Below are 115,343 nucleotides of genomic sequence, written 5' to 3'. Positions count from 1 at the left end.
ATACAAAGACTATGTGCTGGTATTGCTGTTTATCAAATACGTCAGCGATAAATACGCGGGTGTCCCCTATGCTCCGGTCACCATTCCGGAAGGCGCAGGTTTTCGTGATATGGTCGCCCTAAAAGGCAAGCCCGATATCGGCGATCAAATCAATAAAAAGATTATCGGGCCGCTGGCGAGTGCCAATAAACTCTCCGATATGCCGGACTTTAACGATGCCGGTAAACTGGGTAGCGGTAAGGAAATGGTGGATCGACTCACCAATCTCATTGCCATTTTTGAGCACAAAGCCTTGGATTTCTCCAAGAATCGGGCCGGAGGCGATGATATTCTCGGCGATGCTTACGAATTTCTGATGCGCCATTTTGCGGTGGACAGCGGCAAAAGCAAAGGCCAGTTTTACACTCCGTCCGAGGTCAGTCTCATTATGGCCAGGATCATCGGTATTCGAGAAGCTAAAACCAGCAGCAACACCACCGCTTACGACCCAACCTGCGGATCGGGTTCTTTGATACTGAAAGTCGGCGATGAAGCGCCTACCGAAATTACGCTTTACGGGCAGGAAAAGGACGCGGCAACCAGCGTTCTGGCGCGAATGAACATGATTTTGCACAACAATCCAACTGCACTGATTGTGCAGGGTAATACCCTGGCTGATCCCAAGTTTAAAGAGGGCGAGAGCCTCAAGACGTTTGATTATGTCGTCGCTAATTTTCCATTCAGCGACAAGCGCTGGAGCAACGGCGTCGACACCGAAAACGACCCTTACGACCGCTTCAAACATTTTGGCACCCCGCCCGAAAAACAAGGTGATTATGCCTACCTGTTGCACATCGTCCGCTCGTTGAAAAGCTCCGGCAAAGGTGCCTGCATTCTGCCGCACGGCGTATTGTTTCGTGGTAATGCCGAGGCCGATATCCGCCGTAACCTGATACGCAAAGGCTATATCAAAGGCATCATCGGCCTGCCGGCCAACTTGTTTTACGGCACCGGCATTCCGGCCTGCATCATTCTGATCGACAAGGAAGAGGCGCACACTCGCAAAGGCATTTTCATGCTCGACGCCAGCGCCGGTTATATGAAAGACGGCAACAAAAACCGGCTGCGGGCGATGGACATCCACAAAATCGTCGATGTCTTCAACAAGCGATTGGAAACCCCCAAATACGCCCGCATGGTTGGCTTTGAGGAAATCGAGAAAAACGACTACAACCTCAACTTGCCGCGCTACATCGACAGCCAGGAGCCGGAAGACCTGCAAGACATCGAAGGCCATTTGCGCGGCGGCATTCCGCTGGCCGACATTGATGCACTGCAACGCTATTGGCTAATTTGCCCTCATCTGAAAGCGGCCTTGTTTAAAGACAATCGCCCCGGGTATCAGGATTTAGCGGTCGATAAAGCCACCATCAAGACCAGCATCTACCAACACCCGGAATTTGCTGCCTTCATCACCGGCATGAACGATCACTTCGGTGCCTGGCGACAACGCACTGCCGCCATGCTGAAAACCCTGGAAAGCGGCTGCCATCCCAAGCAACTCATTGTTGAGCTGTCCGAAGGCTTGCTAAACCACTACACCGGTAAAGCCCTGATCGACAAATACGCTGTTTATCAGCATCTGATGGATTACTGGGCAGAAACCATGCAGGACGATGGCTACCTGATCGCCGCCGATGGCTGGAAAGCCGAGACCTACCGTATTATCGAAACCGATAAAAAGGGCAAACAAAAAGACAAAGGCTGGACTTGCGATTTAGTGCCCAAAGCCTTGATCGTCGCCCGCTACTTTGCCCAAGAACAGCAAGCCTTAACACAACTGCAAATCGATCTGGATAGCGTCAGCGCCCAACTCACTGAACTGGAAGAAGAACACAGCGGCGAAGAGGCAGTGTTTGCCTGCTTCGACAAAATCAACAAAGCCGAAGTCAGCAGCCGGTTGAAGGAAATAGGCAATGATGCAAACGCCAAAGATGAAATCGCCCTATTGAGAAACTGGCAGAATCTGTCCACGGACGAAGCCGCATTGAAGAAAGCACTCAAAGACGCCGAAGCGGAACTGGATGCTAAAGTCTACGCCCACTACCCCAAACTCAGCGAAGCCGACATCAAAACTCTGGTGGTCGACGATAAATGGCTGGCCACGCTGGACGCTGCCATTCACGGTGAAATGGACCGCATCAGCCAGCAATTGACCCAGCGTGTCAAGCAACTCGCCGAACGCTACGAAACCCCGGTGCCACAAATCAACCTGCGCGTGGACGCATTGGAAGCCAAGGTCAACGGCCATTTGCAAAGGATGGGATTTGTATGGAACTGAAGCAAAAGCCATTTCATACGGTGGATGCGCTGGCGCTTATCCACCCTACCATAGCGGGCTATCGTTTAAACTATTGGCCTTGCCCAATAAGTCAGAAGCCTTCTCACCCATTTAGAAAGTCGCATCAAAACCCATCAAGTAGGGTGGATAAGCGTAGCGGATCCACCAGGATTACATTGTTGGTCCGCCATTTAAACATTTTGCATTACCCAAGCAGTCAGAAGCCTTCTCGCCCATTGAGAAAGTCGCATCAAAACCCATCAAGTAGAGTGGATAAGCGCAGCGCATCCACCGGAGGCAAAACATGAGCAACTATCGCCGTGTTTTTGTACCGGGCGCTTGCTATTTCTTCACCGTTGTCACTTGGCGGCGGACGCCGATTTTTATCGACGAACAACGCGTCGAAATATTCCGCCAAGCCATTCGCAAAATCATGCAAACCCGACCATTTCATATCGATGCCATGGTGATTTTACCCGAGCATCTGCATTGCATCTGGTCCATGCCCGATGGTGATTGCGATTTTTCCTCGCGCTGGCGGGAAATCAAAAAAGCCACCTCGCGCCAAATCGACGCCGCCACCAATACCCGTAACGAGCGTTTTGTTTGGCAACGCCGTTTTTGGGAGCACGCCATACGGGATGAAGACGATTGGCGGCGGCATATGGATTATATCCATTACAACCCGGTGAAACACGGATTGGCGCAACGACCCGGCGATTGGCCGTGGTCATCGTTCGCCAGCGCAGTTAAAAAAGGTTGGTACGACGCATCCTGGGGCGCGCAATCCCCAACCACCATAACGGACATGGATTGCGAATGATCAAACATAAACACAATGTAGGGTGGATAAGCGGCAGCGCATCCTCCAAACCAAGGTTTTTCCCGGCATCGGTGGATGCGCTAGCGCTTATCCACCCTACGCCTACACCTTCATGCGGGGCGGAGCAATGAGTGATCCGCGAAACAGCAGCAAAAGCGGCGCCACGGTTGCCAACCCAGAGTTAGTTAGGGATGTGCAGGAAACGAATGCGCGATATTTGTCGGCTGCCGAGCGGGAAATACCGAAGGGATATAAGCAGACTGAGGTGGGGGTGATTCCGGAGGATTGGGAAATTTTTCAACTCGCTGAATTAGGCAAATTCAAGAATGGCATCAACAAAAATTGTGAAGCGTTTGGGCATGGTTCACCTTTTGTAAACCTCATGGATGTTTTCGGAGTCTCCAAAATTTCATCAACTGATTCCCTTGGTTTAGTGGAAACAAACAACGCTGAGCAGCAAACCTACAATCTGATGAAAGGGGATGTCATTTTTATAAGATCATCAGTTAAACCATCTGGAGTTGGCTTGACTGCCGTAGTGGAACAGAATTTTCAAAAGACCGTATATTCTGGATTCTTGATTAGATTCAGAGACAATGGAGTCATCAACCAAAAATTCAAATATCACTGTTTTTATGAGGAAGGATTCAGAAATAGGCTTATAGGTGCAAGCACAGTAAGTGCCAATACAAACATAAATCAGGATAATCTAAAACGACTGTTTCTTGCCCTCCCTCCCACCAAAGCCGAACAAGAAGCCATCGCCGTGGCGTTGAGCGATGCGGATGCGCTGATTGAAGCCCTGGAACAACTCATAGCCAAAAAACGCCAGCTCAAACAAGGCGCCATGCAGGAATTACTCACCGGCAAGCGCCGTTTGCCGGGGTTCAGTGGGGAGTGGAAACTTAAACCATTGGGTGAATTTATCGAAAAGATCGTGGGGGGCGGTACTCCAAGCCGCTCAAATCCAGATTATTGGGGTGACGAAATTCCTTGGGTGACCGTAAAAGATTTCGCAACTTTTAATCCTCGTTATTCTCAGGAATCGATTTCCAAAGCAGGCTTGCAGAATAGCGCATCACACCTAATCCCCAGAGAAACGCTCATTACATCAACCAGAATGGGGCTTGGAAAGGCTGTTATTTATGATATAGATGTGGCAATTAACCAAGACCTAAAAGCATTATTCCCAAAGAACTTATTATTAACACATTATCTTTATTTTTGGTTTCAGTACTATGGCCGATTAATAGAGGAACTTGGTAGCGGCAGTACTGTAAAAGGTATTTCACTATCCGAACTTAAAAAAATTGCTTTCCTCCTTCCATCTTTACCAGAACAAACCGCCATCGCCCAAATTCTCACCGACATGGACGCCGAAATCACCGGGCTGGAATCCAAACTCACCAAAGCCCGCGCCGTCAAGCAAGGCATGATGCAGCAATTACTCACCGGCAAAATACGGCTAACATGACAATGAAAACGCTGGCAAGGCAACCGCAACATCGCGCCATTGGTAGGGTGGATAAGCAACGCGCATCCACCGAGAGGCAAGGAACATTATGGCGGATGCGCTGCGCTTATTCTCCCTACGACCTATTCGGCAAAATCGGGCGGGTTGTCAATCCCAAGCCGATCATCGACAATTGATATGAAAGAGACGGCCCCATCGAATGCTAACTGGAGATAAACCATGTCCACTGTCAAGCTACCCTTCACGGAAAAAACACTGTGTTACCTGGAAGAGCACATTCCGGAATTGGCCGACGCTGCCTTCAAGCAGGCTTATTGGCAGGCTCTGGCGGTAGGCAGTAGCGTGTTAGAAGTTGAAAACGGCGCGATAGTCGAAGTCTTTCCGGACGGTACCAGCCAATTCGTCAAGCAGATCGATCCTGCAACACCGGTAACGCCAGGGCAAAAGCGGTTTGCCGCACTTTAATTCAAGATAGGGGAAAATCCGATGATTGAAAAAACCATGAATATTTCATTTTCCGTCAAAGAAGATGTTTTGCTGACGTTGAAAGAAAATGTCGAAGAATTTACCCAGAACATGCGTTTTTTATCGGCCTTGATGTGGTACCGAAAAAACAAGTTATCGTTGGGCAAAGCAGCGGAATTGGCCGGGTACAGCAAATTGGATTTTATTGAACGGATGAAGCTGGAAAACGAAGCCATTTTTGATTTCAGCCCAGACCAGATGGCTGAGATTTTTGCGGATGCCCATAAATTGCCATGAAAATCGTCTCCAACACCACGCCGATTATTTCTTTAGCGGCTATCGGACGACTTGATATTCTGGAAAAACTATTCGGCAAGGTGATTATTGCCGAAGCGGTTTACAACGAAATCAAAGCCAAACCCGGTTATGGCTTTGAGCAGATTGATTGTGACTTTATTGGAGTGCAGCCGATTAAAGGCTTGTTGTATAAAGATCTTTTATTGAGTCAGCTTGATTCCGGTGAAGCGGAAACGATTATTTTGGCAAAAGAAATTAACGCCGATTTTGTGATCATCGACGAAAACATCGGTTATCAGTTTGCAAATCAAGTGGGTTTAACCGCTATTAGAACGCTCTCGCTTTTACTTAAAGCCAAGGAAAAGGGCCATATTGCTCAACTAAAGCCTTTGTTGGACGAGATGATTGCAAAAGGCCGTTGGTATTCGAATGCTGTTTATCGCAGTTTTTTAGAGCAGGCGGGTGAATGAGCTCTAACATCGGCCAAGCCGAAAAGGCTACTCAAAATCGTGTACTTGCTTTGTTTCGGGATAATCTGGATTATCGCTATCTGGGCGATTGGACTGATCGCGTGGGTAACAGCAATATTGAAGAAAGTCTGCTGTCGGCATATCTGACGCGTTGTGGTTATAGCGCTGCGCAAATCAGTGTAGCCAGTCATAAGCTGCGCAGCGAGGCGGACAATCATAGCCGCACGTTGTACGGTAACAATCAGGCGGTTTACAACCTGCTGCGTTATGGCGTGCCGGTCAAGATAGACGCGGACCGGGTGACCGAAACGGTACACCTGATCGATTGGCAGGTGCCGGAAAACAACGATTTTGCGATTGCCGAGGAAGTGACGTTGAAAGGTGCGCTGGAGCGGCGTCCGGATTTGGTGCTGTATGTCAACGGCATCGCGGTTGGCGTGCTGGAGTTGAAAAACAGCCGGGTGAGCATCGGCGACGGTATTCGGCAAAACTTGTCTAACCAACAGCCGGAATTCAACGCCTGGTTTTTCAGTACCGTGCAGTTCATTTTTGCCGGTAACGATTCCGAAGGCCTGCAATACGGCGCGATTGGCACCGAGGAAAAGTATTTTCTGAAGTGGAAGGAAGATGAGCAGGATAACGCCGGCTACAAGCTGGACAAATACCTGGAAAAGCTGTGCAACAAGCAACGACTCATCGAATTGATGCATGACTTTGTGTTGTTCGACGGCGGCAAGAAAAAGCTGCCGCGCGTGCATCAGTATTTCGGCATCAAGGCCGCGCAACGCCATGTGCATGAGCGTAAGGGCGGCATTATCTGGCATACCCAGGGCAGCGGTAAAAGCATCGTGATGGTGTTGCTGGCAAAATGGATTTTGGAAAATCATCCCAATGCCCGTGTCGCTATCGTGACCGACCGGGATGAACTGGATAAACAAATCGAGCGGGTGTTTACTGAGGCGGGTGTGACCATCAAGCGCACCAGTAGCGGCCGCGATTTGATGACGCAACTGGGTCAGGCAACGCCGCGTTTGCTGTGTTCGTTGGTGCATAAATTCGGCAAGAAAGGCGTCGATGATTTCGATCAGTTTGTCAAAGACCTGGAAGCACAACCCAGTGCCACGGTGGGTGAGCTGTTTGTGTTTGTCGATGAATGTCATCGTACCCAAAGCGGCAAGCTGCATCGCGTGATGAAAGCGATGATGCCGAATGCGGTATTCATCGGCTTTACCGGCACGCCGTTATTGAAGAAAGATAAAGCCACCAGCCTGGAAGTGTTCGGCGGCTATATTCATACCTATAAGTTTGGTGAGGCGGTCGACGACGGCGTGGTGCTGGATTTGTTGTATGAGGCGCGGGATATTGATCAGACCCTGGGTTCGGTAGAAAAAATCGATGCCTGGTTTGAGGCCAAAACCAAGGGCCTGAACGACTGGCAAAAAGACGAGCTGAAAAAACAATGGGGCACCATGCAGCATGTGCTCAGCTCCCGATCGCGGATGGACCGCGTGGTCAGCGATATCATTTTTGATTTTGGGGTTAAGCCACGGTTATCTAATGAACGCGGCAATGCGATTCTCGTGGCGTCCAGCATTTACGAAGCCTGCAAATACTTCACCTTGTTCCAGAAAACCCCGTTCAAGGGCCGCTGTGCGGTGGTCACCTCTTATAATCCGCTAGCCAAAGACGTCACCATGGAAGAAACCGGCGCCAATACCGAAACCGATAAGCAGTTCATCTACAACACCTATAACGAATTGCTGAAAGAGGTGGAGGCCAAGCCGGGCAAGACTAAAACCGAAACCTACGAAGATAGTGCGAAAGCCTTGTTTGCCAGGGAACCGGCCAATATGAAGTTGCTGGTGGTGGTCGACAAGCTGCTGACCGGCTTCGACGCGCCGCCTTGCACTTATCTGTACATCGACAAATCCATGCAGGATCACAGTTTGTTCCAAGCGATTTGCCGCACCAATCGGCTGGATGGCGACGATAAGGATTTTGGTTACATCGTCGATTACAAAAACCTGTTTGAGAAAGTCGATAGCGCGATTTCTGTCTACACCTCTGAACTGGACCATAGCGACGCTGGCAGTGATCCAGAGGTGATGCTGCAGGATCGATTGCAGAAAGGTAAAGAACGTCTGGATCAGGCGCTGGAAGCCATGGCTTTATTGTGCGAGCCGGTGGAACCGCCGAAAGGCGAGTTGGGGCATATTCATTATTTCTGCGGCAACACTGAAATTGCTACGGACCTGGACGCACACCAACCGCAACGGGTGGCATTTTATAAAGCCACGGCAACCTTGGTTCGGTCTTATGCCAATATCGCCGATGAAATGGACACGGCCGGCTACAGTAGAGACGACACCCAGCACATCAAGCAACGCATCGATCATTATCTGGCAATTCGCGAGATTATCCGTAAGGCCAGCGGCGAAACGCTGGACCTGAAAGCCTATGAAGCCGACATGCGGCATTTGATCGACACCTATATTCAGGCCGGCGAGCCACGCAAGATTTCGCCGTTTGATGATATTCCGTTATTGGAGTTGATCGTCAAAACCGGCATTGCCGAGGCCATCAATCAGCAGTTGGGCGGCTTGAAGGGTAATAAAGACGGCATCGCCGAAACCATCGAAAACAATGTTCGCCGCAAGATTATCAAGGAGCATCTGACCGATCCGGAGTTTTACGAAAAGATGTCCGCGCTGCTGGATGAGATCATCGCGACGCGTAAAGCCAAGGCCATCGAGTACGAAGATTTTTTGAAGCGGATTGCCGAGTTGGCAAAGCAGGTGCAGGCCGGCAAAGGCGACGATACCCCGGAACGGCTGGATACGCCAGGTAAACGTGCGCTGTATAACAGTCTGAAAGGCGTGAAACCGGATTGTACTGCAGAGCCAGCGGGAGAATACGCCGTATCCGGCGATCCGCTACTGGACTTGGCGCTGACAATCGATACCACGGTCAAACAAGTCAGGCCCGACGGTTGGCGAGGTGTGCTGGCCCGGGAGCAAGTCATTAAAGCCGCGCTGTATGGCGTACTACAGAATGGCGACGCAGTGGAGCGCATCTTTAAGATCATCTTCGAGCATAAAGGCGAGTATTGAGGGTGGCCGAAGTTCAGCTGGGAGACATTACGGTCGATGTGGTGTTCAAAGACATTAAAAACGTCCACCTGAGTGTTTGCCCGCCGGACGGCAAGGTGAAGATTGCCGCACCGGTACGGATGAATCTCGACACCGTCCGGGTGTATGCCATTTCAAAACTGGCTTGGATCAAGCAGCAGCAAAGAAAGCTAAGGGAGCAAGCACGCGAAACACCCCGCGAGTATCTGAACCTGGAAAGCCATTATGTCTGGGGACAGCGCTATTTGCTGAGCATCGCATATAGCGAAAATGCGGTTGGGGTATTTCTAAAACACCGCAAAATCGTACTCAGATTACCACCGGACAGTGACCAAGAGAAAAAGCAGATTATGCTTGAAGCGTGGTATCGAGAGATTCTGAAAAAAGCGGCCCAACCCTTGATCGCCAAATGGGAATCGGTGCTCGGTGTAACAGTCAGTAAGGTATTTGTGCAGCGGATGAAAACCAAGTGGGGCAGTTGCAATCCCGAGGCTCAAAGCATCCGGCTCAATAGCGAACTGGCCAAAAAGGCACCTGCCTGCCTTGAATACATCGTGCTACATGAAATGATGCACCTGTTGGAACGCCATCACAATGATCGGTTTATGGCGCTTATGGATAGTCATATGCCGAATTGGCGCTCACAACGAGATGAGTTGAATCGGGCGCCGCTGGGGTATGAGAGCTGGGGTGCTTTATAACATTTCACTTATCTGAGTACGTGTTTTAAAAGTCGCCAATGCTGCCTAAATCTGCAAAAATCTAATTTTTTGCCGTGGCTAAGAAGAGACAGATTAAACGCTACCCAACCGATTTAAACGATAGAAAATGGAAGTTGATCCAAGATTTATTTTCGGCCGCCTTGCCAGGTGGGCGGCCTAGACAAGTGAATTTACGCAAAATTGTTAATGCTATTTTGTATATGGCTCGTAGCGGTTGCGCCTGGCGACTCCTGCCTCTCAATGACTTTCCGCCCTATCAAACGGTATACGGATATTACCGGCGCTGGATTAAAGACGGAACATGGGAACGTATTCACGACACGCTGAGGGCTCAGGTCAGGCGAAAAGCCGGGCGTCATAAACATCCTACGGCGGGCAGTATTGATAGCCAAAGCGTTAAAACCACTGCCTTGGCCGGTATCAAAGGGTACGATGCGGCCAAATGCATCCAAGGTCGTAAACGCCATATTCTGGTGGATACCTTGGGTCTGTTGCTGGTGGTCGTCGTGACCACTGCGAATGTGCCGGAACGAGAAGGGGCGAAATTAATCCTGGCGTCACTGACGGGCAGCTGTAAAAAACTGCGGCGCATTTGGGTCGACGGTGGCTACCGTGGCCAAGAATTTAGCGCGTGGATAGCGGAGCGTTTTCGTATTGCCTGGGCCGTTGTTCTTCGATCCGATAAGGCAAAAGGCTTTGAATTGTTGCCACGTCGCTGGGTCGTGGAGCGAACCTTTGCATGGCTTTATCGCTACCGCCGGTTGAGTAAGGATTATGAAGTCAGTATTGAATCCAGTCGAGCATTTGTCCATATTGCCATGATCAATTTGATGCTCAATAGACTAACCAAAGGCTCTCCTGCCAACTTTTGAGACACGTACTGAGCAACAGCAAAGGCTTGCGGGTGCTTAACAGCATTTTGGCGGTGAAGCTGCCCAGCAGCATATCGTGCAGACGGGTATGGCTGTAAGCGCCCATAATGGTTATGTCAATGGCTTGTCCGTCTTGATAATCACACAACGCTTGATCGATTTGGCCGGTGAGCTTTTGTGTGATCAAGTCAATGCCTCTTGCTTGTATGATTTTATTGGCTGCTGCGTCAAGCAGCTTTTGCGAGGTGGCTTCGTCTTTGCTGACACAGACCAGATGACACGTCAGGCCTTTATATAAAGGGCTGGATGCAACCATGTCGACAGCTCTTTCGGCTGCGTTGCTGCCATCGTAGGCCAGCATGATGCGCTGTGGCGTTTTAAATGCTTCGTTGACGACTAAAATCGGTTTATGCAGGGAGCGGATAATGGACTCCAGTTTTGCTCCGATTTGCCCGGGTTGATTATCATGCCCTTTGCCTCTCAAACCGATGACCAGCACCCGGATACTGTCTTCCAGTTCTATCAATGATTCAACCAGGTTGCCGTGCCGCTGACTAATAATCGGATCGGCTATGCCGTTTTGCATGACTCTTTTTTTAGCCGTCTGAAGCAACGTCTTGCCTTGTTGTAAGCGTAATTTACTGTGTTGCTGCTCTATGCGGATAATGTCTTCCAGCAGGTGATCTCGGCTATCCACGCCGATATTGCCGGATAGATCGGTGATCGCGGCGGTTTCCGGGTGATGGTCAATCGTATGCAGGAGTTTGAGGGGCGCATTGACTCGCTGCGAAATCCAGGCTGCATAATCGCATACGGCTCCACTAAGGCCTGAGCCGTCAACACAAGCAATCACATTGTTGGTTTCGGTGTTCATTAATGACCTCCCATGACTTTTTGGATCTCTTCCGGTTTATCTTGAAGTCCGAAGCGATCAATGATTGTGGTACTGGCTTCGTTGAAACCGATTATGTCGACGTCGGCGCCTCCCCGTCTGAATTTTATGACGGCTTTATCCAAAGCGGTCACCGAGGTGATATCCCAGAAATGCGCCTGGTTTTAGTCATAACAACACCGAATAATGCGTAAAGCCCTAATTTAGGTCTACTCCGGCAACGAGGGAGAGAGGGCGATGGCTTCCGGGATCAGCGCCAACGCAACGACTAAACCGGCCAGGACATCGCCCCGGATATTCCCCAGCCAGTCCTGTTTTTTTGATAAAAAGAGCATCACTATTCTTTAAAAGGTATCAACAAATTTGAGCGCATGGCAGACAGTTTTGGTTGTTTGCAAGGGCGTGGTTTGGTGAGAGTGCTGGTAAAAATCGCGTAATTATAACGTATCCAATGGCTTAATAATAATTCAGTAAGACGCACAGATGATGATTTTTCATGGGATGGCGGATGCCAATTAAGACAGCTTCCGGTTTGTTTGCCCCGGCATTTTGTGTTGATAGTTGGGTTTAAGCGTTGTTTGTCGTTAAAATGCGGCTTGATTTTTGACGCATTATTTAACCTGGACTCTTTAGGCCTGATTATGAAACCGGACCGCATTACGATCAAAAAACGATATGACCGTTTAGCGCCTTACTTTGACGGCCTGGAGGCCATGATGGAAGGTCTTATGTTTAAAAAATGGCGTAAGCGCTTGTGGGTCAAAGTTGAAGGTGATCATATTCTGGAAGTCGGTGTGGGAACCGGTAAAAACTTTACTTTTTATCCGCACACTGCGCGTATGACGGCGATCGATTTCAGTGAAAAAATGCTGGCTATCGCCGAACAGAAAAAAGCACGTAAATTTATTGATGTCGATTTACAGGTGATGGATGTCGAAGGGTTGTGGTTTGCCGATAACAGTTTCGATACCGTTGTGGCGTCTTTCGTGTTTTGTTCGGTGCCGTCGCCCAGAAAAGGCTTGCGTGAACTTTACCGGGTCTGTAAACCCGGGGGGCAAATTTTGTTGCTGGAACATGTTGTCAGCTCTAAACCCTGGCTGGCGCGCTTGATGAAGTTGGTTAACCCTTTAGTTCTTCGGTTGTTTGGCGCCAATATCAATCGTGATACGGTTAAGAGCGTGCAGGCTTGCGGTTTTAATTCGGTGTTTGTAGATCCGCGCAGTAGCGATATTATCAAGCTGATTCAGGCTCGCAAATGAAGTTTTTTAACAGTTCGCGTTAGTTCTACTTTGTAAGATTTCAGGTTTCACATGACCGAAGGTCGTCATTCCGGCATGGATTGCCGTAATCCAGGCTCCATGGATGGTTCGAAGCTCGCCATCCATGGCACTGGATACCCGCTTCCCGGCGGGTATGACGGTCTTTCTTCTAATCCGAAAAAGTAGAATTAGGCGTTTATGTTCAGGCAGATGCGTCATCCCGGCAGATACAAGGGATTGCCGGGATCTATAACACAAGGATGTGCAACAGCTTTTGCCATCCATGGCTTCTGAATTCGCCTACGCAGTCTAACAGCTACGGCAACTTTTTACGCAAACATTGCCTTTTTAAATGGCACCTATTAGCACTCTCAGAGACTTAATTTTTCGAGAGATTAAGCTGATAGATGCCGTTTTTGATTCCGGCAAAGTAGTTTTCCAGAAACGGATTATTAATCGGATTGCAATTGGCACTGACGGTGAGGTTGCTCTCTGCCACATAAGTCTGATGTTTGGCGTTATCAACCAGGACGTGGTACCAGGGCTGGTATTTGGACGGCCGGCTTTTAGCCACTTTGTCGTACCATTCTTCACCACCTAAAAATTCAAAATCAACATCAAAAATCACGCCGCGGTAATTAAACAATTTGTGATGAACGATTTGGCCGATAAAAAATTTGGCTTGTTTCATTAGAAAGCTCCCTGCCAGATGGCGTCGATATCCCTGTCATTGTCGATACCCCAAAAACCGGTTGATGCTTTGAATGCGTTAACAAAGGCTTCGCCGAATTCAGTGCAACCTTGCAGGCAAATAGACAGATAATGTGCTTGTTCTTTTGACGCAGAGAGGTAGCGGTAGGGCGGGTAATTTTTGGCATTGAAATAATAAGCGTTGATGTGTAGTGATTCATCAAAAAAGTGCCGGGCATCCACCGGGCAAAAATCATAACCTTTTTCCCGCTCCAACAGGGCGTCTAATTCGCTTTCATCCAAATCAAAACAAATACCGTTTAAAACCGCATCGGGCTCCGAAGCCTCGGCATTTAACACACACACCGGCAACTGTTGCACGGGATCATAGCGGTAAGTGGATGCCAGATTGAATTGGCGTTTCAACCCTTTGACGCTAACCGGCGCTCTGTTGCGCGCAGTTGGAACTGTCCGCGCTAAAGAGCCTGGATGAATTAAACTGCCGTAAGCAAAAACTGTGTAAATACCGGTCATAACGAAGGTGATAATCATGTCGGCTTGAGGGCATTAAAGGATACCACAAACAGGATTGATCTTAACCCGAACTCAGCAGAAAAGTAGGTTTTAAAAATTTCAGGCCATGAGACATCCACTCACAGCAAATCCGGCTTCGATAGTAAAGAACCGGGCTGAGAAAACACTTTAGTTCTGCTATATTTTGCTATGTAAAGTACAGGGGTGCGTTAGTTCGTCAGGCAAGTGTTGGCGGCATTGGAATAACCGCCATCAAGCTTACACGGGTGTATTTAGGCATCCTGTCTGGCGAGTAACCGTAGCCAAAACCGGGTGGGTACTTCTTTGCAGTATGGCGGATATGTTCAAAAAAGAAATGCAAGGCAGTATTCCTGAGCCAGAACATCGTGACATGGAATCCATGGGTATCCAGACACTGCGGCTACGAATAGGAATCGGCTTTAGCAAAACCCTTTACGGAGGTGTTTCCTCAAATTCTCGGGGCAGTTTGGATCGGGCGATTGGGGTGGCTTTATCACACGGTATGTCATCATTAATTTCCAGTAACCTGAATAAAAAATCCCTACCGTTAAGATCCATTTCAGGGACGGCGATTCAACAATCGATTAAAGCCAAACTACTCAAACGAAATAACGGCAAGGCATTTTGCCTCATACAAATTCTTGATATCAGCTCGATTGCCAATCGTGACAAACAGATGCTGGAACAAGTGTTTGAGACAAAAGGTATATCGCAAAAATTGGCTGAAGAAAAAGAACGGGTTAAGGTCGCGCTGGATTCTATTGCTGATGCGGTCATTGTGACCAATGAAAAAGGCAGGATAGTCTTTATGAATCCGGTCGCCGAGTTCTTATCCGTAGTCAGTGAGGAAGTCCACGTTCCATGCCCGCTGGATAATATTCTTGACATTCCTCCTGCCTATTAACCGGATCCGATCAAGTATTTGCTTCGTCGAGCAAGTCATGATTTCCGCCTCACAAAACCGCTTGCAAGCCGATTTTGGGGTACAGACTTTATCGCGCTCTAAACTGACAGAGTAAAACCGAACAGGTCTTGGGAAACTTTTTAACGTTTGCCTGGCCGAATTGGTTAAAATATCAATTGTTTTTGTTATTTATAATCCTGAAGTGAAACCAACCCTAGAAAATTTAGTTCAGACGCGTATTCCTACCCGTTACGGCGACTTTGTTTTACATTACTACAGTAACAGCATCGATAACAAAGAGCATGTCGCTTTTGTTAAAGGGCAGGTAGCGGACCAATCAGACGTGCTGGTCAGAATGCATTCGGAATGTTTTACCGGCGATGTGCTGGGGTCCCGCCGCTGTGATTGCGGTGAGCAACTGGACATGGCGCTCAAACTTATCAGCGAAGCCGGAAAAGGCGTCTTGATTTACTTGCGCCAGGAAGGACGCGGTATTGGCCTGCTGAAAAAGTTGCAGGCTTATAATCTGCAGGATCAGGGGATGGATACGGTGGACGCTAATATTCATCTGGGTCACTTGGCCGATGAACGGGATTATTCAATTGCAGCCTTGATTATTCAGGATTTGAAAATTGCATCGATCAAGCTGATTACCAACAACCCCAGGAAAATAAAAGATCTGCAAAAACTGGGTATTCAGGTTGCCGGTCGAATCGCCATCGAGCCGCTGTTTAATCAGGATAATCTGGATTATCTTAAAACCAAGGCGGCAAAAATGGATCATCTACTGTCACTGCCGGATGACGACAAAAAGCAGCGCTGAGTCTGCTTTCAGCAAACAAAAAATGATACTGATGTGTCATGCCGCCTGGTTTACATCGATCGGCATTGAATAATTTCAATGCATCAAACTAAAACCGTTTCTACCAATTTGACCCAATAAGCCACACCTACCGGCAACAAGGCATCGTTGAAATCGTAATGCGGATTATGCAGCAAACAGCCGTGTGCTGAAGGACCATTACCTATCCAGATGTAACAGCCCGGACGCTCCTTCAGCATGAATGCAAAATCCTCAGAGCCCATGCTGGGTGTCGGTTCTCTATGTATCTGTGTCGCATCAACCACGGCTGATGCCGCTTTTAGCGCGAGCTCGGTAGCATCGGGAGCATTCACCGTAACCGGGTAACCTGGATTTTCAGGGTTAAAAATAATCTCGCCTTTAACGCCCGCGCTTAAACTGATCGAGTCAACTAAATGACGTATTTTTTTGGCAATCAGTTCCTGAACCTCCTCCTTGAAACAACGGAAAGTGCCCCTGAGTACAACTTCCCCTGGTAACGCATTCCAGGTATTGCCGCCATGTATTTGGGTGATGCTGACCACTGCTGAATCGGCCGGATCAATGTTTCGGCTCACTATGGTCTGCAACGCGCCAATCAATTGCGCCGAGGCGATTATTGCATCGGTGCCGGAGTGCGGCAGGGCGGCGTGGGTTGCATGGCCGATGAGTTTTATTTCAAAACAATCGAATGCCGCCATCAAAGGCCCGGACTTGATCGCAAAGTGACCTTCAGGAATATCGTGAAAATTGTGCATGCCAAACACATAATCAACCGGAAACAACGTGAACAGGCCATCGTCAATCATTTGCTTGGCTCCGGCTCGCCCTTCCTCAGCAGGTTGAAAGATAAATACCACGGTACCCTTAAAATCCCGGTGTTGAGCCAGATAGGCAGCCGCTCCAAGAAGCATGCTCGTATGCCCGTCATGACCGCAGGCGTGCATTTTTCCGTCATATTTTGATTTATGAGTAAACGCGTTTTGTTCCTGAATAAACAAGGCGTCCATATCGGCGCGCAATGCGATGGAGCTTCCTCCATCTCCTGCTGTTAAGCGCGCAACCACGCCGGTTTTTCCGAGTCCTTCGTGGACCTCCAGGCCGAAGGAGCGCAATTTTTCAACAATAAAGGCAGCCGTTTCTTGTTCCTCGTAGGCCGTCTCCGGAAACTGATGAAGATGATGCCGCCAGCGTTTCATTTCCTCATGCATGTCGTAAATTGCATCGGCGATAGTCATTGTGTTTCTCCAAAAGGCTTGTACTGCCAGGCAAGCATGATTGATTTACTGGAAGTGTGATGATGTATGAAAAATTAGATCAATAAAAACAATATATTACTTCGCCCTGATAACAAAAGAGTAAAAAACCTTAAAATAAAACTTGTTCTCTTTTTGTTCTTTAATTATGATTAACAAAAACCAATAGAGAACAAAAAAACTAATGAATGATTACTCTTTTCTTACCCGCAAACAACAGGACGTGCTGGATTTTTTGCTGGAAAGTCAATCGCATTTTGTCCAGCCTCCAACGCTGGATGAATTATGCCTTGCCATGGGGCTTAAATCACGCGGTTCATTGCATAAGCATATACACGGCCTTATTCAGGCCGGACTTGTTGAAGCACCAAACCGCAAACAGCGGGGTGTCCGCCTCACTCAACTAGCTTTAAAAACGCAATCGGCCGGTTTGATTGATGATTTGGGTGTACCGTTTGTTGGTGCTATAGCCGCAGGGCTTCCGATAGAAGCGGTGGAAAATGTCGAATATATGCAGGTTCCGGCCCAATTAAAAACTGAAAACCGCTGTTATATCCTGCAAGTCAAGGGTGATTCGATGATTGACGATGGCATATTGGATGGTGACTGGGTGGTCATTGAACAGCGCAATAATGCCAATAACGGAGATATTGTGGTTGCGTTGATCGACAAAACGGAAGCGACGCTGAAACACATTCTGCAAACGCCCCGTGAAACTATTTTGATTCCTGCCAATCAAAACGTTCAACCTATGCATTTTCAGCCTCATCAGGTGGAAGTCCAGGGTGTTTTGGTGGGTCAGATGCGAAGTTATACAAAAAAGTTGTAATGCTTGAATTCCGAAGTTTTGTTTCTGATAACTAAGAGGAAATGACAATGATGCCACGTACACATATGCAAGATCAGGTACATGACCGTATTAAAGATATCATGGGTGAGAAACGTCTGACTGTTAAGGAAGTTGCGCAACATTTAACCAACCTGGCGGTAATCGTTGTGTTCTTGTTGATAGGACTGAACTGGTGAAGACTGGTCTGAACGACCTGCCGGCAAAAAGTTAGCTTGCGGGTCGTCAAACAATGGTGAGCAGTCCTCTCAGGTAATACCGCGTAATATCGATATTGTAAGTTTCGGGCCGGACAATTTTTCTTATCGTATAGTTGTGACCGGTGGCGTCCAGATCCAGTTTTGTCAGATCAATCACGCGTTCCCTTACCGGTTTTTTATTTTCATTTAAAAGCAGGATGATTTTTGGACGGATCTTGGCTTTGGGGTTGACTTCAACCACAATGCCAACCTCTCCTGTGCTCATCTCCACAATGCTTCCCGCAGGAAAAATTCCAAGACATTCTATAAATTTCATCGTTAACGCGGAATCAAGGTGAGTGCCGCTAACTTTTGTCATCTCGCTGATCGCCTCCAGATGGGTCCGGCCAATTTGATAGATACGATCACTGCTGATGGCATCGTACACATCGACAATCGCAATGATTCGGGTGAAAGGCGATATCTTATTATCAGTCAATTTCCTCGGGTAGCCGTTACCATCCAGGCGTTCATGATGTGAGTATGCGACATCGATAGCCCCGCCATACATAGCGGGAGATGACATAAGCAATTTCCATCCCATAGTCGTATGGCTTTGCATTATGGTCATTTCTTCAGGGGTCAGCTTTCCTGGTTTATTAAGGATTTCCAGCGGGACGCGCAACTTTCCCATATCATGCATCATCGCGCAAAGTCCGAGGTTATGTAAGTCGCTGATCGGAAGATGGATATGTCGGCCCAGTGCAATGGCAAAGATGCAGACATTTATGGAATGTTGAGCCGTGTATTCATGGCGATTTTTTAATTGTGTCATCCAGATCAACGCATCAGGTGAATTGATTACGCTTTCCACACATTCGGCGACGGCTTGCTTTGCCAATTCGGTATTGATCGTTCCACCCAGTTGAACCTGCTGCATGAAACTTTTGATCAGGCTGCTCGTTTTACGGTGGACATACTCGGCATTCTTGATTTCCTGAGCAAAAGTCGAGTGTATTTCAGGAGGAGGCAGTTTTTCCAGATAGCCTTTGGAGTAAGCTGTATCTTTGGAATAAGCGGGAGGGATTCTTGCCTGCTTGGTAATATCGATGAACACAGAGTCACACTGGCTTTGAACGGCCTCTATGTCATCTTCGTTCTTTAATTCAAAACCCTGAAATACAAAACTGGTCTCAAGCCAGGGTCTGTCAAGCTTTGAAACATACATACCGACTTTTAGGTCTTTTACATTAATCTCCATCAAGTCGATTGATGTCGCTAATAAATCAAGATCTGATTCATCCATAGCATTACATTACCTTTTTAGTAGATAGCATCAGAGAATGCTTAAATTATAGGCAACTCATCGCAAATTGAATGTTAATGTCCATCGAAATTTAGTATCAGAATTTAAATATCTTTTTGTTCAATAGCTTGGGTATATTAACTGTGAAAAAGTGAGGGTCCGGGTTCAGGCAAATACTTTTGGGCCAGTGAGAAAAACCTACAACCAGCCGGATCGCTTTAAGCGTAAAAATAACAGCAAGCTGGCAAAAATGACCCCGCCGACCAGCAAGGGGTAACTGTAAGTCCATTCCAGTTCGGGCATATGTTTGAAATTCATCCCGTACCAACTGAACACCATGGTCGGGATTGCCAAAATTGCGCCCCAGCCGGCGAGGCGTTTGACGACTTCGTTTTGCCGGACGGTCACAAAAGTCAGATGCACATGCATGGCGGCGATCAGCATTTCGCGCATGCTTTCAATGGCACGGTCAATCCGCTTGATATGATCGGCGATATCCCGAAAATACAATCGCACGTCTTTGGGTATGTCGACATTATGAAAGTGCATCAACACATTGCAAATATCAATCACCGGTAAAATCACGCCTTGCATTTGCAGCAATTCGCGTTTTAATTCGTACAAGCCCTCCATAGTCTGCAGGCTGGGATGATGCTGAAAAATGGCTGATTCCAGTGCATCAAACCTTGTCTGCAGGCCTTCCAGCACCGGAACATAATTGTCGACAATAAAATCCATAATGGCGTAAAGAGCAAAACCGGGGCCTTTTGCTAATTGAAGCGGTGACGCTTCGCAGCGTGCCCGGATTTTGTTGTGACTCAATGTAGAGCCATGGCGCACCGTAACCAGAAAATGATTGCCGACAAAAAAGTGCGTTTCCCCGAAATCGACACAGTCATCCCCCAGACTCGCGGTATGCAATACGATAAAAAGAGAATCGCCGTATTCCTCAATTTTCGGTCGTTGATGTGCAGAAAGTGCATCTTCCACCGCCAGATCATGCAGGCCAAATTCTTCCTGAATTTTACCGAGCAAAGCGGCATCCAGTTCGCGTAATCCAAGCCAAATAAAAGTATCGGGTTGTTTGATGACTTCGCTGATGTCTTCGATGCTGATTTCACCAAGGCTGACGCCTCGTTGATAAGCTACGCATTTCATAACCATGTTGTTATCGATAGTAACGCTCAAAAACAGTCCCCTGTTGGTGTTGGATAGATACTTGTGCAGTCTATTTTAGAATCGATGGATTGTAACGTTAATTTCTATTGCTGCAGCGTAGACCGCCCGAAGACAGCAAGACCCATTGATGGGTTTACGGCGCTCCCCGCAAGGCTTACGCCACACCTCAAAGCTACATAAAAGTTCAAACTGGGAATTGCTGGGTCGAAGACACTCGCTGTTGATATTAAAAGTAACAAACCGCCATAATACAAAAACTTTACCTTTATTATCCGGTTGCGATATTAAAAGCAGCTGACGGTCTGTTTGTATCAACGAGGAACTGCATGAATAAGCCCTATCTGTCAAGTCTGCCCAAAACCGGTCTGCCCGGCTTAATAGAACACTGGCGTACTGATTTACTGTCCGGTTTTCTGGTGTTTCTAATCGCCTTACCATTATGCCTTGGCGTTTCGCTGGCTTCAGGCTTTCCTCCATCGGCCGGCATTATCACTGCTGTTGTCGGGGGCTTACTGGTTTCCCGGATTAACGGCTCATGTTTGACGATTAATGGACCGGCTGCTGGTCTAATTGTCGTGATTTTTGATGCCGTGCAAAAGCTGGGTGAGGGTGACGCAATGGCCGGTTACCGTTATACCCTGGCTGCGATTGTGGTTGCCGGCATTCTTCAGTTTTTGATGGGAAAATTAAGACTGGGTCAGCTGAATGCCTTTTTCCCCGCATCGGTCGTTCATGGCATGCTTGCAGCGATAGGGCTGATTATTATTGCAACTCAAAGCCATGTTCTGCTGGGTGTCAGGCCGGAACCCGGTAGCCTGTTTTCAACGATACTTCAAATTCCGCATAGTTTGTTCAGTATGAAACCGGAAATTGCCCTGATCGGCTTTCTAGGACTGCTGATACTGATTAGCTGGCCGTTGATCAAGAGTAAAATTCCCTCGCCTGTCGTCGTTGTGCTGGCAGGTATGCTGTTCGCCTGGCATTTCAATCTGGATCAGGATGCGTTGGAAAGCGGCTCAAGCTACTTGGTATCGATCTCCGATAATTTCGCTGCTGACTTTTATGTGCCCGATTTTTCAAAACTGTTCAGTGTCGCCTTTTGGGAGGCCGTTATCACAATCAGTTTAATAGGGAGTATTGAAACGTTGCTGAGTACAACGGCAGTCGATAAGCTGGATCCGTATAAACGCAGTTCCGATCTTGATCGTGATTTAACTGCTATTGGGATAGGAAATATTGTGGCCGGAGCAATAGGCGGTCTACCGATGATAGCTGAAATTGTCCGCAGTTCGGAGAATGTCAGTCATGGAGCAAAAACCGGTTGGTCCAATTTTTTTCATGGCTTGTTATTGTTGCTCGTTGTTATTTTGTTTCCTCGTCTGATCAATAACATTCCAATGGCTTCATTGGCGGCTTTATTAGTCTATACCGGTTATCGGCTTGCATCTCCAGCCACCTTCGCCAGTGTGTTGAATGTCGGCAAAGACCAGTTATTGATATTTGTAGTGACAATTATCGGGGTTTTAGCGACCGATTTATTGCTGGGCATCGCGCTGGGGATAGTGCTCAAGTTGATGATTAATCTGTTCCGGGGCGTTTGGCTGCGTAATTTGTTCAAGATCTACTTTACGATAGAAGAACAAAGCCGGGATACGCGGATTGTCAGACTGCAGGGGTCGGCGCTTTTTTCAAATTATCTGCGCTTAAAAAAAGCGCTGTTGGGGCTTGAATCGGGAAAAACGATTATTTTTGATTTCACAGAAGGCTATCTGATTGATCATACCGTGATGGATTTTTTGCATGATTTCATTCGCAACTACAAGGCTCAAGGCGGGCATTGCAAAATTGTCGGTAAAGCCCTGGAAACGTTCTCTGATCATGAGCTCTCTGCCCGGCTAATGACAGAAGATGACAGATAATGAACCAGCCTGATCTAGGCAGAAATGGCTGATCCTTTTAAGGATCAGCATCCCTGCTTGATCGTTTAGCCGGTCTTTTCGACTGGCTAAAAAGTGACTTTCAACCGCCCAGACGGGCTGCGTGACGTTCGCGATTTTCTGCCCGCATGGCTTCGCTTTTACGCAGCAACACATAAACAGCGCCAGAGCCGCCATGCTGTTTTTGGGCAGTATGGCAGGCCTGCACTTGTTTAAGTTCCGGAAGCCATTGGGCCAGATAACTTTTAAGCAATGTCCCGCTGTTTTTTCCGTAACCAAAACTGATCAGGACACTGCGAATATTGCATTCCTCACATTCATGCATGAACTGCAATAATTCATCACGCGCTTCTTTCGGAGACTTACGGATCAGGTTAAGCACCGCTTCGTGCGGATAGCGGCCTAGTCTTAGGTTTTTGTATACGCCTGTCTGAATGCCGTCGCGTTTATAGCTGATCCAGTCGTCGGCTTGCAGCGTTTTTCTCAATACCAACGATAAAGGGCCCTGGATTTCCTGTTCTGAATACTGCGCTCTTTGGTGCCGGTATTGTTGACCGGGCGTCACTTCTTCCGGTTTTTTGAGCACCACATTTTCATTTTTTTTGATAGGAATAACATCGTGCATGACATGCTTAAATAATTCCAGTTCTTGAGTCATCATCTGAAAAACCTCGTATACAGTTGACAGGGGTTAGAATAATTTATGATGCAAAAGTTTTCAATTTCCAGGTCTGCTGACCACAAAAACGCCAATAATCACCAGCAAAGTGCCGGATAACTGGAGCCATGAAATAGTCTCGTTTAAAAACACGTAAGCCAGTAATAGCGTTACGATGGGACCTATCGAGCTGATGATTGATGCTGAGCTGGCGCCGATTCTCAGAATGCCTGCATTCATGGCGTATGCCGGTAATACGGTGGAAAAAATGGCCATCAGTATCACCAGCCAATATAGCTTGATTGGAAAATCGAGCAAATGTATTCCGGATGTCAGGCTAAAGTGAAGTAAAACCAGCAATCCCGCTATGCTCATGGTGTAGGTGGTAAATCGGGCCGAGCCTATTACTTTGACCATCGCGCCGCTACCCATGGTAAAACCGGCAAAAACAACAGCGCTGCCTAAAACCATTAAGGATCCAAACAGCCAATCCGGGGTTTTGACGGTCAGATTATCTGCAAAGACGCAGACCAATCCGCCATAGCAAAACAGTAATGCGATAACTTCTCTGGTTTTGATCCAGCGTCTATGTAATAACGCCGAAAACAGCACGACAAACGTGGGGTATAAAAATAGCAACACGCGTTCCAGGCCCGCTGAAATATACTGTAGGCCTTTAAAATCTAGGTAACTCGCTAGATAATACCCGGCGAAGCCGAGCGCGAATAATTGGATCCCTGTTTTTATACTCAGCGATTGATCGAGGGCGTGTTTCTTTTGCTGCCAGATGCCGATTAACAAAAAAACAGGCAAAGAAAACAGCATTCTTAACGCGAGCAGGCTGATGGCATCCAGTTGTCCGGAAACCTGATAAGCCGACTTTACAAAGATCGATTTGGTGGAAAAGCCCAAAGCACCCAGCAAGACCAGCAAAATACCGGATGCCTCCGTGTTTATAATTTTCAATGATTAATCCGAATGTGATGAAAGCAGTCTGATGATCGTTAGGTTTAATAGGGCCCTTCGTTTTGGCCCGTTATGTCTCCGTTTCGACTGATACCGGATCGCCTTTCTTCAAGAGACCGCCGGTCAGCACCTGCGCAGTCATGCCACCATGACCTCTCATCGCATTGTAAGCGCCTTCGCCTAACGCTGTTTCCATTCTCGAACACGGATGGCATGCGCCTGTGACCAGCAATACGGTATTTCCGATTTTTATTTTCTGTTGCTTAAGGGTCAGCAAGTTAAGGCCTTTAATCACTAAATTACGACGCAATTGCTCAGGCACGACGGGTTTGTCCAATAATGCCGACAGCACAGCAAGATGCTCCCATTGAAATAAGGTCACCTGCCGGTTTCCTTTTTTACCGCTATAGTGATCACCGATTAGCCCGCAAGCAATATCTGCCATCACCTCCTCAACCGGTTGAAGCGGCATTTTTTTACCCGGTCTTAGCCCTATCCAGACCAGTTCCCCGGTTTTTGGATAACTATCGGCAAGATTTTTTATCGTTAACATCATGAGATATCCAAATTTAATCACGCGTTGGTATCGTATCGGAAATGTGATGTTAGGCAAGGGTTCAGTTTTTATTGGATTATAATGACCGCTGTTTTATTTACATTTAGACCTTGTTATGAAAGAAATTGATTGTTTGCGCCGGTTTTTGTTCGAAGAGTTGGGTGTCAGAGGGGAATGGGTCAGGCTTGAACAAAGTTGGTTGGCGATTAAACAACATCAGCAAGGGCCTGATCAGGTTATTTTTATGCTGGGTCAGGCATTGGTTGCCGCGACGATGTTATCAGCCACAATAAAGTTCAAAGGCTCAATCATTCTGCAGGCTCAGGGTAACGGTCCGTTTAAAACACTGGTCTCTCAGGCATCTGATCAACAGAAAATCAGGGGTTTGGTGCGTTCAGAAGCTGACGTTCCGGCCGGTTCTCTGGAGCATATGTTTGGCGATGGACACCTCATATTAACAATTAAAGCTGAAGCCAACGATCCTTATCAAGGAGTTGTTCCCTTGGTGGGTGAGCGTTTAAGCGATGCCGTGGAGAGTTATTTCAAACAATCCGAGCAACTCAATACACGGCTTTGGTTGAGTGCGGATGCGAGCAGTGCCGTAGGTTTGTTTTTGCAGGAACTGCCGGGCCAAAATCTTGACCGTGAAGATTGGAACCGGATTGAAATGCTGGCGAATACGCTGAAGATGTCCGAATTGCATCAATTGGATTGTGAATCTTTGTTATTCCGCTTATTTCATCAGGAAAAAGTTAAGCTTTATCCCTGCGAACCGGTTGAATTTGAATGCTCTTGTTCCGTTGAGAAAATTGAAAATACCTTATATTCGATGGGGCAAGAAGAAGTATCCGGTATTTTGGATGAGTACGGTCAAATTGACGTGGACTGTGAGTTTTGCGGCAGGCGATACCGTTTTGACAGTATCGATATAGAAAACCTGTTTTCAAATTTAAAGTTGTCCGGAGGCGCTTCGAATGCGAAACATTAACAAACGCTATTATTCAAAAGCCCATCGTCTCGTTAGACTGATCAGTCTGCTGGTCATCATCAGTACTTTAACTGGCTGTCTTTACTGGCTTAGAGCATTTCAAACCTATCAGCAACTGGATGAATTCGATAAAAACTTTGGCATTGAAGTGGCAGATGAATTTTTGTTGAGTTTTAAAAAACCGATCATGTTCAGCGAAGACTTTATATCTTTATCCGGGCTTCGTTCCAGCGAGGTGGCTCAGGAGGACAATGGCAAGCGTTGGCGTTATTGGTTTCATAAGGTGGATAAGAATAACAAGCTGATTGAGCCTGAAATAAAATTTTATTTTGATCTGCATTTTAACTCGTTGGACCGGCTTTATTCCTGGGGTTTCTCATCGTTATTTTTGCAAATCGCTCCCCCCCAATTTTTGGAAGTTTCACTGAGATCGTTAGCTGGGGCTGAAATTAACAAGGAAACCAGGCAATTACGGGCTAATACCGACCATATTGATAAAATTTCCGCAGACTTACCTAAAAAATCAAACGTTGTTAAGCAATTGGGAAAGCCACTTGAAGTTATCGATGACAAGGAAAATGAAATATATGTGTATCATTTTTTACTCGATTCTTTAGGTATCAACAAAGGCTACGAAGACAGGGCCTTGAGCGTAATCAAATTGACTTTTGATAAGTCAACCGACGAACTGATAAAAATGTCGGGCCGTTTTGCAGGGCTTAAAATTTCAATAAGCTATCGGAAGTATCTTGAGAATGTAGCTGCAAATTCCTGATTCTTTATCATCAGGCTGTAGTGGGCCTATAAATTTGCCCATTACAGGAAATTCAAAAATCGAGACGTTATTTCAAACTCAATCCTTCGTTTTTGTGCCCGCACCTGTCTGCAAGGTAAACGTCAGGGTAAAAGCCAATCCAGTCAAGGGTTACACACCCTGTTTCGCTAATTTTAAAACACACCATGGACATCATTTTTAAAGAATATAGCCGGGTTATCTGGCAGAAAAAAGGCTATTTTCTGGTGGCCTTGATGGCTCTGGGTGCTTCGGTCAGTATGGACGTTTATGTTTCGGTTTTTTATAAGAACATCGCCAATGGCTTGGCTATGACTTATTCGGAAAGTGTTTTTGCGGAAATCATAAGTAATCTGGGCTGGGTTGCCCTTCTCTATGCCGGCATCTGGTTATCTTGGCGTTTTTTGGAGGTTGCCATTATTCCGTTGGATGGCGGAGGAGTTAACCTGCTGGAAAAACGTTGTTTCGAGGTGTTGAAAAAACAGAAATATGGTTTTTTTGAAAATCAATTTTCTGGCAGTTTAGTCAAGCAGGCCGGGCGTTTCTCGCGTTCTTTCGAGATTGTCATGGACTGGTTTTTATTCCAGCTTTATCAAAACAGTCTCGCAGTTATTGTCTCGTTTGTTATTTTTTATCAGCAACAGCCTGAATTCGCTTTTTATTTCTTAGTGTGGGTTATTGTTTTTGTCGGGTGGAGCGTTGTATTTTCCTTGTGGAAACTGCGCTTTGATAAGGCGGTTGCCGAAGGGGACTCCAAGGTCGGGGGTGTTTATTCGGATGCGATCAGCAACATATCCATAGTGAAATGTTTTGTGATGGAGGCGACTGAGCAAGCCCAGATTAATCAGGCGTCCGATGCGGTGTATAAGAAAAAGAAAATCGCCTGGATTTTGATGTTTATTTCATTCGCCATTCAAGGTTTGATGGCGTTGGGCATGGAATTGTTGCTGGTGTATCTGATGATTCAGAAGTGGAAAAATGGTCATTTTGAAGTCGGTGAATTTGTGCTGTTTCAATCCATTTTTATGCTGCTGATTCATCGTTTATGGGATTTTGGCCGCAATTTTCGGACGTTTTTCAGTGCATTAGCGGATGCTGCAGAAATGGCGGAGGTTTTCAGATGCACTGACTTAGAGATGGATGTTGAAGGCGCCAAACCTTTGCAGATTAAGCAAGGTGAAATTCATTTTGATTCGGTTGATTTCAGCTATTCAGCGTTAAAAGAAGGCGGTCCCAGCTTATTTAAAGGCTTTTCTCTGGAGGTTCGTCCCGGCGAAAAAGTGGCTTTAGTCGGGCATTCCGGCTCCGGTAAAACGACACTGACGAAAATGCTGTTCCGTTTTGTTGATCCGCAAAGAGGCTCATTAAAATTTGACGGAATGGATGCCAGAGCCTTTACGCTGGATTCTTTGCGGCGGCAAATTTCGCTGATACCTCAGCAGCCGGAACTGTTTCATCGTTCTGTCAGGGATAACATTACGCTGGGACGGTCGGTGACCGATGCGGCGTTAACCGATGTGGTGAAAAAAGCCCAGTGCCAGGAATTTATTAAAAACTTTCCTGATGGAATTGATACGTTGGTCGGTGAGCGAGGTGTTAAATTGTCCGGTGGGGAGCGTCAGCGCATAGCGATCGCTCGAGCATTTCTGGAAGATGCACCTATTGTCGTGCTGGATGAAGCGACCAGTGCCCTTGATTCTCTTACCGAACAACTGATTCAAGTCGCTGTGTTTGAGCTGATTAAAAATAAAACAGCGATTGTCATCGCGCATCGCTTATCCACTATTTTACGAATGGATAGAATTGTAGTGATGGAAAATGGCAGGATCATTGAGCAAGGCACGCATCAGGAATTGCTTACAATCCGGGGCAAGTATTTTCAGATGTGGGAGCATCAGAGCGGAAGTTTTTTGTGAGTTGAACGCAGGCTGTATTCTTCACTAACAGCAACGAAACCGGATTTAAGCTTGTTTTGACTTGAAAAATCATTAAATTGTCGGGGGTGACGTATTTGTTTTTAAGTTACGCATGAAAAATGCATCGCGGTTCTTCACTTCTTCTATTTACTGCGAGGGACCTCCGGCTTAATCAGTTCTTTTCTGAGGTTTAAGCTTCGATGAAAAGCGGTAGTGCAATCACTTTTTTTAACTTTAAAAGGCAAACATCTATGAACACAGGGCAGTTAATATCCTATTTAATCCCGGTTTTTGGCATTCTGGCCTTGATTTTTACCGTTATTCGCTCCGCTTGGGTTAAAAAACAAGATGCTGGCAATGAGAGAATGACGCGGATTGCCGGTTATATTGCGGATGGGGCGATGGCCTTTCTGAAAGCCGAGTATCAGGTTTTGGCCGTATTTGTTGTGGTCATCGCCGTTATATTGGGCTGGATGGGTTCTCGCTCCGTTGATTCCTCCTGGTTAATCGCTTTCTCGTTCGTTTTGGGTGCTTTCTGTTCAGGATTAGCGGGTTTTTTGGGGATGCGTATTGCGACCCAGGCCAATGTAAGAACAACTCAGGCTGCCAGAACCAGTATCGGTAGTGCTTTACAGGTCGCTTTCTCTGGCGGATCCGTCATGGGGTTGGGTGTAGTAGGACTCGGGGTGCTGGGTTTGAGTCTGTTGTTGATTTTTTATTCTTCTTTGGGATGGGACTTTAATCGCATCGTTACAGTCATTACCGGTTTTTCTTTTGGTGCGTCTTCCATCGCATTGTTTGCAAGGGTTGGCGGCGGCATCTATACCAAGGCGGCCGATATCGGCGCCGATCTGGTGGGTAAAGTTGAAGCCGGCATTCCCGAAGATCATCCGCTGAACCCCGCAACGATTGGCGATAATGTCGGCGATAACGTCGGTGATGTCGCCGGAATGGGTGCGGATCTTTTTGAATCTTATGTCGGGTCGATAGTCGGTACTATGGTCTTGGGAGCCGCGCTGATCGGTTCTGCCGGATTTGAAATAAATAATGAATTTAGCGGGCTTAATGCGGCTTTACTGCCTCTCTTATTATCGGGCGTGGGCATTGTTACATCAATTATCGGTACTTTTTTTGTGCGCGTTAAAGAGGGCGGTGACCCTCAAAAAGCATTGAATCAAGGTGAATTGGTGGCTTCTGTATTAATGCTGGCTGCGACCTATTTAATTACGTTGTGGATTTTGCCTGCATCCTGGCAGACGCCAACGGGGACTTATACTTCGATGGGTGTCTTTACTGCCATTATCATCGGTCTAGTATCCGGGCTGGCGATAGGTTATGTGACCGAATATTACACAGGAACGGGTACACGTCCCGTTAAGCGAATTGTTGAACAATCATTGACAGGTTCTGCGACCAATATCATTGCCGGATTGGGTGTTGGGATGCAATCAACCGCGATGCCAATCATCATTCTTGCTGCGGCTATTATCGGAGCCTATGAATTTGCCGGGCTCTATGGGATTGCAATAGCGGCAGTCGGAATGCTGTCAAATACCGGCATCCAGCTTGCAGTAGATGCCTATGGTCCCATTTCCGATAATGCGGGCGGTATTGCCGAAATGGCCTCGCTGCCAAAAGAAGTACGAAAACGTACGGATAAGCTGGATGCGGTTGGCAATACAACGGCTGCCATAGGCAAGGGTTTTGCGATAGGGTCAGCCGCTCTGACTGCTTTGGCGTTATTTGCAGCTTTTATGACAACGGCCAAGATAACCAGTATCGATATTTCCAAGCCTTACGTGATGGCAGGTTTGTTTTTGGGCGGCATGCTGCCATTTCTGTTTTCATCACTGGCTATGGGGGCTGTCGGCCGCGCGGCAATGGATATGATCAATGAGGTAAGGCGCCAGTTTGCATCGATTCCTGAGCTTAAGGCTGCGCTTGAAGTGATGCGTAAAAATGAGGGGCGTGATCTTGAAGAATGGAGTGAGGGCGATCAGCTCATATTTAACAACGCAGATGGCAAGGCCGAGTACAGCAAATGTGTTGATATTTCTACGAAAGCTTCAATCCGGGAAATGGTTGTTCCAGGATTACTGGCAGTTTTGTCTCCTGTCGCCGTAGGGTTTTTAGGCGGCGCCGAAATGTTGGGCGGCCTGTTGGCGGGTGTAACGGTAAGCGGCGTGTTAATGGCCATTTTTCAATCTAATTCCGGAGGCGCATGGGACAATGCCAAAAAAATGATTGAAGAGGGTGTTGAAATTCAGGGAAAAACCTATCTAAAAGGATCAGAGCCACACAAAGCAGCCGTTGTGGGCGATACGGTAGGTGATCCGTTCAAAGACACATCAGGCCCTTCACTTAATATTCTGCTGAAATTAATGTCAGTGGTTGCATTGGTTATTGCTCCAATGTTGTAAATCGGCTGAATCCGCTTTAGAAGCCTCGCTTGTTAATTCAATGCGGGGCTTTTTTTTGCGATGAATAATTTCGCGATGTTGAAATTTTCTTAGATTCAGGATTGAACTGTGACTGGATAGAGGTAAATGTTTCTGTTAAATTGCAAGTCAATGTCATTAAGCCTTTGAATTTAATTATTTATAAATAACGCTCTTCTGATCGGAAAAACGTCTGAAAAATCAAAAGATGGAGGCATGCTCTCTATCTTTAAAGTGGGCTGATTTTTAAGTCAAAAGTGAGTTTGGTTTTTTGTCATTACTCGTTGAAAAATCCAGGGACGGATTCATTCTGCGTTTCCTAAACTATAAAAATAATAATGAGGGGGGAAGTTATGATGGCAACAGAAATAGTGGTGACTTGGGTCAGCGTCAGTGTGGTGGCGGTGATTTCGGCATTGCAGCTTGCCGTGAGTTTGCTGGAAAAAAGGCGACTGAATCAAGAGATTAATAATTTAAAAACAATGGATGATAAAAAGGCTCTTCGTGATGCGATCCGAAGGCTAAAGTTGGCATGGGGACACGATACCGGCGCATTGCATTGGTCATTTGTCTTGCAAGCGTTATTTACCGTTATTGTATTTTCTCTGCTGCTTTGGTGGGGTATTTACTTAATGAATCAGATGTTTTATGAATGGGCCGCATTAAGTGTCAGTTTTGCATTGCTAACGGTGAGCGTGACACTTTATGTATGGCAAGGTATCAAGCATAGATCGCAGAGTCTGGATTGTCTGAGCGGTATGGTTGACCTTGAGGATCAAGAAGATGAACCCGTGAGTGCGATCAAGGATTGCCCGACTATTAAAGCCGCCCATATCAACATAAATTCTGAAAGCGTATCATCACAACCTACACCGACCGCATTGCCGGAGGATTCGGTATTAAGGCGCCACCATATGAGTTTGATATTGAGCCAAATTGAGGATGAATTGGGAGAAAGGCCCGTCGATTCGGTATTGGTGCGTCATTACGATCATCTCGTTCTTTCTGAATTAATGAGGCGCTTAGAGATAGAGGATCATACTGTTTTTTAGGTCAACGTTTCTGATGCGCTTCAACGCGAAGAAAAATACGACTGTATAGCAGCGGAAGCGATGCCATTACTGTGATTGAAAGGCATTGCTCCCGCTTATCATCTTTTTGCTCATTCATCCGGATACAAAAGTACCAATCTGCATGAGCTGTGCCTTACTATTGGAATAGTTTATTTCATAGATAAATACTATCTTTAATTTATTGTTTTTAAAGCATTTTTTATCTATTTTTTCCAGCGTGTGAAAGTTTGTCAATTGACAATTGCAGATTTATTGACAATTTAGGGATTACTGAAACCTATTTCATTTTTTATACGGAGAAAAGTGAAAATGATAAGTTATTCTGATCGTGTGAAATCGCCATGTGTTGGTAATTGTTGTCTGAATGAATCTGAAGTGTGTATGGGCTGTTTTAGAACGCTTCAGGAGATAAAAAACTGGTCAGTTGCCGATGATCAATTGCGTCTTCAAATTATTATGAATACCCGAAAGCGTGAGTACGCATCGATTAAAAGGCAATTGACATTGTCAGTCTGCGACAATGATTGAAAGTTGGATTGGGAATCCTTGTTTACCGGTCAATCAAGCATGAGATTTGAGCGGTATTGTCATCAAGAGAGATAATTTTTTGGGGCTGCAGCCCATTTGATAACCACGTTTAGGAGGAAATATGAGTTTAGGTATGGTTTCAAAGTTACTTTTCTTTGTGTTATGGCCAATTTTGTTGTTACTTATATATTATTTGTGGGATAAAGAGGGGTTTAAAAGAAAATATGAACAATTGAAGAAAGATGGTTTTAATTAAGCCGGTTTAAAATCCAAACAATGACAGCAAAATCGAAATATGATCAGCCATCCGAAGAGAGCAGGGAGCAGGCCTTGCAAATTGCAAAAGCAATCCAGAGGCCTGGTCAAACCAAAGAGCAGACGAAACTCGTAAGCCTAGGAATTCAGAAAGGGATTGAAGTATATAAAAAACAGCAAAAAGCTAAAGCAAGAGAATTGGATAAAAAAAGGAAAAAACCAAGCAGTGTGTCATCGGATAAATTTGATAAGAATTCAAATACTAGCACTCCTATCGTTATCTATAAGCAGAGCCCATTGCCTTGGGTGCTTTTAGGTGTTTCTTGGTTGGCTGTGTTGTTGTTTTATCTGGCAGGAAATAAGTAAGATGCCCCACAAACAACGGATCGGGATGGACTGCCACCGTGGATCTGAGTCAAATAACACACATTAATTAAATTCAATGGTTTACAAGCCGAACTCTAAAATCAGCTTTATTGAAACATAAATGATTAAGCCCACTGCCAAGATATGAATAAGAAATCGGTAAAAATTTTGATGCAGGTAATCAAAAAAACCGGGCACTTTTCCTTCCTTGATAAGTTTTTCATAAATTTGCCTTTGAGTTATCGCCCTTTTGCCTTGATAGTCATTTACTAAATCATTTGCCTGATTAAACTGCAAGGCATCACGGACCCAGATAGCAGGCATTGAAATCCCCCAGTTTCCTGGTGGAGTCTCGTAAAAATCAATATTATTTTCCTTCAATATCATTCTGATATCTTCAGCTTCATCATCGGGTACGTTCCTTAAAGAAAAAAGTAATTTGCTCATAGTAATCTGTTGATTTGGTTTGATTTATGTTTTACGCATTCTAATGAAATAGCGGCTCATCAGCATTTTATTTCAACAGGCCTGAGTAAGTATCAAAACCCCCTGAAGTTATGGAAATGACCGGACTTTGACTGTTGAATCAGTCACTTGTAGTTCTGTCGTTGAGACGTGTCTGGAAATAAAATGTGTTAAATAACATAGTTTCTTTATGTTATCTAACCCATTTTAGAGCCTTTTTGTTTGCGATGAGAATTTAAGTTTATATAAATCAACAAGTTAATAATTGGTATTAATCATGCAATTATTAGGGAAATTGTTTATTTACAAACTTGAAATAAAGAGGTCAGAATAATGAGTCAGGATTTATCTCGTACTGTTGAAGCAAGTAATACTGGTTCTTTACTAATAGGTACAGGTTTGGCTGTTGCGTCGATGATCTTGGTGCCTGCCTTGGCCATGCGGTTGGGTTTGGGTGCTAGTCTTACAGGAGCCTTGCGTATTGCATTAATGAAGGCATCCAGTAAAGCAACAAATAGCAAACCAAGGATGTCCGCCTCCCAAGAATGCCATTGAACTGCTTAATTTATTGCTTTCGCTTTGACGAATAAAGCTTCTGGATTTTTTGTAAGTCCTTGAAGTGTGGTTCTCTTGGTCTCTAAGAATTTTAGTAAACCCGCTCAAGCGGTTATGAGCGGGTTTTTTTATGGGATCGATATTTGGACTGGCTTAAAATGCCGGTTGTGAGAGTGTATGTCTTTTGTTAATATCCCCGGTGTTATAAGAGGACTGAAGAAATAAAAATGAACGATACTAAGCAAGTTTGTGATCTCTGCGGATTAACTGTCGAAACGCCCGGGTTTACACTTAAAACAACGGAAGGCGATAAAGCTTTTTGTTGCGAGGGGTGCAAAGGTATTTATCAAATGCTTCACGAAGATCAAATTTTGCCGGACTCGGAACAAGTTTAATTTGGCGCTGCTACTTATATAAATTGTTAAGGAAAATGTATTATGAAACATGCTCACGGTGGTAATTCAATGTCAAAAGAAATAGTTAAGGGTTCAATGGCTTCTGCGACGGTCTATAGCGGTGGTAAGTTGTTAAGCAATGCTGCAAAACACCCTGTTATTGTCTTTGGTCTGGGAGTTGTAGCGGGTTATCTGGTTTACAAGTACCGCAAAGAAATCATCTCAGGAGCAACAAAAGCTGTAGATGCCAGTAAAGATTTTGTTCTACATCAAAAAGAAAATCTTGAAGACTTAGTGGCTGAGACTAAAGAATAAAATTTGAGTTTTAGTCCTTTCTCGTAATTCGCGGGAAAATGAATAGTTATAAACGGGTGCTTTCTTGTTGGATTGAACAGAGCGCCCGTTTTTATTTTTATATTTGCTGAAGTTGTTTATGGCTATTCAAAAAGAGTTTGTATTGCGTTATCAGGAAGAGGGGCATGTACGTTTTGGTGTGCCGGAAAAAGTTTGTCATAAGGACGTTGCTGAAACCTTATTAAAGGAAATCAGTGCTATTGACGGTGTTTATAAAGTCAACCTGTATCATAGTCAAAAAAAATTATCCATCCGTTTTCATTCTTCTGTATGTGAATTTAAATCTTTGGCAAAGCAGCTTTTTCAGATTCTCGCAAATCTTGAAAAAAAGGGTGCGCTAGAGGCCTCGCCAAGTCTACGCGGATCTACTTTCTTAAATAGAAAGGTGAAAACTAGCAGGTATTCTCCAATATCATGGATTAAAGAAAAGATAAACAACACCAAGGAAACGGTGCATGCCGCCAGAGTGTTAACGAGGGTTACTTTAAAAAAACCAAACTCGTTCATAAATGATCCTGAAAAAGCGGTTGTTGATTTTCTTAATGATATTCTGGTGCTTTTTCTCATCAAGCTCCACTGGCAAAACATAACGCAACAATGGATTGTAAAGCCTTTTAAGTATCGCTATGAGTGGATGGCCCTTTTTTATATGTTCTTTTTACTGATTAGATCGCGTAAAGCAAAATAAGCGATATTGGTGAGATGTTTATTCACTCTCGAATCAGCTTTTAAAATCGTTCCCTAGCCCTAAATGAAAGATTTAATTGTCTGGGCTCTATATTTTCCTGAATGGTTGCAAGTGAAATGGATATGGATACACCCGCAGTTATGCCTAAAAACTTTCGATTGGTTCATCAGTTGTCCAGGCGTGTAAGAATTATATCTCCGGTTCTTAAAAATGATCAGGAGCGGAGCTATATATTCGAAATTCTTATAAAAAAACGGCCTGAAGTAAAATCAGTCAGGTCGGTTTATGCCTTAGGTTCAGTTGTTATAGAGTTCGACCCTGCAAGCTTACCCAAAAAAAACTTGTTGATACTGATAGATGCGATACTTGGGAATGTTGCACATAAGCAATCGGCCCAGCAAAAACAGGCCGGAAAAATAATTGAAGGCCCCGAGCATGAAATTGATTTGGCAATAGAAGGGATGACCTGCGCCTCTTGCGCTTTGTTAATTGAAATGGTGCTAAAAAGAGATCCGCGGATAAAGCGGGCCAGTGTGAATTTTGGCACGGAAACACTGACTGTTCATGGGCATCTTAATAAAGTGGATGTGTCGGCGAAAGTAGAGACATTGGGTTATAAAACCTATTCAGTGGATACGTTGTCACAGCGCAAGATTCTAATTGAAAAGGAGCAACAGCGAATCTTTGTTGCTCGGCGCCGATTTATCTGGTCGGCAATTTTGAGTACCCCCGTCATTGTTACAGGCATGGCAATGACATCATCTCGTCCCTTGCATTGGATGCAGTTTCTGTTGACTACGCCTGTGGTTTTTTGGTCCGGCGGCCAATTTTTTATAAAAGCATGGCGGCTGGCAAAACAGCGTGCGGCGAACATGGATTCGCTGATCGCCCTGGGTGTGGGGTCGGCTTACGGTTACAGTTTGCCTGCTTTATATAGGCAAAGAGGGCATCTTTACTTCGAAGCGGGCGCGGCGATCATTACCTTTGTTTTACTCGGCCGTTATCTTGAAGAGCGAGCAAAAGGGAAAGCGGGGGAGGCCATCAGAAAATTGGTTGACTTGCAACCTCAAACGGCAACGGTACTTAAAAACGGTGAGGAAACAGTGGTTCCGGTTGATGATGTTGTTATTGATGATGTTCTTCTGGTGCGGCCGGGAGAAAAAATACCAACCGATGGCCTTGTAATCTTTGGCGTGTCTACGGTCGATGAGTCCATGGTTACCGGTGAAAGTTTGCCTGTAGTCAAAGAAATGGGTCATAAGGTGATTGGCGGTTGTGTTAATGGTAATGGTGTTTTGCGAGTCCGGGCAACCGCAGTAGGCATGGATACCGTGCTTGCCGGTATCGTTCATATGGTCGATCAGGCTCAGTCCACCAAGTTGCCGATCCAGAAACAAGTCGACAAAATTTCCGCAGTTTTCGTCCCGTCGGTCATGCTGGTTTCAGGATTGACAATGGCTGGCTGGTTATTGGCTGGAGCGCCATTCTCTTTTGCATTTGGAAATGCGATAACAGTTTTACTGATTGCCTGTCCATGCGCACTCGGACTGGCGACCCCCGCCGCAATTATGGTTGGGACCGGTCAGGCAGCAAGGGAAGGTATCTATATCCGCAATGGCGAAAGTCTTGAAACAGCGGCAAAATTAAACGCTATTGTTTTTGATAAGACCGGAACAATTACAGAAGGAAAACCCAATGTTGCCGCTATTGTTAATTTGTCCGAATTTGATCACGCAGAAATAATAATGCTTGCAGCATCTGCCGAGCATGGTTCTGAGCATTTTCTAGGTAAGGCTATTGTTGCCTATGCAAAGGAGCAATCGATTCAGCTTAAGGATGCTGCAAGTTTCGCGAGTGAAACAGGCAGAGGTATTGAAGCTTCTGTTGATGATAAGCAGCTTGTTTTAGGGAATAAAGCCTGGCTGGTTGAGAAAGGATTTAGGGTCGATAAGCTTTTAGAGGCGGCAGGCCAGTTCTCAGCAAAAGGAATGACGCCGGTATTCATGGCGATTGGCGGTCAAGAAGCCGCCTTATTCGCAATTGCAGACAAGCCTCGCGTTCAATCTCATGACGCGATAGCAAAGCTTAAAAAAATGGGTATCAAAACATTAATGGTCACGGGTGATACCGAAAAAACGGCAAACTACATTGCCGGCAAAGTAGGAATAGAAACTGTAATCGCAAATGCCAAGCCGGAGGATAAGCTCGCTATTATTCGCCAGTTACAAAAAGAAGGTCAAAAAGTCGCAATGATCGGTGACGGCATTAATGATGCCCCCGCGCTGGCGGCATCAGATGTCGGTTTTGCGATAGGCACAGGGACGGATATTGCCATTGAGTCGGCGGACCTGACGTTGGTGAGTGGCGATATCTCAAAAGTGACATCGGCTATACAATTAAGTACCGATACGATCCGTATCATCAAGCAAAATTTATTTTGGGCATTTGGTTATAACACCATTGCTATCCCGGTTGCTGCTATAGGCAAGCTTAATCCCATGATCGCATCAGCTGCGATGGCCTTAAGTTCTGTATCAGTTATAGCTAATTCACTGCGATTGAATAAAAAATAGAGGCACAAATGGATCATTCGACGATGGATCACAGCATGCATGTCGCAGGGATGGTCGGCGGATTTGACTATGGCTTGGCATTTGTTGCCGGAATACTGGGTAGTGGTCATTGTTTAGGTATGTGCGGCGCTTTAGTGTCCGGCTATTTTATGAAAGCCGGGCCCAATAGAAGTTATTTGCCTTATTTTGCTTATCAATTGGCACGTATTTCGATATACACAATGGTAGGGTTCGCTGCGGCGGCTTTAGGCGTAGTTCTGGTTTCCAGCGGCCTGTTTGGAAAGATGCAAAGCATTTTGCAAATGTTCATAGGTTCCGTTGTAATTTTTCTGGCTTTGGGGATACTTGGCTGGATTCCTTTTCAGGGCTCAATCAAATTAATCCCAATGGGTATGCTAAGAAAGGGCTATGCAACCGCAAATACAAGAGGTCCTATAATAGGCGCCTCAATAGCGGGTGTGTTGAACGGACTTATGCCGTGCCCGCTGACATTTGCAATGGCGGTTCAAGCCACATCTGCGCCATCGATAGGGGAGGGGGGCTTGTTGATGCTGACTTTTGGTGCGGGTACTTTACCGATGATGCTATTTATCAGTATTGCGTTTGGCAAGATTAGTGCTCGATTTAGAGGATTAATGATGAAGTCGGCCGCTCTGATAATGATTGTGATGGGGGCTAATACCATTTACATGGGTTTGTCCTTTTACGTTCAGGAAAACTTTGGTCAACATTCGTTCTTACATCATCTAAAAGATGAAATAGACGGACTTATTCTGTTTTTAAAAGAGTTTGTAAATTATTTAGTCAGCATGATGGATTCATTGCAGGAAAATTAAGTTCTCAATTAATGGATAAGCGATGGAAAATGATGATCAAATTGTAGAGATGCAAATCAAGATAGCCTTTCAGGAAGATCTGATCCAGGAATTAAATCAAATTGTAATTTCTCAGCAAGCGCAAATAGACCAGTTAAATAAAGCTTTTGGCGTGGTAAATGCTCGAATTACCTCGATCTGCTCAGAAATAGGCTATGTAAATCAAGGTGATGAAATTCCGCCACATTACTGAATACATGACTATTGCAGACTTTGTGTTACCAAGTCAAAGAAATTCCAAAACAAAAGCTTGACAGATTAGAAAGCTATTGTAGAATGTGCAGCTCTTCAGCGGTCAGGACGACGGTGAGGGGTCAGGGAGGGAAGAAAAGTTAAACAAGGTGTTGACAACGAAAAGCGAGTCTGTATAATAGTCAGGCTCAACAGGGCGAAAGTCCTGGCTCTTTAACAAGTCGATCAAAATAATTTGTGTGGGTGCTTGTGGCGCGATGTCTGGCAGTTAAAAAGATAATCGACGCAAGTATTACACGTTAATTCAAGTAATGACGTTTAATTCTGAAGTCGAGCCAAGATTGGCCACTCATCTAACTGAGTGGCAAACCATATTAAACTGAAGAGTTTGATCATGGCTCAGATTGAACGCTGGCGGTATGCTTAACACATGCAAGTCGAACGGTAACAGGCCTTCGGGCGCTGACGAGTGGCGGACGGGTGAGTAACGCGTAGGAATCTGCCTGGTAGTGGGGGACAACGTGGGGAAACTCACGCTAATACCGCATACGCCCTACGGGGGAAAGCGGGGGCTCTTCGGACCTCGCGCTATCAGATGAGCCTGCGTTAGATTAGCTAGTTGGTGGGGTAAAGGCCTACCAAGGCGACGATCTATAGCTGGTCTGAGAGGACGATCAGCCACACTGGGACTGAGACACGGCCCAGACTCCTACGGGAGGCAGCAGTGGGGAATATTGGACAATGGGCGAAAGCCTGATCCAGCAATACCGCGTGTGTGAAGAAGGCCTGAGGGTTGTAAAGCACTTTCAATTGGGAGGAAAAAAGTAAGGCCAATACCCTTGCTCTTGACATTACCTTTAGAAGAAGCACCGGCTAACTCCGTGCCAGCAGCCGCGGTAATACGGAGGGTGCAAGCGTTAATCGGAATTACTGGGCGTAAAGCGTGCGTAGGCGGTTATTTAAGTCAGATGTGAAAGCCCTGGGCTTAACCTGGGAACTGCATTTGATACTGGGTAACTAGAGTTTAATAGAGGAGAGTGGAATTTCAGGTGTAGCGGTGAAATGCGTAGAGATCTGAAGGAACACCAGTGGCGAAGGCGGCTCTCTGGATTAAAACTGACGCTGAGGTACGAAAGCGTGGGTAGCAAACAGGATTAGATACCCTGGTAGTCCACGCCGTAAACGATGTCAACTAGCCGTTGGGTCTTTTAAAAGACTTAGTGGTGCAGCTAACGCATTAAGTTGACCGCCTGGGGAGTACGGCCGCAAGGTTAAAACTCAAATGAATTGACGGGGGCCCGCACAAGCGGTGGAGCATGTGGTTTAATTCGATGCAACGCGAAGAACCTTACCTACCCTTGACATCCAGAGAATCTGTTAGAGATAGCGGAGTGCCTTCGGGAACTCTGAGACAGGTGCTGCATGGCTGTCGTCAGCTCGTGTCGTGAGATGTTGGGTTAAGTCCCGTAACGAGCGCAACCCTTATCCTTAGTTGCCAACAGGTCAAGCTGGGAACTCTAGGGAGACTGCCGGTGATAAACCGGAGGAAGGTGGGGACGACGTCAAGTCATCATGGCCCTTATGGGTAGGGCTACACACGTGCTACAATGGCCGGTACAGAGGGCCGCGAACTCGCGAGAGTAAGCAAATCCCAGAAAGCCGGTCCTAGTCCGGATTGCAGTCTGCAACTCGACTGCATGAAGTCGGAATCGCTAGTAATCGCGAATCAGAATGTCGCGGTGAATACGTTCCCGGGCCTTGTACACACCGCCCGTCACACCATGGGAGTGGGTTGCAAAAGAAGTAGGTAGTTTAACCTTCGGGAGGGCGCTTACCACTTTGTGATTCATGACTGGGGTGAAGTCGTAACAAGGTAGCCCTAGGGGAACCTGGGGCTGGATCACCTCCTTACAAAGACGCGCCGACACGTATCATGAGTACCCACAACAAATTATTTTGATCAAGCACGACACGAGCCTGGGCCTGTAGCTCAGTTGGTTAGAGCGCACCCCTGATAAGGGTGAGGTCGGAGGTTCAAGTCCTCCCAGGCCCACCACCTTGCAAAGCGCCAAGGCCGGTAGACGGGCGAGGGAACCTACTTAATGGGGCCATAGCTCAGCTGGGAGAGCGCCTGCCTTGCACGCAGGAGGTCAGGAGTTCGATCCTCCTTGGCTCCACCAAGAAAGACACAGGCTGTCGACGATACATCAACTCTATAAGACTTTATCCTGCCCTTTGTTTAGGCAAGCGGGGCGAGGTTTTATAGACTTGATAAGTAACATCATCAAGGCTCTTTAACAATTTGGAAATCTGTACACTGTAAATTCATAGCTGGAATGCGCAAGCATAAAAGCGAAGAAGATACATAAACGAGTTCAAGAACACCGAAGCGCAAGCGAAGGTGAACTGAATGAGTTCTCAAGCAGAAAAAAAGCGAACATGTCAGCTGATCAAACCACAGCCGGCCTGGAGCACAGGGTAACCCAGAAACGGGAAGCCACTGAACGCCAGACTGATTGGGGTTATATGGTCAAGTGAATAAGCGCATACGGTGGATGCCTAGGCGATAAGAGGCGATGAAGGACGTTGTAGCATGCGATAAGCCGCGGGGAGTTTGCAAACAAACTTTGATCCGCGGATTTCCGAATGGGGAAACCCAGTCAGGATAACCTGACTATCCTGCACTGAATACATAGGTGTAGGAAGCAAACCCGGAGAACTGAAACATCTAAGTACCCGGAGGAAAAGAAATCAACCGAGATTCCCTTAGTAGTGGCGAGCGAACGGGGACCAGCCCTTAAGCAATTAAGGCATTAGTGGAACAGACTGGAAAGTCTGGCGATACAGGGTGATAGCCCCGTACACGAAAATGCCTCAGTTGTGAAAACGAGTAGGACGGGGCACGTGAAACCTTGTCTGAATATGGGGGGACCATCCTCCAAGGCTAAATACTCCTTATCGACCGATAGTGAACCAGTACCGTGAGGGAAAGGCGAAAAGAACCCCGGAGAGGGGAGTGAAATAGATCCTGAAACCGTATGCGTACAAGCAGTAGGAGCGGACTTGTTCCGTGACTGCGTACCTTTTGTATAATGGGTCAGCGACTTAATCTCAGTGGCAAGCTTAACCGAATAGGGGAGGCGTAGCGAAAGCGAGTCTGAACAGGGCGTTCAGTCGCTGGGATTAGACCCGAAACCGGGCGATCTATCCATGACCAGGCTGAAGGTGAGGTAATACTTACTGGAGGGCCGAACCGGGATCTGTTGAAAAAGATTCGGATGAGTTGTGGATCGGAGTGAAAGGCTAATCAAGCTCGGAGATAGCTGGTTCTCCTCGAAAGCTATTTAGGTAGCGCCTCGTGTATAACTGTTGGGGGTAGAGCACTGTTTCGGCTAGGGGGTCATCTCGACTTACCAACCCGATGCAAACTCCGAATACCAACAAGTTTCAGCACGGGAGACACACGGCGGGTGATAAGGTCCGTCGTGAAAAGGGAAACAGCCCAGACCGTCAGCTAAGGTCCCCAAATCTATGCTCAGTGGGAAACGATGTGAGAAGGCCCAGACAGCCAGGAGGTTGGCTTAGAAGCAGCCATCCTTTAAAGAAAGCGTAATAGCTCACTGGTCGAGTCGGCTCGCGCGGAAGATTTACCGGGGCTAAGCATAGTACCGAAGCTACGGGATTGCACTTTAGTGTAATCGGTAGAGGAGCGTTCTGTACGCCTGTGAAGGTCACTTGAGAAGGTGGCTGGAGGTATCAGAAGTGCGAATGCTGACATAAGTAACGATAATGGGGGTGAAAAACCCCCACGCCGAAAACCCAAGGTTTCCTGCGCAACGCTAATCGACGCAGGGTTAGTCGGTACCTAAGGCGAGGCCGAAAGGCGTAGTCGATGGCAAACAGGTTAATATTCCTGTACCGGTCGTAACTGCGATGGGGTGACGGAGAAGGCTAGGTTAGCTACCTGTTGGAATAGGTAGTTTAAGCGTGTAGGGAGTCAGACTAGGCAAATCCGGTTTGGCAATCCTGAGGCGTGATGACGAGTCTCTTTAGAGACGAAGTAACTGATGCCATGCTTCCAAGAAAAACCTCTAAGCTTCAGGTTACGAGTGGCCGTACCCTAAACCGACACAGGTGGGTGGGATGAGAATTCTAAGGCGCTTGAGAGAACTCGGGTGAAGGAACTAGGCAAAATGGTACCGTAACTTCGGGAGAAGGTACGCCTTGAGTAAGTGAAAGCCCTCGCGGTTGGAGCTGAAAGAGGTAGCATTAAACTGGTGGCTGCGACTGTTTAGCAAAAACATAGCACTCTGCAAACACGAAAGTGGACGTATAGGGTGTGACGCCTGCCCGGTGCCGGAAGGTTAATTGATGGGGTTATCTTCGGAGAAGCTCTTGATCGAAGCCCCGGTAAACGGCGGCCGTAACTATAACGGTCCTAAGGTAGCGAAATTCCTTGTCGGGTAAGTTCCGACCTGCACGAATGGCGTAACGATGGCCACACTGTCTCCACCCGAGACTCAGTGAAATTGAAATCGCTGTGAAGATGCAGTGTACCCGCGGCTAGACGGAAAGACCCCGTGAACCTTTACTATAGCTTGACACTGGACTTTGAACCTATTTGTGTAGGATAGGTGGGAGGCACTGAAGCAGCAACGCCAGTTGTTGTGGAGCCAACCTTGAAATACCACCCTGGTATGTTCGAAGTTCTAACCTAGGTCCATTATCTGGATTGGGGACAGTGTCTGGTGGGTAGTTTGACTGGGGCGGTCTCCTCCTAAAGAGTAACGGAGGAGCACGAAGGTGTGCTCAGCATGGTCGGAAATCATGCGATGAGTGTAAAGGCAAAAGCACGCTTGACTGCGAGATAGACACATCGAGCAGGTACGAAAGTAGGTCTTAGTGATCCGGTGGTTCTGAATGGAAGGGCCATCGCTCAACGGATAAAAGGTACTCCGGGGATAACAGGCTGATACCGCCCAAGAGTTCATATCGACGGCGGTGTTTGGCACCTCGATGTCGGCTCATCACATCCTAGGGCTGAAGCAGGTCCTAAGGGTATGGCTGTTCGCCATTTAAAGTGGTACGCGAGCTGGGTTCAGAACGTCGTGAGACAGTTCGGTCCCTATCTGCCGTGGGCGTTTGAGATTTGAGGGAAGCTGCTCCTAGTACGAGAGGACCGGAGTGGACGAACCTCTGGTGTTCCGGTTGTCACGCCAGTGGCATTGCCGGGTAGCTATGTTCGGACAGGATAACCGCTGAAAGCATCTAAGCGGGAAGCCCCTCCCAAGATGAGATCTCACTGGGACCATGAGTCCCCTGAAGGGCCCTGGGAGACTACCAGGTTGATAGGTCAGGTGTGGAAGTGCAGTAATGCATGAAGCTAACTGATACTAATTGCCCGTGAGGCTTGACCATATAACACCCAATCGGTTTGGGTGGTGTAAGCCGACAGACGCTTTAAATATGCGAGAACGTGTACAGATTTCCAAAGAGACGGCTGAAGCCGACGCCCTAGACCCCTAGCGCGCCCTTCGCGCCTCAATGCGGCAGGATTGACCTGCCAAACCAGTTTGCCTGGTGACCATAGCGAGCGTGGCCCACCCGATCCCATCCCGAACTCGGCAGTGAAACCGCTTAGCGCCAATGATAGTGTGGCAGTTTGCCATGCGAAAGTAGGGAATCGCCAGGCTCTTACATCAAACCCCATCCAGGTTAATCCCTCGGTGGGGTTTTTTTTTGTTCCCGCTTCTTAATATGTGCTTGCTTTGGGGGACATTCAAAGGCTGAAATTTTGTACTATTAATTTTTTTTGGGCATTACCAGGGATGGAAATAATCGGTAACCATTGTGAAATTTTCATGCGGATTAAAAAGTAGGCTGTTTGATTTTATATCACCATTCGCCGGCGTATTATTAACATTGGCATTTGAGCCCTTTGGATATTGGGTTTTTTCATTTATTTCCCTCCCTTTTATCTTTGCATCCTGGCAAACATTGTCACCAGGACGGTCTGCCTTAAGAGGTTTTTTATTTGGCCTGGGCTATTTTGGAGCCGGTGTTTCATGGGTATTTGTTAGTGTTCATGAATTCGGTCATGCTTCTTTAGTTATCAGTTTCATAGTCACCCTTGTTTTTATCTCGGTTTGGGCTTCATTTGTCGGCTTGACAGGATATGTCGCCGGTAAAACCTTCTGTTTCATGACGCGGCCTGCTTTTTTTATCAGTTCAAGCTTGTGGATTTTGATTGAATATATTCGAGGGACTTGGTTTTTAAATGGATTCCCCTGGTTGCAAATTGCCTATTCACAAACAGATTCGGTTCTTGCTGGTTATGTGCCCGTTTTAGGGGTCTATGGGGTAGGATTTATAGTGGCGTTAATTGCAGAATGCCTGATCTCTCCTTTAAGATTGCTAAAACAAGGTTTTAAAATATGCCTGCTTTTTGCTTTGTGTATAGGCGGAATAACACTGAATTTATATAAGTGGACATATACTGCGGGTAATGAAATTCAGGTTTCATTGGTCCAGGGCAATATACCGCAAGATAGAAAATGGGAACCCAGTAACAGAGATATTACTCTCAAGAAGTATCGTGAGCTAACGCAACAGAATTGGCAATCAGATATTATCATATGGCCAGAAACAGCAATACCTGCTTATTATTCTGAAGTTAAAGACGACTTCCTGTCATTGTTACAAAATGAAGCAATACACAATAAATCAGACATTATTTTAAGTTTGCCTGTTAAAGAAGAAAATGGTGATAAATTTAATGCGGTAATGGTCTTGGGCAAGGAGTCTGGTTTTTACCGTAAAAACCATTTGTTACCTTTTGGAGAATATCTGCCTTTACAACCCCTTTCAGGTTATATTTTTGATAGGCTTAACCTTTCGGGACTTGGAAGATTGACCTCAGGAGGAAACCAACAACTCATGTTGAAAGCCGCCGGATATTCTTTTATGACATCAATTTGTTATGAAGATACATTTGGAAATGAGCAACGAAAAGGTTTGCCGGATGCCGCATTCCTCGTAAATGTGACCAACGATGCCTGGTTCGGTAATTCAATAGAGCCTCATCAACACCTTCAAATTGCTCGCATGCGAGCAATGGAAGCCGGTCGTTATTTGCTGAGAGCTACCAATACGGGAGTAAGCGCAATTGTTAAACCCAATGGACAAATAATTGCAACCGCCCCCCAATTTGAGACGGCTGTTATTACGGCAAAAATTTTACCAATGGCTGGTATGACGCCCTATGCCAGACTTGGTGATGTTCCAATAATAATAGGGATACTTCTTACTTTAATGATTAATTTTTGGCGTAATACAAAGAATAAATCACATTTAGTGTCTTAGTGACAATACCATCAGAATGCAATTCTTTTGCACTATGTGAAATAGAGAGGAGTTAACTAATTTGGAAACATTGATACGCCTGACCGCTGCATTAAGCATTTTTGGTGTCATGGTCTTTTGGGAATACCTGAAACCGCGCCGTATACTTCCGGTGGAGAGACTTGTTCGCTGGCCAATTAATCTGGGTCTAGCTGTAATCAATATGTTGATGATGCGTCTAACGGTCGGAAGTGCCGCTTATTTAGCCGCTGTTAACGCGGAAGAAAATCATTGGGGATTGTTGAATCGGTTCAATATGCCAGAAAGTTTAAATATCATAATCAGTTTGTTGATTCTGGATTTTGCTATCTATGGGCAACACGTGCTCTCCCATAAATGGCCTTTGCTTTGGCGTCTTCATCAGGTTCATCACAGCGATTTAGCCTTCGATGCCACTACTGCCGTCCGCTTTCATCCGTTAGAAATCCTTTTTTCAATGTTTTATAAAGTTGCATTCATCTATTTGATAGGCGCTGACGCATTTGCGGTTATTCTTTTCGAAATCATCCTGAATGGCGCTGCTACGTTTAACCACAGTAATATTTCAATTCCGGATACTCTGGATAAAAAGCTTCGTTTCTTGATTGTTACACCGGACATGCATCGTATCCATCATTCGACTATCAAAACTGAAACCGATAGCAATTATGGGTTTTCTATTACATGCTGGGACTGGCTTTGTGGTACCTATAAGGCACATCCGAAATACTCACAAGAGCAAATGCCCATCGGACTCGATTGTTATAGAGACAAAAAGACATTGGGTTTTTTAAGCCTCTGCTTGATGCCTTTTCGCGCACCATTAAAATAATTTAGCCATCAGTCAATTGGCAAAGCCAAGTCTTGCTGTACCGGTAATTTTTGGATATTGACGTTAAATCTTATAGGTCATAATCCAGTATGGCTAGTTTTTTATTAAGTAATTTAAGCAGTTCTTTTCCTGACTTTACATTTTCAAGATTGATGTCCAATGTTTGATTCGAATTAATGACATGCCAGCGTTGAAGCAGGTTTTTAAGATATGCTTTTTCGGTTACGGAAAATCGAAATATACCGGTCAATTCGGATAATTTCAGATCCTGCTTGTTTGCAAGTACCCTCTGCAATAAACGTAATTCTGTTAGCAACGTTTCAAGTATCAGTAAATTTTGCTCAATCAAATGCGTGATCTTACTCGCTTCAAGTAAACCGGCTGGTTGAGATAGGTTATCTGAAACCACCTTGAAACATTGTATTAATTCACCACTCGAAAACCGTCCTGCTGATTCATAAAAAGCCGAGGCTTCCATGTCGCTCAATTGTCCATGATCGTATTTCAATTGAGGGTGAGATGTCGTCAAAATGGTTTCTGAGCCACAAGGTAATGTGTAAGTTAATGGAGGGTAAAAGCTTTTTTTGGTATCAGCATCGATAATTTTATGTCCTATAAAGGGCGTGTTCACGGAATGATCCCTGTGCCCGGCAATTCCTACATTTATTAAGGTCGGATTATGACTCCCTAATAATCCCTGAGAGAAAGCAACACCGGCAGACATGGCTATTTTTCCAACGCCAGTGACGATTAAATAAATGTCATCATGGTTGCTATACAAAGCAAATTGGCTTGTTTCAGTATGTTTTTTCAATCGAAAACGGCCAATCAAAGGCTTTGCCTCGCAGGGCAGTGCAGTAAAAAAAAATACACGATTTTCTGGATTCATACTTGAAAGAAAAGGAGGTTTTGATAAGTCGGATTCATAGCTGTTTAAAGCTGAGCGCATTCAATGTGTTAACTTAATTCAACAGTCTTCTAAAAGTTATCGTAACTACTCGCCCGCTTTGAATTATGGGCGTAGGTGTTTGATTTCAAAGGAACCGTAAACACGTCCATGTAGCTCTCTGCAACATTCCTGTTGCAGAAGCCTTTTCAATCAACCACCTACACCCACTAAAATTGGAGGGGGTGAGCAGATACGTTATCTGTTACATTTAGTCTTACTTTTCCTTTAAAATTAGATAATTGTTGCATCAAATTAAAATGTAACTTAAATTAAAAAGAAAACCTTGAGGCTTTAGAATCATGATATCGACACAACCTAATATTGACAGGCGCCAACAATCACGTCATCTTGTGGACGAATTAAAAAAAGAAAGACAACAAGTGTGGAGCATGTATTGTCACGTTGCTGAACTTAAGCCGTTTTCACCTAGGCAACAAGTCCAACTTAAACTCACCGAATTTTCTCAGTTACTGGTTGATTACATTTCATTAGGCCACTTCGGTATTTATGATCGTTTGGTAACCGGGGACGAGCGCCGTGCGGGTGTTTTAAATATGGCCGAGCAGATTTATCCGGAGCTATCCAAAACAACAGATGTGGCCATTGCATTTAATGATAAATACGAAGAAGCATTGGATGCGCTCAGTTTAGAAAGTCTGGAGCACGATTTATCTCATTTGGGCGAGAATCTGGCCATAAGGATCGATCTGGAAGACAAATTGTGCAATATGCTTTTGAATTAGGAAACCCCCGCGTCTAGATAAAAAGGGACAATGACTTAGCATTGTCCCAGATCTCAATTATTTCTTATCAGGTTCAAACGTTGTTCCTGTTCCGTTATCAACCCTGATAAACCGTTCTTTTAGTCTTTTGAATGCTCCCCATAAAGTTGTGTCCATGACGACTTCATTGCCAATCGAGACTATTACACGAGCCAATTCAGGTATCCTTGTCTTGATAGAAATTAGATATATCGGTTGAACATAAAGGATAGAGTTTTTCATAGGCAGAATAATCATCCTGCCCATTTCAACGCGTGAACCGCGCTGATCCCACAATGTTAACTGGGCAGATATTTCCGGGCTTTGCTCAATCAAAGCCTCCACCTGGGCCGGGCCGTTGACCTGAACTTCCTTGTGGAATTTATAAACAGTGATACCTTTTTTAAAGGCATCGCCGCATTTTTCTTTATCCATGACACTGGCCACACTCACCATGCTCAGGTTAGCGTTATTTACCGGCGTCATGGCATTGATCATGACAAATTCCTCCTTACCTCCGCAATGCCCAAAATCTATAGTTAAATAATAAGGCTTTACAGGCTTGTCTCTTACTTGGGCAAACTGCCACGTTTCAGCTTGCTGATAGAACAATGCGGGTTCAGTCTGATGGTATTTCGCATAGACTTTCATTTGCAGATAATATAAATCTCTTGGATAACGCAATTGCCTTTTCAGCTCTTCCGGCATTTCGTCTATATCCCGAAAAACGCCCGGATAAGCTTTATCATAAGCCTGAATGATAGGGTCGGTAGGGTCGGTATTATAGTATTTAACCGCGCCGCTGTAGGCGTCGACCGTAACTTTGATCGAATTACGAATGTAATTGAATTGTTCGGAGCCGTCCAAAAAGTCGTCATCTGCCGATTTGGAAACCGGATACCAATTAGATAAAGTATAAGCATCTTGAACCCAGAAAAAACGGTCCTTTGTGATCACTAAATAGGGGTCTTTATCCAGATGCAGAAAAGGGGTTAGTAAATTGATCCGTTCAATAATGTTTCTTCGTATCAGTAACTTGCTTTTAGACGTAATATTGGTAGAAAAAAATATCTTTTCGTCTTTAAAATAAAACGCAAACAAAAGTTTTCTGAAATAAGAGGGGATAGGAATTCCGCCGCTTCCTCTGTACGCTTTATCAAGCGCATTATCTGGAGGAGTGGTCGTTGTTCCGGATAGCCCCACTACATTCAGGTTATTGGGGGTAATCGCATATTTGTATTGTTCTTGACCATAATATATATCCGGTTTATTTACTTCCAGACCCACATCAGAGTGCAAATTGAGGTCACGCATGAACCAGATAATCGGGTTGGCAGCGTCTTGTGCCGCTGGGGTGGCTACAGCACCGTAACCATGAGTAAAACGCAAATGCGTATTTTCCCAGTTTTGAGCTTCCTTAGGTAGTTTCGAGATGTTCATTTCTCTTGCTGCGAGGTTAACCTGACGCTTAAAGCCATTTATAAAATAACGTCCTTCATCCACTTCAAGAAAATGGTAATAAGGGCGGATACTCTGCATCTGGTTATACACGTCATCCAGGAATTCGCGGTCCCAGACCGGAATGTTCTCGAATCTTTGCTGTGTACTCCATTCTTCAATGTCCTTGGTAGGATCCAGATTCACGGTAAAGTCTACCGTTTCGATGTTCTTAAGATCATAGGCATCCAGCGTAGCGTCAATATTGTTCTGAATGAATGGACGTTGAGTCTTGACGGGATTGGGTTTGACAATAAATTTGTCGATCAATGCGGGTATGAAATCTATTTTTTGAATACCGAAAACGCCTAAAAATAAGCTGAAGGTAACGATAAACGGCATTTTGATGCGAGGCTTCTCCGAAAAAAAGTAAAAAAGCAAAGCAATTGCAGAAGCCAAAAAAGTAAATATAGACAGCCAAATAAGGGGCAATTTGTATCTCAATTCAACAAAGCCCGGTCCTGAGAAGACCGGTTCATGTACATTGACATATAAAAGTGAAAATCTATGCAGAGCAAATCCCCACAGCACGAACAACACGACAAACCCAAACAACACGGCCAAATGAATCTTGGCCGCCATCGGAAAGTTTTTGACTTGATTGGGTACAAAAATACTCTGCATCCAATATTGAAACGCCACCATGATAAAGATGATGCAGGCCGTAGCAAGCAATTCCGATTGGATAAGCTGATAAATAGGATAGGAAAGCAGATAAAAACCAACATCTCTGCCGTAAACAGGTTCAGTAACGCCGGCAGATCCACCAAAGAAGAAAAGTAATGATGCTTCCCATTGTTCATAAAAAGGAATGGCGATCATCACCGCCAAGACTAAAGCTACGGGTGTCGACAACCGGATTGAATAGCTGATAAATAAATCAGCAAAACGGTCAAACGCCCGTCTTTTCAGTGGATCTGAAAAAACAGCCTCATTCGGATTGAAGCCGAAATATCGTGAAGACAGCCAGAAATGTAAAAAGAAAATCGAAAAGAAAAAGAGCGTGACAATACCCGAAAGGAAAAAACGATAGAGCAAGCGCAGCCAAAAGTATCCTTCAAACTTTAAGGCCTGAAACCACCAATAATCAACAATTAGATCGAGAAAAACGAAATAAAATGCTACATAGACAGTAACCAGGATACCAACTGTTGTCATTACAACAGCGGGTAAATATTTCCAAATCCGCATAATTTCCTCTTTGTATGAGTGATCAGCTTTTACTTTTACGAGATAAGCCTTGGCAATCATTAATCATGCAGCGATTGCTACACTTTGTTGGCGTTATTCTAACATCCACCAGACTATTCGGAGCATATAGAATGCAGTATCGAATCCATGAGGTTGAAAAAATTAAGAATCAAGATCGATTTAGCACGTCAGATAATAGATTTTCCCCATTTAAAATTACGAGATTATTATCTCTTCTCGCTCTGGAATGTGTTTTGAAAAAAGAAATAGAGACCGAACTTTGTAGTGCGGAATTGTTAACTATTTGGAGTTTTAATCGTAAAAAACCTGAGTTTCCTAACGAAAAGCAAGAAAGATAGTAAAAGATAGATATCTTGCTCATTCCAGCCTTAACCTAGGTAAATTACGCTGATAAAACTTCTTTAGTCGCAAGACAGCCCCTCTAAACCTTAAGCCAAACTCTTACTTGCCACCTCATAAACATCAGGTGAAATCGCGTCGGTTGTCATTATGCGTTCCAGCTGATCTTTCATTAGTTGTTGCCTAGTTTCATCAAAACGACGCCATTGTGTCAGTGCGCTTAACATTCGGGATGCCACTTGAGGGTTCAATGTATTCAATTCAATAATCCTGTCGCCCAGAAAACGGTAACCCTGGCCGTTGCTGGCATGAAAATGCAATGGATTGGCTTGGCTGAACGCCCCAACCAGAGAACGGACCCGGTTCGGGTTTTTCATGTCAAATGCGGGATGATCCAGTAAACCTGTAACAGTATCGAAAGTTTCAGGCATTGGGCTGGATGCTTGTAAGGCAAACCATTTGTCAATTACCAACGCTTCATTTTGCCATTGCTGATAAAAATCGGTCAGACATTGCAATTTTCCAGGGTGCTCGTTATTAACAATCACACTGAGCGCCGCCATCTGATCGGTCATGTTTTTGGCAGATTTAAATTGCGCCAGCGACAAGCTTTGAATCTCAGGGGTATTCAGTACACTTAAATAGGCAAGGCAGGCATTTTTAATCCGTCTGCGGCCAATAGCTCCCGAATCGAATTGTCCTGATTCATCTTTATGGTAGAGCTGATAAAGTTCTAAAAACCGTTTTTGCAACTGCTCAGCCAAAGTCAGGATGACTTTTTCCCTGGCATAATGAATGCCCTCGGGGTCAATTACCTGCATTTGCTCAGCCAAATAAATTTCGGAGGGTAAATTTAACAGCAAGGAAAAATAGGATAAATCCTCCCAGGATTGTTCCAATACCTGTTGAAAAGCATCGACAATAACAGGTTCAATTTTTAACTCGCGGCCGTCACGCCAATCCTCAATCAAATTCAAAATAATTCGGCTGGATAATTGCTGTCCGGCCTCCCAACGATTGAACGTATCGCAGTCATGTCTCAGTAAAAAAGCAAGCTCATCCTGACTGCGCTCCATGGTCAGTTTTACCGGCGAAGAAAAACCGCGCAAAATCGAAATTACCGGTTTTTCTTTTAAACCGGTAAAAATAAACTGCTGTTCTTTTTCAGTCAGCTGTAAAACCGTTTCATTTTTGCTTGCGGATTGCTCTTTAAGCTGACAGGGTGCTATGGAGCCATCGCTATACAGCAAGCCCAGCCGCAGAGGAATCGGCAGCGGTTCTTTCACTGGCTGGCCGGGTGTTGGTGGGCTTGTTTGACTGATGGTTAAATGCAGCGTTTGGGATGCCTCATCATACTGCGGGCTCACGTTGACCAGAGGTGTTCCGGCCTGTGCATACCAGCGTCGAAATTCCGTCAGATCAACACCATTGGCATCCTGCATCGCATTGACAAAATCGTCGCAGGTAACCGCTTGGCCGTCATGCCTCTGAAAATAGAGATCGCTGCCTTTACGAAATCCCTCCGCACCTAACAAGGTATGCAGCATTCTGACGACTTCTGCGCCTTTTTCGTAGACTGTCAGCGTGTAAAAATTATTGATCTCAATGTAGGCATCCGGACGAATGGGATGTGCCATAGGTCCTGCATCTTCTGCAAACTGGCGAGTCCGCAGCATATTGACGTCTTCTATGCGTTTAACTGCTTTGGATGTTCTGTCGCCGGTAAATTCCTGGTCACGGAAAACGGTAAAGCCTTCTTTCAAACTGAGCTGAAACCAGTCTCTACAGGTAATCCGGTTGCCGGTCCAGTTATGAAAGTATTCATGACCGATCACCCCTTCAATGTGTTCATAATCACTGTCGGTGGCGGTATCAGGCCGCGCCAGTACGAATTTGGTATTAAAGACATTGAGGCCTTTATTTTCCATGGCGCCCATGTTGAAGTGCCCGACCGCGACGATCATATACAAATCCAGATCGTATTCGCGGCCGTAAACCTGTTCGTCCCAAAGCATCGCGTTTTTGAGCGCTTGCATGGCATGTGCGCATTTGTCCAGATCATGGTTTTCTACAAAGATCTGTAAATCGATATTACGGCCCGACATAGTTGTAAATCGATCGGCTACGCAATCTAATTGCCCCGCTACCAGCGCAAACAAATAGCAAGGTTTAGCGAAAGGATCTTCCCAGGTGACCCAGTGATCATTTTCGAGTAACTCACCTTGTGCGATCTTGTTGCCATTTGAAAGCAGCACCGGATATCGCGATTTATCGCCGATCAAGGTGGTTGTAAACCGGCTCATCACATCGGGACGATCCAGAAAATAGGTGATTTTCCTGAAGCCTTCCGCTTCGCACTGGGTGCATAACATAGACTTAGAAAGATATAGACCTTCCAGAGCCGTGTTGGCTTTAGGGTTAATGTGATTTTCAATGATCACTTCAAAGGCTTGTTTCTGCGGTACTTGATGAATGATGAGTGCGGTTGGCGTTTGCTGGTAATCATCTTTACTTAACGCCTCCCCATTCAGCAAGACGCTGATAAGTTCCAGCTTTTCGCCATGAAGGGTTAAGGCTTCGCTCTGATGTGAACTCTCCGGATTACGGCTGATTTTCAGCTTGGCGGTGACTTGGGTGCATTCATCATCCAGGTTGAATTTCAGATCCACTTCGTGAATCAGGTATTCCGGTACCGTATAATCTTTTAGATAAACTGTTTGTGGGTTAGCATCACGCATCGTTTGACTCGACAAGTTGAATATTAAGAGGATTTTTGAGCTGCAAATAGCATGATAAGGACCCAGGCAGCTAAAAAGGCCAAGCCACCGAAGGGGGTAATCATACCCAGCCATTTGGCATTGAGTATTGTCAACAGATAGAGACTGCCTGAGAATAAGATTATTCCGGCAAACATCAGCCAGCCTGCCCAGTGAATCAAGCGCGACAAAGGTGCCTGCTGCTGCAGGAAGGCGAGACCGAAAAGCCCCAGTGCATGCCACATCTGATAATTAACCCCGGTTTTATAAATATCCAGCATCTCCGGGCTAAAATTGTTTTTAAGAGCATGCGCACCGAATGCACCGAAGGCAACACCGGTAAAGGCACTTAATGAGCCTAAAAATAAGAAGACTGAACGCATCATTTTTCCATGAGTCTGGGCATTAGCTGAACAAGATTACAGGGCCTGGTTCGAAAATCCAACTGATCTTTAATCAAATCATCCCAGGCGGTTTTACAAGCCCCTGACGACCCGGGCAAGCAAAATATGTAAGTGGCATTGGCGACTCCGGCAATGGCTCTGGATTGAATCGTCGATGTTTTGATGGATTGATACGAGATCATTCTGAATATTTCGCCAAAGCCGTCAAGTTTCTTATCCAGCAACGGTTCAATCGCCTCAGGGGTTCCATCTCTCCCTGTTACGCCGGTGCCGCCGGTGCTGATGATAACCTGAACCGCCTCATCGGCTATCCATCGCGAAACGACGGACCGGATTGCATAGATGGAGTCGGGTACGATCAATTTCTCAACGGGAATATGACCTGTTTCCCTGATGCGTTCAATCAAGGCCGTTCCGGATATATCGTCGGCATCGGTTCGCGTATCGGATACCACCAGAACGGCTATGTTAAGAGGGATAAAGTTTCTTTCGGTCATTCGGTTGGGTCTCTCGGATTAATGTTCAAATTACTTTAATACCAGAAAAAAGGCTTCTTCACCGCGCTGTATATTGATTAACAGCTGGCTTTGGGGATTTACCACCTGGGCTAATTCATCCAGGTTTCTAACCCGATAGCGGTTGGCGGAAACAATGATATCGCCGGGTCTCAATCCTGCCCGCCAGACTTCTGAAGCCGTATTTATCTTTTCTAAAAGAATGCCTTCAATTTGATTTTTCTGACTGCTGCTCAGGATGGTTCCAATCAATCGTGGGTGGATTTTCTCTCCTGCGACTTGCGGTCGTTGAGGCTGACCAATGGCTGCTTGAACAGTCATCTTTTCATTATTGCGCAATAACTCTATATCAACCTTATCACCAATTTGCATCAAACCAATCATATTACGAATGTCATGACTGCCTTTTATCTTCTGGCCGTTCACCTCTGTAATGATATCACCCGGCTCCAAACCCGCTCTTGCGGCAGGTGAGTTACCCTCAACCTTGCTGACTACAGCGCCTTTATTGGTTTCCAATCCAAACGCTTTCACAAGTTCTGGACTCAAGTCTTGTGTCGTGACGCCCAATAATCCCCTCCTAACCTCACCATGCTTTACTAAGGACTCTTTAATAGTCAAGGCCATGTTAGCCGGTATCGCAAAGCCTATGCCGACATTGCCACCGTTGGGCGCCAAAATAGCCGTATTCATCCCGACAAATTCGCCATTCAAGTTAACCAAAGCACCTCCCGAGTTGCCTGGGTTAATGGAGGCATCGGTCTGGATGAAATTCTCATACCCTTCAATGCCCAAGCCGGAACGTCCCAATGCACTTACGATTCCGGACGTTACTGTTTGTCCCAAGCCGAACGGGTTGCCTATCGCAATGACAAAGTCGCCAACTCGCAATTCATCTGAGTCGGCAATCGGCAAAGCGGTCAAGTTGTCGGCAGGGATTTGAATCACGGCAACATCGGCATCAGGATCGGTTCCAATCAGCTTGGCATTCAGTTGCCGGCCATCCTGTAAGGTCACCATGATTTTGTCGGCTTTATCGATGACGTGATTATTGGTTAATACATAGCCATTACGGCTATCTACAATAACACCTGATCCCAGGCTGTTTTTTTGACGCTGACTGGGTTGGTTGGGCATTTGAAAAAAATGCCGGAAAAAAGGATCTCGCATTAAGGGATGCTCAAGAACCTGGACATTCGTTGAGGTGGAAATGTTAACAACAGCCGGCAAGCTGGTTTCAAGCATGGGTGCAAGAGAAGGCAGTTTCTGGCCATTCACCGCAACTGGGAGTCCGCTCTGAGCCGGTGATGCGGCAAGAAAAGCCAAGGGGACGACTAAACAACCCGCTATCGTTCTAAAAATTTTACTGTTCATAGTGATCTCGCAAGAATTAACAACCTAATTAATAGTTTTGGTTTTTCAAAATAAACAAACAAATCAACTGTCCGCCTCTAAAAGATACAACGTACAGCGTGAAAACGCTTGAAAATTGAGGAAGAGCGAATTAAATCAGAGTATTTATACCTTTCGCACTTTAAATTTCGGCAGTGCCTAAGGAGGCAACGGGGTATTCGGTAAAGGCTATGCCAGCATGGATGCTGGCATAGAGCCTACAAGGATGTATTTACGGCGTCCTTTGACGGGCCCCGGGTGCCGAATTTCGATCTACGATGGCTTTTTGGGATATAGTTGGCATTGATCGATGTTTATTCTCTGGACAGTCAATTGAACATGCGATGAACAGTCGCAAGACGGTTTTTGTTGGATATAAAACATGACCTAATCCCAATTCCGCAATAACCTTGAATATGGGCATTAAAAAATTGAAAACAATAGTCACTTTTGTGATTACCGTTATTTTTTGGCGATCAATTGCCATTATTAAGCTATATTACAAGCGTCAATACCCACTTTATCCAAATTGAATGGCTGTAGATACAAGCTCCGACGACGGTCAAGCAATTCGCAAACTGGTTCCCATTGCAAATCTCGCAACTCCTCATTTTGAGTCGCTGTGTGCTCAAATTACTATTCAAGACGCTGCCCGAAACGATATTCTATTCAAGCGGGGCGATGTTGATCCTCATTTATACTATTTGTTACAAGGGGAAGTGTCTTTTCAGGCCGCAGGATTATCATTTGAGGTCGTTAAATCTGAAACTGAATCTGCAAAGTTTGCGTTAGCCCATCAAGTTCCCAGAAAGATTGATGCAGTTGCGCGAAGCTCAATTCGTTATATTAAGCTGCCGGCTAATCTATTAGACTACCCTTTGACACAAACTTATGAGGAGGAAATCAGTTCAATGGTCATTATTGAGCCCGAGGAAAATTCTGACGATTGGATGACTACGTTATTAAGGTCGCCCATTTTTCAGAAACTTCCCCCTGCTAATTTACAAAAAATTCTAATGAGCCTTGAAGAAGTTATTTTTGAGAAAGGGGAAACGATTCTGCGCCAAGGAGATCCGGGGGATTATTATTACCTGATAAAAAGTGGGCAATGCCTATTGACCCGCAAGCCTTCTGAACATGCCAAAGAAATCAAGCTGGCCCTGCTTAGAGACAGTGACACTTTTGGTGAGGATTCCATCCTCTCGGAAAAGCCACGTAATGTGACCGTAACCGCGCTCACTAAATTATCGCTGTTGAGGCTCAGCAAAGATAATTTTATCAATCTGATCAAAAAACCATCACTAAGATATGTTGATTATGATCAAATGTGTCTTGAAGTTAACCAAGGGGCGTTATTGCTGGACGTACGCTCAACTGAAGCGTTTAACTCGCATCATCTTGAAGATAGTTTAAGCGCTCCTTTTTTTACCCTGCGTATGCAGGTTAAAACATTAAACAGGAATCGGCCTGTAATCGTGGTTTGTAATAATGGGAAGACCAGTGAAGCCGCTGCTTTTCTGCTGCTGAAGAACAAAATAAAGGCTTCGATTCTTGATGGCGGCATAGAGAATGTTGCCCCAACCCTGGTAAAAAGTGCGGCTTCATTTGCTATTGATGATGGAGTGGAAACGACTTTTGTCGTACCTCAAAAATTAGTTGAAGCTGCCGGACCTGAAAAAGACAGCATTTCTGAAAACGATAAAGACTCAATGCTGGAAAAACTGCAAATGGAAAACTCAGCATTATTGGATGCTAATGATCGTTTAAAAGCGATGTATGAGCAGCTGAAGCAAGAGAAGGAAGAGGCGGACAGGGAATTTAGAATGCTTTACAGGCAAACAGAAAAGCTTAAAAGTATTTTGAATGCAATGAAAAAAAATCCGGAGTAAGGTTCTGTGTGTTTTTTCAGTTCGTTGTAACTAAATAGCCAACGGGCATTACTGCTACCCCAGCCACACAACCACAGCCTGAATAGCTGTGGTCATCAAGGCGTGAGATAAATTACTTTATCTTGGCTTCTTTGTACATAACATGTTTGCGCACTACCGGGTCGTATTTTTTGATTTCCATTTTTTCCGGCATAGTCCTTTTGTTTTTGGTGGTCGTGTAAAAGTGACCTGTTCCTTCTGTAGAAACCAATTTGATTTTGTCGCGCATTTAGCCCCCTTAAGCTTTTATGCCATTTTTCCGCATATCTGCCAGTACAGCATCAATGCCATTTTTGTCTATTATTCGCATCGCTTTGGCTGAGATACGCAGACGAATCCAACGATTTTCGCTTTCTACCCAAAATCTGTGATGTTGCAGATTAGGGCAAAAACGCCTTCTAGTTCTATTGTTGGCATGTGATACATTATTACCGGTAACTGGACGTTTTCCCGTTACCTGACAGACTCTGGACATGATTAACCTCTAAAAAATATGCAGTGGCTCAAAAGTTAGCTGATCTTTATACCAAAAATTTCTTTTCAGGTAAATAACTAACTCTTGACACGGTACATCCGAACCTGTCATTCAAAACCTGCTGACGGCAAATTAATCATTCAATCGCGCTATTTTTAAGCTTAAAATTACATTTCAAGAAAAATGGGTAACAAGATTAGCGGCTGTTTTTTCTGCTGATTAAAGGCATTAGAGGCGGCAAAAGGGTATGTTTAAACGCCTTACCTATAACCCAATTGTCTGTCAACTCTCTACGGCATTACTTTGAATAACAATTAACTGCTTTTTAGCCAGATCCCATATCATTGGAGAAAAATAATCTTTCAATGGCATACTATTGCAGTCAGAGAAACCTATTTAACCCATTCGTAAAAAAGAGAACTTATTATGCCCATAAAACTTGGCATGGTTATGGACCCCATCGCAAGCATCAATATAAAAAAGGACACCAGCTTTGCCATGTTGCTGGAAGCGCAGCACAGAGGGTGGGAACTGCATTATATGGAACTTAATGACCTGTATTTACGCAATGGCAGGGCTTTCTCCAGAACCCGGATACTGTCGGTTGAGCGAAACGAATTGCAGTGGTTTCGCTTTGAAGGCGAGCAAGATCTGGCTTTAGATGAGCTGGATGTCATCATCATGCGCAAAGATCCTCCGTTCGATCAGGAGTATATTTATGCCACCTATTTGCTCGAAAGAGCGGAGGCAAACGGCACTTATGTCGTCAATAAGCCCCAATCTCTCAGAGATGCCAATGAAAAATTATTTACCGCCTGGTTTCCTGAATGCTGCCCGGATACCCTGGTGGCCAGGGACAGCAATAAAATACGTGAATTTCTCAATGAACATGGAGAAATAATTTTAAAGCCACTGGATGGAATGGGCGGTACATCGATCTTTTATGTGCATCAAAATGATCCGAATTTGAGTGTGATTCTGGAAACTATGACCCATTACAATGGTCGTTATGTGATGGCACAAAAATACCTTCCTGAAATTAAAAATGGCGACAAACGCATACTGATTGTCAATGGAGAAGTTGTACCTTACGCGCTTGCCCGCATTCCCGCACAAGGCGAATCGAGGGGCAATCTTGCGGCAGGAGGCTCATCTGAAGGGCGCATCATTACGGAACGCGATATGTGGATAGCCAATCAGATTGGTCCCACGTTAAAAGAGAAAGGGCTGGTCTTTGTGGGTATTGATGTCATCGGTGATTACCTGACCGAAATCAATGTCACCAGCCCCACTTGTGTACAGGAGCTGGATAAGGCATTTGGCCTTAATATAGCGGGCCAACTGATGGATCACATTGAAGAGAAGCTGCAATCGCTATGAGCTCTCAAATGACTTTGGGCAGATTTTCCGCCACATCGGAAAATGATTCTTTGTTGGTTGCCTTGTTTATTGCCGCGGTTTTCCACACGCTGGTTATCTTCGGAACGAATTTTATGTCGCCCAAGCCGGAGAAAGTCAGTCGTACGATTGAAGTGACATTGGCAAATACACCGGCGCCCAAGACACCGAAAAAAGCCAGTTTTCTGGCGCAGGATAATCAAATTGGCGCAGGCGAGAAAATAACCAAACCGGTGCCGCCCAAGCAAAAACTGGCTAGCAGTCCGGCCGTCAAGCCATCGCCTGTGCCGGTCAAAACCAAGCCGCCCAAATCACAACCCAAAGAAGCGGCAACGGTCAAAAAAATCATAGCAACGACAAAACCGGCTGAAGTTAAAATCACGCAAAAAGAAGCGCCAGTAGAAGAGGAAGCCACGCCCGCGCCTACGCCGCACATTTCAGCAGCGGAGCTTCAGCAACAGATTACCCAGCTGGGCACTGAAATTCGGCAGAAACAACAAAGCACGGATCTCAGCAAAATAAAGCACGTAAACTCCGTGAGTACGCACAAATATGTGGCGGCTCAATACATGAAAGATTGGGAAAACAAGGTGGAAAGAACCGGAAACCTTAACTATCCTGAAGAAGCCAGCAAAAAAAACTTTTACGGCAAACTGACTATGGAAGTGGGTATAAAACCTGACGGTACCATTTACAATATCCGTATCAAGCAATCTTCCGGCAACGTTGCCCTTGATGAAGCGGCTAAGAGAATCGTCCGGATTAGCGAGCCTTTTCCGCCTTTGCCCAAAGATCTACTTCAGGAATTAGATGTGCTTGTGATTACACGTGTCTGGCAATTTTCAGACAAATCCGGCATGACCAGTCAATAACCGATTTAATAGCAGATTCCGATGCCAAATATCAAAAACGGCGCGACATACTTAAACAACCAGTTTCTGATAGCGATGCCCAACCTGACGGATCCTGGTTTTTCCCATACGGTCACCTATCTGTGTCAGCATAATGACGAGGGTGCTCTCGGTATTGTAATTAATCGATTAATCGACATGAAGCTGGGGGAAATTTTCACTCAAATGGATATCAAAGCCTCATCTCAAAGCGCCATTGACGCGCCGGTATTTTCGGGCGGGCCCGTTCAACAGGAAAGAGGCTTTGTCATCCACGAAGCAACAGGCGAATGGGATTCCTCGCTACTGATTTCAGATATTATCGCGTTGACAACCTCACGGGATATTCTGGAAGCCATCGCAGCAGGTGAGGGGCCTCAAAATTATCTGGTCGCACTTGGTTATGCAGGATGGGGGGAAGGACAGCTGGAACGTGAGATTATCAGCAATGCCTGGCTCAATACGCCTAGCGGGAATGACATTTTATTCAGTACGCCCGTCAGTCAACGCTGGTATGCGGCCGCAAATCAAATCGGGATCGATATCAACAAACTGACCGCACCGGCAGGACATGGCTGATCGAAGCGCGCTTTCAAACCCCATCAATCGGGATACCTTTCTGGGTTTCGACTTCGGTAATAAAAAAATCGGTGTAGCCGTGGGTCAAACCGTTACCGGAACAGCCAACGCGCTGGAAACCATCAAATCGATTAATCAGGCTCCCGATTGGCTTGCAATCAGCCGGTTGATCAAGGAATGGCAGCCCGCCGGTTTTGTCGTGGGTATATCCCGTCAACTCGACGGCAGTGACAATCTGATTACGCCGCGTATGCTGAAATTCTGCCGGCAACTTGAAGGCCGCTATAATCTGCCGGTTTACCAGCAGGACGAAACCCTGACTACTTTTGAAGCCAAACAGTTGCTATTCGATGATCATCGTCTCAAGGCAAAGAAACTATGGGCAATTCAAGACCAGCTGGCGGCTCAACTTATTCTGCAAACCTGGCTCAATAACTCAAAATAATAAAAAATGATTAACACACCTCTGCAAATTCCCGCTTTGTTATCAACCCTCGAAAACTCGTTGATAGAAACGATAAACGAAAGAAAATTAAGCAATCCGCTGATGATTGGTATTCGCACCGGCGGAGTCTGGATTGCCGAACGTTTACATCAACGTTTAAATTTTGAAGAGCCGTTGGGTTTGCTCGATATTTCGTTTTACCGTGATGATTTTTCACAGATAGGCGTACACCCAAATGTCAAACCCAGTCAATTGCCTACCACGATAGAGGGTCGCGATATCATCCTGATCGATGATGTGTTTTATACCGGCCGCACCATTCGCGCCGCGTTGAATGAAATTTTTGATTACGGCCGTCCTAATCAAGTGGTGCTTGCCGTACTGATAGAACGGGATGGGCGGCAGATTCCGCTAAAACCGGATTGTTACGGTGCCCGCATTTCATTACAGGACAACCAACGTATCAAGCTTACCGGCCCTGAGCCACTGAGCATTTATATTCAATCTATGAACGAGGCAGCCTAAGTTCTATGACGGAAAACCTGCAATTAAATTCTGACGGTAAATTAAAACACTTTCTGACGATTGAGGGCCTCGATAAAGCTTTATTGACCGAAATTCTTGATACAGCAGAGTCGTTTGCAGGGATGTCGGAGCAACAGGTAAAAAAAGTGCCTTTGTTACGCGGTAAAACCATTGTAAATCTGTTTTTTGAAAACAGTACCCGCACCCGTACGACATTTGAACTGGCAGCCATCCGCTTGTCTGCCGATGTCATCAACATGAATATTGCCACCTCGGCTACCTCCAAAGGTGAAAGCCTGCTGGATACCATCCGCAATCTGGAGGCCATGTTCGTGGATATGTTTGTCGTCAGACACGCCACCAGCGGCGCCGCTCATTTTATTGCCCAACATACCGCCCCTCATGTCAGCGTCATTAATGCCGGTGACGGTCAGCATAGTCATCCTACTCAAGCGATGCTGGATATGTTTACCATCCGGCAAATAAAAAAAGAATTTGCACCGTTAAGAGTAGCCATCATCGGCGATATATTGCATTCTCGAGTCGCCCGCTCCCAGATACTTGCTCTAAATACACTGGGAGCAGCAGAGATACGCGTAATCGCTCCCAAAACATTATTGCCGGCCCATGTCGAGACCTTGGGCGTTAATGTCTTCCATAACTTGACGGAAGGTTTAAAAGATATTGATGTGGTTATCATGCTGCGATTACAAAAAGAGCGCATGACCTCTGCTTTGTTGCCCAGCGAAAGTGAATACTTTAAATGTTTCGGTCTGACCCCGGCCAAATTAAAAATCGCCAAGCCCGATGCGATTGTAATGCATCCAGGTCCTATTAACCGCGGTGTTGAAATAGATACACGGGTTGCCGACGGCGCTCAATCCGTAATTTTGCAACAAGTGAGTAATGGTATCGCCGTGCGTATGGCGGTTATGTCAATGGCCATGCAGGCAAGAGGGAACGGATAATGCAAAAAATAGCCATAGAAAACGGCAGGATTATCGACCCGGCCAATCAAACCGATAGTATTGGCTCGTTGTATATAGCGGAAGGCCATGTTATCGCGGTAAACGAAACGCCTGGGGACTTTACTCCGGATATTGTCATTGATGCGCAAAATCAGATTGTTTGCCCGGGCTTTATCGATATTAGCACACGGCTACGCCAGCCCGGTCAAAGTCATAAAGCCACCATAAAAAGTGAAACACGCGCTGCAGCCAGCGCCGGCGTCACGACGCTGGTGTTGCAGGCGGATACCAAGCCCGCCGCGGATACCCCGGCCATTTTGGAATTGATCAAAGATTTGGCGGACAAAGCGGACTATCCGAATATTGTAACCATAGGCGCCCTGACCCAAAAACTGGAAGGACAAGAACTCAGTCCAATGCTGGCGCTCAAGCAGGCGGGATGCATTGCCGTCGGCAATGCCGGTAAACCCGTGTCCAACCTCTTGATACTCAGACGTGCAATGGAATATGCCGCCAGCCATGATTTATTGCTGATTTATCGTCCTCATGAACATAGCCTGGGTAATAAAGGCTGTGCACATGAGGGAGCGGTCGCTACCCGCTATGGCCTACCCGGTATTCCCTATACGGCTGAAACCATTGCGCTGGCTCAATGCCTGGAACTCGCCGAACAAACGGGTTGCCGGGTCCATTTTGGACAAATCAGCTGCAAACGGTCGTTGATAAAAATTCAACAAGCGAAAAAATACGGCCTTGATGTGAGTGCCGATATCGCCATTCATCAGTTGCATCTGACCGAAAATGACATGGAGCCGTTTGATAGCGCTTATCATGTTTTGCCTCCGCTACGCAGTGATCAGGATAAGCAGGCGCTGCGAGATGCCTTGTCACAAGGCGTGATTACAGTGCTGTGTTCAGATCATCAGCCGCATGATCTGGATGCAAAGCTGGGTGCCTTTCCCGAAACCGAACCCGGCATGGCATCCATTGAAACTCTGCTATCTTTAATGCTTAAACTGGTCAATGATAAAACCATATCGTTATCGCAAGGAATCGCTGCATTAACCTGCAATCCCGCCTCAATACTACGCTTACCCAGCGGATCTCTGAGCGTCGGCATGATCGCCGATATTTGCGTATTTGATGCCCACATGAACTGGACGATCGACTCTACGACGTGGAAAAGTAAAGGTTTAAACACGCCGTTTTGGGGGAGCACTTTGTCAGGTCGCGTTACTCACACTCTTCAATCCGGCAAAATTATTTATTCTCTGAATTAAGGAGTTTGCCATGAAGAAGTCTTATCGCTTTTCCACGCTGTGCATCACATTGGCCATCAATGGCTGTACCAGTGATTTCAAACCCGACTCCTCCGCTTCGGGAGAGCAAATATTTCAGGCAGCCTGCGCGGAGTGTCATCAACCTCTGGATGAAAATGTTCCTGATGTCCTGTTTGAACTGCACCCAAAAAATATGAACGCAGGATTCGTTAAACATAAAATTTACACAGGTTCAATCCGAATGCCAAAATTTCCCAACATCAAAGGAAGCAAAATGCATTCGTTAAGCACGTATGTACTTGCTCACAGCATCAGCAAATAAAATATATGGAATGTAATCACAGACAAAATAACTCATTCAACACCATTGATGACGTCAAAGGTGACCAGTCCTGGCGGATTTTTCGAATTATCAGTGAATTTACCGAGGGGTTTGACCGACTATCCCATTTATGTGACGCCATTTCCATTTTCGGTTCCGCCCGCTTGGCGCCCAATCATCCTTATTATCAAAAAACGGTAGAAATAGCCGGGTTGTTAGCCCAGCATGATTTTGCGATTATAAGCGGTGGTGGTCCCGGCATTATGGAAGCCGCCAACAAGGGGGCTCATTCCCATAGACAGCCTTCAATCGGCCTCAACATAGAGTTGCCGATGGAGCAAAGGCCTAATCCCTACCAGGATATATCCCTGGGTTTCCGTTATTTTTTTGTACGTAAAGTCATGTTTGTCAGGCATTCGATGGGATATGTCTGCATGCCGGGCGGTTTTGGAACGCTGGACGAATTATTTGAATCGCTAACCCTGATGCAAACCAAAAAGATTTATCCATTACCCCTGGTTTTATTCGGTACCGATTTTTGGCAAGGGCTAATGGAATGGATAAAGACAACACTGATCGAATACCAAACCGTATCAGAAGAGGACCTGAATTTTATCACGCTGACTGACGATCCTCAGGAAGTGCTGGATATTATGATTAGACATAGAGATTGGAAAAACCAGCAGCGCATGGAAAGTCGCTCAGGAAGTTCAATTGATTACAGTCATAATTCGGCAGGTTAGATGAATAGACCTCAGGGCTGGCGCTTAAAAATACTCAAGCCAAAGCTTACCTAACGAGCCACTTTCCTTATATCACCCATCTGCACAAAAAAATGAATATACCCTACAAAGCGCATCCTTGGCATGGCATCCATCCTGGTGAACAAGCCCCTACCGTCGTGACGGCTTTTATAGAGATGGTCCCTTCCGACACCGTGAAATACGAAATCGACAAAACAACAGGGTATCTTAAGATAGACCGGCCCCAGAAGTTTTCAAATACTGTGCCGACGCTCTATGGCTTTATTCCGCAGACCTATTGCGCGGAAAAAGTGGCCAAATTTGCCGAAAAGATGTCGGGAAAAACGGTTGCCAAAGGGGATGGCGATCCTTTGGATATCTGTGTTCTGAGTGAGCGGGCAGTTACCCATGGCAATATCATTTTGCCAGCCATTCCGATCGGCGGCTTTCGTCTGCTAGATAGAGGGGAAGCGGATGACAAAATTATTGCGGTTATGAAAGGTGATGAGTTTTATCGTCAGTGGAATGATGTATCAGATTGCCCGTCATCTTATATCAACCGGCTGAAACATTATTTTCTGACGTACAAAAATTTGCCGGGTGAAACGAGTCATTGCGAGATAACCAACGTCTACGGGCGTGACGAAGCTCATGAAGTGATCCGTCTGGCCATGGCCGACTACCAGGCGCATTACGACAATACGGAAGAGGAAAAGCCTGTTTAAAGTTAATAACCCGAAATAACAATCTCGCTGACTCGGCGGGTAGAACAAAATAGTAAAATTGAAGATTCAAATTGGTGGGTGCTGAGGGGTTCGAACCCCCGACCCTCGCCTTGTAAGGGCGATGCTCTCCCAGCTGAGCTAAGCACCCACTCGTTTTGAAGACGCGCATTTTACACGAAAATTCATTTTATGAAAGACCGGATTTAACGGAATCGATTTAATCGAAAATAGCCGTATCCCGGCCTTTGACTTTTTCAAGCCGCAGTAAAACAGCCTCCTCTTTAATACCTTTAAACTTGGCCCCCGAGATTAAAGAACCCGTGAAATTGGCATCCAACAGTTTGGCGCTGGACAAGTCGGCATCCGACAAATCCGTGTTGCTTAGATTGGCTCCCGCCATATCGGCTGCAAAAAATGTGGCTTTGCTCAGATTGGCTTTTGTCAGATTTGCCAATCGCAGCATGGCTCTATCGAAATTACCGCCTGACAAATTGGCACCGGTCAAATTGGCGCCTTTCAAGCTCGCGCGCATTAAACCCATAGGCTGATTTTTCATATCGGCGCCCCAATTGGCGTTGGAGATGTCCGCGTAGCTGAGGTTGGCGCCATCCATGATGGCAATGACACGGCTGCCGGTAAGATTGGCCTTGCTCATGTCTGCTTTAACCAGGCTCACTCCGAAAATGCTCACATTGGATAAATCGGCATGGGTCAGCTTTATCCCGGTCATCACCGTTAAATCCAGAACCAGTCCTGATAAATTGGCATGACTCAGATCCGCTTGCCTAAGATCTGCTCCCCATAAGTCTGCATGGCGCAAATCCAGTCGTGACAAATCGAGTCCGCGTAAATCCTTTCTCCGCAGATCAGCCGGTTTGGACTGCGTCGCTGATGCTAAAAGCCCTTCAATTTCTGATCGGGTCAAATCCGCTGCCCATCCTTCTTCATTGACGAAAAACAGGCATAACGCTGAACAAATCAAACGGGTCACAAAAAATGGTTTCATAAGCCTCACTCTCGTTAAAGTTATTACAGAATGTGATTGAGAATAATCGGTAAACTGTATTAACCGCAAATTTTTAATAACTGACCGGTCTGCCCATGATCGGCATGCTTAAAGTGATGCAAATAAAAATCGTCGTGTCAGACGGGGCCGGACCTTGTAAAATACTCCGTATCTGCTCACTCCCTCCAATTTTAGTGGGTGTAGGTGGTTGATTGAAAAGGCTTCTGCAACAAGGACGAATTTACGCGTCGTTTGAGATCAAGCACCTACAGCCTTAATTCAAAGCGGGCGAGTAGTTACAAATGCTCACCCTATTCATCGTTCATTAAAACAGCTTAGTGGACGTCTTCGTTTTTTTCAGGGTTCACCCGTTATTATCTGAATGCAATCAAAATCGATGGAAGACTTGCACGATCAACAAGACGCCGGCAATCCGGAGCGTCTGAACAAAGAATGTTATTGTGTATCACTTGATAGGTCGGCTATGCAGGCTCAATTATCAGAACAAGCCAGGGAACTGGATCTTTATAAAATGATTACCGAAGAAAGGCCGCACCTTTTTGCCGAATCGGCTGTTTTTGTCACCGAATCCTGCCTTTCCAAACAGCAGCAAATCATTGTCGCGATTGAAAACGTGATTGCTTTACCCGCGTTCCAGGCGCTGGTGCTAAGTTTTGCGCCTTCGGCTGCACATTTTATCCCTAAAGCCAGCGGTGTTTTTTTGGGTTTTGATTTTCATTTAAGTCCGGAAGGACCCCAGCTGATTGAAATCAACACCAACGCCGGTGGGGCAATGCTCAATGTCATGCTGGCTAAAGCCCAATTATCCTGTTGCGAGCTTGCCGCGGGCAAGCAACCCGGCATCACTTCTTCATGCAAGGCCGAGCAGGCATTTATGGCCATGTTTCTTCAGGAATGGCAGGCAGAAAATACACAAAGATCATTGAAATCCATCGCGATTGTTGATACGCAGCCGCAAACCCAATTCATGCTGCCTGAATTCATTCTTTTTCAAAAATTATTCGAGCGAAACGGCATCACTGCCGTTATTGCCGATCCCTCAGAACTTGATTATAAGGAGGGCCATGTCTGGTATGGTCACTTGCAGATCGACCTTATTTACAATCGGCTCACTGACTTTGGCTTGATGCAGCCCGAGCATCATCAGCTTAGGGACGCTTATCTTGATTCGGCCGTTGTCTTGACGCCCCATCCCCGAAATCATGCGCTTTATGCCGATAAAAGAAATCTGGCGTTGCTGACGGATGAAACAACACTGCTGGAATTAGACATTGATGAGCCAACCCGTACCTTGTTGCTTCAAGGCATCGCACAAACGCGCCTGGTGAAGGCCGATGATGCCGACTGGCTTTGGAAAAACCGTAAACAGTTGTTCTTCAAGCCCGCCAGAGGTTACGGCAGCAAAGCCGCTTATCGCGGCGACAAAATGACTCATCGCGTTTTTGATGAAATTCTGCAGCACGATTATGTCGCTCAAAAGCTGGTTCAGCCAAGCGAGCGGCAACTTGAAATAGGCAACGAAAAGCTGGATTTTAAGGTAGATCTGCGTAATTACGTTTATCAGCGTCAGGTGCAATGGGTCTGCGCCCGCTTATATCAAGGCCAAACAACCAACTTTAGAACGCCGGGAGGAGGCTTTGCCCAGGTCGTTGCGATTCCGGATGTCTAAGCGAAAATCAGTGTCCTGTGTCGGGATGTGTTCAAAAAACACCCTTCTGAAAGGTGATGGGACTGTCCGTAGGCCTTTTTAAGATGTCACGAATCTGTCATATCAAACGGCGATAATTCAGTTTTATTTTTCCGGAATTATTTATGAATGATGGATGCAACGCACTAACGGCTCAATACACTTTTCCGCTGGATATGGACGAAGTCTGTGTCAGCTTCTTGCCGGCTATCGACCAAGCCTTATTGCATTTGCTGGTCGATAACAAAAGAATGGCCCCTTCAGCGGGTTCAGAGCCATCGCGGTTTTTTAGTCTTGACGAACATGAACTCGCTTTAGGGCGATAAGGCCATCATTTGAGTGCGGGATAATCGGTGTAACCTTTTTCCCCGCCGCCATAGAACGTATCAAAGTCCGGCTCATTCAAGGGCGCATTGATTTTGAATCGCGCCACCAAATCAGGATTGGCGATAAAAGGCTTGCCGAACGCCACCAGATCGCAGCGCTTCGCGGCAATGCTCTCGTTTGCGCTGGCCAAAGTGTAGCCGCCGTTGGCAATATAAACGCCTTTGAAATGCTGTCTTAACACATCAAAATCAAAGGTGGAATGATCCTCTTCAACCGGAATCATACGTTCGACGATGTGAAGATAAGCTAAGTTGAATCGGTTTAACTGCTCAATGACATAAGCAAAATGGGTTTGGGGATCACTGTCCGTCATGTCGTTAAAGGGATTGGTCGGAGATAATCGCAAACCTACTTTATCCGGTCCTATTGCCTCAGATACTGCCGCTAATACCTCAAACAAAAAGCGAGCACGATTTTCGATAGATCCGCCATAGGCATCGGCTCTGAGGTTGGAACCATCGCGCAGGAACTGATCCAGTAAATAACCATTGGCGGCATGCACTTCAATACCGTCAAATCCCGCTTTAAGTGCATTAATGGCTGCTGATCGATAGTGGTCAATGATTATGGGTATTTCGGATAGTTCCAGTGCTCTTGGTGTCTCGTAGGGCTTAAAGCCATCCTCGGTAAATGCGTTGCCTTCAATTTTAATGGCCGATGGCGCAACGGGCAGTTGATGACCCGGTTGCAAGTCGCGGTGTGAAACGCGGCCAACATGCCAAAGCTGCAACACAATCAGGCCGCCTTCTTCATGAACGGCCGAGGTTACTTTCCGCCAGCCCTCGATCTGTTCATCACTGTAAATGCCCGGCGTATAGGCATAGCCTTTACCTTGCGGTGAGATTTGAGTTGCTTCGGCAATGATTAATCCAGCGGTAGCTCGCTGGCGGTAATACGTGGCATTCAATTCCCAGGGAATATCGCCAGGTTGTTTTGACCGGCTGCGGGTCAAAGGCGCCATGACGATTCGATTTTTTAATGAGAGACTTCCGGCAATAACCGGCGTGAATAAACTAGTTGGCATGGTACTTCCCGGGTTGAATTAAACAAAAAGTGCAATCGGCTATAAAGATTAATCAGGTAATTTTTCAATCAATCACCTGCATCCTCAAATCTAAGTGGGCGAGTAGTTACCATTAACGCAGGTAATGGCGGTGTTCTGACGCGGCAATTTGCGCACGCAGCATCTCCCGTTCTTCCATTAAATCCAGAACCAGGGCAATTCCTGCCAGATTGATGCCCAAATCCCGTTGCAGCCTCAGAGCAAAACGTGCGCGAACCAGATTGGCACCTGAAAAAAGCCATTCATGAATGTTTTCGCCGCTGGGTTCAATGATACTCTCTTCGACGAGACTGATGATCATATCGGCATTGGTGCCGCAGGCTTTGCAGAGCTGGCCCAATGTCAGGCTGTCTTCTTCAATCACGGTGCCGGTATACACTAATAACAAATCAGATGATTTCATAAGCTGAGTCCTAGCGATTGACGCGGATTAAAATCCAGTTGTACTTGCATTTGCCGGTAAACCGAGCGAGCCGCTTCAGAATCGGCCGGTGGCAGTGTAATTTGCAGCACAACATAAAAATCGCCCGGATTTTTCGAGGGTAAGCCTCGACCTTTTATTCGCAGTTTGCTGCCTTGTCTGGAATTGGCAGGGATGCTCAGGTCGACAGGGCCTTCTGGCGTGGGTACCTTGATTTTGGCGCCCAATGCAGCCTCCCAGGGCGTCACCGGTAAATCCAGGTAAATATCGGTATCGATGACATGATAGAGCCGATGTGGATTAAATGCGACCTCGAGTAATAAATCACCGGCTTGCGCGCCGCCCAGTCCAGGGCTACCCTGGCCTGAAAGTCTGATATGCTGGCCCGGTTTGATGCCTTTGGGTATTTTGATATTCAGGGATCTTTGTTTTAGTTGCAAATACCCTTTCGCATCGGTCTCGGGGATGTTGAAAATAATCGTCTTTGTTGCGCCGGTGATGCTCTCTTCCAGGTCAATTGTGATTTTGGCATGCGTATCCTGGCCTCGGTTATGAACGTTGAAATGTTCGCGGCCTGCACTTCTGAAACCCGTATGGCCGAATAATTGCTCAAAGAAATCACTGTAGACACCGGCTTCGTCACTGGTAAATCCTCCGCCCTTGAATTCAAATGCTTGTTCCCAATCGGGCGGAGGATTGAAATCCTGTCCGGCTTTCCAGTTAGCGCCCAATTTATCGTAGGCCGTTCTTTTTTCCGGGTCTTTTAATACCTCATAGGCTTCGCCTAACTCTTTAAATTTAGCTTCGGCATTTTTTTCCTTGCTGACATCGGGATGATATTTTCGCGCTAATTTACGATAAGCCCGCTTGATCTCTTCCTGAGTCGCAGAGCGAGAAACGCCCATAATTTGATAGTAATCTTTAAATTTCATAGCGTGCGGTTAACCAATGGATAGTGTTAAACAGTGATCCTTTGACAGCAATTCCCAGTTTGGTGATAAAAAAGGGGCGTCGTAAGCTTTGCGCGGATGTCGGCAGCAGGGATACTGCCGTCAAGTCGCCATGGATGGGTTTACGGCGTTCCTGGCAAGGCTTACGACAACCCTCAAAACGACATTAAAAGTTCAAACCGGGAAGTGCAGGATTTTACCCATAGGATTAACCCTGTGCTGCAAAGTTTAGCCACTTCGGGTAGGCCCTGAAGGTTTCTTGCTACATTGGCAAACCTTATTTCTTAAGTCAACACAATTGAGACAGACAGCGGCAGCACTCAACACGTTGAAACTTAAATGGATGTACAGCAAATTTTTGATTGAAGCGGGAAGTGTTGAATTATCGACGTTAAAGCGGAGGCAAGCCTGTTCTTGCGGAAATCTTTTAGTTACGGATAAAAATCAAATCCCATACGCCATGACCTAAACGCAGTCCACGGTTTTCAAACTTGGTTACCGGTCTGTATTCGGGGCGTTCGCAGTAATCACCGGTCAAACCGCTGTTGCTGAGCTCAGGCTCGGCGTTTAATACTTCCAGCATATGCTGGGCATAATTTTCCCAATCGGTTGCCGCATGAAAATAGCCGCCGGGTTTCAATTTTTTGACGACCGTGCTGATAAATTCGGGCCTGACGATTCTTCTTTTGTGGTGTTTTTTCTTAGGCCAGGGGTCTGCAAAAAAAAGATGAATTCCGTCCAGACTGTGGTCTTTGATCCGGCGTTCCAGTATCTCAACCGCATCATGGCAATAAATTCTGAGGTTGGTTAAGCCGAGTTGTTCCGTGAGCATCAATAAATGCCCAACTCCGGGTTTATGTACTTCAATACCTACAAAATTGGTATCCGGTGAATCCGCCGCCATTTGTGCCAGACTTTCGCCATTGCCGAAGCCGATTTCAAGAACGGTCGGCGCTTCTCGTCCGAACGCTTCAGCAAAACAGCATTCTGCGTCAGGATCCAGGCAAAAAGTATCCCAATGGTTTGCCAAAGCGAGTTCCTGGCCGGGAGTAATACGCCCTTGTCTGCGAATAAAACTGCGAATTCTTCGGGGGGCCGTTGGCTCAGATAACATGATGCGTGTAAAAGTAAAAATAGGTTAATGCTAAAGGCGTCATGACAGTGTCTTAAGCAAAAAGAAATGCTGTTGATATGGCGGTGTCTTGTAACCGCAGGCCGGGTAAGTGGTCGCTTAATCCGGCACAGCGTAAAAGTTTACAAAAACAAACCGTCTATGGGCGATGATGCTGACGCAAACCGCTTTCTGGGCATTCTGCCAGCCAAAAATGCAAGCCTACCTGCTTCAATACCTTTTTTCATCGCTTCGGCCATTAACACTGGATTTTGCGCGGCTGCAATCGCGGTGTTCATCAGTACGCCGGCGCAACCTAACTCCATGGCAATAGCGGCATCAGATGCAGTGCCGACGCCGGCATCTACCAGAATCGGCACTGAGGCGTTTTCAACGATAGTCAATATGTTATACGGGTTGCGAATGCCAAGGCCTGAGCCTATGGGTGCTGCCAGCGGCATTACGGCGACACAGCCGATTTCTTCCAGTCGCTTTGCGGCAATGGGATCGTCATTGGTATACACCATGACGTCAAAGCCATCTTTAACCAATAATTCAGCTGCTTTGTAGGTTTCAGCGACATCGGGAAACAGGGTTTTTTGATCCGCCAACACTTCCAGTTTGACCAGATTATGGCCGCCCAGCAATTCCCGGCCCAAACGGCAGGTGCGCACGGCATCATCTGCGGTATAACAACCGGCCGTGTTAGGTAAAATCGTATATTTATCGGGCGAAATGATATCCAGCAGATTGGGTTCGCCGGGGTTTTGGCCGATATTGGTTCGGCGTATCGCAACCGTTACAATTTCTGCGCCGCTGGCCTCGATGGCCAGTCGGGTTTCTTCCATGTCTTTATATTTTCCGGTGCCCACCAATAAACGGGAGCGAAAGCTGCGGCCCGCGACGGTAAAAGAATCGTCCTGCCCGCCGCCTATGGCATGAACTATTTCCAGACGGTCCCCTTCTTTTAAATGTTGCTTGGCGTAACTGTCAAACGGCAGGATTTCTTTGTTAAATTCAACAGCAATGCGTTTTCCGGTTAAGCCCATCGCCGCAACTACCTGATCAACCGTCGTTCCATCAGGGTATGTCAGGGTTTCGCCATTTACAAATACATTCACACTCTTTCTCCTCAGTTTTCGATCATTCTGCGTTGCTGAACGGCTTTGGCCAAATTGTTTAATAGCTGTACCGAGTCGTTCCATCCCAGACAGGCATCGGTAATACTTTGTCCATAGTTCAACGGTTTGCCCGGGACGACATTCTGGCTGCCCGGTTTAAGGTGGCTTTCTATCATCACGCCGATAATGCGTTTGTCGCCCCCGCTAATCTGCTCGGCGACATCCTCGCCGACCACCATCTGCCGTTGGTACTGCTTCAGGCTGTTGGCATGGCTGAAATCAATCATGATATTGGGTGTTAATTTTGCATTCTCAAGACCCTCGGCAACTTTGGCAACATTAAAGGCATCATAATTCGGGCCCCCATTGCCGCCGCGCAAGATGATATGCGCATCCTCATTGCCGCGCGTTGAAAAAATAGCCGAACGGCCTTCCTTGGTTAACGATAGAAAATGGTGCGGACTCATCGCAGCACCGATGGCATCGATGGCAATTTTAATGGACCCATCCGTGGCATTTTTAAAGCCGACTGCACACGACAAGCCGGATGATAGTTCGCGGTGAACCTGGCTTTCTGTCGTGCGCGCGCCGATTGCGCCCCATGAAATCAAATCGGAAACGTATTGTGGCGTAATCAAGTCAAGGTATTCAGTCGCTGCCGGCATGCCCAGATTATTCAAATCCAGCAACAAACGCCGGGCGATGCGTAACCCCTTGTTAATATCAAAACTGGAATCCAGATCCGGATCGTTGATCAAGCCTTTCCAGCCTACAGTTGTTCTGGGTTTTTCAAAATAAACCCGCATGATAATCAGCAAATCCTTGCTTAGGTCGTCCTTAACCGCTTTCAGACGGTTTCCATATTCAATCGCGGCTTTAGGGTCGTGAATTGAGCAGGGTCCGATCACCACCATGAGCCGATCATCATCCCCGGTTAAAATATCGTGAATCTCCGCCCGGGTTTTTACAACGGTTTCTGCTGCAAACTCGGTAATGGGGTATTCATCATGAACCGTAACAGGCGCAATGACTTCTTTGATTTCACTGATTCTCAAGTCATCGGTGTTATTTTTAATATGCATGGTCAAATATCGATCTATTGGATTGGGCGGATGGTTAGCAGGCTATTTTAACCGTTTTTACCTGCATTTTGTTAGTTTTACTGCTAGGGCGTCTTTCTTATGAGTAAAAGCCAAGCAAAGAATTCTTGTCTATCATGCGCTCCCGGAAGTAAGCTTGTTACGCAAATAACACAGGGAATCTTATGTGCGGAAGATTTTCATTGACGGCAACGCCGGAACTAATCACTGAAGCGTTTCAACTGGAACGTTTGCCAAATTACGAAACCAGTTACAACATCCCGCCCGGTCAGAAAATTCTGGCGGTCGTCCGGCTGGATGATGGCCGCCATAAAGCCGTCAATCTTTTCTGGGGGCTCATTCCGCCCTGGGCGAAAGACCCAATCATTGGTCATCGTCTGATTAACGCAAGAGCGGAAACTGTGGCCGAAAAGCCCTCATTCAGAACGGCCTTTCAGCGCAAGCGCTGTCTGATTCCTGCTGACGGATTTTATGAATGGGCCAAAACGGATCAGGGTAAACAGGCTCATCATATTCATCGGATTGATGACGGCTTATTCGCGTTAGCAGGTCTTTGGGAGCATTGGGAAAAGGATGCGGAAATCCTCTATTCCTGCACCATTATCACGACGGCAGCCAATGCGTTGATTCAACCCATTCACGAGCGTATGCCCGTCATTATTGGCCGGCAGCACTATGATGACTGGCTGGACAAGCAGCAACCGCCGGACCTGCTTCAGGCCTTATTGGCACACGATGCTTATCAGAAGATGGCGGTTACTCCGGTCAGTGATTGGGTCAATAATCCGGTCCATGACGATAAACGCTGTATTGCTGTAGTATCCTGATAAGACTGTTTTAAGCCTGCATTTTCCCCTTTTGAACTTTTATCTGGCATTGAGGGTTGTCGTAAGCCTTGCGAGGAACACCGTAGACCCATCCATGGGGGCTTGACGGCAGCATCCCTGCTACCGACATCTTCGCAAAGCTTACGCCCCCCTTTTTTTTATCATCAAATTGGGAATTGCTGGTGTTAAGCACTAGCCGGGGGCGGTCGAAAAAATGATAGAATTTCACTTCGAATCATTTTAAGTTTTAGGAATCATATGCCGCAAATTACGATTGAACATAAACCCAGTGAAGAACGCTTGGAAGAATTAGGCGTTGCCGGTTGGGCCATTTGGGAAAAAGAAGTGTCTACATTTACGATCGATTTCGACGAAACAGAAACGGCTTATATTCTTGAAGGCGAAATTCTGGTGACTCCCGAGGGCGGTGAGCCGGTTCGTATTTTGCCGGGTGATTTGGTTGTTTTCCCTGAAGGACTCAACAGCAATTGGGAAGTGGTTAAGCCATTGCGTAAGCATTACAGTTACGATTAAATCAAGATAAGGCGTCAGGCCAGGGACCTAGCGACCGCTTTTTTCCAGGATCTGGCGCCTGCTTTTTCCAGGTAGCCATACAATGCTTAAAACAATTGATAGCCAGCCAGTCCAACGATTTTCCCTGTTCTAAGAGGCCAATGCAGGGCTGCTTATTTTCTTTGGGTATTCGGAATTGGATGTTGAAAAGTTAAAGTTTGACAGAATAAAAAAATCCATCCCTTGTTGAAACCAATGAAAAGCCAACTTTAATCTGGGCCTTATCGAATTTTGAAACACTGTATACCTGACATTCGAACCGACAATTGTTTGAGAAGATCGCAGGTAACAATCGACCCAATCCAGTCCTAGATGTTCGTGAATAGTGTGACATGAATTGTTTGGAATGCGGTCTTTCAAACTATTTTTTAAATGCATGATTGCAAGACCTGACCCGTTTATGTGCATCCAATCATAAAAAATCCTTTCAAGTAAAAGTTCAGTTGCGGGGCTAATTTTCCTGTTTTCCAACTAACGCTTATTCCGAATTTTGTCTATGGCGTTTATTTTTCTATCAGATTTATCTTTGTCCAAAAAACAAATCTCTGTGTTTTTGGATGTTCTAATGATCTCGTCAATAACTGGCTTATCATTAGTCAAAAAATCCTCTAGGCATTTCAGATAATCGGCACTGTTGTAGTTTCGGTGTTCATAATAACGGTTCCAACGCCCTTCTACGCCGTCATCAACCCGATTGCATTCAAAACCGCTTAACTCCTCTATGATTTTAGTAATCACAGGCTCTTTCGTTTCCCATTTATCCGATCCCGAGATATTCGATAACTGGATGCAACACAAAGGTATTGATGAATTCGATTTGCCCAAAGAGTTCGGGTAATGGTCGCTTAGATAGACATGAAAACAAATGTTGGGCGTCTTGCCGTAAGTATCACCTCCAGTGTAAAAGCTAATCGATAGGTAGTTGTCATTTCCGGTAAACCAATAGCCTTGGCTTAATCGTTCGTGCGCTTTTTGACGAGGCATAAAAATAACACCGCGTTCCTTCAAAAATTGAAATAGCTCATCGTGTATTTTCAATATTCGTCGATTGCCCAAATTATTTTCAGCATCAGGAACTGATGTTTTTCTTGCATCAACTCCTTCATATTCATTGAGTAACATTTCAATCACCGATTCAGGCGTTGCGAAGCCGACGGCGTGTTTTTCTAGTCTTGCAAATAATGAATCCGAGACATTAATAGTTGGCATGGCACACCTTTTTCTAAGAAATTCAGAATTATTCTAAAGCATAAAATTCTAATACGCAAAGGAATTTATAGAGATAATTAGAATAACAAGATCTTTTTAAGAATTCCTTAGTAACTAAGGATTACAAACGACTATAGAGCAGTTTTTACGTAAGATCACTCTACCCGGCAAAATCTGAGTCAGCGGACCTCCCCAAAATCGTCTCCACTATAGAACACACACTGATAACTGATTGATTTTATGAGAAGTTAGCACTTGTACGAATTCTTTATTAGGATCATTACTAGAAAATCTAAGGCAGGTTTGATGCGGATAACAGTCATTCAACTTTCATAAAATTTGTACTACTGACCGGCTGAAGTTGGCCGTTACCGGCTCCACAAACATTCCGAACAAAAAAATGCGACCAACGAGTCGCTATCTAAACTGATGGACTATTTCTAAATAGTATCAACCAAAATCATTTAATCACAAAGTGAGGATAGTTACATAAGCAATTGCTAATTCTATAATTGGCATTATTAGATAATCAGTAACGAATTCGCATTCTCAGGCTTAACAATCCGATTAACCCCGATCCCATCAGCCATAGCGCTCCGGGTATTGGTATGGCCGGCACTTGTCCGGGGCTGACCGCCCATGCGTAGTTCTTACTGCTCTTATTGAAGTCGTCCTGGCCACCATTGTAGGTAAGGAAGAGCCACGCGTTATAAGGATCAGGCGGATACTCCGTAGCCAACCAGTACGCATAGGACTGCTCGTTGTTGAAAGTGGGGGTATTAGGAATACTGTTGAATGCCGTTCCGCCCAGTTCGCTGTAGAACAATTGGCCTAGTTCACTTCCGGTTTGGTTGAAGCCAAGTTGCGGATTAGCGCCGGCACTCGGCAAGCGCCATTGACTGCTGCCGCCGTAGTTGATGCTGTTCAGGTAGTCGGTGAAAGCAAGACCGCCCCACCAGGTCATGCGACCACTTGAAATGCTGAAATGACCGGCTTCGATGGTTTGTGAACCATCGGCTGGGTCGTTATAGCTGGGTGTAACACTGGCAATCTGGCTGATAAGACTATTGTCGGCATCGTACATCGTTTTGAACAGGTTGGCGTCTTGCGTCCAGGTGACATTGCTTACGCTGCTGTAGACCACAGGTATATTGCCGACGGCATAGTAAGAAGTTAAAGCGGCCTGCGCGTTGAGGGCAGTCAAGCTGAACAGAAGGCCCAGGGCCAGTTTGGTGGTTGTTAAACTCATTTTCATTTCTCCGTGTTTCATTCTAAAGATAAAATGCGTGCACAGCAATGCAGCCTTGAAGCTGGTAGGTCAGGTTGCGTCAGCTACCTGACTTTTACTCAGGCACGATATTACCCCAATCGCTTGAGGGCTTGAGGGCTTGAGGGCTTGAGGGCTTGAGGGCTAATGAGCCTTCCATGCCGCTTTGTTAGTGCAAGCGAATTTAGAAAAAATTGTGAAATGACTCTAACTTTATTTTGTGAAGTTTTAATGACAATTATCGGTTAGCTTTATCCGAAAATTGATCAAACGGCGTGACTACAGTGCTTACGATGATTGCATCCAAACTATCAGGCCACTTTGAGCCGGTTTTTTGTCGCTGGCATAGAGGCCGTGGGTGTCTCAAAGTGGCCGGGACGAGCATTGATAAAACAAACATAACGTCACGACTTATCAGCCAATTCCACAACCACATGACCTTCATCCAATAATTGCAGGGCTTGTGGAAAAACTTCGGTGAACAATGCTTGTAACCGCTGGTTAGTAGTATTACCGCAGGTGACCCAAAGTAATTGTGGTGGTGGTTGCTGACGTAGAAGTAGTTCGACAAAATCACTGTCCTTACTGATTAAAACGACACCCTCTTGTTGAGCGCGCTCGAAAATCTCTAGATCGTTGGCATCACGCAAACCCAGTTCCCGTAGGGCATACGCTTCAACTTTGAATGTCCAGCGCAGCCAATCGGCCAGATTGGGAGGTAGTTGGGCGTCAACCCAAAAAATCATGCGACCAGTCGTTCAAGGTTGGCTCGTCGGGCTGCGTAAAGAAGGCAGGCCTGGATGTCAGCGAGTTCTAGGTCCGGGTAGTCGAGCAGAATTCTCTCACTACTGACGCCCTCTGCCAGCATGTGCAAGATATCACTGACCCGTATTCTCATGCCGCGAATGCAAGGCTTGCCGCCGCATTGTAACGGGTTATGGGTGATTCGGCTCTCGACTTGCTCGTTCATAATGTGACTTTTTCCGTGCTAAATTGACTTTATTTTAACTTCATCAGGCCAGAAAGTACTAACCGCGTACCCTGTATCTGGATTACAAGTCAAACCAAAATGTTGACAGCATATAGCTAGTAGTGACTCATCAATATCATTTTGCTCGCCAAATACCGGACAGTCAACTGGGTGACAGGATGCCTTAACTATCGAAATTGGACAGCGACCCCCCGAGGGTCCGGTTATGGTCGGGAATGTTAATTCGCCATTGAAGCAAACCTATCTTGATAGCTGTGCTTCATATTTTTACTGCTTCTATGGCTTCACACTTAAGGCTGGACAGTTGTGGGTAGGACGTTTGTGCCCGCGTCATTCTGACCATCATAAATGAGGCAGTCCAACCCCCCTCAGTCCCCATCTCGGAAGAAGCAGTTAGAAGCCGCTTCGATAAAGGAATTCTTGATTATAAAGATGCTTCAGCAACAACGTCTTTCCGGCAGAGCCTGCCCCGGACAGGGAATGCCGGGGGATTGCCGGAATCCAGGCCACAAGGATGTGTTCGGCGCTCGCCATCCATGGCGTCTGGATCTCGGCAATCCGTGCCGAGATGACGGTTTTTGACTGAGCTGATTGATCTTTATAATCAGGAAGGAATTTGGCAGTTTCGAATGGTATATGCATACAAAATAATATCTTAATGAATATTTCGTTAGGAGTGGTTTCGGTTTCCCACCCAGGAAAGTGGGGCTTTATTCTGTAAAAGTGGGGTTAAACAGTTTTTTTAGCGCAGAGCTGTTTTTAACGCCCGGAAGACTTGGGCCGGTGTGATGAATGTGTTACAACAGGCTCATTATTTTCAATAAACAGCAAATCACCATGTTTCAGCCGTTTAAAAGCCTTTTTCCAACCCATTTTTCTTATCGTATCCTGAATCGGAAAAGTATCAGCGTTGTATTTTTAGCACTGCTTTTGTCTTCAGGTTGTGCGAAAACCGATAGTGAGCCTTTGCGCGCTGCTCTTGCCTCCACTCGATTTGTTGCCTATACACCTACGGATCTGAAAATTATTTATGGTCAGGTCAAGCCGGCCTCCAAAGATCAGATTACCCGTGATTTAACCGTGTTGCGTAATGATTTTCGGGGCTTGATTACCTATTCCTGCGCAGATGGTCTGGAACACTTGCCGGCTATTGCGAAATCGCAGGGCTTTACCGCGATTATCCTGGGCATTTGGGATCCGATGTCCGAGGTGGAACTAACGAATGCCAAAAAACTGGTCAATCAATTTCCTGATCTGATTGTCGGTATCTCGGTAGGCAATGAAAACTTGCTGGCCAAACGTTATGACTGGGATCAATTGAAACAGGCCATGCGCAAATTACGCAGCGAGTTGCCCGGTACGCCGGTTGCGACTTCGGAGCCGTTCTATTATTACTTGAATGATGAACCGGCTGATTTTATTGCCGAGCAGGACTTTCTGTTGCCCAGCATTCACCCGCTTTTTCAGCCCTGGTTTGAACAAGGTAATACGGCATCCTGGGTGAATTTTGTCGTCGAGGTTATGAATTTACTGATCAAAAAATCCGATAAGCTTATTTTGATCAAAGAAAGTGGTTTACCCAGCGGTCCTAAAGGCAGCCGCTTCAGTCCTGAGCAACAAGCCGGTTTTTGGGTGGAACTCTATCAAAAAATGCCCCGTACGCCGGGTTTGAATTTGGCGTATTTCGAAGGCTTTGATCATGCCTGGAAAGAGGAAAACGCCAAGGTCGATTTTAAAGGTGCACATCCTGAAGAAGGGTATTGGGGCTTTTATACTGAGGCCGGTCAGCCCAAGCCGGTGCTCAAAGCGCTCAGAAAGCTTTGGCAGAGCACCGCACAAAGTCAGGAGGTGCCGCGTTAGTCCCTGTTTGTTTCGCTACAGTTTTTGAAAAGCTGTTTGGTGATTGTTGTTTCATAAGCGTGATCAATCATGGGCTTGGGATAAGTGCCGGACAGGTATTTTTTATCCCAGGCATGGATGATTTTGGCGGGTACGGATTTCAATTCAGGAATCCAGCGGTAGATATAGCGGCAATCCGGATCGAATTTTTGTTGTTGCAGCCAGGGATTGAAAATTCTGAAATAAGGCTGGGCGTCACAGCCGGTGGAGGCGGCCCACTGCCAATTGCCGTTATTGACACACGGGTCATAATCAACCAGATGCTGGGCGAAATAGCGTTCACCCCACCGCCAGCTGATACGTAAGTCTTTGACCAGAAAGGACGCCGTAATCATCCTGACGCGGTTGTGCATGAATCCGGTGTTGTTGAGTTCCCGCATGCCGGCATCGACAATCGGAAACCCGGTTCTGCCTTCCGCCCAAGCTTTAAACTGATCAAGAATGTTTTGCCAGGGTATGTGGTCAAATTTTGATACGAACGCATGGCCGAATACTTTCGGGTAGTGATAACCGATATGGGTAAAAAAATCTCGCCAATATAACTGCCTTATCAGCGGATGCTCTTCCCCCAATTCGCTGCTGATTGCTTGATGCGCTTCCCTGACCGAACAGGTGCCGAATTTTAAATGAGCCGAAAGCAGGCTGGTGCTCTGTAACCCCGGATAATCGCGTGTTTCCTGATAGTTTTTTTGAGATGCGAGGTGCTCCAGGATCGACAGGGCCTCTTTTCTGCCGCCCGCTTGAGATGGACTGTCCGCGCTATCCAGCAATGACTCGAATGAATAGTTCGGTGGGTTTTCAACAAACTTTGAAAAACAGCCCTGAGCTAAAGCCTTGGGCGAGGGCACCGGGAATCGCCGGACGTTATTGTAAAAAGGTGTAAATATTTTATACGCTTCCCCATTCTGTTTTACCGCTTCTTCTGGTTCTGTTAACAAGGCATCGGCCAAGACATGAAGATCAATGCCGTTGTTTTGGCAAGTGGTGTAGAGCTTTTCATCCCGTTGACGGCTGAAAGGAGAATAATCACGGTTGATAAAAACGGCATTGATGGCAGCGGTCTGAATCAGTGTTTCAACGATGCTCTGCGGCGAGCCATAAAAAAACGATAATCCGGCCTCTTTTTCACTGAATTGTGCCTGCAAGTCTTTAAGGCTTTGCAGCATAAATTGCAGGGCAGGCCGGCTTTGGTAAGGGTGAGGCTCAATTTGCGCAGGATCGAAGATAAAACAGGGCAGTACACACGCCGACTGTTGCAGTGCGGCGTTAAGAGCGGTATTGTCAACCAGTCTTAAATCGCGGCGGAATATAAAAAGCGAATGGCGGTAACGGGTTGTTGTCATAATCGAAAAGTAGAAAGAGGAGAAGGCTCAGTTTATCGCTGTTTAAAGAACATAAGAACATACTGCCGAAAATAGCGCCGTCAAGTCAGCTTTAATCCGGTGTGATTAAAAAATAAAGGTTAACGCGGAAATGACAACCTGTTTTTTCTTCCATCTCCGGCTTGTTCACAGGAAAAATAGGATGTTATTGAATTTCAATGATGCTGATGAAAAATACTTTTGGCTGACGATCAATGACAATGTCATGGGCGGTGTGTCAAAAGGGCGGATAGAGCTTTTGCAAAGCCAGATGCTTTTGTTCAGAGGTTATTTGTCTCTGGATAATAATGGCGGTTTTGTTTCGGTACGCAGGCAGTTGACCCATGCCGCTTTGGCGGGTTACAGCGGAATTATGCTGCGTGTCAAAGGCGACGGCCGGGCTTATCAATTACGCGTGAGAACGGATGATCAGTATGACGGTATCGCTTATCGTTCGGTGTTTTCAACCTATGCGAATCAATGGTTAACGCTGACTCAACCCTTCTCGCTCTTTCGAGCCAGCTTCAGGGGGCGTATTCTGCCAACTGCTCCGGTTTTGGACCCGGCGCAAATCAGACAACTGGGTTTTTTGCTGGCCGATAAAAAACAGGGTTTTTTTCATCTTGAGGTCGCCTGGATACAATCTTATTGAGGCTGAGAATTTTTTAATGAGTTGATTGCTGACGAAAGCCTGCAAAACATAAGCCTCCTCTTTTTGTATCATCAAGCTGGGAATTGCTGAATTTTACAGCCTTTATCGAATGACTCAGAATAATCGGATATACTCCCTGATGATTATGGATACGGACTGACTCTTGCTATGACAAAAAATAAGGAACACATCGTTCAACCGCTTAAAGTCGTGATTCTGGGCGGCGGTTATGCGGGTTTATCGGCATTGATCACTTTGCGTAAGCAGTCGCCGGATACCGTTATTACGCTGATTGACCCTCGTCCCCATCATCTGATCATCACGCGTTTACACGAAACGGTTCATCGTCCGCTGGATAGCATTCGCATTGCTTATTCCGAATTGGCAAAACGCTTTAATTTTGAGCATGTACAGCAATCACTGAGTATCAACGAGAGTCTGTTGCAGCATTGGCAGAATGAGCAAATCATTAAGCTGGAGTCAGGCGAGCTGCCTTTTAATTATCTGATCATTGCAGTGGGTGCGGCGAACTCCGGCACAGAAAATGATGATCCTGATATTTTTGATTTGAACAAACTGACTCGGCAGTCTGCCGCACAGCGTCTGGAACAATTTATTGCTGAACCGTCTGTTGAAAAGCCGGTTATCAACATTGTGGGGGCCGGACCAACGGGGATTCAGTTTGTATTTGAAATCGATCATATTTTGAAACAAGTGCATGCCGATTATCAGCTGAATATAATCGATGGTCATGCCCGTTTATTGAAGGCTTTTCCTCGTGCGGTAGGCGACTATGTGCAAAAACGGCTGGTTGAAAAAAATATCAAATTGTTTAGCAACGCCTTTTATTCAGGCATCCAAAGCGGTGTGCTCATACTAAAAGACCGCCAAACTGATCAGCCGACTGAATTACCCAAAGGGCTGACTTTTTTGTTTTTAGGCAAAGCCCCGGACATAATGTTGCATGCCAACAGTTCCGGACAAGTGGTATTGAACAAAGCGGTGTTGACGCGCATCTTTACGGCAGGCGATTGTTCTCATTTTGATGAGATGGGGACAAACGGAATGACCTCGCAAGCGGCACTCAGAAAAGGCCGGTCTGTTGCTAAAAACCTGTTGTTACATGCCGGACTTATCCGGTTTTGCTTGCCTTACATGCATCAGGATATCGGCTATTTGATGAGCTTGGGACCCGGCGATGCGGTCGGCTGGGTCGCGCGAAAAGCAACAATTATCAGCGGTCTTCCTGCTTATGTGGCAAAAGAAGGGATTGAATTGCAATATGACCTGTTGTTATCAGGAATTGACAGTTATCTGCCTTAACAAGAGGCCATAGAGCGGTAAACTATAAAAAGTGAATCTTGACGGCCGCAGGTTTAACGGCTGTTTTGTCAACCCATTGAAAGCGTGAAAGGGACGATGAAAGTTTCAACTTTGACAGTCAAGTGCATGGTTTTTGCGATATGCGTGTCGCCTTTCATGGTGATGCTCTGGAACGCCTACAGCAACTCGCTGGGACCAAATCCGGTCGAAACAATGACGCATTTCAGCGGTTTATGGACTCTGCGTTTTTTGCTGATAACGCTGACCTTGACCCCGATAAAAATGATCTATCCCAAGTCAGGGATTATCAAATACCGTCGGATGTTGGGTTTGTTCACTTTCTTTTATGCCACGCTCCACTTCCTGATTTTTTTAGCATTTGAACACGGCTTCAGTGTCCGTTATATCCTGGAAGATATCCTGACCAGTCCTATCGTTGATGTGGGACTGCTCGCTTACATTCTGCTGATTCCATTGGCGTTGACGTCAACCAACGAGATGATGCGCAAGTTGGGTAAGGCCTGGAAAAAAATGCATATTTCCGTCTATGTGATCGGCATGTTGAGTATTCTTCATTTTGCCTTGTCCGAAAAAGCGGATATCACTAACCCTCTTTTCTATGCCTCCATTCTTTTGATTCTATTAACCATCCGAGGCGTTGTCCGAAACCGGACGCAAAAAGGGCCTAAAAAGAACAATGACGCCTGAGTTTTTGTAAGAACTTACACGCTACGCTCTTCTGTTCGGTCGTAAACCGTCGAATTCAATTGCTTTTACCTCTGAACACTTGCGATTCCGTCAAGCCTGGGTAGAATGAAAGTTGGTATTTATGAATGATCCTTTGACTGGAATTTAGCTGTGTTTGGCGTTATTAGCCACAACGTCGGCGTCGTTCCTTTTGATGGTTTTCACCAAGGGTTACAGTAGGGGAGATGATTATGAAAGGTTTATTCCCGGTATTTCACTATCTGCCAGCGCTGTGCGGTATCTATGCCGGTCAGGTACTTGCCATTCAACCCGATGTTCACTTATCTCTTTCTGTCGTTAAGGTAATAGCCAGTACCCCTGCCGGAAAAAATCACATGGGTTCCGGGGTGATTATTGCGCCCAATAAAATCGCGACAAACTGCCATGTTACCCGGGATGCTTCACGCATTTCCGTCACTAAATCCGGAGAAAGTTATAAGGTGATCAAGCAGGCGGCATTGCCTGAGTATGATGTCTGTATTCTGGAGTCAACCGCGCTCCCTTTGCCGAATGCGTCGTTGGCTGACAAGGATTCTTTAACCATTGGTAGTGAGATTTATCTTTACGGGTTTCCTTATGCATTGGGGATGCGATCAATGACGGGTTCCGTGGTTGCCCTTCACCGGCACGGCGAAGATCCCGTTATTGAAATAGATGCCGGATTTATGCAGGGTGCCAGCGGCGGTGGCATATTTAATGGTAAAGGTGAACTCGTGGGTTTGACGACTTTTATGGGTCGGGATGGTAAACAATTTCATTTTTATGCGATTCCGGCTGAATGGTTAGCCAAAGCCCTGCATGAGCCATTTATGCCTGTTCATGCGTTTCAGCAACTCAGTTTTTGGGAGAACGGCGCCTTTGTTCGGAACCAGAGATCTGATTAGGATTAACACAGGGTAAGTGAATACTTCAGTGTTAATAAAAAAAGGCCGGTTAAACCGGCCTTTTGTATTTTTGCGGGGTTAATACAAAAAATTAGCGCATCAAATCAAATGTTTTTTCTAACGCTTTTGTCTTGGTTTTATCTTTTACGGCTTCCGTTGCCGCATCGGTTGATTTAGGCAGACTTTCAACTTGTCCCTTTAATTCTTCAGCTTTACTTGCGCCGCTTTCCAGTGATTTTAATCTTTCTTTGGCTTCTGCTGGCGCCAATTGCTCAAGTTTTTGCTGAGCAGCATCTTTGACTTGTTCTGTAGCCTGCTCTTTTAGCACTTCAGGAGTGCTGCCAATACTGTCTTGCAGTGTTTTAGCTTTATCAAGAGTCTCAGTGGCTTGGGTTGCCTTGTTGACGGCTTCCGGTGCAGCAGATTTGGCGGCATCGGTGGCCAGTTGTTTAGCCGCATTATCAAACAAGCCCGCCATTGCAGAGCTTGAAGCTAACAAAAGTGAAGTGATCATTATTGCTTTGATTTGCATGGGCATCTCCATGTGGAGTTGTAATTGGAGGCTAAAGTCTAGTCCAGCAAACCTGAATTTTATCTGAAGCGTTTAATCTTTACTGTTTTACTGCGGATATATGAATTGATTATGAATTATATGCTCATAATATGGAAACAATAAATCTATATAAAGCGTTATTGTCAATGATATGTGCCTCATATATAGTTGAGTCGTGATTTAGAGATGCCCTGATTTAAAATATCGGATGTTATGAAAGGCTAAACTTTCTATTTCACAAAAACCGAACGGCAACCTAAAAAGGTTTTAAATTTTTTCAAATAACTCAGAGGATTTACTCATGAACGACTTTTATAAAGATGTTTTAACTGGCGCGGTGTTTGTAACAGGTCTGATTGGCTTTATTTCAGGCGAGTTTATTATTTCATCGACCCTGTTTGCAGCAGCGGCTATTACCAGCAACGTTAACCTAAACCGTAAACGGGGTAATGCCGGTCACCTGTCATGCAAATAGCCTCATCAACTCAAAGGCTGATTGAAGCCATCTCTTAAGAAACGTCCAAGGGCTTAAACCTTGGGCGTTTTTTTTCGTCCTTTTCTTCCTCTCATTTTCTTATCCGCAAATTGCGGAACACTCCTTTAAGCGACACTTTAAATGGCTATGGGGGCTTTAATGGGGTCTTGTGGCGCATACCCGACGAGTTCAAAATCCTCAAACCGGTAGTTAAAAATGGATTCGGGCCTGCGATTGATTTTCAAAATCGGAAGCTGCCCCGGCGTTCGCGATAATTGCAGTTTTGCCTGTTCGGTATGGTTAAGATAAAGATGCACGTCACCACCGGTCCAGATAAACTCGCCCACTTCCAGATCGCATTGCTGAGCAACCATATGAGTCAATAAGGCATAGCTGGCAATATTGAAGGGCAAGCCCAGAAAGGTATCGCAACTGCGTTGGTAAAGCTGGCAAGAAAGCTTGCCGTCAGCAACATAAAATTGGAACAGGGCATGACAGGGGGCTAACGCCATTTTGCCGTTCGCGACGTTTTGCTGCGGACTCATTGATTCATCAGGCAAGTCAGCCACGTTCCAGGCGGAAACAATAATGCGCCGACTGTTGGGCATAGCTCGTAATTGCTCGATCACGGTTTGAATCTGATCGATTTGTCGGTCGTCCTTAGCGGGCCATGATCGCCATTGATGTCCGTAGATCGGTCCTAAATTGCCTGATGCGTCAGCCCATTCATTCCAGATTGTGACATGATGTTGATGCAGGTAATCCAATTGCGTATCGCCGTTGAGAAACCATAACAACTCGTGAACAATCGATTTGAAGTGCACTTTTTTGGTTGTTACCAGCGGAAATCCACAGGCTAAATCAAACCTTAACTGATGTCCAAAGATCGAACGCGTCCCGCTGCCGGTTCTATCGCCTTTCAGAGCGCCTTCGTTGAGAATCGTCTCCAATAATGCCAAATACTGTTTCATGCGTCTCGTTTGTAGGCAAAGTAAACCATTAAGCCGCCTATCAATATCATTGGAGTGGATAATATTTGTCCCATTGTCACCCAATCCAGAGCCAGATAGCCCAAGTGAGCGTCGGGCATACGGAAAAATTCGACAAAAAACCGGAAGCATCCGTACAGCATGACCGCGAGACCAGTAGGCGCCATGACCGGTCTGGGTTTTTGGGTAAACCACCATAAAATGATAAACAGCACGATGCCTTCCAAAAGCGCTTCGTACAGCTGCGAAGGATGACGCGGCAAAGGACCACCGCCCGGGAATATCATCGACCAGGGTACATCCGTGGTGCGGCCCCATAATTCGCCGTTGATAAAGTTGCCGAGACGGCCGGCGCCCAAGCCGATAGGCGCTAGTGGCGCAATAATATCGGTCAGTTGCAGCATTGTGCATTGTTGTTTGCGGGCAAATAACCACATGGCAATAAAAACGCCCAGCATACCGCCATGGAATGACATGCCGCCCTGCCAGATTTTATAAATTACGGAAGGATCATTGATAAATTCGTTGAAATTATAAAACAGGATATAACCCAAACGTCCACCCAAAATGACCCCAAGTGCGCCATAGGTCACCAAGTCTTCTATGGCTTCGGGCGTTACCGGTGAGCCGGGTTTTTCGGCCCTTTTTTTGCCCAAAATCCAGACTCCGGCAAAACCGATCAGGTACATCAGGCCGTACCAGTGGATATTGACTGGTCCTAAGCTGATAGCGACAGGGTCTATAGCAGGGTAATTCAGCATGTTTTTCTCTTCAAAATAAAAAATCCGGTCAAGTCGAAAGTATCAACTTTCGAAAGATAATTGATTGCCAAATGCGCAATGCCAATCAACGTCAAATTGATCGACTGCCGGTTGAACAGCAGGATGAGCAAGTAATTGCGCCGTCACATCGACAGGCAGGGTGATTGCCGCTACGCCTAATTTCAAAACCTCAACCACTTGTCCTGAGTTTTTAAAGCTGGCCGGCAGCATTTTGGTTTTCAGTCCGTATTGATTGATCAGTAATTGCAGATCAGCTACGACTTTGATGCCGTCAGCACCCATCACGTCAATGCGATTGACATAAGGAGCCAAATAATCAGCTCCGGATAAAGCGGCTAAAAAACCTTGATGGGTGGTGTAGATCGCGGTTGCCAGGACCTGAATATTTTCAGCCTTAATGAGTTTGATCGCGGCAAGGCCGGTTTCTGTAGCGGGCACCTTTACCACCAGATCATAAGGCAGGGCTGCTATGTTTCTGGCTTCTTCGACCATCCCATCAACCGTTTGACTGACTACCTGAACAAAAAAACGGGCATCACCCGCTAAAATTGAAGCAAGTTCGGGCAAAATCCGGCTGATGCCTATACCGGCTTTAGCGAGGATTGACGGATTAGTCGTTACCCCACTTACCGGCAGGCAGGTATTGAAGCGAGCAACTGCATCCACATCCGCGGTATCCAGATAAAATTCAAGCATATTTTGAACCGGTTTTTAAAATTGCAGATATTTTATCATCAGAGGCTCTTTAATAATGGAAAATTCAGCCAATAAATACTGACTGTGGTAGTATGGATTTCGTAAAGTCCCATGCAATACATTATTGATAAAGGATTTCACATTCAAATTTTCAAAGACAAGGTATCTAAATCAATGAACTTAAAAAAATTAATTATTACTGTGATCGTTATGTTCTCTATGGGGACTTTATCCACTGCATTTGCAGCAGGAAAAATTGAGAACGCTACTCCCGCTCAAGTAAAAGAATCAATTGCAAGCGCATTAAAAAACTCTGAAGATGCATTAGCCGCGTTAAAAAATGGCGACAGCAAAGAAACTATTATGGATTTGATTGGTGCTGCACGTCAGGACTCAAAAAGAATTGAAGTAGGCAGACTTGATGTTCAACGTAACAAAGCCTCAGCAAAATTAAAAAATGCGCGTATAGCGATTAACAAAGGCGACAACGCAGCAGCTGAAGCGGCTTTAGTTGACGCAATTAAAGGTTACGAAGAAATCAAAGCCGGGTTTTAATTATTGGCAAACCCAAGGGACAGCTGTTTTATAGGAAATTATCTGATTGAATGGATATAGACAAATAGTGATGACCATCAAGTCTCTGATTTGTTGAGTTAACGGTAAACCCCGTTTGCCGTTAACATCCAATCATTAGCTCAGCAATACGAACACTCCGCACGTAAGCTACCTTTTATGGAGTTATAAAATTTATTAACACACTTGACATAAGCGTTGATTTTTCGGATTTTGTATTCTCGGACAAGCCCCCTAGGAATAACTATGAAAAAGTTTGATTTGCTGTGTCAACTCAGCTGCAACCTGCTAGAACCGGCTGCTTTGGTGTTTAATATTCAGCCACTTGATAATAAAGTTCAGAGGGTGATTAATGAAAATCTTCAGATTGACCCCTATATTCGACCCGAAAAATTCATAGATCCGCTAGAAGGAAATCGCTGCTTTAGAGTCAATCCTTCTGAAGGTGAAATGCAATTTCAATACAGCGCCACAGTGGAAGTTTCCCCTGATTGGTTTGATCCGTTCGAGATACACGAAACACCCACCACAAAACTCCCTGTAGAAACGCTGCGATATCTTTATCCTAGCCGTTATTGTCAGTCGGATTTGCTGTTTGGATTGGCAATGTCCGAATTTGGCAATTTAGCATGGGACTATTCGCGGGTTACAGCCATTTGCAATTGGATCTATGACAAAGTCAGGTACATATCCGGCAGCAGTGACTCCCAAACTTCAGCCTATGATACCGCTACCCAGAGGGCTGGCGTTTGCCGTGATTTCGCTCATTTGGCCATTGCTTTCTGCCGAGCTTTAAATATTCCTGCCCGTTTTGTTTCTGCTTATGCCTATCAGTTGGATCCGCCTGATTTTCACGCTTGTTTTGAAGCGTATCTTGGCAATCGCTGGTATTTATTCGATCCCACAAGACGAGCGCCATTGGATGGCATTATCAGAATCAGTACAGGCCGAGATGCTGCCGATGTTTCCTTCGTCACTTTTTTTGGTGCGGTGCAACTTAACCGGATGAATATATCGGTGATCCTGACTGAGGAATCGGGGGACCATCCGTTGAAAGACACGGGGGCGATTGCCATTTGATCAACAAATCATTACCTCTGTTTCCGCAATCTTAAACAGACTGTTTTTTGAAGTTATTTATAAATTCTGCCAGTACTGGGTGAACTGTTTCGATTTGGTCAATACCACAACCAGGACGAGGCGGAGAATATCTTGCGTAATTGAGTAAATCGGAGCTAGAAAGATAACCTACCTGGTTCACTAATTCACCCAGCCGCAAACCTTGTTTTACCAGGTAAACAATATAAGTATGTCTTATTGATTCTGCAGAGATTTCCTCAGGATGGGTCAGACCCGCATCAGTAGCTGCCAGTGAGATTAATGCGGACAATTCATTATTGGTTAGCGATTGCTGTTCATTAAACACAGGGAATGTCACGAGTTTTTCCATCAGGTCTTTCGTTGCTGCACTGAGTTTAATGATACGCGGAATGGAGCCTCGCAGTGCCATTGAGCTTTTGCCTAAGTCAATATCATCAGGTTTAAGGTTAGCCGTCTCATCAAGCGAAAGTCCACAAAGCAACAGACAGATTAACCTTTGGGTTAGGCTGTCGGCGTTAATAAGTAAATCCTTTAAATCACTATCAGTAAGCTCTCGGTCTTGCGCCATTATCTGCGCCGGATTTTGATGTGGTTGCAGCGAAGTTAACGGTGTTTGTTGATAGTCCAGATGATTCAATCGACTATCCTGAGGAATGCCGAAGCCGGATATTATGACGCTGGGTTGATGCTGTTGCGTTCGGGTTAAATAGTCAAAAAGCCAGACACTGATCAGGCCTAACAACAGAGAGCCTGACACCGCTATCAGGGCATCGCGGTGATAATCGGGACTGATGGGTTGTAGCGGTAACCGCGCGCGTTCGACGATTTCAACTTGCGGGTATTTTTCATACTGCTGAGTCTCAATTTGTACATACCGTTCCTGAGTTTCTCGGTAAATTTTTTCCAAACCTTCCAGATCGGTTTTAAGCCTTTCGTGTTCCGTGAAGCGGTTGCTGAAATCGGCAGCTAACTTTTTATGAGTATGGAGTTGCTCCTTAATGACATTCACGGTTTGACGGGCGGCAGCATATTCCTGTTCGGCGTCTGAATGGACTATTTGTTTGCCAAAATGACTCTTACTTTCTATTTCATTTTCAAGTTTCTTGATTTCTTGGGGAAGCTGTTTGATGGCAGGCTGTAACGCCATAAATCCTGGGGTATAGCGCTGTTGGAATTCGGCCAGTTTTTCTTTTAGTTGCTGCAAGCGAAGCTCAAGCGCTGCTAGATTGGCTTGGTCCTGTTTAGGCACAACAACCTTACCTTCGGCAATCGCTTTATTAATGGCTTCAAGTTTAGCTTTGGCTTTAACTTCTTCTTCACTAGCGTTATTAAGAGATGTAGTTAATCCTTTCAGTCTGGCTAAGACATCATTTTCATCGCGCCCGGTTGAGATAATGTCATGCTGATTACTGAATTGAGTCAATGCCGAACGGGTCCCTTCGATTTTTTGTTCTAAAGCCAGCAGCTCATCCTTTAGCTTTTGCGTGGTCCCGCTTTTGTTATTTTTAATTTCCTCCGCACGCGCATCGCTATAAACATCGATCCATGTATTAATCAGTAAAGGCAGGAGTCCAGGTTCAGTGCCTTCGGCCAGCATTCGAATCAGGTTCGTTTCCCGAATGGGTTGAACCTGCAAGATTTGATGAACCTGGGTAATGTCCATCTTTATTTCGGGGTCTTTCAGTTTAAGCCGCCTGATGGTTTCAGTCAGTAATTCCTGACTTAGCAATATTTGCCGTTGAATAGCGACATGTTCTACATCAGGGGCCTTGCTGGCTTGATCGATAGCCGTCATTGCCGAGGTGAGTAAGGTCGCTGTACTCTGATAAATGGCGGGGCGACTGTAACTATAAATCAGGCTGATTGAGGCCGAGAACAAAAAGATCATCAAAAAAATAATCAACCTGGGCGAGCGGTACCAAGGTGCTTGAATTATGGTTGGAATGCCGGACGGGGCCTTTTCAAGGATCTCTATGTGCGGGGGGTAAATGTTCATCGTTGACCTCCTCCTGTCATAAATAAGTGGTTGAAAAGGCTTCTACAACAGGGATGTTGCAGGGATTTACTGGACGTATTCATTCGTCCTTTGAAATCAAGTACCTACAACCAATAAAATGGGAGGGGTGAGCAGATACTTTGATTGTTCAGCGTAGGTTGGGTTGGCTATCGCCAACCGCAACCTACACAGTGCATCAACTTTGTTTTGTGGTTCCACTGAACAGTTTCAATCAATTTATCGTAATACTTAAAAGTCTTAATCGTGAAATAACTGCCGATTTTCAAAGAGGCCATTTGAGGCTGCGCCTTTCTAAGTCTGGTAAATGTTGGAAAGATCAACCTTTAATTTGCGAACCTGGCTTAACCCATTTATCTTTTTTAAGCCGTTTGGCTTTACAGCTTAAAAAGTGTGTGTTTGATCATGCTCTTTTTTTTTGCAGCAATGCAAGTAATTTTTCCCCGGCAAATGGCTAAAGACAGCCACTGATTTTTGAAACCGGGTGACACTAAAATCAAACACACCCATGAAGTGCGCCTTTAAGGTTGAGTAATCTCCTCTTTTGCGCTGTTCGGTAGGTACAAAAAGGGAAGCGCAATAATCAGCAGGCAGATTAGCCAAATGACCAACTGTTGATTGCCCAGAGTGAAAGACAGAGCAACCCGGATACGTTCAGCATTGCCCGGATAAGCTTGTATTAAGTCCCGTGCGACGACAAACGCATAGGTTTCGCCAATGATCAAAATAGGCGCCATGACAAGCAAGGCGTAGCCTAACCAGGTGTCATGATTTATTCGATGGATGCCCGTGCTGATGAGATTTTCGATAGACACTGATTTAATGGAAAGCTGTTTTGATACCCAAAATTGGGTAAAAATCAGAGCTATTAAACTGATGACAGGGATTGCAGCCAATTCGACCGGAAAGCTGATATAGCGGCCATTAATGGCCAGGCCCAAGGTTTTGTATAATGCAAATGCACCAAATACAAAGAAGATCCGGTACAGCCAATCGCCTAATTTAGGATGGATGGCGTTTTGTGTTAACTGATTAATCAGCTTGAATAAGATTAAACCGCTGAGCGCAGCATTGAATAACGCGCCGGTTAAAGTAATAAATCGTTGCCAATGGCTATAGCTGGTGTAAAACAGCTCGTCGATCTGAACGATCAGCAATACGCCAAGAAGCTGGGCAAAAACCAAATAACCCAAGGCGATTTGCCAGTTTACAGTGAGCAGCTGTTTACGAAAGGCAAACGCGACCATCAGTAAAAAGAGTGACGAAAAAATACAGCGCTCATACCAATCATCATTTTCATAGACGGGCCCGGTAAGCGGGAACACTTCCTTGCGTTCAGATGAATACAAGCCCCAATTGGCACCCACCACGCCTTCCAGGTTGCTCTTCCACGGCTGATTGAAAGCCTCCACAATGTTGTAGTCGAAACCGTTTTCCGTTGCGACTTTAATCAGCCCCCTGATAAACATGGCTTCATTGACAATACTGGGCACTGCCGATCCGCGTTGCCGTCCTTTGCCCGGCCAGCCGGATTCGCCAATTAGAATGGGTTTTCCGGGGCTGATTTGATCGGCTTCTGCGCGAACTTGCTTGTAAATCCGTTCAATATGTCCGGGCGCCTCTTCGACAGGAATAGGCTCGTCTTCCCAATAAGGCAGAATATGAATGGTGATAAAGTCGACTTCATTGATCAGTTCCGGATGTTTCAGATACATGGACCAAACATCGGCATATGAGACGGGCTGCTTGACCGCTTGTTTGACGCGGCGGATATAGTCCAGCAGTTGTTCTGGTTTCAAATCACCCCGCAACAACACTTCATTACCGACAATGACGCGCTTAATGACATCGGGATACGTGTTTGCGGCGTGGATAAGCGCCTCAATTTCCTCATTGTTGTCTTTTTTGCCATATCCCAGCCAGGCCCCCTGTATCATGTTGAGGCCGTATTTCCCGGCAAGCTTGGGCGTGACGCGCATATTTTCAGCACTGGAATAAGTTCTGATGGTGTGCGTTTTATCAGCCAGTAAGCGTAAGTCTTCATCTATTTGCGCTTCGGTAGCAAATTTTTCTTCAAGCGGACTTTGGCCTTCCCTGAAGGGGGCGAACGATAAACTGTTCAATTTTCCTTCAGGTACGTCTTCGCCAACGTTCTGAGGCTGATTGAATAACCAATTGATGCCAATGTTGGACAGAATAACTAAGACGGTGATGACTATAAATCTCATAAATGCAGTATATAAAAGAAATTGTGAGTTAAAAAGATCAGCAACTAGCTGATTTTTAATGGAAGACAGATTATCCGGCCAAATGGTTTCCTGATTATAAAGATGTTTCAGCTAACTATTCGGACGCGTCATTCCGGCAGGGATTGCCGGAGCCGTCAGACCGCGTTAGCGAATCCAGGTCACATGGATAGCTCGGAGCTTACCATCCATGGAACTGGATGCCCGTTTCCCGACGGGCATGACGGGCGCTTATGGATTTAGCTGAAACAGCTTGCTAATCAGGAATGGTTTTGCCTTCTAAGAAGATACGATATTATCCCTTTTTACCGTGTTAATGTCTGCAGCAGACAAAGGCACACGATCAGATTTTCTGATAAGGGCGGGGAATAAATTAAATTTTTCCATTTTAACGAGCTGGCAGTAAACTTTGCGGACTTGAACAAGTGCAAAATAGTAACCGTTATTATGAATCATGACTTACCTGTTTTATATAGTTTTCGCCGGTGCCCCTATGCCATGCGCGCCCGCCTGGCCATTCGTCATGCCAATATCAAGGTTGAATTACGGGAGATCGAATTGCGCAGTAAACCGGCGCAGATGCTGGAAGCCTCGCCAAAAGGCACCGTTCCTGTTCTGGTTTTGGGTGATGGCACCGTAATCGATGAAAGTCTGGATATCATGTTGTGGGCTCTGCAGCAAAATGATCCGGGTAAATGGTTGCAGGTTAATGATTTTGAAGCATTGATTCAGACCAATGACAGTAGCTTTAAATATAATTTGGACCGTTACAAATATGCGGAACGTTACCCTGAGCATCCTGCCGGATTTTATCGCCAACAAGGCGAATTGTTTTTGGCTGAGCTGGAAAGCCGTTTGATGCGGACTCAGTATCTATGTGGCAGCTATTTTTCAATTGCCGATGCCGCCATTGCGCCGTTTATCAGACAATTTGCTGCGGTTGATGAACGCGTGTTTCAGACATTGCCTTATCCGGCATTAAAGCGCTGGTTGGCGGCATTTTTAACCCTGCCATTGTTCGATGCCGTGATGTCCAGATACGCAGCCTGGAAACCTGGCTCCTCGTCAGTGGCTTTTGGCTACGATGCGGTTTAAGAACTCTAAAACATTGAGCCGCTGCTCCGGCCGCATAAATGCCTGAATATGACCTTCGGCAGTTTTCAAAAGCTGTTTAGGCTCGCCTGCCCTATCATAGAGTCGTTGACCGTGCTCAAACGGAATAATGGTATCAGCGGTGCCGTGCACGATTAATAATGGCGTAGGCGCAATCCGGTCTATGACATCAATGGGGTCATAAGGATAAGCCATCAGCCAGCTGGCTGGATATTGTAAAGGCCAGGTTAGCCAGGTCGTTGAGGCGGCATGCCGGACAATGTCTTTGTAGCGGGTAAACGATGAATCACTGATGACGCCATCCAGCTGGTTTTTGACGGCTGGCCGAGTGCCCGCAAAAAATATACCCAGACTCGCGCCTAAACTTTGGCCTAATAAAAATACCGGTTTGTTCTGTGATCGGGCTGAAAGCCAGTCAAATCCTGTTTCAATGTCCATAAAAATATCCGGCAAGCCGGGCTCGCCCTCAGACAAGCCAAAGCCCCGGTAATCAATCATGAACACCTGATAGCCTTGCTCGGGAAGCCACGCAACACTCATGATATGGGTGCTGACGTTTTCGGCATTGCCGTGCAAAAAATAAATACTGGCTTTCAACCGGCCTTGTGCGGGCAGAAACCAGCCGTGAATCTTGATGCCGTCGCGGGTTGTGAGGCTTATGTCTGTATAGGTCAGGCCCAGCTGTTCAGGTGTTCGTACATGGGTTTTGTAAGGGTAGAAGAGCAAACGGCTGCATCCGGTAATCAGACTAATTATGGCAAGCAGCAATAAGACCTGGCTTGTTTTTATCACACTAAAATGTTCGGTATAGGGTGGTGGAAAAGCCTTCATCGATGATGTTATGTCTGATCAAGCAGATTGCTCTCCATTCACTAGTCGTAGACCTTGCTGCACGTCCGCATTTACGCTTAACAAAGCACGAAAAGTAAAATCAGTCCTGGAATAATACCTAAAATCAAGCCGACTACAATCGCGATGACCTCGCCTGATGAATAATTACAAGATGTACTGCCGGCGCTGGCACGAACTGCACTGTCATCATCCAGTCCGGCGAGCATCATTCCGGAAAATTCATCGGCGACTTGTTCCTGGGAAGAGGCCACTAAAATGCGTGAGCGGGCCTCGCTAAGCCGGGTTTCTGCAATAAGAAGATCATCGCTGAATGGCATAATGGTGCGCGCATTTTTTAGTGCATTAATGGCTTCATCGGTAGGTGCGAGCGCTATTGTCTGGGCCTGAGTAAGCGTTTTGGACGAGGCGATTGTATTTTTCAGATGGTTGAGTTCCTGATTTTGCTCTGATCCGGATGGGCAGGCAGACTCAATCAAACCAAAAGCACCAGACCAAGGCCGGGTATTTGCGGATGCTGAATTCGATAGGGTAATGCAAGTGATCAATGTGAAAATCGAATAAATCAACAGTGACATATAATTCTTATTTTTTGACATAGTTCTTCTCCTCAATAGTGGAAACAGTAAATTATGCGATTAAATCATACCTGATTAGTATCTGCTCATCCCCTCCAATTTTAGTGGGTGTAGGTGGTTGATTGAAAAGGCTTCTGCGACAGGGATGTTGCAGAGAGCTACAGGGACGTATTGATGCTTCCTTTGAAATCAAGCACCTACACCCTTAACTCAAAGCGGGCGAGCAGTTACCCTGATTATTAATAAGAGGCCTCAGCTAAACCCAAATGCCTTTATCTCTCCTTCCTGTTAGAGGAATGGAGGGCGGCCCTCCTCATTGATGAATGTCGCGATCTTCATCTACTGCGAGGCCGTTAATAATTTTTTGTCCAGTGAACATTGCGGAAATAATATTACCGCCTTCTTTCAACTCGGTAATGATTACCGAGGCAACGTGCAGTGCCACAACCGAAATCAGTGCATAAAAGTTGTACTGATGGATTGTGACAAAGGGTTTCCGGAATGCGCGCATGCTTTCATAGGCTGCCGAGTCATACATTTCGGGTGAATAAGGTTTCAATGAATCCGGAGCAATCCCGGGTGCTGCAACCCACTCAGCGATCCAGTGACCGAGAGGAGGGTAGAAGAGGTCGGTACCCGCCAGAAGGAGACCGGTAACCGCTTGTATCGTCATAAGAAGAAGCAATAGGCTTACCCCCAATCGCCCAAGCGGGTTATGGCCCAGGTATTGTTCGGGGTGGCCGGCCATGAAGGCGGCAATATAGCTGCGTACCGCCAGTAAATAGCCCTTGCCTCCAGGAAGGATAGCGCTCCATCGGGCATGGCGGTTGCCGAAAAAGGCCCAGATGATTCGCCAGAGCAGGTTCAACGCAAAGAGGTAACCGGCTAATACGTGGATAGTTTTAAGTGTCAATTTGCCTGCGGTGGGCAATTCCAGCGCGTCGGCATTCAGAATTATAAGTCCGATAATGGCCAGGGCGGAGAAACAGAGCACATTGATCCAGTGAAACCATCGGGTCCCGGCATCCCAAACAGCATAGGTTTTCAGTTCAGACATAGCTATTCTCCATTGTTATCAGCACTATATTTTTTACAAATTTAAGAAGAAGCATTCTGCTGTTTTCGCAGCGGAGTGCATAGCGATCCGCCAGTTGATACGTCTATCATGGAGTATTATCATTTCATAATGCAACTGACACGCCCCGCAGTCTGTTCGGAAACTCACGTAGAGATCGGTATTAGCAAAGTGAAGCCAACAATAAGGTTTTAACAGCAGCATCCGGTTTCCAGGCGGCGGAAATGAAAATTATACTTTAATTATACTTTTTGCTCGGCGGTGAATAAGTCGGGAACAGTTGGATGTCCTAAATTAAACCAAGAATAACGATATGTACGTTAATTATCTTTTAAAAAATATTGGGGAGATAACGATGAAAACATATCGAAATAATCGGACGCTAATCATTTTAGCGTTTACAGCGTTTACGGGGTGCGGAGCAATGAATTCTGCTTCTAAAGCGAACCCGATAGCAACTGTGGAGTTTTTAAATGGACGGGAATGGCTGCTGGAGGATCTGGGCGGGCACGGTGAGCTGGATCGCGTTCAGGAGGCGCTAAAATTCCACAAAAAAATAAAATTTCTGGACGGACTTCCTGTAATCAATACAGTGGCACGGTCGAGATCGATGAAAAAGGGGAATTCCGGGTTCAAAACAACGGTACGATTGCATCAACAAAAATGAGGTGTCCTTCTGGCGGTATCGTCGTAAGAAGGCCGTTATCTGGAGGCGTTGAGAACGGCCGAAAGGATAGAGATGGATGAACTTTATCTGTTGATTTATTCACCCAAACTGAGCAAGCCATTAAAGATTACTCAAAAGTAATGCCGGATTGGCGTTTTTATGAGATTGTTTTTAACAGCTAAAAAAACTGGAAACTCCTGAATAAAAGAAGTTTCCAGTTCATGTATACCCTCGTAGATCGAAATTCGGCACCGGGGTGCCCGTCAAAGGACGCCGTAAATACATCCATGAGGCAAAGCCTTTGCCGAACAACCCGTTGCCTCCTTAGGCACTGCCGAAATTTGAAGTGCGAAAGGTATAACTGCGTATCTATTCAGTGGCTCAACAACATAAAGGCCAAACACTGTGTAGGTTGCGGTTGGCAATAGCCAACCCAACATTTCAAAGCCCTGGTGTTGTATGTTGGGTTGCGAAAAGCAGGCAATCCAACCAACGCTGAATAATTACGTTACAACTTATTTACTGATAATTTCCAGCTGTACGCGACGATTTTTGGCGCGGCCTTCTTCCGTTGCATTACTGTACATGGGGTTATTCAAGCCATAGCCCCTGGACGTAATATTGGATGAATGGGATTTTTCTACCAGGAAGTTTTTGACCGCTTCCGCTCTTCTGATCGACAATCCCATGTTATGTTGAGCCGAGCCGGTGCTGCTGGTATGGCCTTGAACTTCTATTTTGACATTGGGATGCTGCTTGATAGCGGCCGCAACATCTTCAAGTTCATGGAAATACTTACGCTTGATCACCGCTGAATCGTTATCAAATTTGATATCGACTATCCAGCAGCCGTATTCGTTGACATGCGTGCCGGGTAAGGTATTGGGACATTTATCATCGCAATCGTTGATGCCGTCTGAATCGGAATCAAGTGTGGTACAAACCGGAACCGGATTTCCTTGTTTCAGGAAAACCTGTTTGACAAAGTCAGCCATGCCGTCAGCGCTGGCAATGGTTTCTGCATTGGTATTGAATCCGCAGCCGGCAACATCGGAAAGTTGTTGCAACACCTGTTGCCCTGATTTCTCTTTATGATTACCAACCCAAACCGAGTAGACGCAAAGCCTGTCGCCATAACGTTGTTTCATCGCTTTGACTTCGGCGACGCCGTTTGAATCCAGATTATGGCCATCGCTGAGGATGACGACAGCAATATTGCCGGATGTGCCCGCCAGATCTTCTGTTGTGCCGCTTAACCCGCTGGAAATGGGCGTACCGCCGCTGGCGCATTTCAACGTATTGATGCCTGAATCAAAAGTTGACTGGGAATAATCGGTGGGCGGGTAGTTGAGTTGTGTAAATCCCCAGGATAAACAATCGCCATAGCCAAAGCTTCGAATACTGGTGGTCATCTTCAGATTAGGAATCGTCAAATTCATCCGGTTCAGAATTTCCTTTTCGACGGAAAACTTGTTAGGAGTCGGCTGAGCGACATAGATTGAGCCATGATAGTCATCATTCATCGAAGAAGATGAATCATTGATAACAAAGAAATTATCGGCTTTTTGTATGTATTGGCCGGAAGCCACCATCGGATTTAGATCTTGAGCCTGAAATGCCTCAAATGTGCTGGTATGAGTCGCACAGCCGGAAGCCAGGAGGCTTATGAATGCGGCTGTAAAAAGATTTGTCTTTTTCATTATCGTATCTCTTTAGTTAATTACAACATTTAAAATGATGTCGTAACACTTCAAATACATAACCTCACCCTACGTTAGTTATGAATTTATCGGGATTTATCAAGCTTTCCATAGCTAACAATGCCGCATTGCAGTAAAAGATAACCCAGTAAATTAATAACCTCCCCTCTTGATGAAATTTCTGAAATGTCCTACATATACCATGAGTCAAATTGAGGATTAAGGCTCATGTGCACTCGATTGTCGCATAAAAAAAGACCATCTGAAAGTGTGTATTATCGGGTAGAAAACTATTTAAAATAATTACTTAGAGTGCTCACTATTTGCACTTTTTTAGTGCATAAATCTTTATGATTGGCGCGTTAAATTGCAAGTATTTCCGGCTTAAGATCTGGTCATGAATACCGAGTTGCTCACTCAAAAATACAGCCTATAACTGAATTGCGCCTGGTTGAAATCGTCATGATTATTCCAACAGTGTTTTACCGAGAACCGTAACCCCTGATTTTGACTCAGTACAAAGTTATGTTCCAAGCCGGCATGATAGAGGTATGAGCCGTCGATAAAAATTTTTGAATCAAATTCCAGTTGGCTGGTGCCCCATTTTGAATAATAAAGCTGACCCAGACTGATGCCCGTGCCCGGTTGCAGAGGATGATCGAAGTGCTCATTATGTTCCAGATGGGCATTGATAAAGCCGTAGCTCAGGCTGTTATCTAACCACGCATAACTCAATCCGGCACCGCCGTTAAGATAGCCTGACAATTCATCCTCGCCGTAATTTTGATAAGCCAGGCCTGTTGCTACGCGCCAGGAGATGGGCTGAAAAAAAAGATCACGGGGGCTGAGTGAAGTAATACTGAGCAGTTCCAGTTTTTGTAAGCGGTAACGGTTGTCTTCGAAAGCGCGCGCGGTCAGGTCAAAAAAGTTGATGGCTGCGCCTTTAAAATAGCCGTCCGGGTTATCAAGCAGGTCATGGTAATTAAGCCGGTAACCGAGCTCAGCATAGGCTTTGCCGTTGTCAATGCCGCCGCCCAGGATTAAACGCTGCGAGTTATGGCCGGTTTGTGGGGCGCTTGGGACGGCTATTTCCGGCTCAGTCTGAATTTCTTGAGGGTAACGGTTCAATAGATTCAGCATGCTATAGCGGCGTTTGGCCGATTCCGCCGTTCTCTCTTTACCAATGGCTCGCTGGCTCATCAGTTGATAGGCGGCAGAGACCATAAGTTTCTGAAGGCTGATAGGCGCTTGAGTGAAGCTTGGGTTATCGGCAACAGCAATATCATGCGATAGCTGTTCCACCAGGGTTTGGTATTGCTGCGGTATAGCCTTCAAAAGGCTTTTCAGTTTACCGGTTTGGGATGGCCGGTAATGAACGGATTGAATGAATCCCCGGTCATGAATGGCCTGAACAATTTCTGAAGGTATCGCTGTGAATGAGAATGATCCGGTCAACTGACTGCCGGTTCTTGCGACTTCCAGTAATTCCAGCAAGCGAAAGGAACAGTTTTCGGAGATATAAAAATAATCGAATTCGATGTCCTGGAGTTCCCAAAGGTGATTCAGTAAACGAAGCGTTTCGTCAGGTGTTAAATTCAGATGGTATTCCCATAAATCCCTATTTTCCATGAAGCTGTATTCCTTGATCTTTTGATAAAAAGGCATCAGCTGGAACAAGCCGGTGTAACCTCCCGCCAAACCTTTGAAGGCATAAAAAAGAGAATTATCGTTTTCATCGACAAGCGCGCCAAAGTTAAGCGCATAGGCCAGCCAATCCGTATCGATTTGATTGTCAGGCGGATCCAGCCTCATCAAGGTATGTCCGAACATCGAAGAGGGGCTGTTCAAATAAGCTGAAGCAAAGATCAGGCTGATGCTTTCGGAGTTCATTTCCTTACGCCACTTTTCAAAGTTTGGGCAGGTAGTTTTTGCGAAATCGTGTGCTTCTTGCGGCAGTATTTTAGATAGCCATTGCATTCGGGCTGGAAAGCGGCAGCTGGCGTGTTGATCGCCTTGCTGCGCCGGACCGGTTAATGCGGAAAGGGTTGCCGAAAGTTCAGCGGCGGGATTATGTTTACCGTCCGGTGCCAGAAAAAAACCGGGATCATCGACATAGCTTTGCCATTGGCCACTCAATGGTTTGCGTTGGTAATGGATCAGCGCCAGCCATTCGGGGCTTTCAGCCAATTGTTTTAGCGATGGGGGTGTATTTGTTTCTGCGTAGGCCTGCGAGCCAGCGCAGAAAAGCAGGCATATCGCAGCAGATAAGACGAGTGGGTTTAAATAATGAAACATGTCAGGCGTCGCAGCCTCTCAGTTAATACTGGGCTGGTAATTGACTTCATGGCGTATGAGTCTTGCTTCAGGCGGCCGGGTTATTCGGTGAATAGCCCGGCTTGTCTGGTCTGTAGGCTGTCTAAAAACGAGTGCCGGACCTAAGCTTGAGAAACGGGTGCTGCAGGTTAAACCGCGTATTTGGCCAAGCGGGCATCGTTTTTCATCAGGACGAAAAGTGTGTCTACAACGTGCTCTGCGGTTACGTTTTCAGAAGGGAATAATTTTTCAAAATTAGCGTGAGCCATTTCAGCGAAAACAGAACGGTCCTGTTTTTCTATGCCGAATACGACCGCTACTGTATCCAGCGCTTCACCGTTGCCTTTAGCAACATCTTCGGAGAATTCGGTCATAATTTGCGATACGGTCATCGCATTTTTGCCTGAATAAGTGAGCCGTCCGCGAGTTGAGCAGCCGTTCGTACCGCTGGTCATACCAAAGGTGTTGTTACCCAACGAACTGTTAAAAGTCGAGGCCATAAAGTGGTAACCTGCGCCGGCTTTGCCTTCAAAAAGCATATTGCCCCAGCCGCAGTTGGGTCCGCCGGGCGCGTCAGCGAATGCGGATGAAGAAGCGCTTATCAAAATAGTTACTAGGGCTAGTTTTTTCATAATCTACTCCGTGTTTGAAAGAAAAATTTCAACAATAAATAAAGTTCATCAGATTTAACATTAAACAACGACTAGCTTAGCGCTAGACAGAATTCTCGACAATAGTTTTCGCCTGCTGGTCCGCATGATAAGAAGAGCGAACCAATGGCGCACTGGCGACATTTTTAAATCCCAGCGATTTTGCATGCTCACCCAGTTCATCGAATTCCTGAGGGGTCAAATACCGTTGCACCGGCAGATGTGATTTGCTGGGAGGCAGGTATTGGCCAAGTGTCAGCATGCTACAGTTGTGATCGATCAAGTCCTGCATGACCTGAATCACCTCGTCTTTCGTTTCGCCAATGCCCAGCATCAGTCCCGATTTAGTGGGTGTGTTTGGCGCGGCCTCTCTGTAATCTTTGAGCAATTGCAGGGAGCCTGCATAGTCCGCACCGGGACGTGCCTGTTTGTAAAGTCGGGGTACGGTTTCCAGATTATGGTTAAACACATCGCAGGGTTGTTCGCTCAAGATGCCGATGGCTTTAGCAATACGTCCGCGAAAATCCGGCACCAGAATTTCAATTTTGGTGTGTGGGGTCTGGTCTCTTATGGCTTTGATACAGTTCGCAAAATGACCCGCGCCGCCGTCGCGTAAATCATCTCTGTCCACGGACGTAATGACCACATATTTTAAGGCCATGGCTTTGATTGTTTTGGCCAGATGCTGCGGTTCATCCTGGTCCAGCGGCAACGGCTTGCCGTGCGCGACATCGCAGAACGGACAGCGGCGTGTGCAAAGATCTCCCATGATCATGAAGGTAGCTGTGCCGTGTTTAAAACATTCGGCGAGATTCGGGCAGGCGGCTTCTTCGCATACCGTATGCAGATTGTTTTCTCTGAGCAGCTGCTTGATGCGATTGACCTCTTCGCCAGCCGATAACGAGACTCTGATCCAGTCTGGTTTGCGTAAAGTTATTTCAGCCGGTTCGACTTTAATGGGGATTCTCGATAACTTTTCTATATTGCGTTGATGAGATTCCGGAGTAAGCCGGGAGGGGGCTTGATAAGTCATGATGTCAGCGCCTCTGAAATGAAGTGGGCAACGGGTATGGCAAGTTCCTGCGTTGTGATGTCTACGCCGAAATCTGCTAGCTGGGTTACGGTCAAGCCGGCATAGCCGCAGGGATTGATCCGCGTGAAGGGACTTAAGTCCATCCGGTTGTTCAGGCTGAGTCCGTGGTAACTGCAATTGTTTTTGATGCGCAGACCGATTGAGCCGATTTTTTTGTCATCAATATAAACGCCCGGCGCTTCGGGTTTAGCGTTAGCGTCTATGCCGTACTGGGATAAGGTATGGATGATTGCCTGCTCTAACAGCGTCACCATCTGGCGAGCGGCCATTGAATGGTGTTTTGTATCAATCAAAGCATAGAGAATCAGCTGGCCGGGTCCGTGATAAGTGACTTGGCCGCCCCGGTCAGTGCGGATGACCGGGATATCGCCCGGATCTAGCACATGCTCCTGCTTGCCGTTAAGACCTAAAGTATAAACGGGCGAATGTTCTACAATCCAAAGCTCATCCGCTGCTAGCGGGTTCCGATTCAAGGCGAATGCCTGCATGGCCTTAAAAACCTCTTCATAAGGCTGTTGACCCAGAAAACGGAGTATGGGCTGCATGCAGGACCGCGAATCAGAGTGCCATCAGCACATGAGGCGAGTCAGTGAGGTCTTGATAGATCGCATCCAGTTGTTGTTTACTGGTTGCAGTAATCGTAACCGTGACGGCGGTGTATTTTCCACCTTTACTCGGACGCGATTGAACCGAATTTTCGTGAATATTTTCTACATGCCTGCGTACAATTTCCACGACATGCAAATCCAGTTCAATCGTACTCGTTCCCATTGCTTTAATGGGAAATTGGCAGGGAAATTGTAAAACGGATTCTTGTTCGCTCATTATTGTGCTTTTTTGAATGCTTGATAAAGTTGATTCATTTTGTGCCACAGTGGGCCGGGTTTACCGTCGGCAATATCAGCGCCATCCAGATTAACAACAGGAATAATCTCCCGGGTCGAACTGGTGAGCCAAATTTCACTGGCAGATTTCAACGCTTCGAATGCAATGATGTCTTCACAGAAGGATATGGCGTTGGTTTCGGCAATTTCAAGAATTAAATCACGGGTGATGCCGGGTAAAATTTCAGGGCCTTTGGGGGGGGTGATTAAAACACCGTCCAGCACGACAAAAATATTACTGGCCGCACCTTCAGTCACATAATCTTCTTTGACCAGGATGGCTTCAGCGCAGCCTTGGTCGACAGCGGCCTGCCTTTGCAGAATATTGGCCAGTAAAGTAATGGCTTTTATGTTGCAGTGTCCCCAGCGGTTATCTTTAACGGTCATCGCTTTGACACCTTGTTCCAGATTAGGCAAAGGAACAATGGGTGAGCTCATCGCAAAAACGGTTGGGACAGTAGGGTTGGGGAACGCATGATCGCGTTTGGGCGCTACACCTCGTGTAATCTGAAGGTATATGTATTGGTCCTGATCCGTCGTCAGTAACGGCTGTAATATTTGTGACCACTGCTCACGGCTGTGCGGGTTGGCCAGACGGATGCTGTCAAGACTGTTTTCCAGTCGTTCCAGATGTTCCTGTAAGCGGAACAAGCGGCCGGAATAGGCTGGGATGACTTCGTATATACCGTCGCCGAATAAAAAACCACGGTCAAGAACCGAGACTTTTGCTTCGTTCAGCGGAAGATATTCACCATTCAGATAGACAGTTTTAGTATCAATGATCATTTTTTTACCAATAAAATAGCGGCATCATAAAGTCTTCGGAAGAGGTTGCCTTTTTCGATTGTAGACAAGGCGATGAGTTTTTGGTCAGCTATCACTTCGCCTGCCAAACTCACGTTGACTGATCCCAGGGCGTCTCCTGTTTTTACAGGCGCAAAAATTCTCTGGTCAAAGTTCATGACCGCTTTCAGGTCTTTGTATTTGCGACGCGGAATGGTGACATACAAATCATCAGCCAGTCCAAGGTTAAGAAATTTTTCGTTACCTTTCCAAACGCGGGTCTCTTTGAGAGGTTCATGACCTTTATACAGATGATGAGTTTCATAAAAGCGAAAGCCGTAATTCAGTAATGTGCGGTTTTCAGCCGTGCGCGCGCGCTCACTTTGAGTGCCCATAGCCACCGATATCAAACGCATATTGTCGCGGACAGCAGATGCGACAAGACAAAATCCGGCCTCTGCGGTATGACCGGTTTTAACGCCATCTACCGTTTCATCGGACCACAGCAATTTATTCCGGTTACGTTGCGTAATTTTGTTATACGTAAATTCTTTCAAAGAGAACCATTTGTAATATTCAGGATAATCTTTGATAAGAGTACGGGTCAAAATTCCCAGATCACGGGCGCTGGTATAGTGCTCCGGGTTAGGTAGTCCCATACTGTTGGTAAAATGAGTGTTGGTCATGCCGAGTCTTGCTGCTTGCTGGTTCATCATTTCCGCAAAGGTGGACTCATCTCCGGCGATATGTTCCGCCAGCGCCACGCTGGCATCATTACCGGATTGAATGATCACACCATGCAGTAGCTCACTGACCGTGACTTGTTTATTGACTTCAATAAACATGCGTGAACCGGGCGTACGCCAGGCATTAGGGCTGACATTAACATTTTCATCCAGCTGCAGATGGCCCTTAGTTAGCTCATTGAACGCAACATAGACCGCCATGATTTTGGTCAGACTCGCTGGGGGCAGTCTGCTGTCGGCGTTATTCTCGGCCAGAACACGTCCGCTGTTGGCATCAAGGAGAATATGCGCAGTTGCGGCAATTGCCGGTGGAGGCGGAATCAGGATTTTATCTTCACCTTGCCCTTCGGCGGCGGCTAATGTCAGAGGCGGAAAGGCCATCATGAAGGCGACAACGATAAATAAATACAGGGCTCGGTCTATCTGTAAAAGTGTCATCTTTTTAAAAACTTAAGCTATTGGAAAGGTTGCGTTATTGTACCAGTGATTGGCCTGAAATGACGGGTCAAGTTTCATTTCAGCCATTCCCGGTTTGATGTTAAAAAAGGGAGAGTCGTTAGCTTTGCGGGGATGTCGGCAGCAGGGATGCTGTCGTCAAGCCCCCATGGATGGGTTTACGGCGTTCCCTGCAATGCTTACGACTCCCCTCAAAACTTCATAAAAGTTCAAACTGGGAATTCCTGTTTATTGGGTCTAGCTGATGCGGCGTTTTACACGCTCAATAGTCTCTAAATAATCAAAGTATACCCATCGCAGATTGAAATTCGGCACCGGGGCGCCCGTCAATGGACGCCGTAAATACATCCATGTAGGCTCTATGCCAGCATCCATACTGGCAAAGCCTTTGCCGAACAACCCGTTGCCTCCTTAGGCACTGCCGAAATTTGAAGAGCGAAAGGTTTATTTTATTTCAGTCAAGGGTTAAGGTTTGTGATGATATAAATTCACGAACCTCAACCCTGTCATTTATCTGAGCGGTTTGGCTCGGGTCACCTGTTGGCGATTGGTCAGTGCCTGACTCAGCTGAAAGACGGCCATGGCATAAAGCGGACTGTGATTGTAGCGGGTAATGACAAAGAAATTGTCAAGGCCCAGCCATAAATCGTCGCCATGCGTTTGCTCAAACGCCAGGAGCTTGACCGGAAGACTGGCAGGTAAACTGGCTAGTGGCTGAACTTGATATGCTTTAAGTTTGCCAACTGTGGTATCAGTTTTAAGTGCGCTGTTTAACAAGGTTCTGTGTTTTTGACCATTAGCCGTTGCCTGATAAGCAATAGCCTGGCCTTCTTTCCATTTGTGTTTGGCAAAATAATTAGCGACGCTGGCAATGGCATCAGCCGGGTTATTCCATATATCCCGCCTGCGGTCATTTTCAAAGTCGGCTGCAAAAGACCGGTAACTGCTGGGCATGAACTGGGGTAAACCCATCGCACCGGCGTAAGAGCCAACGGGCTTTAGCGGATCTATGTTTTCTTCGCGGCACAGCAGTAAAAACTGTTCCAGCTCGCCGGTAAAAAAGGGGCTGCGCTTTGGGTAGTGAAAAGCTAGGGTTGATAACGCATCAATAACTCGGTAGCTGCCTTTGTTGCTGCCGTATTGGGTTTCGACACCGATAATGGCAACAATGATTTCTGCCGGCACTCCGGTTTGTTGTTCAACTCTTCTCAGTGTCTCGCTATTTGCCTGCCAAAACTTCAGACCGCCGTCAATGCGTGCTTCGGTCATAAAAATCTTGCGGTATTTGTGCCAAGGCATCGCTTCAGCGGGCTTGTTCATGGCATCGATAATCTTGGATTGCATGGACACGGAGTTAAACAATTGATTTAAAGCCGGTTCATCGAAGTGATGTTTCGTTACCATTTTTTTGATAAAGGCGTTGACTTGCTCCGGATTTCCAAGAGGAGTAACAGTGGCCTGTTCGAGCTGGCCTGCCTGAGGTTTGATTGCGGTGGTTTTTTGTTCAACCGGTGCGGATTCCTGACTAGGCGATGCTGCCGCTGTTTTTGTCCGGTCAGGGAGTGTTGAACAACTGCATAGAATTAAACCGGTAATACCTGTCAGTAAGGATACTTTTATTTTATTTATCATGATCAAGAGGCTAAAAATTTTTTATGAGTGTGAATGGACATGAGAATACCAAATCCCGCCAGTAGTGTAATCATCGAAGTGCCGCCGTAACTGACGAGCGGGAGAGGGACCCCGACTACGGGCAATATGCCAATTACCATGCCCATGTTAACAAAAACATAGACAAAAAAGGTAAATGACAAACTGCCCGCTAACAGCCGGCAATAGGTGTCTTGGGCTTGCAATGCGATATAAAGACAGCGGCAGATAATCGCAAGGTAGATCAGCAGCAAAACGATACAGCCTATTAAACCGAATTCTTCAGCAAACACGGCAAAAATAAAATCGGTGGAGCTTTCGGGCAGAAAATCAAGCTGGGATTGAGTGCTTCCCTGCCAGCCTTTGCCATAGAGACCGCCGGAACCGATTGCAATTTTTGACTGGATGATATGGTAGCCCCTGCCCATGGGATCCGCTTCAGGGTTTAGAAACGTCAAAACACGATCCCTCTGGTAATCCCGCATGAAATGCCATATTACCGGTGTTAACGAGGCCAGTACTATGCTCACCGAGATGATGAACTTCCAGGATAGACCGGCAAAATAAATGACGGCAGCGCCGGAACTGGCGACCAGAATAGACGTGCCCAGATCGGGTTGTTTGGCTATGAGCAATGTTGGAATAAGAATATACAAACCGGCTATGCCCAGTTGTTTCCATCTGGGCGGTAGCGCAGTTTCGGAAAGATACCAGGCGATCATCATGGGTGTTGTGATTTTTAACATTTCCGATGGCTGAAACCGGAAAAAACCCAAATCCAGCCAGCGTTGTGCACCTTTGCCTATCTCGCCCATAATCAGAACGGCGATCAGAAGGGCTACACCCATACCGTAGAGTAAGAGCGAATGGCGTTTAAATTGATAAGGGTTGATGTGAGCCAGAACCGTCATCAGAACAAATGCCGCGCCGATGCGGGCACCTTGGCGGACGAGAACCTGAATGTCCTGTCCGCTGGCGCTATAAAGCACCAGAAAGCTCAGACCGGTGACCATCAAAAGTCCGGCAAGTAATGGCACGTCAATATGAAGCTTTCTAAGAATATCGCCTATTAGAGAAGGCGGGTCCAGCTGTTCGCTGCGTAGTTCAGTTTTCATTGGCTTTGTCCTTCAAATACTGACGAATCACTTGTCCTGCAATGGGGGCCGCAACGGTGCCCCCATGACCGCCATTTTCGACAACAACGGCGACAGCAATCTGCGGGTCGTGTGCCGGTGCAAACGATATAAACAAGGCGTGGTCGCGTAGTTTAAAGTCGATTTGATTTTCATTGTATTTGGCGTCCTGTTTAACGGTAAAAACCTGAGCGGTCCCGGTTTTTCCGGCAATTTGATAATCTATGCCTCGGCTAATAACTTTGGCTGTGCCTCGGGCTCCATGCACAACACTGATCATGGCTGATGTTACCGTGTCAACATTTTGCGGTTTGAGCGGGAGCATTTTTGGCTTAGGAGCGGTCGGCAGCGAAGTAATACCGTTTGTCACCAAATGTTCAACTAAATGAGGATTGACGACATTGCCTTTGTTGGCAAGCGTTGCCGTTCCTCTGGCCAGCTGCAACGGTGTAAATTGTGTGTAGCCTTGTCCTATTCCGGTGATGACCGTTTCGCCGGGGTACCAGGATTGATTCCGAGCTTTGCGTTTCCATTTTTTGGAAGGGAGCAGGCCGGGTTTTTCACCGACCAGATCGATGCCGGACAATTCACCAAAACCAAATTCAGTCAGAAACGAATGAATCTTGTCTATGCTCAGGGCCAACGCAAGTTCATAAAAATAAACGTCGCAGGATTGAACAATTGCGGCGTTCATATCTATCGTGCCATGCCCGCCTTTTTTCCAGTCTCGGTATTTATGCTTGACATTCGGTAATTGAAAGTAGCCAGGGCAGAACTTTCTTTGTGTCGGTGTGATAGCCTGGTATTCCAGGCCGGCCAGTGCCATAAAAGGCTTAATGGTTGATCCTGGAGGATATTGTCCTCGCAGTGCCCGGTTGAACATGGGCCTTGCATCTGAGGTTTGCAGTTCGTTATAGCTGTTGCTGTCAATGCCGTAGACAAAGGGGTTGGGATCGAATCCGGGACGGCTGGCAAAGACAAGAACACCGCCGGTTTTAATTTCGATCGCAACCACTGCGCCGTTGTAGATATCCAGTGCATCATAAGCCGTTTTTTGTAAATCAATATCCAGGCTTAAGTACAGATTGGACCCGGCTATCGGATCGATTGTGTTGATCGTGCTGATAGGCCGGGATTGGGCGTTGGTTTCTATTTCTGCATAGCCTGATTTGCCATGCAAGGCTGTTTCGTAGGCCAGTTCAATACCTGCTTTACCGATATGGTGACTGCCACGGTATTCCGATGCGGGTAAGTTTTTCAGTTCTTCTTCGTTAATTCGGCCGACATAACCAATTACATGAGATGTCAAGACATCGTAAGGGTAGTTTCTGACCAGCCGCGCTTGAATATCAACGCCGGGAAAATAAGGTCTGACAGTTGCAAATCGGGCTATTTCCTCTTCGGACATGCGCAGCAATAAAGGGATGCTGGTGAAGCGCTTTTCACGTTTTCTGAGTTTCTGGTAAAGCTCAATCTTTTCATCCGGAATTTCAAGCAGCTTTTGAAGGCGGGCAAGCGTGTCATCCATGTCTTTAATTTGTTCGGGAATCAATTCCAGACTGAATGTAGGTGTGTTCTCGGCAAGCACTCTTCCTTTTCTATCGAAAATAATGCCGCGAGTGGGGGGGAGCGGCGCTATCTTGATGTGGTTGTTATTAGCCAGTGTCGAGTAATGATCGTGACCGATGATTTGCAGATAGATTAATCTGACAATGAGTCCTGTACTTAACAAGCCGATAAAAATTAGCGCAATTGCCGCCCGGCGGACAAAAATGCGATTTTCTTCATGGGTGTTTTTTATGGTGTGCGATCTCGACATGGCGCTTATCGGGAGCGATTATGGAGTCTAACTACCCGAAGAAAGGAGTAAACCAATGGCCAGCAAACGGTTCCTGTTAACACTGGCAGCCAGAATGATGCCTGAAATCTGAGCGGTGCATGCAGATTTTCCAGCCAAAATGTCAGAAATTGTGAACAGAACAGGCATAGCATAATAAACAAACCTTGCTGCGGCAGAGGGTATTGACGCAACCGTTTGTGCAGTTTAAGGCTGAAAAAAGCAGCCAGGGAATAAGTCAGTGCATGTAATCCCAGCATTCGCCCTGTCAATATATCGGTGAGGATGCCAACCGTCAGTCCTGTAAAAATGCCGCGCCGTTCAGGCGAGGCTAAAGACCAATAAATGACGGTCAGTAATATCCAGTCAGGATTATAGGCCGTTAAGGGTTCCTGCCACGGCGCAATTCTAAGGCACATGGC

General features: G+C 46.0%; 111 protein-coding genes, 3 tRNA genes, 3 rRNA genes and 1 pseudogene (2 of these 118 cut by a window edge). 63 read left to right on the top strand and 55 right to left on the bottom strand.

What is annotated here, in order from left to right; all coding sequences use genetic code 11:
- From GO003_RS03825 to GO003_RS03780, 10 genes are all read left to right on the top strand, one after another.
- Positions 1–2,320: the 3' portion of a type I restriction-modification system subunit M gene (locus GO003_RS03825; RefSeq protein WP_159659232.1), read on the top strand. It extends 80 nt beyond the left edge of the window; only the last 2,320 of its 2,400 coding nucleotides appear in the window; the start codon falls outside the window, past its left edge; it ends in the stop codon at positions 2,318–2,320.
- A 304-nt stretch (positions 2,321–2,624) separates the two neighbouring features.
- The gene (locus tag GO003_RS03820; RefSeq protein ID WP_159659233.1) at positions 2,625–3,143 is read left to right on the top strand and encodes an REP-associated tyrosine transposase; all 519 of its coding nucleotides are present in this window, start codon (positions 2,625–2,627) and stop codon (positions 3,141–3,143) included.
- A 127-nt stretch (positions 3,144–3,270) separates the two neighbouring features.
- A complete protein-coding gene (locus GO003_RS03815) occupies positions 3,271–4,617 on the top strand; it encodes a restriction endonuclease subunit S (RefSeq protein WP_231088808.1) in 1,347 nt (448 codons plus the stop codon).
- A complete protein-coding gene (locus tag GO003_RS03810; protein WP_159659235.1) occupies positions 4,614–4,793 on the top strand; it encodes a hypothetical protein in 180 nt (59 codons plus the stop codon). The genes GO003_RS03815 and GO003_RS03810 overlap by 4 nt, the downstream gene beginning before the upstream one ends.
- 43 nt (positions 4,794–4,836) lie before the next feature.
- A complete protein-coding gene (locus GO003_RS03805; RefSeq protein ID WP_159659236.1) occupies positions 4,837–5,082 on the top strand; it encodes a hypothetical protein in 246 nt (81 codons plus the stop codon).
- A 21-nt stretch (positions 5,083–5,103) separates the two neighbouring features.
- Entirely contained in the window at positions 5,104–5,379 is a 276-nt protein-coding gene (locus GO003_RS03800; protein WP_206444813.1) for a UPF0175 family protein, read from the top strand.
- A complete protein-coding gene (locus GO003_RS03795; protein ID WP_159659237.1) occupies positions 5,376–5,849 on the top strand; it encodes a DUF3368 domain-containing protein in 474 nt (157 codons plus the stop codon). Before GO003_RS03800 ends, GO003_RS03795 begins: the two co-directional genes overlap by 4 nt.
- Positions 5,846–8,959 (top strand): type I restriction endonuclease subunit R, encoded by a 3,114-nt coding sequence (locus tag GO003_RS03790; RefSeq protein WP_159659238.1) that lies wholly within the window; start codon positions 5,846–5,848, stop codon positions 8,957–8,959. The genes GO003_RS03795 and GO003_RS03790 overlap by 4 nt, the downstream gene beginning before the upstream one ends.
- Positions 8,960–8,961: 2 nt before the next feature.
- A complete protein-coding gene (locus tag GO003_RS03785; protein WP_159659239.1) occupies positions 8,962–9,678 on the top strand; it encodes a M48 family metallopeptidase in 717 nt (238 codons plus the stop codon).
- 74 nt (positions 9,679–9,752) lie between these two features.
- Complete coding sequence (locus GO003_RS03780) at positions 9,753–10,571, top strand: IS5 family transposase (RefSeq protein WP_231088807.1); 819 nt, start codon at positions 9,753–9,755, stop codon at positions 10,569–10,571.
- Here GO003_RS03780 and GO003_RS03775 read toward each other — a convergent pair.
- The 3 genes and pseudogenes from GO003_RS03775 to GO003_RS26110 all read right to left on the bottom strand — a co-directional run bounded on the left by GO003_RS03775 (position 10,534) and on the right by GO003_RS26110 (position 11,798).
- Complete coding sequence (locus tag GO003_RS03775) at positions 10,534–11,445, bottom strand: universal stress protein (RefSeq protein WP_159658386.1); 912 nt, start codon at positions 11,443–11,445, stop codon at positions 10,534–10,536. The genes GO003_RS03780 and GO003_RS03775 overlap by 38 nt on opposite strands.
- Positions 11,445–11,627, bottom strand: a pseudogene (locus GO003_RS03770) (sodium-independent anion transporter); the annotation flags it as partial. The pseudogene GO003_RS03770 and the gene GO003_RS03775, both read right to left, overlap by 1 nt.
- 45 nt (positions 11,628–11,672) lie before the next feature.
- Positions 11,673–11,798: a hypothetical protein gene (locus GO003_RS26110; protein WP_269144328.1), complete on the bottom strand. Its 126-nt coding sequence runs from the start codon at positions 11,796–11,798 to the stop codon at positions 11,673–11,675.
- Positions 11,799–12,104: 306 nt separating this feature from the next.
- On the opposite strand from GO003_RS26110, the gene GO003_RS03765 reads away from it, so the two are divergent.
- Positions 12,105–12,722: a class I SAM-dependent methyltransferase gene (locus GO003_RS03765; protein ID WP_159658385.1), complete on the top strand. Its 618-nt coding sequence runs from the start codon at positions 12,105–12,107 to the stop codon at positions 12,720–12,722.
- A 379-nt stretch (positions 12,723–13,101) separates the two neighbouring features.
- On the opposite strand, the gene hspQ is transcribed toward GO003_RS03765, so the two are convergent.
- On the bottom strand, positions 13,102–13,413 hold the full coding sequence (gene hspQ / locus GO003_RS03760) for a heat shock protein HspQ (RefSeq protein WP_159658384.1): 312 nt from the start codon (positions 13,411–13,413) through the stop codon (positions 13,102–13,104).
- Positions 13,413–13,964, bottom strand: coding sequence for a gamma-glutamylcyclotransferase family protein (locus GO003_RS03755; protein ID WP_159658383.1), 552 nt, complete (start codon positions 13,962–13,964; stop codon positions 13,413–13,415). The genes hspQ and GO003_RS03755 overlap by 1 nt, the downstream gene beginning before the upstream one ends.
- A 322-nt stretch (positions 13,965–14,286) precedes the next feature.
- On the opposite strand from GO003_RS03755, the gene GO003_RS03750 reads away from it, so the two are divergent.
- Together GO003_RS03750 and ribA are read left to right on the top strand one after the other, a co-directional pair.
- Positions 14,287–14,871: a hypothetical protein gene (locus GO003_RS03750; RefSeq protein ID WP_159658382.1), complete on the top strand. Its 585-nt coding sequence runs from the start codon at positions 14,287–14,289 to the stop codon at positions 14,869–14,871.
- 202 nt (positions 14,872–15,073) lie between these two features.
- Positions 15,074–15,694 carry a GTP cyclohydrolase II gene (gene ribA / locus GO003_RS03745; protein WP_159658381.1) on the top strand — a complete coding sequence of 207 codons (621 nt, stop codon included), beginning with the start codon at positions 15,074–15,076 and terminating at the stop codon, positions 15,692–15,694.
- A gap of 83 nt (positions 15,695–15,777) precedes the next feature.
- Here ribA and GO003_RS03740 read toward each other — a convergent pair whose 3' ends face one another.
- Positions 15,778–16,950, bottom strand: a complete 1,173-nt coding sequence (locus GO003_RS03740) for a M20 aminoacylase family protein (RefSeq protein ID WP_159658380.1) — start codon at positions 16,948–16,950, stop codon at positions 15,778–15,780.
- Between the two features lie 202 nt (positions 16,951–17,152).
- Here GO003_RS03740 and lexA point away from each other — a divergent pair, with 202 nt between their 5' ends.
- Together lexA and GO003_RS03730 are read left to right on the top strand one after the other, a co-directional pair.
- Positions 17,153–17,797, top strand: a complete 645-nt coding sequence (lexA, locus tag GO003_RS03735) for a transcriptional repressor LexA (protein ID WP_159658379.1) — start codon at positions 17,153–17,155, stop codon at positions 17,795–17,797.
- A gap of 47 nt (positions 17,798–17,844) precedes the next feature.
- Positions 17,845–17,994, top strand: coding sequence for a hypothetical protein (locus tag GO003_RS03730; protein WP_159658378.1), 150 nt, complete (start codon positions 17,845–17,847; stop codon positions 17,992–17,994).
- A 46-nt stretch (positions 17,995–18,040) separates the two neighbouring features.
- On the opposite strand, the gene GO003_RS03725 is transcribed toward GO003_RS03730, so the two are convergent.
- Positions 18,041–19,300, bottom strand: a complete 1,260-nt coding sequence (locus GO003_RS03725; RefSeq protein ID WP_164505736.1) for an HD-GYP domain-containing protein — start codon at positions 19,298–19,300, stop codon at positions 18,041–18,043.
- Between the two features lie 198 nt (positions 19,301–19,498).
- A complete protein-coding gene (corA, locus tag GO003_RS03720) occupies positions 19,499–20,488 on the bottom strand; it encodes a magnesium/cobalt transporter CorA (RefSeq protein WP_231088806.1) in 990 nt (329 codons plus the stop codon).
- Between the two features lie 317 nt (positions 20,489–20,805).
- Between corA and GO003_RS03715 the strand changes: the two genes are divergently transcribed.
- The gene (locus GO003_RS03715) at positions 20,806–22,398 is read left to right on the top strand and encodes a SulP family inorganic anion transporter (RefSeq protein ID WP_159658377.1); all 1,593 of its coding nucleotides are present in this window, start codon (positions 20,806–20,808) and stop codon (positions 22,396–22,398) included.
- Positions 22,399–22,498: 100 nt separating this feature from the next.
- On the opposite strand, the gene smrA is transcribed toward GO003_RS03715, so the two are convergent.
- The 3 genes from smrA to GO003_RS03700 form a co-directional block, all read right to left on the bottom strand.
- Positions 22,499–23,077, bottom strand: a complete 579-nt coding sequence (gene smrA, locus GO003_RS03710; protein ID WP_159658376.1) for a DNA endonuclease SmrA — start codon at positions 23,075–23,077, stop codon at positions 22,499–22,501.
- Between the two features lie 57 nt (positions 23,078–23,134).
- Complete coding sequence (locus GO003_RS03705; RefSeq protein ID WP_159658375.1) at positions 23,135–24,040, bottom strand: DMT family transporter; 906 nt, start codon at positions 24,038–24,040, stop codon at positions 23,135–23,137.
- Between the two features lie 70 nt (positions 24,041–24,110).
- Entirely contained in the window at positions 24,111–24,596 is a 486-nt protein-coding gene (locus GO003_RS03700) for an MOSC domain-containing protein (protein WP_231088805.1), read from the bottom strand.
- 115 nt (positions 24,597–24,711) lie between these two features.
- Here GO003_RS03700 and hslO point away from each other — a divergent pair, with 115 nt between their 5' ends.
- From hslO to GO003_RS03665, 7 genes are all read left to right on the top strand, one after another.
- Positions 24,712–25,584, top strand: coding sequence for an Hsp33 family molecular chaperone HslO (gene hslO, locus GO003_RS03695; RefSeq protein ID WP_159658374.1), 873 nt, complete (start codon positions 24,712–24,714; stop codon positions 25,582–25,584).
- On the top strand, positions 25,571–26,359 hold the full coding sequence (locus GO003_RS03690; RefSeq protein ID WP_159658373.1) for a hypothetical protein: 789 nt from the start codon (positions 25,571–25,573) through the stop codon (positions 26,357–26,359). The genes hslO and GO003_RS03690 overlap by 14 nt, the downstream gene beginning before the upstream one ends.
- A gap of 185 nt (positions 26,360–26,544) precedes the next feature.
- Complete coding sequence (locus GO003_RS03685) at positions 26,545–28,293, top strand: ABC transporter ATP-binding protein (protein WP_159658372.1); 1,749 nt, start codon at positions 26,545–26,547, stop codon at positions 28,291–28,293.
- Positions 28,294–28,544: 251 nt separating this feature from the next.
- Positions 28,545–30,713, top strand: a complete 2,169-nt coding sequence (locus tag GO003_RS03680) for a sodium-translocating pyrophosphatase (RefSeq protein WP_159658371.1) — start codon at positions 28,545–28,547, stop codon at positions 30,711–30,713.
- 371 nt (positions 30,714–31,084) lie between these two features.
- On the top strand, positions 31,085–31,783 hold the full coding sequence (locus GO003_RS03675; protein WP_159658370.1) for a hypothetical protein: 699 nt from the start codon (positions 31,085–31,087) through the stop codon (positions 31,781–31,783).
- 330 nt (positions 31,784–32,113) lie between these two features.
- Positions 32,114–32,332: a DUF1289 domain-containing protein gene (locus GO003_RS03670; protein WP_159658369.1), complete on the top strand. Its 219-nt coding sequence runs from the start codon at positions 32,114–32,116 to the stop codon at positions 32,330–32,332.
- A 276-nt stretch (positions 32,333–32,608) separates the two neighbouring features.
- Positions 32,609–32,953: a DUF2956 domain-containing protein gene (locus GO003_RS03665; protein WP_159658368.1), complete on the top strand. Its 345-nt coding sequence runs from the start codon at positions 32,609–32,611 to the stop codon at positions 32,951–32,953.
- Positions 32,954–33,034: 81 nt separating this feature from the next.
- On the opposite strand, the gene GO003_RS03660 is transcribed toward GO003_RS03665, so the two are convergent.
- Complete coding sequence (locus GO003_RS03660) at positions 33,035–33,400, bottom strand: DUF6164 family protein (RefSeq protein WP_159658367.1); 366 nt, start codon at positions 33,398–33,400, stop codon at positions 33,035–33,037.
- A gap of 351 nt (positions 33,401–33,751) precedes the next feature.
- On the opposite strand from GO003_RS03660, the gene GO003_RS03655 reads away from it, so the two are divergent.
- The 14 genes from GO003_RS03655 to GO003_RS03590 all read left to right on the top strand — a co-directional run bounded on the left by GO003_RS03655 (position 33,752) and on the right by GO003_RS03590 (position 47,262).
- Positions 33,752–33,973 carry a hypothetical protein gene (locus GO003_RS03655; protein ID WP_159658366.1) on the top strand — a complete coding sequence of 74 codons (222 nt, stop codon included), beginning with the start codon at positions 33,752–33,754 and terminating at the stop codon, positions 33,971–33,973.
- 227 nt (positions 33,974–34,200) lie between these two features.
- Positions 34,201–34,368: a heavy metal translocating P-type ATPase metal-binding domain-containing protein gene (locus GO003_RS03650; protein WP_159658365.1), complete on the top strand. Its 168-nt coding sequence runs from the start codon at positions 34,201–34,203 to the stop codon at positions 34,366–34,368.
- Between the two features lie 42 nt (positions 34,369–34,410).
- The gene (locus GO003_RS03645; RefSeq protein WP_231088804.1) at positions 34,411–34,683 is read left to right on the top strand and encodes a hypothetical protein; all 273 of its coding nucleotides are present in this window, start codon (positions 34,411–34,413) and stop codon (positions 34,681–34,683) included.
- Positions 34,684–34,801: 118 nt separating this feature from the next.
- A complete protein-coding gene (locus GO003_RS03640; RefSeq protein WP_159658364.1) occupies positions 34,802–35,410 on the top strand; it encodes a hypothetical protein in 609 nt (202 codons plus the stop codon).
- Between the two features lie 122 nt (positions 35,411–35,532).
- Entirely contained in the window at positions 35,533–37,983 is a 2,451-nt protein-coding gene (locus GO003_RS03635; RefSeq protein WP_159658363.1) for a heavy metal translocating P-type ATPase, read from the top strand.
- 8 nt (positions 37,984–37,991) lie between these two features.
- Positions 37,992–38,819, top strand: a complete 828-nt coding sequence (locus tag GO003_RS03630; RefSeq protein WP_159658362.1) for a sulfite exporter TauE/SafE family protein — start codon at positions 37,992–37,994, stop codon at positions 38,817–38,819.
- Positions 38,820–38,841: 22 nt separating this feature from the next.
- The gene (locus GO003_RS03625) at positions 38,842–39,051 is read left to right on the top strand and encodes a SlyX family protein (RefSeq protein ID WP_159658361.1); all 210 of its coding nucleotides are present in this window, start codon (positions 38,842–38,844) and stop codon (positions 39,049–39,051) included.
- 375 nt (positions 39,052–39,426) lie between these two features.
- A 16S ribosomal RNA gene (locus GO003_RS03620) occupies positions 39,427–40,961 on the top strand.
- Between the two features lie 68 nt (positions 40,962–41,029).
- Positions 41,030–41,106: transfer RNA gene (locus GO003_RS03615), tRNA-Ile, on the top strand.
- A gap of 48 nt (positions 41,107–41,154) precedes the next feature.
- Positions 41,155–41,230, top strand: a tRNA-Ala gene (locus tag GO003_RS03610).
- A 348-nt stretch (positions 41,231–41,578) separates the two neighbouring features.
- Positions 41,579–44,468, top strand: a 23S ribosomal RNA gene (locus GO003_RS03605).
- 158 nt (positions 44,469–44,626) lie between these two features.
- Positions 44,627–44,742, top strand: a 5S ribosomal RNA gene (rrf, locus tag GO003_RS03600).
- The 16S, 23S and 5S rRNA genes sit together here with 2 tRNA genes alongside, the layout of an rRNA operon.
- Before the next feature lie 158 nt (positions 44,743–44,900).
- Entirely contained in the window at positions 44,901–46,412 is a 1,512-nt protein-coding gene (gene lnt, locus GO003_RS03595; RefSeq protein ID WP_231088803.1) for an apolipoprotein N-acyltransferase, read from the top strand.
- Between the two features lie 61 nt (positions 46,413–46,473).
- Positions 46,474–47,262: a sterol desaturase family protein gene (locus GO003_RS03590; protein ID WP_159651555.1), complete on the top strand. Its 789-nt coding sequence runs from the start codon at positions 46,474–46,476 to the stop codon at positions 47,260–47,262.
- Between the two features lie 70 nt (positions 47,263–47,332).
- On the opposite strand, the gene GO003_RS03585 is transcribed toward GO003_RS03590, so the two are convergent.
- Positions 47,333–48,076: a nucleoside phosphorylase-I family protein gene (locus GO003_RS03585; RefSeq protein WP_159651557.1), complete on the bottom strand. Its 744-nt coding sequence runs from the start codon at positions 48,074–48,076 to the stop codon at positions 47,333–47,335.
- 434 nt (positions 48,077–48,510) lie between these two features.
- Here GO003_RS03585 and GO003_RS03580 point away from each other — a divergent pair, with 434 nt between their 5' ends.
- Positions 48,511–48,954: an Rsd/AlgQ family anti-sigma factor gene (locus GO003_RS03580; RefSeq protein ID WP_159651559.1), complete on the top strand. Its 444-nt coding sequence runs from the start codon at positions 48,511–48,513 to the stop codon at positions 48,952–48,954.
- A 57-nt stretch (positions 48,955–49,011) separates the two neighbouring features.
- Here the strand turns inward: GO003_RS03580 and GO003_RS03575 are convergent, their stop codons facing one another.
- The 5 genes from GO003_RS03575 to GO003_RS03555 all read right to left on the bottom strand — a co-directional run bounded on the left by GO003_RS03575 (position 49,012) and on the right by GO003_RS03555 (position 57,069).
- Positions 49,012–51,660: a UPF0182 family protein gene (locus GO003_RS03575; protein ID WP_159651561.1), complete on the bottom strand. Its 2,649-nt coding sequence runs from the start codon at positions 51,658–51,660 to the stop codon at positions 49,012–49,014.
- A 449-nt stretch (positions 51,661–52,109) separates the two neighbouring features.
- Complete coding sequence (gene pepN, locus GO003_RS03570) at positions 52,110–54,758, bottom strand: aminopeptidase N (RefSeq protein ID WP_159651563.1); 2,649 nt, start codon at positions 54,756–54,758, stop codon at positions 52,110–52,112.
- A 23-nt stretch (positions 54,759–54,781) separates the two neighbouring features.
- The gene (locus tag GO003_RS03565; RefSeq protein ID WP_159651845.1) at positions 54,782–55,159 is read right to left on the bottom strand and encodes a DUF423 domain-containing protein; all 378 of its coding nucleotides are present in this window, start codon (positions 55,157–55,159) and stop codon (positions 54,782–54,784) included.
- Positions 55,159–55,677: a molybdenum cofactor biosynthesis protein B gene (moaB, locus tag GO003_RS03560; RefSeq protein WP_159651565.1), complete on the bottom strand. Its 519-nt coding sequence runs from the start codon at positions 55,675–55,677 to the stop codon at positions 55,159–55,161. Before moaB ends, GO003_RS03565 begins: the two co-directional genes overlap by 1 nt.
- Before the next feature lie 30 nt (positions 55,678–55,707).
- Positions 55,708–57,069, bottom strand: coding sequence for a DegQ family serine endoprotease (locus GO003_RS03555; protein WP_159651567.1), 1,362 nt, complete (start codon positions 57,067–57,069; stop codon positions 55,708–55,710).
- Positions 57,070–57,620: 551 nt separating this feature from the next.
- Here GO003_RS03555 and GO003_RS03550 point away from each other — a divergent pair.
- A complete protein-coding gene (locus GO003_RS03550; protein WP_159651569.1) occupies positions 57,621–58,976 on the top strand; it encodes a cyclic nucleotide-binding domain-containing protein in 1,356 nt (451 codons plus the stop codon).
- A gap of 112 nt (positions 58,977–59,088) precedes the next feature.
- Here GO003_RS03550 and rpmG read toward each other — a convergent pair whose 3' ends face one another.
- Complete coding sequence (gene rpmG / locus GO003_RS03545; RefSeq protein ID WP_159651571.1) at positions 59,089–59,244, bottom strand: 50S ribosomal protein L33; 156 nt, start codon at positions 59,242–59,244, stop codon at positions 59,089–59,091.
- Positions 59,245–59,253: 9 nt separating this feature from the next.
- The gene (rpmB, locus tag GO003_RS03540) at positions 59,254–59,490 is read right to left on the bottom strand and encodes a 50S ribosomal protein L28 (RefSeq protein WP_159651573.1); all 237 of its coding nucleotides are present in this window, start codon (positions 59,488–59,490) and stop codon (positions 59,254–59,256) included.
- A gap of 426 nt (positions 59,491–59,916) precedes the next feature.
- On the opposite strand from rpmB, the gene gshB reads away from it, so the two are divergent.
- The 10 genes from gshB to GO003_RS03490 all read left to right on the top strand — a co-directional run bounded on the left by gshB (position 59,917) and on the right by GO003_RS03490 (position 67,365).
- On the top strand, positions 59,917–60,870 hold the full coding sequence (gshB, locus tag GO003_RS03535) for a glutathione synthase (protein ID WP_159651575.1): 954 nt from the start codon (positions 59,917–59,919) through the stop codon (positions 60,868–60,870).
- A gap of 8 nt (positions 60,871–60,878) precedes the next feature.
- Positions 60,879–61,760, top strand: a complete 882-nt coding sequence (locus tag GO003_RS03530; protein ID WP_231088802.1) for a TonB family protein — start codon at positions 60,879–60,881, stop codon at positions 61,758–61,760.
- Positions 61,761–61,790: 30 nt separating this feature from the next.
- The gene (locus GO003_RS03525; RefSeq protein WP_331001657.1) at positions 61,791–62,357 is read left to right on the top strand and encodes a YqgE/AlgH family protein; all 567 of its coding nucleotides are present in this window, start codon (positions 61,791–61,793) and stop codon (positions 62,355–62,357) included.
- Positions 62,350–62,802, top strand: a complete 453-nt coding sequence (gene ruvX, locus GO003_RS03520; protein ID WP_159651581.1) for a Holliday junction resolvase RuvX — start codon at positions 62,350–62,352, stop codon at positions 62,800–62,802. Before GO003_RS03525 ends, ruvX begins: the two co-directional genes overlap by 8 nt.
- Before the next feature lie 6 nt (positions 62,803–62,808).
- Positions 62,809–63,327: a bifunctional pyr operon transcriptional regulator/uracil phosphoribosyltransferase PyrR gene (pyrR, locus tag GO003_RS03515; protein WP_159651583.1), complete on the top strand. Its 519-nt coding sequence runs from the start codon at positions 62,809–62,811 to the stop codon at positions 63,325–63,327.
- A gap of 5 nt (positions 63,328–63,332) precedes the next feature.
- Positions 63,333–64,295 carry an aspartate carbamoyltransferase catalytic subunit gene (locus GO003_RS03510; RefSeq protein WP_159651585.1) on the top strand — a complete coding sequence of 321 codons (963 nt, stop codon included), beginning with the start codon at positions 63,333–63,335 and terminating at the stop codon, positions 64,293–64,295.
- Positions 64,295–65,575 carry a dihydroorotase gene (locus GO003_RS03505; RefSeq protein WP_159651587.1) on the top strand — a complete coding sequence of 427 codons (1,281 nt, stop codon included), beginning with the start codon at positions 64,295–64,297 and terminating at the stop codon, positions 65,573–65,575. The genes GO003_RS03510 and GO003_RS03505 overlap by 1 nt, the downstream gene beginning before the upstream one ends.
- 10 nt (positions 65,576–65,585) lie before the next feature.
- Entirely contained in the window at positions 65,586–65,897 is a 312-nt protein-coding gene (locus tag GO003_RS03500; protein ID WP_159651589.1) for a cytochrome c, read from the top strand.
- 5 nt (positions 65,898–65,902) lie between these two features.
- Positions 65,903–66,640 carry an LOG family protein gene (locus GO003_RS03495; RefSeq protein ID WP_159651591.1) on the top strand — a complete coding sequence of 246 codons (738 nt, stop codon included), beginning with the start codon at positions 65,903–65,905 and terminating at the stop codon, positions 66,638–66,640.
- Between the two features lie 92 nt (positions 66,641–66,732).
- Positions 66,733–67,365 carry an inorganic pyrophosphatase gene (locus GO003_RS03490; RefSeq protein ID WP_159651593.1) on the top strand — a complete coding sequence of 211 codons (633 nt, stop codon included), beginning with the start codon at positions 66,733–66,735 and terminating at the stop codon, positions 67,363–67,365.
- Between the two features lie 72 nt (positions 67,366–67,437).
- Here GO003_RS03490 and GO003_RS03485 read toward each other — a convergent pair.
- Both GO003_RS03485 and GO003_RS03480 read right to left on the bottom strand, forming a co-directional pair.
- Positions 67,438–67,513: transfer RNA gene (locus GO003_RS03485), tRNA-Val, on the bottom strand.
- A 69-nt stretch (positions 67,514–67,582) separates the two neighbouring features.
- A complete protein-coding gene (locus GO003_RS03480) occupies positions 67,583–68,371 on the bottom strand; it encodes a pentapeptide repeat-containing protein (protein ID WP_159651595.1) in 789 nt (262 codons plus the stop codon).
- 382 nt (positions 68,372–68,753) lie between these two features.
- On the opposite strand from GO003_RS03480, the gene GO003_RS03475 reads away from it, so the two are divergent.
- On the top strand, positions 68,754–70,061 hold the full coding sequence (locus GO003_RS03475) for a hypothetical protein (protein ID WP_231088801.1): 1,308 nt from the start codon (positions 68,754–68,756) through the stop codon (positions 70,059–70,061).
- 143 nt (positions 70,062–70,204) lie between these two features.
- Entirely contained in the window at positions 70,205–70,405 is a 201-nt protein-coding gene (locus tag GO003_RS03470; RefSeq protein ID WP_159651597.1) for a hypothetical protein, read from the top strand.
- Between the two features lie 5 nt (positions 70,406–70,410).
- Here GO003_RS03470 and GO003_RS03465 read toward each other — a convergent pair whose 3' ends face one another.
- From GO003_RS03465 to aroG, 6 genes are all read right to left on the bottom strand, one after another.
- The gene (locus tag GO003_RS03465) at positions 70,411–71,490 is read right to left on the bottom strand and encodes an alkene reductase (protein WP_159651599.1); all 1,080 of its coding nucleotides are present in this window, start codon (positions 71,488–71,490) and stop codon (positions 70,411–70,413) included.
- Between the two features lie 112 nt (positions 71,491–71,602).
- Positions 71,603–71,932, bottom strand: coding sequence for a chaperone modulator CbpM (locus GO003_RS03460; RefSeq protein WP_159651601.1), 330 nt, complete (start codon positions 71,930–71,932; stop codon positions 71,603–71,605).
- Positions 71,929–72,882: a DnaJ C-terminal domain-containing protein gene (locus tag GO003_RS03455; protein WP_159651603.1), complete on the bottom strand. Its 954-nt coding sequence runs from the start codon at positions 72,880–72,882 to the stop codon at positions 71,929–71,931. The genes GO003_RS03460 and GO003_RS03455 overlap by 4 nt, the downstream gene beginning before the upstream one ends.
- 445 nt (positions 72,883–73,327) lie before the next feature.
- Positions 73,328–74,014 carry a tRNA (guanosine(46)-N7)-methyltransferase TrmB gene (gene trmB / locus GO003_RS03450; protein ID WP_159651605.1) on the bottom strand — a complete coding sequence of 229 codons (687 nt, stop codon included), beginning with the start codon at positions 74,012–74,014 and terminating at the stop codon, positions 73,328–73,330.
- Positions 74,015–74,154: 140 nt separating this feature from the next.
- Positions 74,155–75,132, bottom strand: coding sequence for a sulfur carrier protein ThiS (gene thiS / locus GO003_RS03445; protein WP_159651607.1), 978 nt, complete (start codon positions 75,130–75,132; stop codon positions 74,155–74,157).
- 11 nt (positions 75,133–75,143) lie between these two features.
- Positions 75,144–76,214, bottom strand: a complete 1,071-nt coding sequence (aroG, locus tag GO003_RS03440) for a 3-deoxy-7-phosphoheptulonate synthase AroG (RefSeq protein WP_159651609.1) — start codon at positions 76,212–76,214, stop codon at positions 75,144–75,146.
- A 182-nt stretch (positions 76,215–76,396) separates the two neighbouring features.
- On the opposite strand from aroG, the gene GO003_RS03435 reads away from it, so the two are divergent.
- Both GO003_RS03435 and GO003_RS03430 read left to right on the top strand, forming a co-directional pair.
- Entirely contained in the window at positions 76,397–77,059 is a 663-nt protein-coding gene (locus GO003_RS03435) for an SOS response-associated peptidase (protein ID WP_159651611.1), read from the top strand.
- 258 nt (positions 77,060–77,317) lie between these two features.
- Positions 77,318–77,593 carry a cupin domain-containing protein gene (locus GO003_RS03430; RefSeq protein ID WP_159651613.1) on the top strand — a complete coding sequence of 92 codons (276 nt, stop codon included), beginning with the start codon at positions 77,318–77,320 and terminating at the stop codon, positions 77,591–77,593.
- 510 nt (positions 77,594–78,103) lie between these two features.
- On the opposite strand, the gene GO003_RS03425 is transcribed toward GO003_RS03430, so the two are convergent.
- From GO003_RS03425 to GO003_RS03405, 5 genes are all read right to left on the bottom strand, one after another.
- A complete protein-coding gene (locus GO003_RS03425; protein ID WP_159651615.1) occupies positions 78,104–78,841 on the bottom strand; it encodes a hypothetical protein in 738 nt (245 codons plus the stop codon).
- A 529-nt stretch (positions 78,842–79,370) separates the two neighbouring features.
- Entirely contained in the window at positions 79,371–80,090 is a 720-nt protein-coding gene (locus tag GO003_RS03420; protein ID WP_159651617.1) for an Lcl C-terminal domain-containing protein, read from the bottom strand.
- 422 nt (positions 80,091–80,512) lie between these two features.
- Entirely contained in the window at positions 80,513–80,854 is a 342-nt protein-coding gene (locus GO003_RS03415; protein WP_159651619.1) for a DUF5615 family PIN-like protein, read from the bottom strand.
- On the bottom strand, positions 80,851–81,078 hold the full coding sequence (locus GO003_RS03410) for a DUF433 domain-containing protein (protein ID WP_159651621.1): 228 nt from the start codon (positions 81,076–81,078) through the stop codon (positions 80,851–80,853). The genes GO003_RS03415 and GO003_RS03410 overlap by 4 nt, the downstream gene beginning before the upstream one ends.
- A gap of 414 nt (positions 81,079–81,492) precedes the next feature.
- Entirely contained in the window at positions 81,493–81,741 is a 249-nt protein-coding gene (locus GO003_RS03405; RefSeq protein WP_159651623.1) for a hypothetical protein, read from the bottom strand.
- Positions 81,742–81,936: 195 nt separating this feature from the next.
- Here GO003_RS03405 and GO003_RS03400 point away from each other — a divergent pair, with 195 nt between their 5' ends.
- Positions 81,937–82,959: a glycoside hydrolase family 17 protein gene (locus GO003_RS03400; protein ID WP_159651625.1), complete on the top strand. Its 1,023-nt coding sequence runs from the start codon at positions 81,937–81,939 to the stop codon at positions 82,957–82,959.
- Here the strand turns inward: GO003_RS03400 and GO003_RS03395 are convergent.
- Positions 82,956–84,341: a cryptochrome/photolyase family protein gene (locus GO003_RS03395; protein ID WP_159651627.1), complete on the bottom strand. Its 1,386-nt coding sequence runs from the start codon at positions 84,339–84,341 to the stop codon at positions 82,956–82,958. The genes GO003_RS03400 and GO003_RS03395 overlap by 4 nt on opposite strands.
- Positions 84,342–84,522: 181 nt before the next feature.
- On the opposite strand from GO003_RS03395, the gene GO003_RS03390 reads away from it, so the two are divergent.
- The 4 genes from GO003_RS03390 (at position 84,523) to GO003_RS03375 (ending at position 87,965) form a co-directional block, all read left to right on the top strand.
- Entirely contained in the window at positions 84,523–85,011 is a 489-nt protein-coding gene (locus GO003_RS03390) for a CIA30 family protein (RefSeq protein ID WP_159651629.1), read from the top strand.
- Positions 85,012–85,179: 168 nt separating this feature from the next.
- Complete coding sequence (locus GO003_RS03385; protein WP_159651631.1) at positions 85,180–86,334, top strand: NAD(P)/FAD-dependent oxidoreductase; 1,155 nt, start codon at positions 85,180–85,182, stop codon at positions 86,332–86,334.
- 96 nt (positions 86,335–86,430) lie between these two features.
- A complete protein-coding gene (locus GO003_RS03380; protein ID WP_159651633.1) occupies positions 86,431–87,042 on the top strand; it encodes a protein-methionine-sulfoxide reductase heme-binding subunit MsrQ in 612 nt (203 codons plus the stop codon).
- Positions 87,043–87,272: 230 nt separating this feature from the next.
- Positions 87,273–87,965 carry a S1 family peptidase gene (locus GO003_RS03375; protein ID WP_159651635.1) on the top strand — a complete coding sequence of 231 codons (693 nt, stop codon included), beginning with the start codon at positions 87,273–87,275 and terminating at the stop codon, positions 87,963–87,965.
- Between the two features lie 91 nt (positions 87,966–88,056).
- Here GO003_RS03375 and GO003_RS03370 read toward each other — a convergent pair whose 3' ends face one another.
- Positions 88,057–88,497, bottom strand: a complete 441-nt coding sequence (locus tag GO003_RS03370) for a hypothetical protein (RefSeq protein ID WP_159651637.1) — start codon at positions 88,495–88,497, stop codon at positions 88,057–88,059.
- A gap of 322 nt (positions 88,498–88,819) precedes the next feature.
- On the opposite strand from GO003_RS03370, the gene GO003_RS03365 reads away from it, so the two are divergent.
- The gene (locus tag GO003_RS03365; protein ID WP_164505695.1) at positions 88,820–88,993 is read left to right on the top strand and encodes a hypothetical protein; all 174 of its coding nucleotides are present in this window, start codon (positions 88,820–88,822) and stop codon (positions 88,991–88,993) included.
- Between the two features lie 137 nt (positions 88,994–89,130).
- On the opposite strand, the gene thyA is transcribed toward GO003_RS03365, so the two are convergent.
- The 3 genes from thyA to GO003_RS03350 are packed head-to-tail and all read right to left on the bottom strand — an operon-like array spanning position 89,131 to position 91,460.
- Positions 89,131–89,964, bottom strand: a complete 834-nt coding sequence (gene thyA, locus GO003_RS03360; RefSeq protein WP_159651639.1) for a thymidylate synthase — start codon at positions 89,962–89,964, stop codon at positions 89,131–89,133.
- On the bottom strand, positions 89,961–90,743 hold the full coding sequence (lgt, locus tag GO003_RS03355) for a prolipoprotein diacylglyceryl transferase (RefSeq protein WP_159651641.1): 783 nt from the start codon (positions 90,741–90,743) through the stop codon (positions 89,961–89,963). The genes thyA and lgt overlap by 4 nt, the downstream gene beginning before the upstream one ends.
- 42 nt (positions 90,744–90,785) lie before the next feature.
- Entirely contained in the window at positions 90,786–91,460 is a 675-nt protein-coding gene (locus tag GO003_RS03350; protein ID WP_159651643.1) for a transaldolase family protein, read from the bottom strand.
- A gap of 111 nt (positions 91,461–91,571) precedes the next feature.
- Between GO003_RS03350 and GO003_RS03345 the strand changes: the two genes are divergently transcribed.
- Both GO003_RS03345 and GO003_RS03340 read left to right on the top strand, forming a co-directional pair.
- Positions 91,572–92,015, top strand: a complete 444-nt coding sequence (locus GO003_RS03345; protein WP_159651645.1) for a hypothetical protein — start codon at positions 91,572–91,574, stop codon at positions 92,013–92,015.
- Between the two features lie 264 nt (positions 92,016–92,279).
- A complete protein-coding gene (locus GO003_RS03340; protein ID WP_159651647.1) occupies positions 92,280–93,113 on the top strand; it encodes a transglutaminase-like domain-containing protein in 834 nt (277 codons plus the stop codon).
- 31 nt (positions 93,114–93,144) lie between these two features.
- Here GO003_RS03340 and GO003_RS03335 read toward each other — a convergent pair whose 3' ends face one another.
- Positions 93,145–95,130: a GumC family protein gene (locus GO003_RS03335; RefSeq protein ID WP_159651649.1), complete on the bottom strand. Its 1,986-nt coding sequence runs from the start codon at positions 95,128–95,130 to the stop codon at positions 93,145–93,147.
- 539 nt (positions 95,131–95,669) lie between these two features.
- Positions 95,670–97,376: a glycoside hydrolase family 17 protein gene (locus GO003_RS03330; protein ID WP_159651651.1), complete on the bottom strand. Its 1,707-nt coding sequence runs from the start codon at positions 97,374–97,376 to the stop codon at positions 95,670–95,672.
- A gap of 465 nt (positions 97,377–97,841) precedes the next feature.
- Between GO003_RS03330 and GO003_RS03325 the strand changes: the two genes are divergently transcribed.
- Positions 97,842–98,489 (top strand): glutathione S-transferase, encoded by a 648-nt coding sequence (locus GO003_RS03325; RefSeq protein ID WP_159651653.1) that lies wholly within the window; start codon positions 97,842–97,844, stop codon positions 98,487–98,489.
- On the opposite strand, the gene GO003_RS03320 is transcribed toward GO003_RS03325, so the two are convergent.
- The 3 genes from GO003_RS03320 to GO003_RS03310 form a co-directional block, all read right to left on the bottom strand.
- A complete protein-coding gene (locus GO003_RS03320; protein ID WP_159651655.1) occupies positions 98,460–99,338 on the bottom strand; it encodes an alpha/beta hydrolase in 879 nt (292 codons plus the stop codon). The genes GO003_RS03325 and GO003_RS03320 overlap by 30 nt on opposite strands.
- Before the next feature lie 77 nt (positions 99,339–99,415).
- Entirely contained in the window at positions 99,416–99,955 is a 540-nt protein-coding gene (locus tag GO003_RS03315; protein WP_159651657.1) for a hypothetical protein, read from the bottom strand.
- A gap of 292 nt (positions 99,956–100,247) precedes the next feature.
- Entirely contained in the window at positions 100,248–100,991 is a 744-nt protein-coding gene (locus GO003_RS03310; RefSeq protein WP_159651659.1) for a cytochrome b/b6 domain-containing protein, read from the bottom strand.
- Between the two features lie 561 nt (positions 100,992–101,552).
- Between GO003_RS03310 and GO003_RS26525 the strand changes: the two genes are divergently transcribed.
- Positions 101,553–101,756 carry an META domain-containing protein gene (locus tag GO003_RS26525; protein ID WP_159651849.1) on the top strand — a complete coding sequence of 68 codons (204 nt, stop codon included), beginning with the start codon at positions 101,553–101,555 and terminating at the stop codon, positions 101,754–101,756.
- Between the two features lie 435 nt (positions 101,757–102,191).
- Here GO003_RS26525 and GO003_RS03300 read toward each other — a convergent pair whose 3' ends face one another.
- The 12 genes from GO003_RS03300 to mreD all read right to left on the bottom strand — a co-directional run.
- Positions 102,192–103,376 (bottom strand): OmpA family protein, encoded by a 1,185-nt coding sequence (locus GO003_RS03300; RefSeq protein WP_159651661.1) that lies wholly within the window; start codon positions 103,374–103,376, stop codon positions 102,192–102,194.
- Positions 103,377–103,793: 417 nt separating this feature from the next.
- Positions 103,794–105,671, bottom strand: a complete 1,878-nt coding sequence (locus GO003_RS03295; RefSeq protein ID WP_159651663.1) for an Lnb N-terminal periplasmic domain-containing protein — start codon at positions 105,669–105,671, stop codon at positions 103,794–103,796.
- Positions 105,672–105,838: 167 nt separating this feature from the next.
- Positions 105,839–106,321: a DUF3015 domain-containing protein gene (locus tag GO003_RS03290; protein WP_159651665.1), complete on the bottom strand. Its 483-nt coding sequence runs from the start codon at positions 106,319–106,321 to the stop codon at positions 105,839–105,841.
- An 82-nt stretch (positions 106,322–106,403) separates the two neighbouring features.
- On the bottom strand, positions 106,404–107,372 hold the full coding sequence (gene lipA / locus GO003_RS03285) for a lipoyl synthase (protein WP_159651667.1): 969 nt from the start codon (positions 107,370–107,372) through the stop codon (positions 106,404–106,406).
- Entirely contained in the window at positions 107,369–107,977 is a 609-nt protein-coding gene (gene lipB / locus GO003_RS03280; RefSeq protein ID WP_159651669.1) for a lipoyl(octanoyl) transferase LipB, read from the bottom strand. The genes lipA and lipB overlap by 4 nt, the downstream gene beginning before the upstream one ends.
- 13 nt (positions 107,978–107,990) lie before the next feature.
- Positions 107,991–108,257: a YbeD family protein gene (locus GO003_RS03275; RefSeq protein WP_159651670.1), complete on the bottom strand. Its 267-nt coding sequence runs from the start codon at positions 108,255–108,257 to the stop codon at positions 107,991–107,993.
- The gene (locus tag GO003_RS03270; RefSeq protein ID WP_231089171.1) at positions 108,257–109,096 is read right to left on the bottom strand and encodes a D-amino acid aminotransferase; all 840 of its coding nucleotides are present in this window, start codon (positions 109,094–109,096) and stop codon (positions 108,257–108,259) included. The genes GO003_RS03275 and GO003_RS03270 overlap by 1 nt, the downstream gene beginning before the upstream one ends.
- Positions 109,097–109,098: 2 nt before the next feature.
- Positions 109,099–110,283 carry a D-alanyl-D-alanine carboxypeptidase family protein gene (locus tag GO003_RS03265; RefSeq protein WP_159651672.1) on the bottom strand — a complete coding sequence of 395 codons (1,185 nt, stop codon included), beginning with the start codon at positions 110,281–110,283 and terminating at the stop codon, positions 109,099–109,101.
- Between the two features lie 528 nt (positions 110,284–110,811).
- Positions 110,812–111,933 (bottom strand): lytic murein transglycosylase B, encoded by a 1,122-nt coding sequence (gene mltB / locus GO003_RS03260; protein ID WP_159651674.1) that lies wholly within the window; start codon positions 111,931–111,933, stop codon positions 110,812–110,814.
- Between the two features lie 2 nt (positions 111,934–111,935).
- A complete protein-coding gene (rodA, locus tag GO003_RS03255; protein ID WP_159651676.1) occupies positions 111,936–113,066 on the bottom strand; it encodes a rod shape-determining protein RodA in 1,131 nt (376 codons plus the stop codon).
- Positions 113,056–114,903, bottom strand: coding sequence for a penicillin-binding protein 2 (mrdA, locus tag GO003_RS03250; protein WP_159651678.1), 1,848 nt, complete (start codon positions 114,901–114,903; stop codon positions 113,056–113,058). The genes rodA and mrdA overlap by 11 nt, the downstream gene beginning before the upstream one ends.
- Before the next feature lie 5 nt (positions 114,904–114,908).
- Positions 114,909–115,343 carry the 3' portion of a rod shape-determining protein MreD gene (mreD, locus tag GO003_RS03245; RefSeq protein ID WP_159651680.1) on the bottom strand. It continues 48 nt past the right edge of the window, so 435 of the gene's 483 nt are visible here — the last part of the coding sequence; its start codon lies beyond the right edge, outside the window; the stop codon is at positions 114,909–114,911.

It is taken from the genome of Methylicorpusculum oleiharenae, from assembly GCF_009828925.2.
Classification (GTDB): Bacteria; Pseudomonadota; Gammaproteobacteria; order Methylococcales; family Methylomonadaceae; genus Methylicorpusculum; species Methylicorpusculum oleiharenae.
This window is presented reverse-complemented; position numbering and strand designations above follow the sequence as displayed.

Coding starts and splice junctions, on each gene's coding strand:
- GO003_RS03495 (WP_159651591.1), top strand. CDS start 65,903: ATGGAATGTAATCACAGACAAAATAACTCATTCAACACCATTGATGAC.
- mltB (WP_159651674.1), bottom strand. CDS start 111,933: ATGATAAATAAAATAAAAGTATCCTTACTGACAGGTATTACCGGTTTA.
- GO003_RS03810 (WP_159659235.1), top strand. CDS start 4,614: ATGACAATGAAAACGCTGGCAAGGCAACCGCAACATCGCGCCATTGGT.
- GO003_RS03365 (WP_164505695.1), top strand. CDS start 88,820: ATGAACGACTTTTATAAAGATGTTTTAACTGGCGCGGTGTTTGTAACA.
- smrA (WP_159658376.1), bottom strand. CDS start 23,077: ATGATGACTCAAGAACTGGAATTATTTAAGCATGTCATGCACGATGTT.
- GO003_RS03505 (WP_159651587.1), top strand. CDS start 64,295: ATGCAAAAAATAGCCATAGAAAACGGCAGGATTATCGACCCGGCCAAT.
- GO003_RS03645 (WP_231088804.1), top strand. CDS start 34,411: ATGAAACATGCTCACGGTGGTAATTCAATGTCAAAAGAAATAGTTAAG.
- GO003_RS03435 (WP_159651611.1), top strand. CDS start 76,397: ATGTGCGGAAGATTTTCATTGACGGCAACGCCGGAACTAATCACTGAA.
- GO003_RS03460 (WP_159651601.1), bottom strand. CDS start 71,932: ATGAAATCATCTGATTTGTTATTAGTGTATACCGGCACCGTGATTGAA.
- GO003_RS03410 (WP_159651621.1), bottom strand. CDS start 81,078: ATGAACGAGCAAGTCGAGAGCCGAATCACCCATAACCCGTTACAATGC.
- GO003_RS03805 (WP_159659236.1), top strand. CDS start 4,837: ATGTCCACTGTCAAGCTACCCTTCACGGAAAAAACACTGTGTTACCTG.
- GO003_RS03375 (WP_159651635.1), top strand. CDS start 87,273: ATGAAAGGTTTATTCCCGGTATTTCACTATCTGCCAGCGCTGTGCGGT.
- GO003_RS03345 (WP_159651645.1), top strand. CDS start 91,572: ATGCAATACATTATTGATAAAGGATTTCACATTCAAATTTTCAAAGAC.
- GO003_RS26110 (WP_269144328.1), bottom strand. CDS start 11,798: ATGCTCTTTTTATCAAAAAAACAGGACTGGCTGGGGAATATCCGGGGC.
- GO003_RS03740 (WP_159658380.1), bottom strand. CDS start 16,950: ATGACTATCGCCGATGCAATTTACGACATGCATGAGGAAATGAAACGC.
- GO003_RS03625 (WP_159658361.1), top strand. CDS start 38,842: ATGGAAAATGATGATCAAATTGTAGAGATGCAAATCAAGATAGCCTTT.
- GO003_RS03690 (WP_159658373.1), top strand. CDS start 25,571: ATGCGAAACATTAACAAACGCTATTATTCAAAAGCCCATCGTCTCGTT.
- GO003_RS03655 (WP_159658366.1), top strand. CDS start 33,752: ATGAGTCAGGATTTATCTCGTACTGTTGAAGCAAGTAATACTGGTTCT.
- GO003_RS03400 (WP_159651625.1), top strand. CDS start 81,937: ATGTTTCAGCCGTTTAAAAGCCTTTTTCCAACCCATTTTTCTTATCGT.
- GO003_RS03415 (WP_159651619.1), bottom strand. CDS start 80,854: ATGATTTTTTGGGTTGACGCCCAACTACCTCCCAATCTGGCCGATTGG.
- GO003_RS03675 (WP_159658370.1), top strand. CDS start 31,085: ATGATGGCAACAGAAATAGTGGTGACTTGGGTCAGCGTCAGTGTGGTG.
- GO003_RS03475 (WP_231088801.1), top strand. CDS start 68,754: ATGCAATCAAAATCGATGGAAGACTTGCACGATCAACAAGACGCCGGC.
- GO003_RS03405 (WP_159651623.1), bottom strand. CDS start 81,741: ATGCATATACCATTCGAAACTGCCAAATTCCTTCCTGATTATAAAGAT.
- GO003_RS03730 (WP_159658378.1), top strand. CDS start 17,845: ATGATGCCACGTACACATATGCAAGATCAGGTACATGACCGTATTAAA.
- aroG (WP_159651609.1), bottom strand. CDS start 76,214: ATGCATATTAAAAATAACACCGATGACTTGAGAATCAGTGAAATCAAA.
- rpmG (WP_159651571.1), bottom strand. CDS start 59,244: ATGCGCGACAAAATCAAATTGGTTTCTACAGAAGGAACAGGTCACTTT.
- GO003_RS03800 (WP_206444813.1), top strand. CDS start 5,104: ATGATTGAAAAAACCATGAATATTTCATTTTCCGTCAAAGAAGATGTT.
- GO003_RS03765 (WP_159658385.1), top strand. CDS start 12,105: ATGAAACCGGACCGCATTACGATCAAAAAACGATATGACCGTTTAGCG.
- GO003_RS03480 (WP_159651595.1), bottom strand. CDS start 68,371: ATGAAACCATTTTTTGTGACCCGTTTGATTTGTTCAGCGTTATGCCTG.
- GO003_RS03300 (WP_159651661.1), bottom strand. CDS start 103,376: ATGAAAAAGACAAATCTTTTTACAGCCGCATTCATAAGCCTCCTGGCT.
- GO003_RS03320 (WP_159651655.1), bottom strand. CDS start 99,338: ATGAAGGCTTTTCCACCACCCTATACCGAACATTTTAGTGTGATAAAA.
- GO003_RS03680 (WP_159658371.1), top strand. CDS start 28,545: ATGAACACAGGGCAGTTAATATCCTATTTAATCCCGGTTTTTGGCATT.
- moaB (WP_159651565.1), bottom strand. CDS start 55,677: ATGACCGAAAGAAACTTTATCCCTCTTAACATAGCCGTTCTGGTGGTA.
- lexA (WP_159658379.1), top strand. CDS start 17,153: ATGAATGATTACTCTTTTCTTACCCGCAAACAACAGGACGTGCTGGAT.
- GO003_RS03555 (WP_159651567.1), bottom strand. CDS start 57,069: ATGAACAGTAAAATTTTTAGAACGATAGCGGGTTGTTTAGTCGTCCCC.
- GO003_RS03335 (WP_159651649.1), bottom strand. CDS start 95,130: ATGAACATTTACCCCCCGCACATAGAGATCCTTGAAAAGGCCCCGTCC.
- GO003_RS03630 (WP_159658362.1), top strand. CDS start 37,992: ATGGATCATTCGACGATGGATCACAGCATGCATGTCGCAGGGATGGTC.
- GO003_RS03490 (WP_159651593.1), top strand. CDS start 66,733: ATGAATATACCCTACAAAGCGCATCCTTGGCATGGCATCCATCCTGGT.
- GO003_RS03370 (WP_159651637.1), bottom strand. CDS start 88,497: ATGCAAATCAAAGCAATAATGATCACTTCACTTTTGTTAGCTTCAAGC.
- GO003_RS03795 (WP_159659237.1), top strand. CDS start 5,376: ATGAAAATCGTCTCCAACACCACGCCGATTATTTCTTTAGCGGCTATC.
- GO003_RS03755 (WP_159658383.1), bottom strand. CDS start 13,964: ATGATTATCACCTTCGTTATGACCGGTATTTACACAGTTTTTGCTTAC.
- GO003_RS03385 (WP_159651631.1), top strand. CDS start 85,180: ATGACAAAAAATAAGGAACACATCGTTCAACCGCTTAAAGTCGTGATT.
- GO003_RS03815 (WP_231088808.1), top strand. CDS start 3,271: ATGAGTGATCCGCGAAACAGCAGCAAAAGCGGCGCCACGGTTGCCAAC.
- GO003_RS03750 (WP_159658382.1), top strand. CDS start 14,287: ATGTTCAAAAAAGAAATGCAAGGCAGTATTCCTGAGCCAGAACATCGT.
- rodA (WP_159651676.1), bottom strand. CDS start 113,066: ATGAAAACTGAACTACGCAGCGAACAGCTGGACCCGCCTTCTCTAATA.
- GO003_RS03350 (WP_159651643.1), bottom strand. CDS start 91,460: ATGCTTGAATTTTATCTGGATACCGCGGATGTGGATGCAGTTGCTCGC.
- thyA (WP_159651639.1), bottom strand. CDS start 89,964: ATGAAACAGTATTTGGCATTATTGGAGACGATTCTCAACGAAGGCGCT.
- GO003_RS03275 (WP_159651670.1), bottom strand. CDS start 108,257: ATGAGCGAACAAGAATCCGTTTTACAATTTCCCTGCCAATTTCCCATT.
- GO003_RS03670 (WP_159658369.1), top strand. CDS start 32,114: ATGATAAGTTATTCTGATCGTGTGAAATCGCCATGTGTTGGTAATTGT.
- GO003_RS03310 (WP_159651659.1), bottom strand. CDS start 100,991: ATGTCTGAACTGAAAACCTATGCTGTTTGGGATGCCGGGACCCGATGG.
- mrdA (WP_159651678.1), bottom strand. CDS start 114,903: ATGTCGAGATCGCACACCATAAAAAACACCCATGAAGAAAATCGCATT.
- ruvX (WP_159651581.1), top strand. CDS start 62,350: ATGGCTGATCGAAGCGCGCTTTCAAACCCCATCAATCGGGATACCTTT.
- rpmB (WP_159651573.1), bottom strand. CDS start 59,490: ATGTCCAGAGTCTGTCAGGTAACGGGAAAACGTCCAGTTACCGGTAAT.
- lipA (WP_159651667.1), bottom strand. CDS start 107,372: ATGACTTATCAAGCCCCCTCCCGGCTTACTCCGGAATCTCATCAACGC.
- pepN (WP_159651563.1), bottom strand. CDS start 54,758: ATGCGTGATGCTAACCCACAAACAGTTTATCTAAAAGATTATACGGTA.
- GO003_RS03470 (WP_159651597.1), top strand. CDS start 70,205: ATGAATGATGGATGCAACGCACTAACGGCTCAATACACTTTTCCGCTG.
- GO003_RS03665 (WP_159658368.1), top strand. CDS start 32,609: ATGACAGCAAAATCGAAATATGATCAGCCATCCGAAGAGAGCAGGGAG.
- GO003_RS03640 (WP_159658364.1), top strand. CDS start 34,802: ATGGCTATTCAAAAAGAGTTTGTATTGCGTTATCAGGAAGAGGGGCAT.
- GO003_RS03290 (WP_159651665.1), bottom strand. CDS start 106,321: ATGAAAAAACTAGCCCTAGTAACTATTTTGATAAGCGCTTCTTCATCC.
- GO003_RS03500 (WP_159651589.1), top strand. CDS start 65,586: ATGAAGAAGTCTTATCGCTTTTCCACGCTGTGCATCACATTGGCCATC.
- GO003_RS03315 (WP_159651657.1), bottom strand. CDS start 99,955: ATGTCAAAAAATAAGAATTATATGTCACTGTTGATTTATTCGATTTTC.
- GO003_RS03425 (WP_159651615.1), bottom strand. CDS start 78,841: ATGCCAACTATTAATGTCTCGGATTCATTATTTGCAAGACTAGAAAAA.
- GO003_RS03715 (WP_159658377.1), top strand. CDS start 20,806: ATGAATAAGCCCTATCTGTCAAGTCTGCCCAAAACCGGTCTGCCCGGC.
- GO003_RS03790 (WP_159659238.1), top strand. CDS start 5,846: ATGAGCTCTAACATCGGCCAAGCCGAAAAGGCTACTCAAAATCGTGTA.
- GO003_RS03550 (WP_159651569.1), top strand. CDS start 57,621: ATGGCTGTAGATACAAGCTCCGACGACGGTCAAGCAATTCGCAAACTG.
- GO003_RS03395 (WP_159651627.1), bottom strand. CDS start 84,341: ATGACAACAACCCGTTACCGCCATTCGCTTTTTATATTCCGCCGCGAT.
- GO003_RS03380 (WP_159651633.1), top strand. CDS start 86,431: ATGAAAGTTTCAACTTTGACAGTCAAGTGCATGGTTTTTGCGATATGC.
- GO003_RS03295 (WP_159651663.1), bottom strand. CDS start 105,671: ATGTTTCATTATTTAAACCCACTCGTCTTATCTGCTGCGATATGCCTG.
- GO003_RS03390 (WP_159651629.1), top strand. CDS start 84,523: ATGTTATTGAATTTCAATGATGCTGATGAAAAATACTTTTGGCTGACG.
- GO003_RS03650 (WP_159658365.1), top strand. CDS start 34,201: ATGAACGATACTAAGCAAGTTTGTGATCTCTGCGGATTAACTGTCGAA.
- GO003_RS03330 (WP_159651651.1), bottom strand. CDS start 97,376: ATGAGATTTATAGTCATCACCGTCTTAGTTATTCTGTCCAACATTGGC.
- GO003_RS03455 (WP_159651603.1), bottom strand. CDS start 72,882: ATGAAATTTAAAGATTACTATCAAATTATGGGCGTTTCTCGCTCTGCG.
- GO003_RS03685 (WP_159658372.1), top strand. CDS start 26,545: ATGGACATCATTTTTAAAGAATATAGCCGGGTTATCTGGCAGAAAAAA.
- GO003_RS03420 (WP_159651617.1), bottom strand. CDS start 80,090: ATGAGTTTAACAACCACCAAACTGGCCCTGGGCCTTCTGTTCAGCTTG.
- GO003_RS03725 (WP_164505736.1), bottom strand. CDS start 19,300: ATGGATGAATCAGATCTTGATTTATTAGCGACATCAATCGACTTGATG.
- GO003_RS03700 (WP_231088805.1), bottom strand. CDS start 24,596: ATGATGTTAACGATAAAAAATCTTGCCGATAGTTATCCAAAAACCGGG.
- GO003_RS03265 (WP_159651672.1), bottom strand. CDS start 110,283: ATGACACTTTTACAGATAGACCGAGCCCTGTATTTATTTATCGTTGTC.
- GO003_RS03775 (WP_159658386.1), bottom strand. CDS start 11,445: ATGAACACCGAAACCAACAATGTGATTGCTTGTGTTGACGGCTCAGGC.
- lgt (WP_159651641.1), bottom strand. CDS start 90,743: ATGCTGAATTACCCTGCTATAGACCCTGTCGCTATCAGCTTAGGACCA.
- GO003_RS03660 (WP_159658367.1), bottom strand. CDS start 33,400: ATGAGCAAATTACTTTTTTCTTTAAGGAACGTACCCGATGATGAAGCT.
- lipB (WP_159651669.1), bottom strand. CDS start 107,977: ATGCAGCCCATACTCCGTTTTCTGGGTCAACAGCCTTATGAAGAGGTT.
- GO003_RS03530 (WP_231088802.1), top strand. CDS start 60,879: ATGACTTTGGGCAGATTTTCCGCCACATCGGAAAATGATTCTTTGTTG.
- GO003_RS03635 (WP_159658363.1), top strand. CDS start 35,533: ATGGATACACCCGCAGTTATGCCTAAAAACTTTCGATTGGTTCATCAG.
- hslO (WP_159658374.1), top strand. CDS start 24,712: ATGAAAGAAATTGATTGTTTGCGCCGGTTTTTGTTCGAAGAGTTGGGT.
- GO003_RS03510 (WP_159651585.1), top strand. CDS start 63,333: ATGACGGAAAACCTGCAATTAAATTCTGACGGTAAATTAAAACACTTT.
- trmB (WP_159651605.1), bottom strand. CDS start 74,014: ATGTTATCTGAGCCAACGGCCCCCCGAAGAATTCGCAGTTTTATTCGC.
- GO003_RS03820 (WP_159659233.1), top strand. CDS start 2,625: ATGAGCAACTATCGCCGTGTTTTTGTACCGGGCGCTTGCTATTTCTTC.
- GO003_RS03575 (WP_159651561.1), bottom strand. CDS start 51,660: ATGCGGATTTGGAAATATTTACCCGCTGTTGTAATGACAACAGTTGGT.
- pyrR (WP_159651583.1), top strand. CDS start 62,809: ATGATTAACACACCTCTGCAAATTCCCGCTTTGTTATCAACCCTCGAA.
- GO003_RS03580 (WP_159651559.1), top strand. CDS start 48,511: ATGATATCGACACAACCTAATATTGACAGGCGCCAACAATCACGTCAT.
- GO003_RS03565 (WP_159651845.1), bottom strand. CDS start 55,159: ATGCGTTCAGTCTTCTTATTTTTAGGCTCATTAAGTGCCTTTACCGGT.
- GO003_RS03430 (WP_159651613.1), top strand. CDS start 77,318: ATGCCGCAAATTACGATTGAACATAAACCCAGTGAAGAACGCTTGGAA.
- hspQ (WP_159658384.1), bottom strand. CDS start 13,413: ATGAAACAAGCCAAATTTTTTATCGGCCAAATCGTTCATCACAAATTG.
- GO003_RS03465 (WP_159651599.1), bottom strand. CDS start 71,490: ATGCCAACTAGTTTATTCACGCCGGTTATTGCCGGAAGTCTCTCATTA.
- GO003_RS03325 (WP_159651653.1), top strand. CDS start 97,842: ATGAATCATGACTTACCTGTTTTATATAGTTTTCGCCGGTGCCCCTAT.
- GO003_RS03340 (WP_159651647.1), top strand. CDS start 92,280: ATGAAAAAGTTTGATTTGCTGTGTCAACTCAGCTGCAACCTGCTAGAA.
- gshB (WP_159651575.1), top strand. CDS start 59,917: ATGCCCATAAAACTTGGCATGGTTATGGACCCCATCGCAAGCATCAAT.